This window comes from Izhakiella capsodis (assembly GCF_900115045.1).
GTDB lineage: Bacteria > Pseudomonadota > Gammaproteobacteria > Enterobacterales > Enterobacteriaceae > Izhakiella > Izhakiella capsodis.
In genome coordinates, this window is sequence record NZ_FOVC01000004.1 from 1 (window position 1) to 115,343 (window position 115,343).

Genomic DNA, 115,343 nt, shown 5'->3' on the forward strand with positions numbered 1-115,343 from the left:
ACCGAAACCGCGCTCGCCGCGGTATGGTGTGAACTGCTGGGCCTGACGCAGGTGGGACGCCACGACAACTTCTTCGAACTCGGTGGTCATTCACTGATGGCGGTTAAACTGTTAACGCAGATGGCAAAAGCGGGATTAGAAACGACCCTGGCAACGCTTTTTACCAACCCAATATTGTGTCAACTTGCCAGCGCGTTAACAAAGCCCGGCGATCTGACAACGTCTCTTTTAGAAGAGAACCCTGTTCCTCTTAAAATCAGTGGCAATGAATCTCCCCTGTTTCTTCTGCATGAACCCTCTGGCGATCCGCTGGTTTATTCTGCTTTAGCTGAAAAACTGACTATAAATCGCCCTGTCTATGCACTTCAGGCGCTGGGATTGCACACTATTGATTCGGCGCCTGAAACATTAGAAGAACTCGCCAGCGGCCATCTGAAAGCAATATGCAGCGTTCAGCCTGTCGGCCCTTATTATCTTGCCGGATGGTCTCTGGGCGGCATTATAGGTTATGAAATAGCCTGTCAACTCGTTATGAGGGGCGAAAAAGTAGCGTACCTGGGAATGATAGACTCCTTCAATCCGGCTCTGATAAAGAGTGATCACTCAGGGACATCGAGTGAATTATCCATCAGAGACGACATCATTTTTAGCTTTATCCACCGTTTTGTTCCAAACAATCAGAAACATATTTTAGAAGAGGTGTGCCGACCGATAGATATAGAAAAATTGTTCGATTTATGCCTTCGCTATAAATGGCTCCCATCAAATTTCTCTTTTGATGATTTACTATTACGATTAGATACAGCCCTCTATATAAGACGTTTAGGTTTGAACTATGTGCCCCGCCAATCAGAAGTGAACGTTGATCTCTACATCGCCAGTGATAAAAACGATGCCGACCTATGGCGAGGATGGAGACCGTTAATCAATAAGGGATCATCGATTCATCTTATCGGAGGAACGCATAATTCAATCATGCAGATGCCATTACTCAAAAAACTGGCAAAACAGATATCCTGTGAATTATCCCCACGTAAAAATTACCATCCTTTAGTAACACTACGCGACGGAATGACTGACGCAACGCCTATGTTTTGCATTCCGGGAGCCGGAGCCTCGGCAATTAGCTTTCTGGAATTTGCAAACACCGACTTGTATAAAGGCGCTATCTACGCTTTTCAAGCTCCTAGCTTAGATGATTCTGATATCAAACCCTATAAGACGATAGAAGAAACAGCGAGTGATTATATAGAAGCGATGATCAAACACTGCCCTTACGGCCCATACCGAATAGTGGGTCATTCTTTCGGGGGTTGGGTAGCGTTTGAAATGGCATTACAGTTGCAAGCTTTAGGGGAACCGGTTTCAGATCTAGTGATACTCGATAGCCGAGCGCCCGGGGTCAGAAATGAAGACAGTACATTATTCGATCGCACTGATACAATAATCAAGCTGATCAAGATTTATAATCTTATGCCAGGGTGTAACTTGCCAGTAGACGAAGGAATGCTTATTGCATCTGATAAGGGAGAGCAAGTTAACGTACTGTATAAGGCGTTAATTCATTGCGGTATTTTTACCGAAAAAACATCACTCTCTTCTTTGGAGAGGATTCTGGATGTGATGCAGGAAAATATGAATACCCGCTATCTTCCGTCCTCTTCTTATAACGGGAAAATGCTACTCATTAACGCGATAGATTCAGATGTCAGGCAACGAGAGGAAAACGAAAAAAACTGGAAGAAATATGCAAAAAAAATAGAGGTAATACATACCGATGGAAACCATATGTCCATGTTGAAAACACCTCAGGTTATAAAGCTGATTGAAATATTACATAATGCGTATAGCAAATCAGTAACTGGCTGATTGCCCGCTCTTCGTTTCGGCAATATACGCAAAGATATAGTGATATCTTTGCGTATTCTTTCCGCTGCCGATTGCTCGTGGTGACATATCTTTGACGGAAGTAACAAATACGCCGTCAGCCTGGGGGGAGTAGGTCATCGATAATGAACAGCCCGTTGAGTTACAAAACACACCACCTTACCCGTTTGCTAAGCCGGTCAGCGTTGCCGACAACAGAGCCTGGATAACAGGTCAGATACTGCACAGAAGCTTAAGGGAAGGTTCGAGGATGAAAGCCGGACGAATCCTCTTTTAGCGTAATCCGACGACATGACGAATGGCGCTATCACGCACGTCTGGCGAGCTTGTAGAGTGTGGTGCTGCGGCCTGTGATGCTGAAGCCGTATCCGATCGCTGAAAACTGCAGGTGAGAATTAATGCTGCACGCCCTCAGAATTTTTGATCGCGCCACGGCTGGGCTTAAATCCGAAAGAATGGACAGAGAATGATAACCGTCGAGAGATCCTAAACCCTGAACGGCGTATCCAGGGAATCAACACGTGAGAAAAAGAGAACGATGGCCCCCATTTTTCATGATGACGGATCGGTTGAGCAGTCTTTTCACCTCGCATTTTCAACTGACGCTTTCGGAAACGTCTCCTCATCAATCGGCTGGTGTAAATAGCAATCCTTCCCTGAAATCCCTTCCATTCGACCCCTCACCATTAAGGCGCCCCGTATTGTGCGTCCCGATACGCTGTTTTTAAACAAAAGTGTTAAGCGAGTCACGTATATTTCCAATAACACTTCAGATAAACATCAAGAATGGTAAGGTTCATTCAGTTTGTATTCAGGATTGTTACTGGTTAACAGGCAAAACCTGAACGTTTTATGGCTGAAGCCATGAGGCGTTCAGGTTTTTTTTTGCCCAAAAAAATAGACCAGGATGACGTGCAAAAAATTTATCGCTTATTTTTTCCAACAAGGACGCTCACCAGGACGCTTATGAAAAATATAAATATTCACTATAAACTGTATGTACTTGCTTTATTGACGTTCTCCCCGCTTTCAGTCGCGCAGGATTGGAATGGAACGGTACTCGGTTTTGAAGCCCCACCAAAGCCGGTTCTGGGCGATATGCTCGGCATTCGTCACATTCTTAATGATAACGGGTTTACGTACAATCTCGCCTACCTGAATGAAATCGGCTGGAACGGCGGCGGCGGTTACAATCACGATCGCCATGTGGCTTACATCGATCAGTTTTCGCTGACTTTCAACCAAGATCTGGAGCGCTGGACGGGCATTCCCGACGCACGCATCGAAGGGAATATCGTCAACCGTAACCACAATGACAACCTCACCACTAAACGCCTGCAGGATCCCCGCGTCAATTTCAACGATCTGTCACAGGAGAGCTGGGGCGGGCAATCCATCACCCGTCTGGGATGGTTGACCTTTGCGCGCAGCTTTGACGATCGGCGTCTCACCTGGCGTGTCGGCATGATGAACAAAGTACAGACCTTTGACCAGATCATCCCATGTGACTTCCAGCTGCTCTCTCAGTGCGGCGGCAAATCCGCCAATGCGCTCACCTGGAACAACTGGAACGTTCATACCTGGGGTACCACGCTGGAATATAAAGTGACGCCAACCGTCAGCCTGAAAGGCGGCGTGATGGAGCAGAATCCGAATGCCGCCAGCCGTAGCCATGCATGGAGCTGGTCGACGAAAGGCAGCAAAGGGATATTACTCCCGGTCGAAATCGAAGCGCGTCCGCTCATCAACGGTCTGCCCGGTGCCTATAATCTGGGCGTAGTGTTCACTAACGCATCACAAACAGACCTCTTTCGCGGAAAATCCGGCCAGGCGGGGGCAACCGACCCGGACGGTTACAAGAAGCACAACCACACCTGGTTTATGTACGCCGGGATGAACCAACAGCTGACGCAACATCAGGACGATCCAAACCGCGGACTGAGTACCTCTTTCAGCATGAGCCTTGCCAATCAAAGCACCAACTATATACACCAGGTTTACGCCGCCTCACTGCGTTACCGCGGACTGTTTGACGCGCGACCGGAGGACTGGATTGGCTTCGGACTGACCTGGACGGAGATGAGCAACCAGTATGCCCGTAATCAGCGCTATTTGAACAGGATTAACGGGGTGAGTGACTACAGCAATCCGGCGTATCATCCGGTCCCCGGTCATTCCGTGAGCGGTGAGTTTTACTATCGTTTACGCCCGGTGTCATGGCTTGAGCTACAGCCGGGCATTCAATACTGGCATCATCCCGGCGGCGTATCCCGCACCCAGGATGCCTGGGTAACGGAGTTGAAAACCATCGTGACCTTTTGATATCAGCATAGCAGCGACGATGGTCATGGCTTTTTTACCCGTGGTAAATTGGAATTACGAATAAAATCAATAGAATACCCGGATTAGATTTTTACCGTTTCAACAGGCAGAATCTGATTTTTCTGGCATCTTACGAAGGAATCCGAGCCGGTCCAGGAAGTACGACCAGTATCACCAGACGCCTTAACGTCGAAGGAGCAGGAACGGAGCACAGTTTATCGTAGTGCCGCTGCTTGCCTGGCATCTGAACAGCGAAATGTCAGGGTGGAGATATGTAACCGGAGGACACTGACGATCATTCTGCGGACGAACACCCCCCGCTGGCGTGCGACGAAGCGTTACTCAGTCATCAGCGCGAGCTGATGACTGACAAATTAAAAAAATGATACTCCTCGCCACTATTCCGAACGGATGAGGAGAAAGAGGCATTAAGCCTCAACGATGGATTGTTACTGCATAGTGCAGGCAAAACCTGAGTGCGGCCTTTGAAAGAGGGACGCCTCGGGTTTTTTTATGCTCAGTCACCAGGTGCCTGCGAGCATCGAAGTAAGGAAATCAACATGGAATACCAGGATTTAGCGAAGGATATTCTCGCCCACGTGGGCGGAAAAGAGAACATAGTTAGTCTTGTACACTGCGCCACCCGGCTTCGCTTCAAACTGAAAGAAAACCAAAAAGCGGATGCCACAGGACTGAAAAAAAATCCGGGCGTCATCATGGTGGTCGAAAGCGGCGGTCAGTTCCAGGTGGTGATTGGTAACCACGTACACGACGTCTGGCTGGCAGTGCGCCACGAAGCCGGGCTTACCGATGACACGCCCACCGGGGAAGATAAAGGCGAAAAGGATAATCTGCTGGGTCGCCTGATCGACATCGTCTCCGGGATATTTACCCCGTTTATCAGTATCCTGGCAGCCTCCGGTATTCTGAAAGGGCTGTTGGCGCTGGCGGTCGTCTGCGGCTGGCTCACGACCGACAGCGGCACCTATAAAATCTGGTTCGCCGCCAGCGATGCGCTGTTCTTCTTTTTCCCGCTGGTGCTGGGCTACACCGCAGGTAAGAAGTTCGGCGGCAATCCGTTTATCACCATGGTGATTGGCGGGGCGCTGACCCATCCAATGATGATCGCTGCATTTAACGCCAGCCAGCAGCCGGGGGCGGTTCCGGAGGCGTTTCTCGGCATTCCGGTGATCTGGTTTAACTACAGCTCGTCGGTGATCCCTATCATTCTCGCCGCGTGGGTCAGCTGCTGGCTGGAAAAACAGAGTATGAAGCGGCTGCCTTCCTCAATGAAAAACTTCTTTGCACCTCTGATCTGTATAAGCGTGACCGTACCGCTGACCTTTCTGGTGATTGGCCCGCTGGCGACCTGGATCAGCCAGCTGCTGGCAAACGGCTATCAGTGGATTTACATGCTGGCCCCGTGGCTGGCGGGAGCAGCCATCGGCGCACTTTGGCAGGTTTGTGTCATTTTCGGCCTGCACTGGGGTCTGGTACCACTGATGATGAATAACATTGCGGTACTGGGTCATGACTCCATGCTGCCAATGTTACTACCTTCGGTGTTCGGGCAGGTCGGTGCGGCGCTGGGGATCTTCCTGCGTAGCCGCGATACACGTCAGAAAATGCTGGCCGGCTCGTCCGCCGCAACAGGCGTTTTCGGTATCACTGAACCGGCGGTATACGGCGTCAACCTGCCGCTGCGTCGCCCGTTTATCTTTGGCTGCGTGGCGGGCGGCATCGGCGGGGCGATCGTAGGCTTCAGCAATGCCCATGTTTACTCGTTCGGCATTCCCAATATTTTTACCATCGCCCAGATGATTCCACCGGGCGGCGTAGACGCCTCGCTATGGGGTGGCATTATCGGAGCCATGATAGCGCTGGTGCTGAGCTGTGGCCTGACGCTGGTGGCCGGTCTGCCTGCACGCGATGCAAAAGAGAGCGCAGCGCCCGCGACCGTGGGTGATAACGACGTGCTCTCCCCAATGACCGGCACCGTTATGGCACTCGACCAGGTGCCAGATGCCACCTTCGCCAGCGGTCTGCTGGGCGACGGTGTCGCTATCATTCCATCCGATAACCGGGTAATTGCTCCCTTTGCTGGAGAAGTCGCTTCTCTGTTCAAGACCAGACACGCCATCGGCTTGCTTAGCAACTGCGGGATCGAAGTGTTAATCCACGTGGGAGTCGACACCGTGAAGCTCGACGGCAAACCGTTTACCGCCCACGTCAGGGTGGGTGACAAGGTGCAGCCGGGAGACCTGCTGCTGGAGTTTGATCGTCAGGCGATTATCGATGCCGGATACGACCTGACAACCCCGATTATTATCAGTAACAGCGACGAGTATCGCGAGGTAGCGACCGTGGCGGCAGGGACCGTCAACGCCGGCGAGCCGTTACTCAGCGTAAACCATTAATAACAGGAGAACATGATGAAAACTTTCCCGGATAATTTTTTATGGGGCGGCGCAGTTGCCGCCAACCAGGTTGAAGGCGCATACCAGGAGGAGGGTAAAGGACTTTCAACCTCTGACGTCCAGTCACAGGGGATATTCGGCCCGGTCACCGAGCGCGTAGCGGGTGACAGCGGCATCAAGGACATCGCCATTGATTTCTACCACCGCTACCCGGAAGACATCAAACTGTTTGCCGGAATGGGCTTTAGCTGTCTGCGCGTCTCAATTGCCTGGACGCGTATCTTCCCGAACGGCGACGAGCAGCAGCCAAACGAAGCAGGCCTGGCGTTTTACGACAGGCTGTTTGACGAGCTGGCCGCACATGACATCACCCCAATGGTAACGCTGTCGCACTACGAAATGCCGTGGGGGCTGGTTAATCAATACGGCGGCTGGGGAAGTCGCCAGACCATCGGTTTCTTTGAACGCTATGCCCGCGCCGTGTTGGCACGTTATAAAGAGAAGGTGAAGCTCTGGCTGACCTTCAACGAAATCAACATGTCGCTGCACGCACCAATGACCGGTGTCGGCCTGCCGGAAACCAGCAGCAAAAGTGAAGTATACCAGGCTATCCACCATCAGCTGGTAGCCAGCGCCCTGGTTGTGAGAGCCTGCCACGAGATTATTCCCGACGCCAGAATCGGTAATATGCTGCTGGGCGGGCTGATGTATCCGCTGACCTGCAAACCAGAGGATGTACTGGAAGCGCTGCAGCAAAACCGCGCCTGGCAGTTCTTCGGTGACGTGCAGTGCCGGGGTTCCTACCCAGGCTATATGCTGCGCTTCTTCCGCGATAACGGCATCCAGATTGATATTACCGACGCCGACCGCGAGGCGCTGAAGTCAACCGTCGATTATATTTCATTCAGCTACTACATGACCGGCTGCGCGACTGCGGATGACGCGCTGAACCAGCAATTGCGCGGCAACATCCTGAGCATGGTACCAAATCCCCACCTGGCAAGCTCCGAGTGGGGCTGGCAGATTGATCCGCTCGGCCTGCGTACCCTGCTGAACGTGCTGTGGGATCGCTATCAAAAGCCGCTGTTCATTGTCGAAAACGGTCTGGGCGCGAAGGATAAGCCGGATGCAGACGGCGTGGTACAGGATGATTACCGTATCAGCTATCTTAACGATCACCTGGTACAGGTGCGTGAAGCGATTGACGATGGTGTTGAGGTGATGGGATATACCAGCTGGGGACCGATTGACCTGGTCAGTGCATCCAAAGCTGAGATGTCCAAACGTTACGGTTTTATTTACGTTGATCGCGATGACAGCGGAAAAGGCACCTTAGCCCGCAGCCGTAAAAAGAGTTTCTGGTGGTATAAAGAGGTGATTGCCACCAATGGGGAATCGCTCAAAGAGTAATTGTTCTGTGTATCTGTAGGTGGGGCGCGCCGCTGCAGCGCCCGCATTTCATGGGGCCTGTCCCCCTATTTTTCACTTCCACAGGCAGTATTGCCCCGCGACACCGGGGCATGACTACCCCCACCAAACGTTACGGTACATTCTCCGTTGCTGTCAGCCAGGCTACCGGGCCGCACTGTCGATGTTTATCACTGAGGCTAACCGGTAAGTTTTACATAATAGCCGGCATTATGGTTAATGGCCGGGTAACGGCCATGGCGGACTTTTATATTGCAGGTTGCCCGTGCCGCTGCACGGCCATTGACCCCCGCGCGCACCGCACCCGATGAAGGCAGATCTCGGCAGGGACGCCGCGCTCTGCCGTGCACGGAACAACGCAACTGACAGAGACGCTCCGCTATCATCTGCTGTAACGGCCCGCTATTTTGCGGGAGGTATGCAGGACCCGCAGGATACGAACCACTGTCTCTTCTGCTACATAGGTGATGTTAAACGGGAAGTGAGGCACAACCAGCTTACGCCGTTTTACGGTTCTCCCGGCTTCAACGCCTGCCTGCGGATTTTCGCTGAGGATACCGATCATACTGACGAGCTTGTCATCTGTTGCGCTGGCGACCAGAAGGCCTGCTTCCTGATACAGATAGCGGAAGATGGTTTCTCTGTCCTCCTGCGCCTGTATTTCCCACTGAACATCTGATTTCAGAGCTTACCCCGCTCTGCCTGCGCTTTCAGCTCATTCATGCGGCTGTTCATTTCATCATTGCTGATGAACTGGCTTTCACCTGCATCATAACGACTGAACGCCTGACTTATCTGCTGTTCCAGCCAGACATCATGTTTGCCGTCCTGATATTGCCGTTCTTCTGCCGCCAGTTCTTCAGCACGCTGACGCATAAGTTCTGTCAGGCTTATCTTCTGACGCTCTGCTGCCTGCATCGCCAGCCGCTTGGTTTCATCGTCTATTCTGAAGTGGATTGTGCTCATTCCCTCGTGCCTTTTGTGGTGTTGATTGTGGTGTTGATTGTGGTGTTGATTGTGACCGATATTTCCAGGCCTGCCAGGTTTATCTTCCCGCTGCTCCGCCGGATGCGTGCCGGCATGGACCGCCTGAAGCGCGGTGATGCTCACATCGGAGTATTGTCAACAGCGTTATTCAGAACAAGGAGTATCATCATGGCAACACTCACACGACAGCAACGTAATGCCATGAACACCAGAGATGAACACTTCTTCAGAGAGATGGGAGCCAGGATCGCGTTGGCAAGGAAGGCGCTGCAACTGACCCAGCAGCAGCTGGCAGAACAGTTAGGGATCGCCCAGCAAACAATGGCGCACTATGAAGGCGGACGGCTCAAGGTTTCGGCTTCACTGCTGCCCCAACTGGCACAGATCCTTAACCTGTCACTGGATGAACTGTTGGGTCTGCCAGTCAGGCGTGCAACGAAGCGCGGCCCGGCCTCGCGGCTTGAACAACAGATAGACGTGATCCGCCAGATGCCGGTGACGAAGCAGAAGTTTGTCTCTGAGATGCTGGATAACGTGATTGGTAAAACGGAGTAGTTAACAGACGCGGAACCAGGGTGCTTCGAACACCCCGGCCCGCTGACCACAACAACTAAGCGAGGTAGTTATTATGGCTGAACATGATACTAAGCCAGAAGTGGCTGTAACTGAAGCGCCACAGGCGGTAAGTCACTGTGAGATTTACGATGTGGTGGAATTTGGCGAGGTGCGGCTGCGCGGTGGCTGGATGGCAGAAGCGGGATTTACCGACGGAATGCCGGTTAAAATCCGCGTGATGCCGGGCTGCGTTGTCGTCACCCTTCAGGATATGCGCGAACTGTGGGGCTGCATTGAAGGGCTGAGCGTGACGCGCTTTAACCGCAAAAAGGTCAGTGCCTGGCTGAAGGATTTTCCGGGGGCGCTGAACCAGGACTGGCAGATGCCGGAGATTACGCGGCGGTAGGCGGTCAGAGACAGAGAACGATCCCGGCCACAAAGGGCCGGGGTTTTAAGCTTATTCTGTTCTACAGATAAAAATCGGTTGCTGATATTCGTCAATAGATTTTATATCTATATACGGAGTTTCTTCATTTCTGAGTGTATGGAGTTTTATTACTGCATCTAATTCTCCATCGAAATCATCGAAGATGACAATAACTTCAAATTTCTTTGATTCCATTTTTTTTAATTTACCAATAATTCCCTCTGCAAAATTGACTGCAATAGATGCAATATCTTTCTTTATATAATCACTGATCCGCAATTCATTATAAAAGCACTCCTGCTCAGTTTTATCAAAGAAGTTCCCATCATTTTCATTTGTATCAATAGGTTGGGTTGATCTGAAAAATATACACTCGTTCGAGTGAATGACGAAACCTTCGTCTATTAAACACAGTAGCTTGTTTGGCAAAGAAAATGAACTGGTTAGGTTGTTCGCAATCTTTGTACTGAACTCTTTATTAAAAATAATCATTTCTCACCTAAGTATTGTTTCATGCCTTTATCAATGGCTTGTTTGAACTTAGAGTCTTCAAGTAATTTATTAACTGAAGATGGCGCGGGTATTTTATTCTTTGATGAGTCAAAGCTATAGAAGTTATTATTTTTAGGATCATAATAATATTTATTATTTTTGTTATCCTGATAGTGTACTTGACCCGGTCTTTGTCCAGGATTTGGATTTTCAACATCGATACGTTCTTTTCCTACACCTTTCCATATAGTTTTACTTGGAACTTTCACTCCATTAGCTCCGAGCATGTTTCCATCTGCCAGATAAGCCAAATCATCCCTATTCGGCCCATCCGGGATTGGGGTGACTGTCGTATTTCCGCCAGTATCCGGCGCACCGCTGCTGTTTCCGGTATGGCTGGCTCCGTTGCTGTCACGCTGGTCGGGCGTGATCAGCGTGGTGCTCTGGTTCTCTTCCGGAGCCGGATTTTCCAGCTTACCGCCGGTTGGGTCTTTATCTGCAACGGGTAGCGATGTATGCCCCGGTCCCCGCGTTCCGTCACGGGTTCCATCACGCACCGCGCACTGTTCACGCGTGCCTTCGCAGCCCCCGCCGCCTGCGTCCCAGTCTTCGCTGTCACTGTCGGCTCTGCCCTGTGCGTTATAACCCGCCGCACCTGCAGCAGCGGCTCCCGCTGCGCCTGCCTCACCCGGCAACACCGGGGGCGGCATGGGGATTGCCAGAAGATTATTCTCAACCGCATTCTTGTCAGTCTGCGCTGCCGTCACCGCTCCTGCAGTATCACCCGTCGCCAGCCCGCCTGCAAGCCCTGTCGCCAACTGACTCAGGGCGCTCACCTGCTGTTTCTGCTCTTCACTCAGCTGCTCTGCCGTTTTGCCCGGGAAAAGCTGGCCGGCAATATACCGCGCCGCCAGCTCACCCCCGCCGGCACCCAGTCCGCCCGCCAGCGCCGACTGGTTATTCAGCTGCGCGATTACTGCGCCCAGCACCGCATGCGCCATCGCATTGGCCACAACGTTCACTTCCTCGTTCTGCGAGTCGGTAGTCATTTCCTTGATTTTCGTTGCCAGGTACGGCGAGGCGCCGTTCGCCAGCGCGCCCGCGAGATTGTTGCCTGCCAGCGCCGTCAGTGCGCCCGTCACCGCCTGCGCCGCCTTCTGCAACGCGCTGCCGGTACCATATTCTTGCATCGCCTTCCGGTATTCCGGCGTTTCACGCAGCCTCTTTTCATCACCCTTCAGCGTCGGATTAGACTTCAACGCCGCCTCAAGCCCGTTAAGCTCTCCCTGTGTGCGGATAATATCCATCGCCTGACTACCGATTTCCCCAATCAGCTGCGCCTGTTTAAGCCTGTTCTGCTCCTTTTCCTTGTCAAAGATGGGGCTGATGCTGCCGGCATTAGCGTTATCCGTATCACGGTTAAGCTGGGTGATGTCTTGTTGCTGTTTGTCGGTGTCGCGAACTATCAACGTTCCCTCACTGACGCCGGCTTTTGTCGTGCCTTCGGCATGTCCGCTGTTGTTGGCCCCCGACAGCAGGCCGCCGGCCATGTTAGTCAGCAACTCCTTGCCCACCGGGCCGCCAGTACTGAAGCTGCCACCGCTGTGCGTCGCGCTGAAGTCCGCCTGGTTGTGGGTGTCCGTCCAGCCTAGCGTAGCGGTTTCCAGACGGTTCTTCTCTTTGTCAGCAGTGCTTGCAATCACCGCGCCATCCAATTGGGTATGTTCGCCGACCTTGATGTCAAAGCCGCCCTTGCCCGCAAACAACCCGGTCTGCTCTTTTACCGAGTCGAAGTTGCTGTGCAGCTTGTCCCGGCTGGCGCTGAGGTTGGCTGAGCCGGTCCCGGCGCCAATCGGCACGCTGACTCCGCCACTGACATTGCTCTGCTTCGCATCATAGCGGTCGCTGTCCTGCTGACTGCTGATCGTCAGGTTACCGCCGACGTCAGCGGTGATGTTATTCCCACTGACCTGGGCGCCGGCAAGCGTGGTATCTCGCCCGCTGTGCAGCTTCACTGTTCCGCCACTGTCCACCGTGGTCTCGTTCCATGTGGTGCCGTTGCCGCTCTCGCGCCCCTGGCCCTTATTGGCGTTGGCGAATATGCTCACTCCGCTGTTTTTACCCACCCCAACACTCACGCCCAGGCTGCCACCCCGGCTGCTGTTACTGCCGTCGGTTTTTTGCGTGTTGCCCGCGGCCGACAGAAACAGGTCGCGATTTGCGTCAAGCGTCGTATCCCCACCGGCCTTGAGCTGGCTACCGGTTATGCGAATGTCGCCGCTTTGCCCGGTGTGGTTTTTACCTGTTGCGGTAACCGACAGGTTTTGCCCGGCAGTGAGCGTACTGCCCTGCGACAGGCTGCTTTCGGTGTGCGTCTCGCTTTTGGACGACTGACTGCCCAACGAGGCACTGATGCCAAAGCCGGCGGCCTTTTCGTCACCCGTCAGATCACCCTTCGCCTGCGCCTGCGCGGCCTGTATGCCGGACAGCGCCGCCTTGGTGTTTTGCAGCGCGTTCAGGCGCCCGTCGCCTTCCTTTCTCGCCTGCTGCGCGGTGCTGACGGCGGTGTTAAGCGCGCTGCCCACCGTACCCGACAGCGCCACCGTAAAGCCGCTCTGTTTGGACTCAAATGTTTCCGTGCGGTTGTTGAGGTCGAAACCAGAATCAACAGAAACACTGTCGCCGCTCAGGTTAAGATCTTTACCCGCAATCAGATCCACGCCGCCGATGCGCAGTTTATTACCGGCGGTGATGCTGACATCGCCCTGGCTGCTGCCGATGGTGCTGAAGCTCTGACTCTGGACGACCTCATCCTCATTGACTTCATGCCGCGTTGACTGACTGCCAACCGTGAAACCAATGCCACCGCTGCCCATCAGGCCGCTCTTTTTCTTCTCTTCGAGCAGATAGTGATAACCGGTTTCAGTCGCAGCCGAGAGCTCAACGTTGTTACCCGCCTGCAAATCCACATTCTGGTCGGCGGCGATGGCTGAACCACGCACGCTAAGATCGTTTCCGGCATCGATACTGACGCTGTTGCCGCTTAACAGCGTTCCTTTTTCACGCGTCACACGATCGTCCTGCACCGTATGGCTGCTTTTCTTACTCAGGAAACCTTTCTTTTGAGAGCGCTCATCCAGATAGCGGGATTCACCTTCCGTCGCACTGTTGAGCGTGACATCATGCTTCGCCTGAAGGGCAATAGCGCCCAGCTCGCTGTGCAGGGTACTGCCGCTGACGCTGATATCCCCTGTGCGGGCAAGCGTTGTAATGCCGTCCTGCGCACTGAGCGTACTGCCGGTGGCGTCTTCTTTAGCCGTATTTTCAATGCGTGTGTGGTTCCCGTCACCCGAGCGCTCATTGTCGTAAGCAGTAGTCAAGCTCCGGGCTTCTTTTATGGTGACATTTTCCGCGCCAATACCAATGCCACCCGCTTTGCTGTCAATCTGCGCACCTTCAGCAAGCACATCGTTGCCCGCGATGATCGTCACGCCCTTGTCTCCCTCCAGCGTGCTGAGGTGCAATTGATCTTCTTTGCGGCTGTTGCTGACGGAAGTGACTTTACCGCTGGCTTCAAGATGGGTGCTGTTAGTCGTCTTATCGGCTAATAAGCGGACATCGCCGCCTGCCCGGACCGCCGTATTCCCTGCTGCCTGCGCCTGGCTGCCCTGCAGGGTTATATCTTTACCGGCGCTCATCATCAGGTTGCCGCCAGCGCTCAGCTCGCTTCCCCGGGACTGCTGCCATTCACCACTGACCCGTGCCATACGCTGGCCGGCTTCTTCAAATCCCTGGCGGGTGTCACGGTTACCCATCGCGCCTGAAATCACCTCAATATCCGCTTTGTGGCTACTTTTTGCGGCGCCTATCTCAAGGTTGTTACCCGCGCTGAGCGCCAGGTTATTCGTCGCACGAAGCGTCGCGCCCTGCAGGCGAATATCACTACCGCTCAGGCTGATATCACCCGCATTCATGCTGGCCTGCCGCAACGCATCCTGCAGATTAGTGCTCAGACTCAGGCTGTCCGCATGTACGTTGATGCTTTCTGCCTTAATATCACCGCTTTGATGAGTAAACTGTGAAGCATCAATCCCCAGCGCCCTGTCTGCCAGCAGGTTGCCGGCGTTAGTGACGCTGTTCGTTGAAAGCTGCAAATCGCCACCCGCGATCAGCGCACCATCCCCGGTGAGGCGCAGCGTGGACTGGGCCAGATAAACCTTAGGCACCAGGACGGCCTGCGTGCCACTCTCTGTATTGACCGTTTCGCTGACCAGCCAGACAATATCCTGCTGCAGAGCGGCAATCTGTTCGGGCGTTAATGCCACACCAGGAACCAGGCTGAAGTCCTGTGCCACTTTTACGCCATTATTCATCAGCGCCTGATATTGCGCCATCGCGTCTTCACCGTGTACCGATTGCCGTCCGGTCAGGCTCAGCACCTGGTCACGTACCAGCTTTTGTTCGTAGAAACCATCGCCCAGACGCTTATGTACGGCGGCCGGATCATAACCGACGCGCGCCAGCAGATAATCACTGCTGATAAACTGCGTCCGGCTGGTAAAGCGTGGGTCGGTGACGATCAGATAGGGACTGCCACTGGCCGGGACCTGACGGAACAGTGCGTTATTAGGGATCGCGGTCGCCACGTTAGCCAGATGCTGCCTGGCGGTAAAAGCTAACTCTGCCGGCAGTAGCGGACGCCCTAACGGAGAAGGCCGTTCTGAGGTGGCCTGACTGCCGGGTGAAAGTTGGGTATTCGCGGTCTGACTCTCTGCACCACTGACGCTGAAGGCCAGTGGGTTGCGCTCCCATTCCGCCCGCTCCGCGTCTACCGCCTTCAGCGCTGCCTCAGCGCTGCTGATTTGGGCCTGACTGACAGTGGTATTCGAAATGCGTGTTCCCGTGATGCTCACCTGACCGTTGCCGGAAAGGATGCTATCAATAGTTTGGATCGCCGTGGTGCCATCGTAATTAAACGTGGGATACCAGTGATTCGTATCTCTGTCATAGTGGTCCACGATGAATTCACTGCGGTGCTCATTGACCGAATAACCCCGGTTATCCACGCTGCCACCACCGTCAATCCCCAGATTGCCATTCGACGTGATAACGCTCGCATCGTTAAGTAACTGGCCGTTAACGTGCAGTGCCATATTGCCACCAGAAAGAATACGTGCGCCAGTTCCTTCCGAAATAAGCCGATCACGCGTCAGTGAACCTGTCACTGAGCGCTCACGGAAGTTACTGTAATCGGAAATAAACATCAGGTCATAACTACTGACGTGCTTTTGAGGGTCCCACTGTTCGATGCGCGGCTCGTCAGTGAATTCGCGCCATACGGTATTGTGATAAGGCGTAGGAACGCCACGGATTTGATTGAAACCAGCTGTCTGATAGAAAGTAACGTTATAAGTGCCATCAGAATTAGGCTTCAGAGATTCGTAACTCACCCAAAGTGAGATCAGACTATTTTTAGTTACATCCTTGACCAGAACTTGTGCGCGTTTATTTCCTGCATCGATCGCCGTTATTGTGCCGTACTTATTGTTATTGGCTTCATTATTATCATTAAAGGTAAGGCGCTGAGTAGTGGGCGCGAATGGCGTGGAATCGGTCATACTATCCGAACCATAGGAGCGCCAGTAATAATGATAGCGGTGCCATTTGTACGATTCAGACTCTGCATCACGGGCAATATTTAATCCAACGCGCTGATTGATTAAACGTTGCGCATTGATCGTCAGATCGCCGCCAGCTTCGATCGCACTCGCCTGATTTTCTATCAGATCGTTACTGCCCAGCTGCATATCACCGCTGCTGAAAAGTAGCGCGCCGTCACGATTAGTGAGACGCGCATCTCCTCTCAGGTTAAGCGACTGCGTCGCGGCAATCACGCCGCCCGCACCATAGTTATCAATGATACGCGCGTTAACGGTGATATCGTCGCCCATCACCGCGCCAGGATTGCTCAGTGTGTCAACGTTAAGCGTCATGTTGTCAGCTTCGACCCGACCATCGTTGGTAAACTGTCCGGACGTTACCTGCATGACTTTGCTTATCAGCGCCGCCTGATTGGTTAAATTTGCACTGCTGAGGTTCAGACCGCCAGACAGCAGCCAGTCGTTCAGGTTAGTAAACAGGCCAGCGACAGAAACAGTAAGCGTACCGTTACTGTTTAGGATGTCAGAGGCCCGCTGGATATAGTCTTGCTGCACGCTCAGGGTAAAATCCTGCTGGCTTTGCAGCCTTCCGCCCTGATTGTCGAGCGTACCGGCATTGACGTTCATCGTTGCGCCACTCTGCACTACGCCGTTCTGGTTCAGCAGGGCTAAGGCCGGAGCGCTAAAAGCAAGGCGGGCGAAACGGACGTTACCGACCGGGTTAATGGCGAGCGGGCCATCTGCTACGATACGGCCCTGGCGATTATCCAGCCGTGACAGACCCGCCAGCGTCAGCGCCCCCGCGCTTTGCAGGCTGCCCGCGCTATTGTTAACCTCGCTGGCCGTGATGCCGGTGCGCGTGGTGCCTAAAATCAGACCGCCATCGTGGTTGTCCAGTGTGCTGCCCAGCACATCCAGGGCTCCCTGACTGCTGATCGTTCCCCGGCTTGCATTATTAACCTGCGCCGCATTGATCATCAGATCCTGAGTTGAGACCAGCTGACCTGCCTGATTATTAATTGTCGTGCCGTTCAGCGTCAGACCACGCCCGCTGTGAATTTTGCCTTGCTGATTATTCAGTGTATCAATACCGTAAATGCCGTCTCCCTGGCTGATCAGCATTCCGCCCGCGTTGTCGAGTTGTGCGGCGTCGGCGTTAAGGTCGCCAAGACTGTTGATAGTACCCTGCTGATTATTAATAAGGCTGGCATTGAGTTGCTGAGTGCCGTTACTCCTTAAGGCGCCGCCCTGATTGCTAATGTCATCCGCGACAGTCAGCGTCAATTGCTGCTGACTGGTGACAGAGCCGGCGTCGTTTTGCAGCGACCGGGCATCCAGCGTCAGGTTTTCCCCGCTCTGAATATTACCCTGCTGGTTATCCAATTTTTCGCTGAGCAGAAGGTGCAGCTGTTTCTGGCTGTAGAGCAGGCCGTGTTGAGTATTGTCCAGCCGTTGTGACGCCAGGTTTAAAACGTCACCGGCCAGCCATTGCCCGCCAGCGTTGTTGATGGCCCCCGTTCTGGTACCGTTGTCATCACCGCGCGCGTCCAGCTGCGTCTGAGCGCTGATTTTTCCGGCGCGGTTGTCAATGCCCTGTGTCACTCTCATTGTCAGTGCTGACGCCGATTGTAATAATCCCTGCTGGTTATCGAGAGTGTTTGTGGTGAGCCATAATGACTGTTCGCTTTGCACACTGCCCAGCGCATTCGCAAACTGCCCGGTCGTCGCCCGCCATGTTCCCTGGCTCCCCATCCAGCCCTGCCCGTTCGCTATATCACCCGCCGTCAGCGTCTGTGATAGCCGGCTGAAAATATGCCCGTTTCGGTTGTCCAGCTGACCGATGAGGTGCATATCCAGGGTGCCAAGCGCATCAATCCTGCCCTGCTGATTGTTGAGGCTGTCTGCACGCAGGGTTGTCTGACCCGCGCCCTGCAACTGACCGTCCTGATTATTCAGGGCGTAAGTCAGATCGATGGCGAGGGCTTTCTGGCTCAGGACCAGCCCCTGCTCACGGTTGGTCAACTGTCCGCCCGATAAAGTGAGGTTACCGCCACTCTGTAGCGAGCCGTAATCATTACTGAAGAGACTTTGCGGGGTGCCACGCCAGATCAGATCATTCTGCGCAGTCAGCTTGCCTGCGCGGTTAATCACATCCCCGTTGCTGCCAAGCTGCAGCGCACCTCCGGACTGTAGCCTGCCGCCGGTGTTGTCAACATCGTTGGCAGCGACGAAAACGGCATGATCACCTTGTGCCGTTCCCTGCGTGTTGTTCCAGTCGCCCTGCGTACTGACATCAAGCGTATTGCCTGCCTCCAGCAAACCCAGATGATTATTCAGAGAGTGCTGAGCGCGCACAGTCAGCTGATTTTCGGCGATCACTTTCCCTTGGGTATTATCAAGCTGATCCGCATCGAGCCCGACGGTTATGGCGCTAATTTCACCGTCGCTGTTGTTCAGCAGGCCCCCGGTGGAAAGCTCCAGTTTATGACCTCCGGCAATCAGGCCCTGCGAGTTATCCAGCGCATCTTTCGCATCCAGGATGGCCGAGCGGGTACCCATGACCCGGCCATTGCCATTTTGCAGGGCCAGCGTACTCAGTTGCAGTTCACTGCCGCTGATCTCTCCGGCATGGTTGTTCACTTCGCCGGCCGTCTCCAGCATCAGCGCGTTATCTGACAATACTTTGCCCTGGTCGTTGTTAATCTCACCGGCAGAAAGATTTAAACGCGTACCGCTTTGTATCGTCCCCTCCTGATTGCTCAAGGTGCCATGCGTATGAATCTCCGCATCGTGATCGGCCGCGATAACACCCTGCTGATTGTCCAGGCCCTGCCGGGTATTGAGTACCAGATCCTGCTGGCTGGCGATCTGACCTTGTGTATTAGTGACTTGATGAGCCGTGATGTTTACTGCCTCACCGTTAATCATACCGGCTTGGTTAGTCAGTTTTTCTGCCTGCAGCGTGACCTTATTAACCGCCAGCAGCTTGCCATCGCGATTGTCGAGGGCATCAGTTGCGTCAACCTGCAGCGACAGCAGGCTTTTTACCGTTCCGGCCTGATTAGCGAGACTGCCGATGTTTAACGACAGATTGCCATTGCTGCCCAGCTCACCAGACTGGTTATCGAGCAGTCCGCTCACACGCCAGTGCTGATCGCTAACATCAAGCGCGACCAGCCTTCCATGCTGATTAGTCAGCGCCGCAGCATCAAAAAGGAGGCTCTGCGCTTCAATCGTTCCGCCGGTATTGTCGAGCTGACGCTTAAGCGCAAAGCGGCTCGCTCCGGAATCCGTCTGTGACCAGACCGCCTGCTGATTGAACAGATTGTCGGCATTAACTTCCCAGTTTCCCGCCCTGATCTCTGCCTGCCGGGCTTCAATATCACCCAGCGTGCTGATGTTCAGTTTTTGGCTGTCGATTTTTGCCTGTTTTAAGCCAACACCGCCTTTTTGCGCCGTCACCGTCGCCTGTTTTGCCGCCAGCTGTCCTGCGCCGAGATCCACCCGGTTACCCGACAGGGACAGATTTTTTTTCGTCAGCAGGCTACCGTTTGATTTCACGGTACCCTGGCTGCTCAAAGTCAGGTCCGCTTCCCGGATCAGCCTGCTGTTCACATCACTGCCAGCCAGCAGATGGCCGCTGTTTTCTATGCCGCCCGCCGCCGTCAGTTGAACCTCACCTGCGGCAGCCATCGTACCCGTCTGTCTGATATCGCCGCTGCGGCTCTGCACGATCAGTGTGCCGTCGCTGTGCAGTTTTCCGGCGTGATCGAGAGTGTCTCTGGCGACAAGCGTTATTGACTCGCCAGCCTGCGTGACCGCCTCTTGCGTGCCAGGTTGCCATTCCAGCCGCCCTTCGCTACTGACCGTCAGGGTTTTACCGGCCTGCAGTTGCCCCCCCTGGTTGCGCACACCCACCCCGGCCTCGGTACCAATCATACGGATCTGACCGCTATACATCCCGCCCATAGCGCCCATATCTATCGCCAGCTCAGGTTTTGTGCTGACCGGCGCATTGGAGGGCGTCACGGTATCACCGTCTGCGCCCACCGTATTTCTCCCGGCAACAACATTGATTCTCTTTTTTGCCCAGACACCCGCATTCACCTCGACGGCACGCGCCAGCACATCAACATATTCCGTGTCATGACGCGGATCCCCATTAAGCCCACCGCCTTCGATGCGTACCACGCCACGCTCCACCTGATAGCCCGCAATACTGCCATCTGCATTGAGCTGTGGTTTACCCGTGGTGAGGGTCATCCGGCCTGCGTTTATCGTTCCGCAGCCATTGCAGACAATACCGGAGGGGTTCGCGACGATGACCTGAGCGCGCCCCCCCGCCACTTCCATATAGCCACGAAGCTGGCTGGGGTTGGTGCTGTTGACTTCGTTCAGGATAACCCGGGCAGGCGCACTGCCGGGATTAAGGTTAGGGTTACCCTGTATCATACCGGCCATCTGGGTGGCGGTCATGACCGATGAGTTATTCAGGATCGCGCCTTTTTGATCGACGTCGAACTGGCGGTATTGATTATGGGAAATTCCCGCCTGGTTAGGTGCAGTGATATTGACCTGCGGCAGGCCATTTTGCGTGTTAATGACCTCAGGGCGCATACCTGCTGCGGCATTACTGTCGGCAACAATACCGGCCGCGAACGCCTGGTGATTAACGAATACCAGGCTCATCATCCATGCCAGGCGACGCAGGGTGACCCACACGCGAGCAGCGCCTGATCCGCGCGTCTGCCCTGGTTCACTACTGCAGCTGCGGGCAAGTTCAGAGACAACACGCAGTTCGCCGTGAGTACGGCTGAAAATGATACGGTAACGGTGTTTGTTCATATAATTCAGCCTCTCAAATCCATGAGGATGTCATCGGGATCACAACGTGCAGCGGCATCATATTTCGACGTTGATACTGAATCCTGCGGTCACGCCTGATGTGTGAAAATTGTCGGGTTTTATCAAGGGAACACCGGTAAACAGGTCATAACTCACGCGCCGAATAAGCGCGCCTCTGATACCGACAGCAGCCCCCACCAGCTGATGTCCGACCAGATCACGTGTACCGGGTCCATCCACGCGTCCGTAGTCGGCGGCAATATAAAATTCATGGCCACTGGCGAAAACGTTCCAGCCCAGCTCATTGCGCCAAATCAGCCCTTTTTCACCCGACAGCATCTGTTCACCGTCGAAACCCCGCACCGTGTAACGCCCCGCAATGGCCAGTCGCTCCTGGGGGGTCAGCGCGCTGTTACTCCACTGACCCCGCATCGTGGTGTAATAACGTAAGGGCTGCCCGGACAGGGAAAAGGGATGATTGAGGGCGATATCGCTGAATAAGGTGCCGGCGCGCGCACTACCGCGATCAATAGCCTCCTCTGGCGCGGGCGTTGCCCCCCAGGCTCCCGTGCCCCGCCGCCAGTTAACACTGACATCCAAGGTGGTGCTGCCCAGATAACTGCGCTGGCTTACGCCAAATTCCCAGCCCGCCGTGCGTCGCCGCTGTTGATCAATTTCAATATCATTGACCGAGTTGGAGGAGCGACGACGATAGGTGCGTACGTTAAGCGTGGTTTTATTCGACTGGTCGCGATAGATCAGTCTGGAAACCGTCAGAACGGCGCTTTCACTTCGTCCGTCGTATGTCAGGATCTCATTCGCGTTAGGGATATTCTGATGATAGGTATAGTCGTTGTAGTTTGCGGAGAACGCCCAGTAACCAACCGGGAAAAAGTAGTTCAGCGCATGGGAACGGTTACCAAACTCCCCCTGCTCAAACAGATTTTTTCCAATGCTGGCATAAAATAAATCGTTTTGTGCCAAGGGCGCATCCACCGCGAGCGTTGCCGTCCCGAGATAGCGTCCGGTACTTTGGGAGCCGCTGTCATCAAGCCCGATATTCAGCCGGACAGGGCGTTTCTCTTGCCAGTTGACCACTAAATCACTGGTGGCATCCTGCTCGCCCGGGACAATTCTGATATCCGCCGTCGCACTGGGCAGGCGCTTAAAATTCTCAAGGCCCTGTTCGACATCACGCAAATTAAGAATATCGCCAGGTGAGGTAGGTACAGCATTCCACAGCCGCCCCCGCCAGGAAACAGCATCGCTGAAACGAATATGCGCCACTCTGCCGGGCTGCAGCGTGAGCGTCAGTACGCCTTTTGTCAGGTCCTGCTCCTGAGCCATTACGCGCGTCGTGACATAGCCCTTTGCCAGGATTGCATTCTGCACCTTTTTGATGATCAGCATGATGCCCTGCCCCCCCAGGCAACGGCCTCTGGCATCGGCGACTGATTTTAGCGACCACTCAAACTGTTCGGCAGCGTCGCCCTCTAACCTGATGGTATTGATGACAAAGCAGGGTTTTTCATTGGAGGGATAATCGGGTAAAGCGACATCAGGACGTTCAAGGCGAACATCTGCACGCGGCGTATTTTGCTCCAGCTGGGTGCGTTCACGCGCCTGCTGACGCATCTGCTCACTTGCATCAATGCCAGCGGCGGTGCTCAGGACGCCTTTTTCTGTTGCATCAACAGACGCAGAAAAAGCGAGCACTGATGAAAACAGCAGCATCCTGAATTTATGAATAAATTCAAAGGAAATAAGAAAATTCCGTTTAATCTTCAATTCCATATTTCATTTAGTAACAAAATGCAACGTCCACCGATTATTAAGCTACGATGGCTAAAAAGCAAGTCTGATCAACCCTTAGTGTGAATTCGGGCTTGCTAAAACCGATGATGCGGCACCTGATACTTGGCGCGCAGCGATCTCGCTTTGCTGAATTGGTGGCATGAACTCAACATCGCGACCGAACTGAACCTGTACTTTTCTGCAAACATCAGGCCAGTCGTCGAAAACTTGTAACAATTTGATTGGACTTACAAGATGAAGTTCATTTAGCTAAAAATGTGTCACCTGTCGCATTAGCACGCAGAAGCCATAAAGTTGCGCTGCCTTATTCAGGCAGCCAACCGATAAAGCTGAGCGTCTTTTCGTGTGTTCAGAAAGCTAACGCCGACGGTTCAGGCTAAACAACCGGCGTCAGAAGAGGCAGAAACGCCACTAAGAAGAAAAGTGCAGATTAGTTCAGCGTGATACGCGCTACGCTGTCCGGACCGTTCGTAGAGCGATCTTTATTGAGGGGCTGTTTGATACTGACATACAGGATCTGACCGTCCGGCGACAACAGCAAGCTGTTGGGTAAGTTTTCAAACACCCAGCTGTTTTTAACCGCGTAGGTGGTGGCGTCCAGCTGCAACACCTTTTTGGATACACGCTGGCTGATATAAATTTCATTGCGTTTGGCGTTGAATATAATCCCCAGCGCATCACCTTCAATGCGTTTGATGACCTTGCCGCTGCGCTCATCAAATACCAGGGTGGATTTCGCTTTGGAATTATCCGTCACAAACAATCGCCCGGTTGCCGGATCTTCCGCCATATTCAGGAAGAGATACTCTTTGCCATCGCCCGCTGACCAGCGTTTCTCCACTTTATTGGTGCGTGGATTGATCACCAGGATGGTGCCGCTGCCGTTAGCGGCATAAATGCGATCGTTAAGCGAAGAGTAGATGATGCCAGTCACCCATTTTCCGGCGTTGTTAATCTGTTTTTTCAGCTTCATGGTTTTGGCGTCAACCACCCAGATGATGCCCGGATCAGCCACGCCACCGATATAAAGGTTACCGTTGTGCCACAGTATTTCACGCGGGCCAACAGGTTTTCCTTTAGCGTTTTTCTGATCAAACATCAGGCGCTGCAATACCTTACCGCTCTGCGCATCCACCTTAGTAATACCACCATCCAGGCCGTTGGTGGTGTAAAATACGCTGCCGTCAGGATCTATTGCCATACCAAAGTTTTTCAGATCGGTATAGGTTTCACCTTGTGTGACCAACGTGGTCGGGTCAAGCCGATAAATTACCCCACCGTTGACCTGTTTTTTAAAGCCACCTGAACCAGCAATGTATAACGCCTGCGCTTTCGGTGAGTAGACCATCTCATACAGGCCATCTCCTGGCGTGCGCTGAATAACTGGTGCTGCCGCTGGCGCGGAAGCGGCCGGTGACGCGGCGGGAACTCTTGCTGTTTTTGCCGTTGACTGGCAGGCGCTCAGGTTAAGCGCCGCCATCACTGCCAGGGTCATTACGGCTTTACGCGTACTGAGTATAGATTTCATTCTGAACTCCATCGGGGGTTGAATCTTCCCAACGCAATCGGGGATGACGAAAAGAATGAGAATCATACTCATTATCAATAATTATGTAAATGCACGCGCCGATTTGTTAACGAAGTTTTCACCTCACAAGCTGAAGATGCAGGAATAGGGCGAAAATCTTGCCGGATAAGCTGTCATTTCACGTCAGATACCCTGCTAAGTCGCTTTCAGCTGCGGATCGATCAGACTGTAAATCTGGCCATTTAATGCTGACTGCTGCGCCAGCTGGTGAATATGCACAGCAACATCAGCGCGTTTGACCAGGCCATGTATCTCCTGTTGCTGATAACGCTGCGCGCTGCCAGTCGGTGGGCCGTTGAGCAGGCCACCGGGACGTAAAATAGCAAAGTCGAGCGAGCTGGTTTGCAGCCAGCTTTCCGCTAGCGATTTCTCCCTTACCGCGGCACCAAATGCGGCTTTCGCCCGCGCTGACAAAAATCGCCAGCCGTCACCACAGCCCAACGAGGTGACCAGTAGCATACGTGACACTCCAGCCTGTTCCAGGCTATCGATTACCCGACGATGGGCCTGAAAATTGTTCTCTCCGCCCATTGTCGAAATGGTCAGCGCCTGACGTCCGGCCGCCTGACAGGCCAGCGCAACCGCCGCAGGATCGCAAGCATCTCCCTTGATCACCTGTATGCCTTGTTGCTGCAAGCGCCTGGCGGCATCAGGATTACGCACTAAAGCGATCACCCGTCGTCCCTCCCTCAGCCCCAGCGCGGCGGTTAGCGCTCCAACACCCGTTCCACCCGCGCCAAATATAAGCCAGCTATTCATACTTCCTCCCAGGAAAGCCAGTGTGCCAGCTGGCAATACCCAGCGTGGCCGAAAAATAGGTGACGCATGACTGCGTATGTCAGCATCACCAGAAATATCCGCAATGAAGCGGGATAACTATCCAGACCAGCATACAGATGGTAATCCGTAATGAGATTACATTCGACTATTCAGCCGAAAAGTGCAGCCATTCACACCCATAACAAGCCAGGCTCTGTTTATAACAGCGCATGACGCGCCAATGTTCAGGCCGGTAATGGGCAACGCCGGGGCTCGCTAATACACGACATGTGACGTGAAAACTCTCTCAGGATGCGCGCGGCCACTCTCTCCAGCGCAGAAGCCCCTGAATATTTTCAGACAGGCTTATCTCCTCCCTATCTTTTCGTCAGCCGGATTTGCGCTAAATCAATCTCTCACTAACTTGTATTAAAAATCTATTTTAGTTGCCAGGGTCGGGGCGTAATCTAAAACATGCATATTAAATACAACTTTTAAGGTACGAGCATGTTTTGTGTGCAATGTGAGCAAACGATAAGAACCCCATCCGGCAACGGCTGTGCATGGGCGCAGGGGATGTGCGGCAAAACCGCTGAAACCTCTGACTTACAGGATCTTCTGATCGCTATCTTGCAGGGTTTGTCCGCCTGGGCGGTTAAAGCGCGTGAATATGGCTTAATTCATCATGACGTTGACAGCTTTGCACCGCGCGCCTTTTTCTCAACGCTGACAAACGTAAACTTCGACTCAATGCGTATTATCGCCTATACCCACCAAGCCGTAGCCCTGCGCGAGGCGCTGAAGGCGCAGTGTCTGCTTAAAGATCCTGCGGCGTCAGTGACCAGCCCGATGGCAGATCTGCGTATTCAGAGCAATGATCCCGGCGATCTACAGCGTCAGGCTGCTGCATTCAGGCTTGATAGAGATAAAGCAGCTATCGGCGAGAATATTCTCGGCCTGCGTCTGCTCTGTCTGTACGGTCTGAAAGGAGCCGCTGCCTATATGGAGCATGCGCACGTCCTGGGGCAGCACGATGATGATATTTACGCCCGCTATCACAAAATAATGGCGTGGCTCGGTAGTTGGCCGTCAGACATGAATGCATTACTGGAATGCGCGATGGAGATCGGCCAGATGAATTTTCAGGTTATGGCTATCCTGGATGCCGGGGAAACCAACGCATACGGGCATCCTACGCCAACGCAGGTTAACGTTAAGCCTGTGGCCGGTAAATGCATTCTGATCTCCGGCCACGACTTAACGGATCTGTATAATTTGCTGAAACAGACCAAGGGTAAAGGCATCAACGTCTTTACTCATGGCGAAATGCTACCTGCGCATGGCTATCCTGAACTGCGCAAATTCGAACATCTCGTCGGCAACTATGGCAGCGGCTGGCAGAATCAGCAGGTTGAGTTCGCTCGTTTTCCCGGCCCTATCGTCATGACTTCTAACTGCATCATCGACCCTGCCCCCGGCGAATATAGCCAGCGTATCTGGACACGCAGCATCGTCGGCTGGCCCGGAGTCAGCCATCTTGAAGGGGATGATTTCACCCCGGTGATCGCTCAGGCGCAGCAGCTGGCTGGCTTTCCGCACAGCGAAATCGAACATCTGATTACTGTCGGATTTGGACGACAAACGCTGCTGGGTGCCGCGGATACTTTGGTTGACCTGGTCTGTCACAAGAAGCTGCGTCACATTTTTCTCGTTGGTGGCTGTGACGGCGCGCGCGACGCGCGTAGCTACTTTACCGATTTCGCCACCAGTGTACCGGGTGACTGCCTGATCCTGACGCTGGCCTGCGGTAAATACCGTTTCAACAAACTCGATTTTGGCAATATTGACGGGCTGCCACGTCTGTTGGATGTCGGTCAATGTAACGATGCATATTCCGCGATTATTCTTGCGGTGACGCTGGCTGAAAAGCTGGGCTGTAGCGTTAACGACCTCCCCCTGTCGCTGGTACTCTCGTGGTTCGAGCAAAAAGCGATCGTTATTCTGCTGACGTTGCTATCGCTGGGGGTGACCAACATTGTTACCGGGCCAACCGCACCGGGCTTTTTAACCCAGGACCTGCTGTCCATTCTTGACGAGAAGTTTGGCCTGCGCCAGATAACCGACGTCAAGCAGGATATGCAGCAGCTGCTGTGTGTCTGAGGAGGAAGCCATGACGAAACCCACTTCACAATGTCCATGGCGCATGCAGGTTCATCATATCGTTCAGGAAACGCCTGACGTCCGGACGCTGGCTTTGTTGTGTCATGAATATTACCCATATCGCCCTGGACAGTATGCGTTGGTTAGCATCGGTGATACGAGTGAAACGCTGCGCGCCTATAGTCTCTCTTCCACACCGGGGGTCAGTGAGTATATTACGATCACCGTGCGCCAGATTGACGGCGGTGTCGGTTCGCAGTGGCTGACCAACGAAGTCAAACGCGGTGATGATATCTGGCTATCCGACGCCTGCGGGAATTTCACCTGCGATGATCAGAACAACGACCGCTTTTTGCTGCTGGCCGCGGGCTGCGGCATAACGCCGATTATGTCGATGCGGCGCTGGCTGGCGAAGTACCGCCCGCAGGCTGATGTGCAGGTTATTTTTAGCGTTCGTACCCCGCAGGACGTTATTTTTTCCGCGGAGTGGCGCGACTATCCCGTAACATTGCTCGCAGAGAATAACGCCTCACTCGGTTTTATCAGTGGACGGCTGACACGCCAACGGCTGGCTGCGGTCGCTGATATTGCCACGCGAACCGTCATGACTTGTGGCCCAGCACCTTATATGGCTCAGGTTGAAAGCATGGTGAAATCGCTCGGTGTCAAACATCTGCTGAAAGAGGTCTTCTTCGCACCAACGGTGACAGCGGCGGCAACCCACGTGATGAAAATCACCCGCCTGCATCCCCCCCGAGAATTTTTTACCGCCACCGGCAGCACGCTGCTGGAGGCAATGGAAAGTAATCTGCTGCCGGTAAATACCGCCTGCAGGGCCGGGGTTTGTGGCTGTTGTAAAACCAAAATCTCCTCCGGCGATTACCGGGTAACCAGCACGATGACGCTAAGCGAGCAGGAGATTGCACAGGGTTACGTGCTGGCCTGCTCCTGTTACCCGCAGAGCGATTTGGTTCTGGCTTAGCACCGCTGACGGGTAGCGCAGCCATATTGCCGCTACCCGCATCTCTTTCGCCTGCCGATCACCTCTCTGGCCTGATATCGCCTGTCACACTGCACACCGACGTTTTTGCTCACCCCATTGCCAACGCTATCTGCCAGATACATGGTATCGTTCATAACGTTCTGAACGAACAGCCCGTGGTTTCCGCTGGCGTTTTAATGCACCTTCTTTCGCCGAGCCACGCTTCAGGCGAATGATGAAATACTCGCTGCCAAGCGTAATCTGACGCGAATAAATATGATCAGCCTCCGGGAGGAATAAAATGTTATTTTTTATAACCTGCTGCCCGCAGCCGTAGCGTTAAACTTAGTAAGGTAATTTTAACAAAAAAATCATATCGTTAGAAAAATACTCACTCTATTTACCACCAATAATTGGTAAACATTCAACAATAGTTTTGTTTACTTGTTGTTCAGGCTGTCTGATGAATGTCTTGCAGCAGAAAATTTAGTGAATAATATAAAAATAAAATCAACTTAATGAAATTTCATAACGTAGAAAACAAGTCTGACGATGTCTGTAATTAATAGAAACAATGCAATTGAGATGATTTACATAAAAAAGCGTTATATGCCCCTTTATTTGCAGCGGAGTGCCCATGTTTAAATCTTTTTTTCCGAGGCCAACGCTGTTCTTCAGCAGTGTGCTTGTCTTTTTTGTGCTGGCAATATTGTTATGGTTTTTTGGTGCCAGCGAGTTAATTAATCTGGTTCCCGGCATGGCCGGCAGCGCGGGAAAACCGCTACCGGTCAGCGCCATGCGCTTCCTCGCACCGCAGATGATATGGTTTTACGTCTGGTTCTGGGGATGGGTATTGTTGTTTTACGCCTGTTGGGCAATTATCTCGCCGCATCCGTGGCAGCGCTGGTCAATTCTCGGCTCGGCACTGATTATTTTTCTCGTCTGGTACTCCGTAGAGGTAAGCGTTGCTATCAACGCCTGGTACAATCCATTTTACGATTTAATCCAGAAAGCACTGTCAAAACCCAATAGCATTGAGATTTCCCAGTTGTACGAAGGTGCGTTGACCTTCCTTTCTATCGCGTCAATGGCTATTGTCATCGGCGTCGGCAACGCTTTTTTTGTTAGCCACTACGTATTCCGCTGGCGTACTGCAATGAACAATTATTATGTCCATTATTGGTCACGCCTGCGCGATATCGAAGGGGCCGCACAGCGCGTTCAGGAAGACACCATGCGCTTTGCCAGTACCCTTGAAGGGCTTGGCGTCAGCCTTATCAGCGCCGTCATGACACTGATTGCCTTCCTGCCGCTGCTGGTCCAGCTATCAAGCCACATAAAAACGATTCCGGTGCTGGGTGACGTGCCTTATGGCCTGGTATGGGCGGCCATTTTCTGGGCGCTGTTTGGCACGGTTCTGCTGGGTGTCGTGGGCATTAAGCTGCCGGGTTTGTCGTTTATTAATCAGCGCGTTGAAGCGGCTTATCGTAAAGAGCTGGTCTATGGCGAAGACGATCATAATCGCGCCCAGCCCCCTACCCTGCGCACGCTGTTTCAAAACGTACGCAAAAACTATTTTCGCCTCTATTTCCACTATCTCTACTTCAACGTAGCCCGCTATCTCTATCTCCAGGCTGATAATCTGTTCGGACTGGTAGTGCTGTTTCCGACCATCGCGGCCGGTGCTATCACCCTCGGCCTGATGTCGCAGATTACCAACGTGTTCGATCAGGTACGCAGCTCCTTTCAGTACCTGGTTAACTCCTGGCCGACGCTGGTAGAATTGATGTCTATCTATAAACGTCTGCGCCGTTTTGAGCATGTGCTTAACGACAGCGAAACGCATCTGAATGCTGGCGTGCTGAAGTCATAAATGGGGGCGTTCAGCGTCCCCCGACATCTATCAAGCCCTTATGATGACGATGCCAACGCCGCAAAGACACTTTCAACGGCGCAAGCACCGGGATCTTTAACGCCGTTCAGGCTCTGCGCATTCAGATAGGATGAGCGGCCAGCTTTGGCGATCTGCATGGTCGCGGTGCTTTCCGCACCTTCGCGGGCCGCCTGTGCAATCTCACTTAGCGAGGCCCCTTGTTGCAACGCGTTGAAGGCCGGATAAAGTGCATCGATCATGGTGCGATGACCCGGACGTGCGCCGCCATAATGTTGCATACGCTCCAACCCATAACACAACGCATCAGCAAAAGTAGCGCCCTCAGCCAGCTTATGTCCGGCTGAGGTAAACAGAATCGACATCAGCACACCACTAGACCCCCCCATCCCCAACGCCAGCTGCTCGCCAATATTGATCAGCAATTTATCAGACTCGTTTAGCGGAAGCTTATCGTTATCCAGCGCGCTTAGCAGCCTGCTAGCGCCAGCGGCAAAGGTCGTGCCGGTATCGCCATCCCCCACTTTGGCATCCAGCCGATTAAGCTGGCTCTCCTGCGCAACCAGGGTCTCGCAGATAGTGCGCAGCATCGCGGCATGCGGCTGGTTTTTCGAAGGGATAAAAGCCGACTGCACGCTGACTTTTCTACCTTTTTGCTGCTGCGTAGCCTGATACCGGTACATTGGCTGCCAGCCACTGGTTTCAACAGGGGCGCAGAGCGCTTCCTCCAGTACAGGGGAAAGCACAAGCGTCGTCAGAGAAAAACCTTTCATATCCAGCGCACTGACCAGGGTCGCCGGTCCAATCAAATGTGAGATCCGTTTACCCAACGCAGAGGCCAGGGTTTCTTTCACCAGCAGCGCCATTTCCAGCATTGAGAAACCGCCGAGATTATTAAGCAGCAGTACAACCCATTGGTCCTCAGGGATCTTTTCTGACAGCTTTTCTGTCATGACCGCCACAATCTCACGGCTGTTCTGAGTGGCCAGCGTGGTTACGCCGGGTTCACCGTGTATCCCCATCCCCAGCTCGCTCTCGCCCGCGAGGAGACGTTCATCGCGATCCTCTCCGGGCAGATGACAAGTGGCGAACGCCAGGCCGATGCTGGCGGTTGCATCAATGGTTTTCTGCGCCAGCTTCGTCACCTGATCCAGCGTTTGCCGCTGCTCTGCCGCATAGCCCGCCACCTTATGTACCAACACCGTCCCCGCAATCCCACGCGGCTGGGGATTATCAGGCAGAGCAATATCATCACGCACGATGACCATATTGACCTTAAAACCCATTGCTCGCGCTTTTTCCGCTGCCAGGCCGAAGTTAAGACGATCACCGGTGTAATTTTTTACAATCAGCAGGCAGCCTGCTTCGCCGGTGACATTCACGATAGCGCTGAGCACGGCATCGACGCTCGGCGAGGCAAAAATATCGCCGCACACCGCCGCCGTAAGCATCCCTTTCCCGACGAACCCTGCATGAGCCGGTTCATGACCGGAGCCACCGCCAGAAATCAACGCTACATTGCTTTTATCCCAATCACGACGGACCACCACGCGAATATCGTCCCCCACATCAAGTTGGCAGAGGTTGTGATACGGGGCGCTCAGGATAAGACCTTCAATCGCCTCACTGACCAGATGATTTTTATCGTTCATGAAAAAATGGCTCATTACAGCTCTCCTGGTATGGGTTGTGCCGCAAGGGATGCTTAACGGTTTGCAAGGCTAAAGGATAGCTGATTTCGCGATCGCCAAAGGGCGACCCACGAGCATTTTCACTCAGGTCGATAACGAAAATCGGGCGTCGGGATGTGGGGTCGCATTTGCCTGAAAAGGTACGTAAAGGAAACAGGGCGCGCCGGATGGCACGCCCTATCGGTCAGGGTGCTGGGGCGATACGTTTCAACTTAGCCTCATAAACCTTTGCCTGCTGTTCATCGAACTGGTTTTCCCACTTCGCAATAACCAGCACCGCCAGCGCATTGCCAATCACATTCAACGCGGTACGTGCCATATCCATAATACGATCAACTCCGGCAATGAACGCCAATCCTTCCAACGGAATACCTACGCTGCCAAGGGTGGCTAGCAGCACCACGAAGGAAACCCCTGGCACCCCGGCGATCCCTTTGGAGGTTACCATCAGAGTCAGGACCAGAATAATCTCCTGCCCCAGAGAGAGATCAATACCGTACATCTGGGCGATAAAAATGGCGGCGATGCTCTGGTAAAGCGTTGAGCCATCAAGATTAAAGGAATAACCGGTTGGCACGACAAAGCCGGTAATGGCTTTCGGCGCACCATATGCCTCCATCTTTTCAATAATGCGCGGTAACACCGTTTCCGAACTGGATGTGGAATAGGCCAGGATCAATTCATCTTTCAGGATACGCATCAGGACAGTCACCCGCAGATTACATATCCGGGCGACACAGCCAAGCACGATAAAAGCAAAAAACAGGATGGCGGCATACACCAGGATAACCAGCTTTGCCAGTGGCCACAGTGAGGCAAAGCCAAAGCTCGCCACGGTCACCGCGATCAGCGCGAACACACCAACCGGCGCATAGCGCATGATCAGGTGAGTCACTTTAAACATTGTTTCGGAAATAGAGCGAAACACCTGCACCAGAGGCTCGCGATGTTCAGAGGGTAGCGACGACAGGCCAAGGCCGAACAGCACCGAGAAGAAAATTATTGGCAGCATGTCGCCTTTAACAAAGGCGGCGAATATGTTTTGCGGGATCAACGACAAAATAGTCGTCACCAGGCTGTGCGGCGCGTTTTCGACCTGCTCAGTGGTGGCTTTATACTGCGAGATATCAACCGTTGCCAGGGTTGACATATCAATGCCAAGCCCCGGCTTAAACAGGTTTGCCAGGGTGATGCCCACCACGATAGCGATGGTGGTAATCACCTCAAAATAAATGATGGTTTTAATGCCGATGCGGCCCAGTTTTTTAGCATCGCCCATGCCGGCAATGCCGACGATCAGTGTCGATACCACGATAGGCACGACGATCATTTTGATCAGATGGATGAAGATATCACCGGCAGGCTTGAGTATGTTAGTGACTAACCAGTCACGGTTTTCCGGCTGATTATGCAAAACGGCGCCCACGATGACGCCAAGCACCAGCGCAATAAGAATTTGCCAGGCCAGACTAATTTTTACAGCTCTCATATGTATGACTTCCTTAACAAAACCCAACCTCCGCGCTGCGCTTGCGGAGGAAATTACACCTCTGATAGATGAACTGAAACCAAACTGGCTCGCGGGTAAAATGGACAGATGATCCTGAAGATCAGAACTCAGATAATTACCATTAGCCTCAACAGAAAAGCAACCCCGGTAAAAAGAGCGTTTTGAGTCAAAAATAGCCTCATAAAGCACCAAATAAAATATTACATTTTTAACTCTTTGTAATAAAAGACAATAAAAAAAAGCTTTTTTGGTATGACTATGCACATTTCAGCCTGAGTTTTAATCACAAAACCATTCGTTTGCTGCTTTTATGTACAGTGCAATCATTTGTTCAGGCAGATTCAATGCCCACAGGTTAGCCGCAGCCGGTAAGGAAATGCTCCAGCCTGTACAAGCCGTGATCCAATACTCAAAAATTAACAAAGCTTTATCTCATCACTTCCCTTAGCACTCCATTGACATATTATTAACATTTAGACGGAGAGCCAGTCATGAGCCAGATTGAAAAATATCCGGTGCCGCCCGCTATCGCGGCTGACACCCTAATCAATGCAGAGCAGTACCAGTCAATGTATCGACAGTCGGTGCAAAATCCGGAGGCATTCTGGGGCGAGCAGGGAAAAATACTTGACTGGATAACGCCCTATACCCGCGTGAAAGATACCTCTTTTGCGCCGGGAAACATCACTATTCGCTGGTACGAAGATGGCACGCTAAATCTGACGACTAACTGCCTGGATCGTCATCTGGCGTCTCGTGGCGACCATCCGGCACTGATCTGGGAAGGCGATGATGCCAGCCAAAGTAAAACACTTACCTACCGCGAGCTGCATCGCGACGTTTGCCGTTTTGCCAATGTCTTAAGTGGACAAGGGGTTAAAAAAGGCGATGTTGTCGCTATTTATATGCCAATGGTGCCAGAGGCGGCGGTAGCGATGCTGGCCTGCGCCCGCATCGGCGCTATTCACTCGGTGATTTTCGGCGGCTTTTCACCGGAAGCGATCGCCGGGCGTATCATCGACTCCAGCGCGCGCCTGGTCATTACTGCTGATGAGGGCATCCGCGCAGGCCGGAAAATTCCACTGAAGAAAAACGTCGATAGCGCGCTGGCTAACCATAATGTAACGTCGGTGAGTAACACGATCGTTTTACGTCGTACCGGCGGCAAAGTCGGCTGGCAGCAGGGACGGGATCTGTGGTGGCACGAGCTGATTGAGCAGGCAAGTGACAGTCACCCGGCGGTGGAGATGAACGCCGAAGACCCCTTATTCATTTTGTACACCTCCGGCTCCACAGGAAAGCCTAAAGGGGTATTACATACCACCGGCGGCTATTTGGTGTACGCCGCAACAACCTTCAAATATGTTTTTGATTATCATCCTAATGATATTTACTGGTGTACTGCCGACGTCGGCTGGATAACCGGTCATAGCTATCTGCTGTACGGCCCACTGGCCTGTGGGGCAACCTCCATCATGTTTGAAGGCGTACCTAACTGGCCTACGCCGAGCCGCATGGCCGAAGTTATCGACAAGCACAAGGTTACCATCCTGTACACCGCGCCAACCGCTATCCGCGCCTTGATGGCTGAGGGCGACAAGGCGATTGAAGGAACTTCACGCAGTAGCCTGCGCATCCTGGGGTCGGTCGGTGAGCCGATCAATCCCGAGGCCTGGCAGTGGTTTTACAATAAAATCGGTAACGGGCGCTGCCCGATTTCTGATACCTGGTGGCAGACTGAAACCGGCGGTTTTATGATTACCCCCCTGCCGGGAGCAACCGCGCTAAAAGCGGGATCAGCAACCTTTCCTTTCTTCGGCGTACAGCCTGCATTGCTGGATAATGAGGGCAATGCACAGCAGGGAGCCTGTGAAGGCAACCTGGTGATCAATGACTCCTGGCCGGGCCAGGCCCGCACGCTTTTCGGCGACCACAAACGTTTTGAACAAACCTATTTTTCGACTTTCCCTAACCGCTATTTCAGCGGAGACGGCGCCCGCCGCGACGAAGATGGCTACTACTGGATCACCGGACGGGTCGATGACGTACTGAACGTCTCCGGTCACCGTCTGGGAACTGCCGAGATTGAATCGGCGCTGGTGGCCCATCCCAAAATTGCTGAAGCGGCGGTGGTTGGCATCCCTCATGCGATTAAGGGGCAGGCAATTTATGCTTACGTCACCCTGAATCACGGTGAAGAGCCATCGCCGGAGCTATACACCGAAGTTCGGGACTGGGTACGTAAAGCCATCGGCCCGATAGCCACGCCTGACATACTGCACTGGACCGATTCGCTGCCAAAAACCCGATCGGGTAAAATTATGCGGCGCATTCTGCGCAAGATCGCCTCTGGCGACTCCAGCAATCTCGGCGATACATCAACCCTTGCCGATCCCGGCGTCGTAGAAAAACTTCTGGAAGAAAAACAAACGATAAAAATGCCCTGATCCTCTCCTGCGGAAGAGGCTTTCTACTATTTAATGAGTTGCTTTTGCTGCCATCCTGGCGGTAGTTGCCAGATTGATGCTCGCGGGCGCGTCTGCCGCTTTATTTGCCTGCGTTGTATTAAAAGAGGAGCGGCCGGGCTTGAAGCGCTGCGGATTTCCGCAATTACCGTTGTGCTGGCTGGCTGTGTGACAATGCCGTCAGGCACGCCCGGCAAGCAGAACGTTGCGTTAATTGAGAGGGGCTTTTGTCGCGAGCGGGCTGTTTTCCATTACCGATCGTACAGAGAATAACGTCGCTGAGCGCACCCGTTGACATACCGACATGGGTATTCAGTGGGAGAAAAACCAGTCAGCCATAAGGCTGACTGGTTAAACGTATCAGAAGCTCAGGGATGCGCCGATATAGGGGCCGTCGGCCAGCACACTGTTCTTGTTATTATCCTTACCGTGCAATACCAAGTATTGATAGCCGGCGTTAAGCGTTAACATCGGAATCGGACTGAAGGCCACGCCGCCCTTAATGTCCTGGTAAGAACGAATGTTGTGAGAAAATGATCCCGGTGCCCAGTAGTAGCTGCCATATAGGCCCAACAGACTATTGAAGGAATAGCTGGCGCCAAGACCCAGCGCATTGGCATAGCCATCTCTACTCTCTCGCGGGTTGACATACATAGTTTTTACGCCGGGTGAGATCATTAGCCCATTGTAATAAAAGTTATAGCCCAATCCTAAACCCAACAGGCTGCCATCATCATTACTGCGCATCCAGTTTCCGTTTAAAAACAGCCCCGGTGAACTATTGCCAAGACCCACATTTAAATTGGTGTATTTCTTGCCTATCGTTACATTGCCATCAATCGCCTGGGCAGACGTTGCCACTGCCAACAGTGCCAGACCGCAGGTTAATGCCATCGCTTTTTTCATTTTCTCTCCACTGAATCGTGATCCTCTGCGTGGCAAGGATAAACGTCACTGCCCTGCAGCTCAATCAGACGGTTACTAACAAATGCAACAAATTGCGGTCAGTACTGACGATTTTTTACACCGTGACCCACAGTAAGTGACTGATAAAGGGAGCAAGAATCACGGTAACGATACCCGAGAGCATCATCACTAAACTGGAAACCACGCCTTCCTGCTGCCCCAGTTCGTATGCGCGTGCAGTGCCAGCACCGTGTGATGCGGCCCCCAAACTCGCGCCTTTCGCCATCTTCTGTTTAATCGCCAGTCGCAGGAACAGTAGGTCACCGATCGCCATGCCAAACACGCCGGTTATCACGACAAACAGCGCCACTAAATCGGGCTGACCGCCGATCTGTTTTGCCGCCGCTAGAGCAAAGGGCGTGGTAATTGAGCGCACCGCCAGGCTGCGCTGAATGTCTTCCGGCAGCGTCATCAGACGCGCCAGCCAGACCGAACTCAGAACGGCCACCAGCGTCGCAGTGATGACCCCAGCGGTCAATGACATCCAGTGCCGACGAATAAGCGGCAAATTTTCGTATACCGGAACAGCAAAGGCCAGCGTCGCCGGGCCGAGCAGCCAGAGCAGCCAGTGGCTGTCGCCAATATAGCTTTGCCAGCTGATATGGGTAAGCAGCAGCAACGCCACCAAAATAAGTGGCGTCATCACCAGCGGCATTAGCAGCAGGATATGCCAGCGACGATAAAGTTTTTTATTAAGGTAATAGATAGCCAGCGTCGCCAGAAGGCAGCTCAGGCTGATGAAGAAGTCACTCATGTCGCTTCGTCCGTTTGCGCGTCGCCAGCCAGCGTTCAAAGCGGCTCACACGCTCAACAACCAATGCCGTTGATGCCAGTACCAGTAACGTACTGAGGATAATAACCAGTAAAATACGCCAGCCCTCTAGCTTTAACAGGTCGGCATAATTCATTACCGCTACCACCGCCGGAACGAAAAATAGCAGCATCTCCGCCAGCAACCAGGTCGCCCCGGCTTTGACCCAGCGTAACGGCAAAATACGTAGAGAAATCAGCGCCAGTAACAGCAACATACCGACAACGTTAGCGGGTAAAGGCAGCCCCAGCCAGCTCACAAGCTGGCTGGCAGCGGCAAACAGGGCGATATATAACGCAACCTGAACCGGAACCTGAAATCGTTGCTTCCATCCTGGGCGTGACAAATGTAAGGCGAGTGACATGTTTTCTTCCTCATTTGCGATGCACATATTATAACGATGGAACAAAGCGTGAAAAAAATGACTTAATATTATTCAAACTATGCCGTTCGGGAATAATTATGGATGTGCGCGCGTTACGCTACTTTGTTGAAGTCGTCCGTCAGAAAAGCTTCACCCGTGCTGCGGAACAGCTGTATGTTACCCAGCCCACGATCAGCAAAATGTTAAAGCATCTGGAAGATGAGCTGGGTTGTACCCTGTTAATCCGCGAAGGGCGCAAGCTGCATCTGACCGATACCGGCCAGGCGGTTTATCAGCGTGGCCTGACTATTTTGCAGGAGTTTAAACAGCTGGAGGCTGAATTAAGCGATCTGACCGAGCTGAAAACCGGTCAGCTGCGCCTGGGAATTCCACCTATGGTTGGTATGCAGATAGCCGGAACTATTTCCGCATTTCGCCAGCGCTATCCCGGCGTGGAGCTAAAGATTGCTGAATTTGGCGGTCTGACGGTACAGCAGGCGGTGATGAATGGCAGCCTCGATATCGCGATGACTGCCCTACCGCTGTCAGAAGAGTTTGCCCTGAATACGCTGCCGCTAATGACCCATCCGCTGTGCGTTCTGGTACCACGCACTGATGAATGGCTGCGACGTAGCCTGATACCACTGGTCGAGCTGGCCAGCCATCCGATACTGATATACAACGAAGAGTTTTCACTTAACCGTCAGCTGATGCGGGCCTTTCAGTCTGCCGGATTTACGCCGCAAATCGCAGTACGTAGTGGGCAATGGGACTTTCTGGCAGCAATGGTCCAGGCAGGAATGGGGGTGGCAATTATGCCGGAGCCTATCTGTCAGCGTCTGGATAAAAATCAGTTGCTGTGGCTGCCACTGGAGTCGGATCTGGTCTGGCGTCTCGGCCTGATATGGCGTGAAGGCTGCTATCTGTCACGCAGCGCCCAGGCCTGGATCGCCTGTTGCCGTGAATTCTGGCCGGGCGAAGCGTCGCACCTCGCGTTATAAGCGGCGCGGCCCCACAGGGTTTTCACCATCTGATAGCACCTTTGCTCTGTGGAGAAGGCGAGTCTTCCAGACTGCTTCACCCTTCTCCCACAGGCCCAGCACGAATTGTTAGTTAGCGCCCTCTTTTTCCACCAGCAGTGTTTCCAGCAGGTCAAGGTCACGCAGCAACGCAATCATGGTTTCGCTGCTGATCTGCTGCGTCGCACGCAAATGGTAAAGTTCACCTCGTTCTGCACGCAGTGCAGTAAGGCGAAAACGGCGCTCCAGATTCTCCACCAGCAGCGCGGCCTCCAGATCATTTTTGCCATCCAGCCGCCGCCGCATCAGTCCGATAACACGCGAGCTGACCTCTTTTACCAGCTCAGGATCAAGATTTTCCGTGGTGTCCTGCGTCAGACGCGTCTCCATTTTGTACAGACTATCGATGGCGGTTCCGGCCATCAATGCCCGGGCTTCCTGAATTTCCCGCCGCTGTTTGGACGGATCAATCGTTTCAACGCTGCGCAACAGCAGCGGCATTACCACCACGCCAACCAACAGTGAAAACAAAATAACACCGGTGGCGATAAACACCAGCTCGTAGCGCGCGGGGAAGGGATCACCGTCAACCAGATACAACGGAACGGAGAGGACACCGGCAAGGGTGATCGCGCCGCGAACACCAGCAAAAGAGGCAATCAGCAGTTCACGGAAGGTATAATTACCGAACTCCATCGGCTTGTGTTTTAACAGCCGTTGGCTGATCCGCTGCATAATCCACAGCCAGCCGAAACGCACTGCCATTAGTGCAGCGTAAACCATCATGATACTGACGACCAGCATCCACATATCAACGTTTGGATCAGCGTTTGCCTGCTGCAGGGAGATTTCCAGAATGCCGGGCAGTTGCAGTCCCAGCATCAAAAACACCATGCCGTTAAAAACAAACTCCAGCATCTGCCAGACGCTGTTAGCACGCAGGCGCATTGCCAGCGGTGCCTGACGCATGATACCGGAACGCGTCACGGTCATCCCGGCCGCCACTGCGGCAAGGATGCCGGAAACGCCGAGATGCTCCGCGATCAGATAAGAGGCAAAAGGCAGCAGCAGCAGCAGCACCGTCTGCGTTGCCGGGTCATCGCCACTCCAGCGGCTGAACAGCCGCAGCGAACGTCCGTAGAGCAGGCTGACGGCGATACCTGCCAACAGGCCACCCAGCGCCACCTTTAAAAATTCAATGGTGGCCCCGGAAACGGTAAACACCATCGTTCCCATCGCGACCGCAATGGCAAACTTCAGTGATACCAGACCGGAAGCGTCATTCATCAACGCTTCCCCTTGCAGTATCGACATGATTTTTTTCGGAATGCGCCCTTCACCGACAATACCGGAAAGCGCTACGGCATCAGTCGGTGACAGCACGGCGGCCAGAGCGAAGGCCGGAATCAGCGGAATACCGGGAACCATCCAATAAATAAGATAACCAATGCCCACCACGGTAATCAGTACCAGCACCAGCGCCAGCCCTATAATTTCGCGCCCGTGATGAAAAAATTCACTGGTTGGCGTTTTCCACCCATCAGCGAACAGCAGGGGCGGAATAAACAGAACCAGAAACAATGCGGGGTCGAAGTCGACGTGCAGACCGAAGGTTGGCCAGGCCAGCACGGCACCCAGTGCAATCTGAACCAGTGGCAACGGTATTTGAAACGGGGTCATGCGTGCCGCTACGCCAGAGAGTGAAACGGCGAGCGTCATAATCAGTATAGTAAAAAAGATTTCCATGCGTTACGTTTAGCCTCTTCCAACAGGCGTGAATACAGCGTCCTTCGCTGCCCTGCTTGAATAGTAAAACAAAAGCATCGGAATAAAAAAAGGTAACGGTGCTAAAAGTACTGGCTACCAGCCTGGGGAGAGCACCAGCCCCCCCTCAGCTAAAAGGAATAGGGTCAGATGGCCCAACCGCCAGCGTAAAAGACAAGCAGAGCAACGGCAATGATCACTGTACCGACATTGAGCTTACGCCATTCGCCGGAGACGATACGGCCGATAACCAGCACGCCGAAACCCAGCATGATGCCAGTAACGATATTGCTGGTAAGAACGATAAATACCGCGGTGACCAGGCCGGCCATCGCATCGACAAAGTCTGTAAAATCAAGCTTAGTGACGTTACTTAACATCAACAGGCCAACGTACATCAACGCCGGTGCCGTCGCATAGCCGGGTACCAGATAAGCCAGTGGCGATAAGAACAGGATGAGTAAAAACAACACGCCAACGGTAATTGCCGTCAGACCCGTTTTACCACCAGCGGCGGTACCTGCTGCGGATTCAATATACACCGCTGCCGGTGATGCGCCGACCAGCGCCGACAACATGCTGCTCAGTGAGTCAGACGTCAGCGCCTTGCCGCCGTTCATGATCTGGCCGTCTTTATCCAGCAGATTAGCATGACCCGCCACCGCGCGAATGGTACCAGTGGCATCAAACACCGCTGTCATAACCAGCGCCAGCACGCTCGGCAGCACCGCGGCACTCAGTGCGCCTTTGATATCGAGGCTGAATAACAACGAGTTGCCCTGCGCATCTTTTAAACTTGGCATCGCAAACAATCCCTGATAATGCACGGTCGGGTCAAAAATCAAACCCAGTACCGAGATAGCAATAATTGTCAGCAGAATACCGCCCGGCACGCGCAGTTTTTCCATGCCAATAATCGCCGCCAGCCCCAACAGCGACATAATGACCGGAAAACTGGTGAACTGGCCAAGCAGTACCGGCAGGCCGGGACCGGGGTTCTTCACCACCAGATTGACGCCATCAGCGGCGATCAGCAATAAAAAAAGGCCGATACCGATGCCCGTACCGTGAGCAACGCCCTGCGGCAGGTTACGTAATATCCAGCTGCGGATGCCGGTGGCTGAAATGAGTGTGAACAGCACGCCCATCAGGAACACCGCTCCCAGCGCAACCGGAACGCTAATATGCTGACCGAGAACCAGGCTGTAAGCGGTGAAAGCCGTCAGCGAAATTGCACAGCCGATCGCCAGTGGCAGATTAGCCCAAAGCCCCATCACCAGCGAGCCAACGCCTGCGACCAGACAGGTGGCGACAAAAACAGCCGAGGGTGGAAAGCCCGCTTTGCCCAGCATACCGGGTACCACAATCACGGAATACACCATTGCCAGAAAGGTGGTCACACCGGCAATAAGCTCCTGACGCACGCTGCTGCCGCGCGTGGAAATTTGGAACCAGGCGTCCAGCTTGCTTCCTGAGCGAGAAGAAGTCGATGACATAGTTAGATTTCCCCTGAATGAATTGTGTGCAGCAAGACAATGGCAATAAATCGCCTTCTCTCGCATTTCAGCCCTAAACCGCTAAGACGCAATCGATAACAGCAAACGTTTACGTCTCGAGGTACCCTACGGCTGACGTTAAGAATTATTGTTAGCGCGGCGATTATCGGGTGTGCCTGAACGCTTTTCAACACCCTGCGAACATTTATTCACTCAGGTCGAGCTCACTGCTTTGTCGAATGACAGGTTGCCCGTCAGAACAATCGGCCAGTTTATTCAGCCAGACCTGAATATTTGTCGATTGGTCACCGCACGCTGTGGGTGCCTGACGCGGAAATCGCAAGGGTAGATCGGCAATGCTGACGCTATCACCGGCAATCCCGGTCTAATGAGCTGGATAATGCGCGATAAGCTGCTGATAGAAGGCCGACTGGCGGTCAGAATAGCTTCGCCTGAGATGAAATGTGACGGCAATCGTGACGTTCGATCAGATACGCCACCACAGCATCGGACTCTGACAAGCAACCGCGCCAGCATCCAGGGAGTACGCGATGAACGGGAGTGATGTAAATAATACGCAGTCATCATAATCAGCCTGCGCAAAGGGGCTAACCTTTCAGTATGGCTCTCCAGGTTAATCGTCAGCGCCCATGAGTAAGACCGCACCGGTACCCTCCGCGCTGAGACGATCGTTCGGATTACGCAGCGGGCACTGGGCCATTGACAGGCAGCCGCAGCCAATGCAGCCATCCAGTTCATCACGGAGGCGGATTAAGGTTCCAATACGTCGATCAAGCTCGGCTCGCCACTGGGTGGTTAGCTGTCGCCATTCTTTTGCCGACATGCGCTGTCCTGTCGAAATTTGCATCAGGCTCTCCCTAATCGTCGACAGGGGAATGCCGATGCGCTGGGCAACTTTTATTACCGCCACCCGGCGTAAGACATCCCGATGGTAGCGCCGCTGATTACCATCATTACGCGTACTGCTAATCAGCCCTTTTTCTTCGTAAAAGTGAAGTGCAGAAACCGCTACGCCACTGCGCTTAGCGACCTCACCAGGGGTCAGCTCCCTTTTACTTGTAATATTCACATTTTTTTTCATTTAGCGCTTTACCTCAAGTTAACTTGAGGAATTATACTGCCCCATCATCAGATGAACGAAATGAAATTTACTCATTGCTTCGACAGGACAATGGCTGTCAGACAATGACTGCCGCGAGCCGTACCACCGGTTTGACTACCAGGGAGAACAACATTATGCACGATGAAATCATTCAGACTCTGACGGCATGGATTGAAAGAAACCTTGATAAAACGCTGTCAATTGATGAGGTCGCCGCGAAATCAGGCTATTCCAAGTGGCATCTTCAACGGATGTTCCGCAACGTAACCGGTCAAACGCTGGGCAATTATATTCGCGAGCGCCGCCTCATACTGGCTGCGCAGGCGCTTTGCCAGACTCAACGTCCTGTCTTTGATATTGCTATGCAGCATGGTTATGAATCGCAGCAGACTTTTTCTCGCGTATTCCGCCGCCAGTTCTCCCAGACACCGACCGCTTATCGCCACGCGATGCGCTGCCAGCCGCAACAAGCCCAGCGTGAAGCTATTTATGATTATGGCGATTATCACGCACCTTATTGCAGGGTGGATAACATTTCGGGCTCACAGCGGGCCTGTTGAGGTCGCAACGTCCGGGTCAATAACAACCCGGACTGACACTGCCCGCCTGCTAAAATTGCTGTCAACCGCTATCCGGTGTAACCAGGCATTACCTAACCAATCCCATTAATGCCTTAATCCTAAGAGTAATGTACACAATCTGCGCCATTCCTCAGTCCGCGGAATCAACGTACTGAACGGTTCAGTTACACCTGACCTGTCACCTTAACGACGCAGAGCAACCTGAGGCACCTCTTCTATCGGATGAGAATAGATTTGCAGGTCGGCACGGTACCAGCGCGTCAAAGTTGACTCTGTCAAGACCCCGCCGGGCGAACCGCAGGCAACCAGCTTGCCGCCATGCATTAAGACTATTTTGTCAGCCCAAAGTGCGGCCAGATTAAGATCGTGCAGCACGCAGCAAACGCTTAATTCACCCCGCCGCGTCAGGCGATGTAACAGGCGCAGCGCCTGCTGCTGATGATACAGATCGAGCGCGGACGTCGGCTCATCGAGAAACAACCAGCCGCGTGGCCCCTCACCATGCCAGAGCTGGGCAAGCGCCCGCGCCAGTTGAACACGCTGCTGCTCGCCGCCAGACAGCTGTCGGAAATCGCGATCGGCAAGGCTGGCACTATCCGTCAGCGACAGCACCTCCTTCACCACCTCCTGGGGGTTACGCTCAGACCAGGGCGCCCGCCCCATCTTCACCATCTCGCGTACACTGAGCGGGAAGGTAATCTGATGTTGTTGACGCATTACCGCCCTTTGACGGGCCAAAGCCTGACGCGGCCACTCATTTAGCGGGCGGCTCTGCAAAAGACACCGTCCGGAATCCAGGGTCAGGTAGCCGCTCAGTAAACGCATCAGGGTAGATTTACCGGCGCCGTTAGGACCAATCAGCGCGACCATTTCACCGGGAACCAGCGTCAGAGAAACCTTATCGACCAGAAGTCGTGAGCCTACGCGGTAGCTGACAGCCTGCGCCGTCAGCGTATTAGCGCTGCAGGGATCAGCCATGAAGTCCTCCCGATCGCCGTAGGATCAGCCAGAGAAACCAGGGGCCGCCTATCAGACTGGTAATCAATCCGACGGGCATTTCAGCGGGTGCTACCAAAGTACGCGCAAGGGTATCGGCCACTAATAGTAGCATCGCACCTGCCATAACCGATCCTGGCAGCATCCAGCGATGATCGCCACCGAAGCACATGCGCATAAGATGTGGCACCACCAGACCAACAAAACCAATGATGCCGCTCACCGCCACCGAAGCCGCAACCAGCAGCGCGCTTAGTATCAGCAGCTGTCGCTGGGTGCGATGTACATCAATACCGAGATAGTGCGCCTCTTCCTCACCCAATTGCAGCAGGTTCAGTCGGCCAGTGAGGCGCTGGACCAGCAGCATAACCGGTAGCATCAGGCTGGCACAGGCCACCACCAGCGGCCACTGAGCCTGCCCCAGACTTCCCATTCCCCACAAAGAAAGCTGACGCAACTGCTGATCGCTGCTGATCCAGGAAAGTATGCCGACTGCGGAACCGCATAGCGCATTAATCGCAATGCCTACCAGCAGCAGGCTTGCCAGCGAACCGCGGCTACTACGACTAAGCGTGAAAATAATCAGGGTTACCGCCAGACTGCCAACAAATGCTGCCAGCATCGGCACCCAAAGCGCCAGCGTGCCTGGCGTAAGGGAGGTGAACGTCAGTACCACAGACAGTGCCACCGCCAGCGCCGCACCACTGCTGATACCCAGCAGGCCAGGATCGGCCAGCGGATTACGAAACAGGCCCTGCATAATGCCGCCAGACAGCGATAAGGCGCCGCCCACCAACACCGCCAGTAGTACACGCGGCAGGCGGATATTCCACCAAACCTGCCATACCATACTCCCGGTCGGCTGTTGCCAGAGCTGATGTAGCGTGAGGCGCATGGCACCCAGATTGGCAGCAAACACCATCAACAACAACATTAGCACCAGCATGACCAGCAGCCAACGCAGAGCATGGGCTTGCCTCATGGTTTAATCCGTTCTGCGGCCTGGCGCAAACGAACGATAGCGTCGGGGGTATCCAGACCAAAACTCAGCAAAGCCATATCATCCACCACCAGCAAGCGCTGTGCTTTGCCCGCAGGCGTCAGCGCAAGGCCGGGAAGCTTCCATACATTATCCTTGCCGCCAAAAGACTGCGCGGTGGATTTTCCGATCACCACCAGCTGCGGGGCGCTGGCTACCACGCCCTCCTGAGCAAGGGGCTGATAGTGCTGAACATTTCCCATCGCATTGATTAAACCGGCGCTGCGTATTACCGCATCGGCGGCCGTGCCAGTCCCCGCCCCCATGCTATTCATACCGCTGTTGTTCATGATAAATAGCACTTTGATCGGCAACGGCTGGTGTGGTACCTGGGCCAGCGCCTTGTTCATACGCTGGATTAACGCCGCACCCTGCGACTCTTTTTGCAGCGCCCGGGCAATGACAGCTATTTTTCGATCTATTGTCACAAGGTCAGGATCACCCGGAACCATAACTACTTTTACGCCAGCGCGCGCAACCTGTTCCAGTGCCAACGAAGGTTTTGCCAGCGCACTACTTAAAACCATCGTGGGTTGCATCGCCAGGATACCCTCAGCATTGAGCTGGCGCACATAGCCGACGTCAGGCAACTTGGTTGCCGAAGGCGGATGCAGGCTTGTGCTATCGCGCGCAACCAGCTCCTGCTGCGCTCCCAGCGCATAGACAATTTGCGTCACATCGCCGCCAATAGAGACGACTCGTTCAACGCTCATTGCTGAAAAGGGCAGCAGCAAAAGTAGCAGCCAGCGCTTCATGCTGCCTCTCCCGTTTCGCTCAGGGTTGCCAGCTGCTCGCGCCAACGATTTTGCTCGGCCTGACCTTCAGTGCGCTGACCGAAAAGCTGGGCTATCTGCGTGCCATCGGCAGCAAAAAGCTCCAGACTGGTCACTAACCCATTATCCGTTGGCTTGCGCGTTACCCAGCTTTCCGCAATCTGGTCTTCACGCAGATGAAGCGTAAAACCGGGATTAAAAACGTTCAGCCAGCTTTGCATTGGCTGTAGTTTCTCGATGATGCCAGTAAAGATCTGCGTACAACCCCGGTTGCCAACGAATATCATAATCTCATTGCCATCCTGTTTTGCCATGCGGAGGATCTGCGCTAGCGCCTGATTATTCACCCGGTACGCCAGATCGCTGGCGACAGCCCGAAACGCCTGCTGACGGGAAATATTGTGCCGTTTAAGCAGGCCGAAAAATTGATGAACATCGGTCATCGCCCGCCATTCATGCTCTATGGCCAGCGTATCAGGCTGCTTTTCCCACTGTATGACTTCAGGCGGTTCAACAGCAAGCTGGGACAGCGTTTCATCTTCAAAGCGATCGACAAGGGCCAGCCAGGCATTCAAATCAGTGCAGTCCGTGGCGTATACTTTCAAGATGGCGTCGCCCTGCTTATCAAAAAACTGAATACTCTGGCGTTCGCCGTGGGCCGTTGCTTCCCGTAGAGCAAAAGCGCTGTGCCACTGGCCAGGGAACAGGCGTAAATCGAGGGCGCGCGGGTTAAGCACCAGCCCGGCATGATCGCCGAGATGTAAATTTTCATAGCGACCAATAATCTCATGCACCGCGTATTCATTACGGGTGATTGATTTTGTTTCACCTACCGCCGACAGCGCCGTCAGCAGCGGACGCACCTCGGCCTTTAATGCCCGTGCATCATGACCGCAACGCGCCATGACCAATTCAGCCTCGCTGATCCCCATCTGCGCGGCAAGGTCACGGGCGTATTGTTTCGGATCGGCAGCTTTCAGCGCCAGATACTGCTCATATCGTTGAGTCATCATCACTCTCTCCATAAAATGCGCTGGCTGAGCAGCGCAGTAACGCATCAGAAATCGACATTCACACCAAGCTGGAAGCTACGACCGGGCATAACAGCCAGCGCTTTGTCATAACCGTCCTGATTGGTGATGCTGGTCAGTTGTCGATCGCTCAGATAATCCCAGTATTTACGGTCAGTCAGGTTATAGATACCGCCGCTGAGCTTGACGTGATCGGCAACCCGCCACCAGGCGCTGAGATCGACCAGTCCATAACCCGGCACGCGATCGTACTCTTTACTACTATCGGCCAGTACCGCACCACTGTTACTGTAGGCTTCACGGTTGGAGTCAATCGCTCGTTTTCCTTTAACAAAGGTTGCCGTGATGGCCGCACCGTAACGTTTGGCTGGGTCATCCCAGGCCAGCCCTACTACAGCTTTCATCGGTGGTACACTGTCCAGATCGATATACTTATCGCCCAGATAACTGGACTTCGCTTTACCCTGGCTGTAGCCATAGGCCAGCGTGGCGCTCAGGCCATCAATTGCGTCGAACCAGGTGCCAAAGTTAATGCGTGTGGCCAGTTCACCGCCATAGATATAGGCTTTATCCCGATTCTCAGCCTGATAGGTGGTGTAAATGTTTCCGGGCACATTAATAAATTTTTCCGGATTGTTCGCACGAGTGTAACGGCTGTAAGCGATAAAATTGGCATAATCGTTGTAGAACAGCGCAGTGCTGAAAGTGACGCCTTCGGTAACCGTCCCCTTCATGCCCCATTCGAAATCGTTACTGTTTTCGGTTTTCAGATCGGTATTACCAATCAGGGCATACTGCTGGCGACCCGCGTAGGAAGCGCCCAAATTCCAGGAGCCATATAGCTGACTGGCGTCCGGGAACTGCACCCCGCGCTTGTATTGCAGGTAGGTCATCAGGGTGGGTGTCAGATCATACGTGAGCGTCAGCGATGGCAATACGCGGGTATCGCTGAAAGATTTGCCATACAGGGTGCTTACGCCGTTTTCCGTCAGCACGCTGCTGTTGGTCGTCATCTCACCCAAATCACGCGCTTTGGTTTCCTGGCGAGCAACGCGCACGCCGGGTATCAGCGACAGGTTGTGATCGTTAATATCAAAATGAATATCATCCTGCACAAAAGCGCCAAGCACCGTGGTACGGCTGTCCGCCTGCGGCTTCATGATGACACTAAAAGCACTGGGTGCCGGCTCCTGACGGAAGGGGCGTTTGGCGCTGTCAAAACGGGCATTGGCACCCGCACTGAAGTCGTGACGCCCCCAAGCCTTAGTTAGGCGAGTTTCCAGACCCAATGTATCTACATTGTAATCAGAATAGACACGTTCGGTGGTGCGGCTTTCCGTTGGCATCAGCGTATTATCGTGTGCCTGCGTTTGTTGCCAGAATAACCGGGTATCAACGGTATCAACCCAGCTGTTAAACGGCGACCATTGGTCACGCAGCGATAAGCCTAAGCGGCGGGTATTGCTCTGCTGGTGCGAGGTGCCAATAATGCTACTACCGGAGGAGTTCCAGCTATCGTAATGGGTATGATCCGTTTTGTTATAATAATCGACAGTACCGGTTAGCTTATGCTCATCGTTAGGCTGCCAGATACCGGAAGCCAAAAGCGCCGTGGAGTGCCAGTTGGCCGGGTATGCATCGTGAGTATCGCTGTTATTTTCCGTCTGCTGTCCATCACGACGGCTTAGCACAAAGACGCCACGCAACGTACTGTCTCCAGCTGCTGCCGTCAGACCGTTGTGCCAGCTTCGATTCGAGGAGTCGTAATCACTCTGATAACCAAAGTAGCTCTCTTTGCCTGGATGAAGAAAGTCATCGGCAGATTTCGGCACAAAGGAGACCATGCCGCCTATCGCGGTATTTGCCTGGCTGGTTGAGGTGGCACCCGCTGCAATATCCACCTGGCCGTAGATATAGGGATCGATATAGTCCCGGCCGATGCCAAAGGTGTTTAACCCGGCGCGACTGGCATAGCTACGCCCGGTCGCATTAGGCAGCGGAATGCCGTCAACATCAATCCCTACGCGGTTACTTTCCAGACCGCGGATGTTGTAGCCAGTATAACCACCGCGGTCAAACCCGCTTTTCCCGGCACCGGAGCCACCACTGACGCCAGTTGCCGATATCAGCGGCTGATAACGCATGATTGATCCGAAATCATCGGCACCCATTTGCTGCATCTGTTCAGCAGTGATGCGGGTGTACGAACCGGCTTTTTTTTCGGGTAGCGGTGCTGTCACTGTCATCGAGGGTTCATCAGAAGACCCGCTGGTGGCAAGTTTGCTTTTAGTCGACGCAGCGCTGGCCTTGATCTTTGCCGGATTGCCAGCAGTTTGTTCTGCGGCACTGGCCTGAACGCTCATCGTCGCGATAAGCGTGCCGATTAAGGTATGCAGATAAAGCGATCCTTGCTTAAAAGAAGTATTGAGCATAGCTGAACCTTTTAATAGCCCCTGTCATGGTTTTTAGGCGCTCAACAATTGCAGGTATAATGCAAAAAATTAAAAAAGCGCCATAAAACGCAGCGCGAAAAATAGAACTACAAATGACCTTCACGGTGCTTCTACAAGTGAGCACCTATGGCGGACAAAAAAGATAATACAAATGATAATTAGTATCAATTTTATTTACAACCTGACGCACATTACAACAACAAGTAAGCCAGCTGTACCAAGCATTTATGTAAAGAAGCGCGGATTCCGCGATTTATTGTTCTTCAGCCATTGCTACTAACAGACAAACATAAAATAATTAGCTATTTTTATTTCGCAAGAATGAATCAAAGATGACGACAAGACCGGCAATTACCATCAGATACTGTGTTCAATGTAACTGGTTACTGAGGGCCGCCTGGATGGCGCAGGAGTTACTTAACAGTTTTGCCGATGAACTGGCCTCGGTCACCCTTGAGCCGGCTACAGGCGGCGTTTATCAAATTAGCGTCGCTGAACAAGTGATTTGGGAACGTAAGCGAGACGGCGGATTTCCGGACGCAGCAGCGTTAAAACAGCGAATTTGCGCCCTTTATTTTCCAGACAAAGCGCCCGCTCATGGCGGCCAGAAAAAGACGCCTTAGCCTGTCTTTCAAAAACATTATCAGTCACGCCAGATCACACACAGTACGGAAAAACTGCAGCGTATAAGCCGCAAAAAACTCCCCCCAACTGTAGCCAGCAGAATGGGTGAATCAGGCGAATCAGACAGGATGTGAAAAGATTCCTTAACGTATTTATTCCCGGCTGGATAACGGCGACGTGCAGGGCTGCGAACGACGGCTTAATCTGACCGGATGGAAATTATCATGCTGAAACTTTTGTTTGTAACGCTGTGCAGCAGCCTGCTCACCCAACACGCTGTTGCTGCGACCCTGGACGGTTTTTCGCGCCACTATAACAGCCGCTGTGGCAGCCCGGCGGCAAAAATTGACAGCCAACGCGCGCTGCCAGCCAAATTTCGCTCGCGTAACTTTCCCCTCGTTCTGGAGCACACCACGCTCAGCGACATTCAGCGACAGTTTAAAGGTGAGATTCAGAAAAACAACCGTGATGAATGGCTGTGCTACCACTCTCAGGCGGAAAATCTCACCTGGTGGTTTATTTCACGTACTAACATTGAGCATGGAAATTTATCAACTATCATGCTTAGCGCCATCGACTATAAAGCGCATTGCGATATACCCGCCAGACCTGTTTATCTCTCCGGCGTCACCGTCCCCTCTCTCGGCGCCACGCGAAACGAAGTCGCACACTATTTTAAATCCCCTATTTCTGCTCGTGACAACTGCCAGCAATTTGAAACCCGTATCGATTCAAAAGACGCGAACACCATAAATTCTCTGCGATATTTTTTTGAGGATAATCAGGTAGTCGGCATGTCTTTTGAACAGCTGACGACCAACGATTAAACGGCATGCCACAGACCAGATATCCATCGATAAAACAGCTTTTCGCACCTTGTCACAATTCGATAATATCCAGCTTTGCAAGTGGAGAACAGCGGGCTACATTTAACTGATCAGACCACTTACCGGGTAATTTTATGGCTGCCGTTTCCCTGTTTTCACCGCTGGATCTCGGCTTCACCCAGCTAAAAAATCGCGTGCTGATGGGCTCAATGCACACCGGGCTGGAAGAGCATCCGGATGGCGCACAGCGACTGGCGGCTTTTTATTCCGAGCGAGCGCGTGCAGAAGTCGGCCTGATTGTTACCGGCGGTATTGCGCCCACATCGGAAGGCGTCGTCAGCGCCGGAGCTTCTGTGCTCGCTGACGAAACGGCACTGGAACATCATCATATTATCACCGCTGCGGTGCACCAGGCCGGGGGGAAAATCGCCCTGCAAATCCTGCACGCAGGACGTTACAGTTATCAGCCGGAGCTGGTCGCGCCTTCAGCCATTCAGGCAGCCATTAATCCTTATAAACCCCGTGAGCTGAGGAGTATGGAGATCAAAGCGCTGATTGAAAAGTTCGCTCGTTGCGCCGCGCTGGCACAGCGGGCAGGTTACGACGGCGTGGAGATCATGGGGTCCGAGGGCTACCTGATTAATCAGTTCCTGGTCGAGCGCACTAATCAGCGCAACGATGCCTGGGGCGGCGATGAATCGCGCCGTCGCCGCTTCGCGGTTGAAATCGTCAGAGCAGTACGCGCGGCAGTTGGCGACGCCTTCATCATTATTTATCGTCTGTCAATGCTTGATCTGGTTGAGCAAGGCGCCACCCTGCCACAGACGCTGGCCTTGGCTAAAGAAATCGAGGCGGCGGGCGCAACACTCATTAACACCGGCATTGGCTGGCATGAGGCTCGCATCCCGACTATCGCCGCCTCCGTACCACGCGCAGCCTTTGCCTGGGTTACGCAGGCACTCAAGCCCCATTTACGCGTGCCGCTGATTACCACTAACCGCATCAACGATCCTAAGGTTGCGCAGCAGCTATTGAGCGACGGCTGTGCCGATATGGTTTCAATGGCACGACCGCTGTTGGCCGACGCCGAACTGGTGTTAAAAGCGCGTGAGCAGCGAAACGACGAAATTAATACCTGCATCGGCTGTAATCAGGCCTGCCTCGATCAGATTTTTCAGGGCCAGCTGACGTCCTGCCTGGTCAATCCACGAGCCTGCCACGAAACCAAAATGCCATTGCATCCAGCGCGGTCGGTGAAAAGCCTGGCTGTAGTTGGCGCAGGGCCGGCTGGTTTGGCCTGTGCCATAAACGCAGCACAGCGCGGTCACCAGGTAACGCTGTTCGAGGCCGCCGCCCAGGTTGGCGGGCAATTTAACCTCGCCCGACGCATTCCGGGCAAAGAAGAGTTTAATGAAACCTTGCGCTATTACCGCCGTCAGCTGGAGCTGCATGGCGTGACGCAACGCCTCAATACCCTGGCCGATGCCGCGGTACTGATGGCGTTTGATGAGGTGATCCTTGCAACCGGCGTTGAGCCACGTATGCCGGACATACCCGGCATCGATCATCCTTCGGTGCTCAGCTACCTCAAGGTGCTGCGCGACGGGGCGTCGGTAGGGGATCGCGTTGCACTTATCGGTGCCGGCGGGATTGGATTTGATCTCGCGGCGTTTCTCAGCCAGCATGGTCCGGCTACCTCGCTGGACATCCCGGCATTCTGTCAGGAGTGGGGCATCGACCGCTCCCTGCAACAACCGGGTGGTCTGGTACGCCCGCAGGCGAAAAAAAGCCTCCGCGAAATCTGGTTGCTACAGCGTAAACCCGGCAAACCGGGCACCGGTCTCGGTAAAACGACCGGTTGGATCCATCGCGCCAGCCTGCAGATGCGCGGCGTGCATCAGTGGGGAGGGATCAGCTATCAGCATATTGACGATCGTGGCCTGCACATACTGCGCGATGGCGAGGAAATTTGCCTGTCGGTTGATAACATCGTTATCTGCGCCGGGCAGCTCAGCCTTAACCCATTAGCAGAGCCGCTGCGTACAGCTGGCAAAACGGTTCATGTCATCGGCGGTGCCGAAGTCGCCCGCGAACTTGACGCCCGCCGCGCTATCGCACGAGGAACCCAGCTGGGCCTGACGCTGTAGTGCATCCCGGCCTGGCTGTTAACCTTGTTTGTTAAACGTAGCTATTAAAAATAGCGCATTTCGCCATTAAACTGGCAGAATCACCATTCAGCCTTTCAACCACAGGGTGAATGATGTCTGCCTCTATTAACACTCGCGTTTATCGCTCCCGACTGCTGGATGCCCTGTCATGGGTGGAGTATCAGTTTATGCCAGCCGGAGCGCATCCTCCTGAAAATGCGGCCTACGGTCATCAGCGCCACAGCGCGGTGGTGCTGTCGGGTCATCAGGCATTCCCGGCTAAACGCTGTGAAGGCGATGCGGTGATCGCTTCCGATAGCCGCCCGGTAGCGGTTTATACCGCCGACTGCCTTCCGATGCTGATTGTCGATAAACAGCAGCGTCGGGTTGCTGCTGCCCACGGCGGCCTGCGCGGCGTTACGGCAGGAATTCATCTCAATGTGATGGATAAACTGTGTGAACTGGGGGCGGTGCCGGAAAGTCTGCTGCTGATTATTGGCCCGGCAATTGGTCCCTGCTGCTACGAGCTAGGCCAGCAGGTCATTGCAGATATGCAGCAGCAGCCGGTTCTGTCATCGCTGCGTGTTGCCCTGCCCTGGTCGCATCAGCAGCCAGTTAACCGGCTGGCACAACGTCCACAAGCGCAGGCGCAGCAAAACGGCGTCTGGTTTAATTTGCCAGCGCTGGCAGAAAACATGGCCAGTCTTTGGGGGTTACCATCAGAAAACGTTGAGCAGCTTGGCGTCTGCACCTATTGTTCGGCTGAAGAGCACGCCAGCTACCGTCGGAACACTCACTTTGGTGGCGGCTATCAGCAGCGTTTTTCGTGGATACGCCGCATTGATTAAGGCAGTTTAACGCAGCGTAACACCACAAATTTTTTATTGCTGGCCACCAGCTGGCAGTTACCAAATAGCTTCTTTAGCTTATGGTGATAATCCAGATGGCGGTTACCCACAACTCTTAGCTCTCCGCCGCACAGCAGACAGCGGCGCGCATCGCGGAACATCTGCCAGGCGATGTGATCAGTCAGGGCGTTTTGCTGGTGAAACGGTGGATTACACAGCACCGCCTTAGCACTGTTAGCGGCAAAACCGCTCAGCGCATGGTTGACGCTGAACTGCGAGCGCGCCAGCGATTCAGGCTGATTTAATTCAATATTCATCCGGCTGGATGCCACGGCCATCCAGGACTCATCGACGAAATGCACCCGTGCCAGGGGGTTATTACGTAACGCCACCAGGCCAATAACGCCGTTGCCACAGCCAAGATCGATAATCTCTCCCGACAGGTTCTGCGGCAGATGCTGCATAAAAAAACGGGCGCCGATATCCAGCCCACTACGGGCAAACACACTGGCGTGGTTGGCAATTGTCTCACCACTATCAAGCTGCCAACGCTGGATCATCTCATCCTCCGGCAGCAAGGGAGCCTGCCACTGGCAGAAAATCAGACGCGCCTTTTTCCAGGCCAGCGAGGTGGTTGTCCTACCCAGCGTGCGTTCAAACAGTTGTAGCGTCGAACGGTGGATCTCTTTGGCTTTCGCGGCGGCGATAATGTGCGTTTGCGGCGTCACAACCTTACGCAGCGCCCGGAGCTGCTGCTCTAGCAGTGCCAGCGTTTTTGGTATTTTAATCAACACCCTGGATGGAGCTTCGGGCAGAGCACTGAGGGAATCGAGCAGGGTCACCGCCTCCGGCGACAAGTGATTGTGTTGCAGATTCTGCCGCGTTGCGAGCAGGCTGAGTAGCGAGTCACTGATACTAAAAGGGTCATCGCTGTGGCACGCGCAGGCCAACGCACCAAAACTGTCATTGAAAATCAGGGTCGGGCCGACGGCGGGTCCTTCCAGCTGTTGCAGTAATAGCTCATCTGCGGCCTCCCAGGCCTGCAGTGGGCTCTCTTCGCGCTGGAGAGGAAAACGTTGCAGCGTCAGATTTTCCAGCGAATAGACAGAATGGCTCATTGGCGCTCCGGTTTAGACAAATTCAGGCGCTTTATCCCTTAAAACTGCCCGCCAGTAAACAGATTTATTGACTGTCCTGGTCCAAATCATCGTTTCTTTTGCTGACAGAGCCGGCCACTCTTCAGCCAGTTTTAACCAAGCTGAGCAAGCACTGGCTCAGCCTTATCTGGCAGAATCAGGGCCATCGTAGCAAGCGCCACCCTTATATAAATGTTTTGGTCTTCTGAATCAGGCTGGTCTTACTAATCGCCCCCAGGTATTTACGCTCGGTGGCATTATTCAGCACAGGCAGGCGTTCAAGGGAAAGACTGGAAAAGATATCCCATCCCTGACGGACGGTCTGATATTCAAACACCACGGGAAAATCCCGGTCCATTACGCCACCGACCGGTGAGTTGAGGGTAATCACCTTATCCAGCACCTGATGCGAAATTTCGTGAACGGAAACCGCACCCAGAAATGTCCCCTGTTTATCGATAACGTAAACAAAACGTTCACGTTTAATCGAGCTGACCGCCAGCGCCTTACCGACTGAATCCTGAGGATGAAGCGCCTCCCCGGCGACAATATATTGCGCAATGATGCTGCTATCGAAATCGAACCAGGCATCGGCACGGTTGATGTGCTCAGTGACCATCGGATAGGTACTGGCTAACTGTAAGCGATAAACCGTCATTGATGCCAGAGAGCAGGCTATCATTGTCGGAAACAGCAGGCTGCTGTTAAACGTCATTTCCAGCACCATCAGCATCGCCATCAGCGGTGCCTGGCTGACGGCGGCAAGCACTGCGCCCATGCCTATAGCGGCAAATTCCAGACTGTTATTGACCGGTAATCCCGCAAATTTGGCAAGTAAAGCGGTAATATCGCCAGTCATGGCCCCCAGCAGCAGCGACGGCGTGAACATACCGCCCACTGCGCCGGAGCCAACAGAAAGGGCTGTCGCAATCAGCTTAAGGAAAAATAAAATCAGCAGCGCTTTCAGAACGAAATCACCGGCCATGATACGCACGATAACCTCATAACCATTGCCAAGAATATTCGTAGAACCGATGGCCAGCAGGCCAACTGCCAGCCCTCCCAGACCAAGCCGTAGTGGCAGGCTGGTCATTGTCCTGAACTGGCGTTTGCTCAACGCGATGAACCTGATAATCACCCAGCCAGTCAAACCTGATACCAGGCCCACCGCCACGGTGAGCAACATGCTGCTAAAACTGATATCGAAATGCACGGCAGAGAGGGGATACAGCGCAGAACTATAGCCCAGCATCCACATGGCGAGCACCGCCGAACCGGCTGAAACGACCAACGGGAGCAGGCGCTGCAACGCGGAGATACCGAAAGCGATTTCGGCGACGAAAATAGCTGAAGCCAGCGGCGCGTGATAGACCGATGCCAGTCCGGCGGCAGCTGCCATCGCCACGACATCGCTGTTATTCAGCTTCAGCGGGCGCTGAATAAGGCGGGCAATGAGGCTGCCCGTCAACGCCGCCAGCTGCACCATCGGCCCCTCTTTACCCAGAGAAGCGCCGCAGCTGACACTAAACAGCGAAGAGAGCGCGCGGAACAACGAGGCGCGGGTCGGCACCGCATCAAGACGCGCATTGATCACCTCAAGATAATCGGTTCCAGCCGTTTGCTGCTTTTCAATCCGCTTTGCATAGCGCAGGAAAAAGCCTGCCACCAGTCCACCCGCACCAACAATCAGCGGCCAGCAATACCATGGGCGGGAAAGCGCCGCCCGGGTAATATCGTCACCAGAGTCAAAGATCAGACGGGTCAAAATTTCAATCAGCAAGCGGAACAGCAGCGTTGCCATCGCGCCCATAATTCCAACAGGAATGGCGATGAGAATGGAGGTCCAGTTAAGAATATGTCTACTGCTTATGCTCATACTGCCTGCAGATCCCGTCAGAAAAAAAACGCTTTGTAATGAAGACCGATGCAACAGAGTAATACAAAAAAAAGACCGGACATCATGATCATCATCATGCCGCCCCGTTGCCGTGCCATTGCACTGATGACTCGCATGCTAATCTGAGACGCCAAAAACCGGAAACGAAACAGGTTATGATCCGCTTTGCCATTGTAGGAACCAACTGGCTTACCCATCAGTTCGTTGATGCCGCCCGAGAAAGTGGCGAAATGAAGCTAACGGCCATTTACTCGTGTAACCTTGAACAGGCCCGCACCATCAGTAACGATTATCCGGTCGAACATCTTTTTACCTCGCTCAGCGCGCTGGCGCAATCTCCTGACGTCGATGCGGTATACATCGCCAGCCCTAATTCAATGCACTGCGAGCAAGCGCGACTTTTTATGCAACATAGTAAGCATGTTATCTGCGAAAAACCGCTGGCGTCTAATCTACGTGAAGTCGAGGCAATGATTGCCTGCGCCCGCAGCAACCGGGTAGTGCTATTCGAAGCATTCAAAACCGCCTGCCTGCCCAACTTTCATAGGCTAAAGCAGCAGCTGCCGCAGGCAGGCAAGCTGCGCAAGGTGCTGTTCAATTATTGCCAGTATTCATCCCACCATCCGCGTTATATCGACGGTGAACATCCGAACACGTTTAACCCTGCCTATTCCAATGGTTCGATTATGGACATCGGCTATTACTGTCTTGCTAGCGCCGTGAGCCTGTGGGGTGAGCCTCACCATCTGCAAGCGCAGGCGTCGCTGTTGGCGAGTGGCGTCGATGGTCATGGCAGTGTGGTCATGAGCTATGGCGACTTTGACGTTACCCTTTTGCATTCGAAGGTCAGTCAAAGTGTCCTGCCCAGTGAGATTCAGGGCGAAGCTGGCAGTTTGGTGATTGATATGCTACCCGAGTGTCAGCGGCTGCAATTTATCCCCCGCAACGGCAAGCCACCAGAGGATCTGAGCCAGCCGCAGCATAGTAATACCATGTTGTATGAAGCGCAGATCTTTGCCACGTTGATAAAAAATAATAACGTTAACCATTCGTGGCTGGACATATCACGCACAACTGCAGCGCTGCTTGACAACATCCGCCGTCAGACAGGCGTAAAATTCCCGGCGGATGACATTCAGGCAGAGATCGTTGTGTAAAGCTATCTGATAGTGATTGATCTTTTTGCAAACAGACACTAATGTCTGCAATAGCAAAGGGGAGTAACTCCCAACTGGTTCATCGTCATTACGAACGCTGAGGCTTCCGGTGACCAGGCAATCTACCGATTGTGAGTGAGACCTTGCCAGAAGGCAAGGTCATGCGTGAAAAGTGCGGCTGGGTCTTCTGATACCGGCCGTTTTACTTTTTACAGGATACGCACATGAACACCATTGGCACACCGCTTCTGTGGGGCTGCTTTAGCGTCATCGTCATACTGATGCTGGCAATAGACCTTTTTTTACAACGCCGCAGTGACCAACCCGGTATGTCGGTAAAGCAGGCCGCTATCTGGTCACTACTGTGGATTTCCCTCACACTTCTCTTCGCCGTCGCTTTCTGGTGGTACCTCGACAGCAACCAGGGCCGCGCAGTGGCCAATATGCAAACCACCGCTTTTCTCACCGGCTGGCTGCTGGAAAAGGCACTGGCGGTAGATAACGTCTTTGTCTGGCTGATGCTGTTTAGCTATTTCAGCGTTCCGCCCGCCCAGCAACGACGGGTGCTGGTTTATGGTGTCTTGGGTGCTATCGTGTTGCGTACAGTGATGATATTTGCCGGCAGCTGGCTGGTGATGCAATTCCACTGGATACTTTATCTGTTTGGTGCATTTTTACTGTTTACCGGCGTAAAAATGGCGCTGGCAAAACATGGCGACGCTCAGACCGCTGGCGATACCGCCCTGATGCGCTGGGTGCGTAAACATTTACGTATGACTGATGAACTGCATGGCGAAAAGTTTTTTATTCGCCGTAATGGGATCCTGTTCGCGACTCCGCTGCTACTGGCTCTCATTATGATCGAATTTAGCGATGTCATCTTCGCTGTTGACAGCATTCCGGCAATTTTTGCTGTTACCACCGATCCCTTTATCGTATTAACGTCAAACCTGTTCGCCATCCTGGGCCTGCGTGCCATGTATTTCCTACTGGCTGGTATGGCGGACCGCTTCCCACTGCTAAAATATGGTCTGGCGCTGATACTGATTTTTATCGGTTTCAAGATGCTGCTAATAGATATTTATCCGCTGCCGGTGAGCGTTTCGCTGAGCGTAGTCGCCATGATTTTGCTATTGACCATGTTGCTGAATGTGCTGGTAAATCGCCGCCGCGATCGTCTCAACTCGCACGTTTAATCTCCCCAGGAAGAGATCCCGACGAATCGGGATCTCTGCACAATCCAAACCTTTTACCGGCTTATTGCGTAAATAATTGCCGCCTACCCTTCCCTCACCGCCTCAATTCCTTATACTTCCTGAGCAAACACGCTACGCAGGGTCTGCCCTCCGCACGGGCCTGCCGCACTATTTCAATAACAATTTGGTTCAGAGATGCAAGTAGATAACAAAGGACAAAACTGGCGGCAACGCCTGTTTCAGGGAAGCCTCATTCAACAAATTCTGATTGGACTACTCGCCGGCATCGCGCTCGCCGCTGTGTCGAAACCGGCCGCCCATGCGGTAGGCATATTAGGAACGCTGTTCGTCAGCGCGCTGAAGGGCGTCGCTCCCCTTCTGGTACTGATGCTGGTAATAGCCTCCATCGCCAGCCATCAGCCTGGACAAAAAACCAGCGTTCGTCACGTGATAATTCTCTATTTACTCAGCACCTTCTTTGCAGCGGTGGTCGCGGTAGTCATGAGCCACCTGATGCCACAATATCTGGTGCTGAAAAGCGTCAGTCAGCAAATTACGCCGCCGTCAGGCATCCTCGCCGTTATTCAGGGCCTGTTAATGAATATGGTGGTTAATCCGGTAAGTGCTCTGATTGAAGCAAACTATATTGGTATTCTGGTATGGGCAATCGGTCTTGGGCTGGCATTCCGACATGCCAGCGACACCACCCGCACGGTGCTTAAAGACGCCTCTTTAGCGGTAACATGGCTGGTACGTGTCGTCATTCGCTGTGCCCCTCTGGGAATTTTCGGCCTGGTTGCGTCAATTCTTGCTGACACTGGCTTCGCGACGTTATGGGGCTATGCACACCTGCTTGCATTATTACTGGGTTGCATGCTGCTGATGGCACTGGTGTTTAATCCGCTACTGGTTTACTGGAAAATCCGTCGCAATCCCTATCCGCTGGTGTTTACCTGCCTGCGCGAAAGCGGCGTTACTGCCTTTTTCACCCGAAGTTCAGCCGCGAATATCCCGGTAAACCTGGCGCTTGCGAAAAAGCTTAATCTCGATGAAGACACCTACTCGGTCGCCATTCCGCTGGGTGCCAATATCAGCATGGCAGGCGCGGCGATCACGATTACGACCCTGACGCTGGCTGCGGTCAATACGTTAGGCATTCACGTTGATTTGCCGACAGCAATACTGCTGAGCGTCGTCGCTTCCCTGTGTGCCTTTGGCTGCTCCGGGGTAGCGGGAGGATCGCTGCTACTGGTGCCGGTAGCCTGTAACATGTTTGGCATTCCTAATGATATTGCCATGCAAGTCGTTGCTTTAGGCTTCATTATCAGCGTATTACAGGACTCTTCTGAGACAGCGCTAAACTCTTCCGCCGATATTCTGTTCACTGCCGCCGCCTGCATCGGCGACGAGCGCAAACAGCAGACTCAGTTTCATCAGTAAGCGAACAGGCTGCCCTTGCCGGGTGGCCTGTTTAATCCTCCACCTTGCCTTATAAGTAAATATTCCTTATACCAAAACACATTAATCTCGTGCGTTTTGGGCGAAATTTCGCCAGTAATTTACCCTGCAGAGCCACCATATCCGACAATTAAGCGCGATTAGTCGGTGAAGCACAGTAAAGGCTACTGCCAGTACGTTAAAGATGCGATATCAGTTAAAAACCACGGGCCAAAACGCACTCTTCCAACCGATCTTACGGTCGATGCACACCTATAAAAATGTTGTCAATACGCCTTGTTAGTGAAAGAAATATCTCGCAACGACGAATTCCAGCAGGATAAATATTGTCAAATTACCAGTCTGTTCATATTTACCCTGACAGGTCGTTAAAAATAATACTTTCCCAGGTAATTTAGGGTCATTTTCACCGCGGAAAGACTGAAAAATGTCAGTCAGTGTAAAACTCCTTTTTCTTATGGCTACCAAACGGTAAAAACAGAAAGACAGACTACGCTTTAGCTATCGTCTCAGCCTGTGATTTGTTACAGTCAGACAGCTTTTCTTACTAATGGTGTTTAGTGACAACATTAGTAACGTCTCACTTGATAATTTGCATAATGTTCGATCCGTGCTTGCTGAAACCAGCAGCTCATTCATTTCCGCTTTGTTTGGATCGATCGAGGATATACGCTGTCAGGAATGCCCGTTGATGGAAACTCTTCAATCTCTGTTTTATGCCCTGTGGCATCAGGATTTCGTAACGCTTACAGACCCATCGCTGATGTGGGCAATTTATATTGTTCTGTTCGTCATCCTTTTTTTAGAAAACGGCTTGCTTCCTGCCGCATTTCTCCCCGGTGATAGCCTGCTAATCCTGGTCGGCGTACTGATCGCCAAAGGCACGTTAAATTTTCCTCTGACTTTATTTATTCTCACCACCGGCGCCAGCCTGGGCTGTTGGGTGAGTTATATTCAGGGGCGCTGGTTAGGTAATACCAAAATCGTGCAAAATTGGCTGGCGCATTTACCCACTCAGTATCATCAGCGCGCGCGCAATCTCTTTCACCGTCACGGTCTTTCAGCACTGCTTATTGGCCGTTTTATCGCTTTTGTCCGCACGTTGTTGCCAACCCTTGCGGGCATATCTGGCCTGAGTAATGCGCGGTTTCAATTTTTCAACTGGATGAGCGGTCTACTGTGGGTGCTAATCCTGACACTGCTTGGATTCGCGCTAGGCAAAACGCCGCTGTTTCGTCGCTACGAAGACCAGTTAATGTTCGGGCTGATGATGCTGCCGTTAATACTGCTGGTGATTGGTTTATGCGGTTCACTTCTGATGATTTGGCGTAAAAAGCGAGCTGTTTCGCAACCAAATGAGAAAGGAGACTCCTAATGAATGTGTTAAAAAAGCCCGGAATTATGCGCCTACGGCTGCTGATCGGGCTTTTTACAGGATCGGTATTACTCTTTGCGCTGAACGTACTTCCTTCGATAATACACCACGATACTGGAATACGAATCCGTACCAGTCTTCAGGGGGTGGCGCTGCCAGACGGATTTTACGTTTATCAATGTCTGAGCGGCCACGGCATCCGCATTAAAAGCATCACTCCTGCCCCCCATTCACTGGTGATACTATTTGACTCTCCTGAACAGAGCCAGGCTGCTGAGCGCTTGCTGCGGCGAGTTCTTCCCTATGGCCTCGATATTTGTCAACTAAAAGAGACCGTTTCGGTAAGAGATCACACTGTCGCTGTCACTCAGCATACCTGAACAGCCTTACCGCAAATGCGCGTTTCTCATTTTTGTGGTTTATCGAATTAATGACTATGCTTTAACAAATTGAAAAAACGACCTGTCTGAGAATTTTTGCCGACTGTGGCCGTCATTATTACAAGGAAATCAGTTATGAAATACTGCCAAATTACTGTGGCTTCGCTGTTTATACTGGCGGGTGTGGCACAGGCTTCAGATTCGCTATGTCAGCAAAAAGCCGACGCCATCAGGCACGAAATCGACGTGGCTAAAAAACATAACAATCAGCGCCGTATTAATGGTCTCGAACGCGCACTCACGGAAGCACAATCAAATTGCAGTGATAAAATGCTGCGCAGTGCTCACCAGGAAAAAATTGCCGCTCAGCGTGCTAAAGTAAAAGAGCGTGAACATGAGCTGGCTGAAGAGCAAGCGAAAAGCGACGATCGCGCTAAAATTGAAAAACGCGAACGCAAACTCACCGAGGCTCGCGCTGAACTTAAAAAGCTTGAGTCTTCCCGCTGGTAACAGCGTCGTCTGAATTTGGATATTATTGATTATCAAGGAGTGTTTTATGGCTAAAGATACCACCTCAGAAAATCTGCGCACTGAGTTGAAAAACCTGGCGGATACCCTTGAAGAAGTGCTGAACAATTCGGCTGAGAAATCAAAAGGTGAACTCGATAAACTGCGCACCAAAGCGCACAGTGCGCTGAAAGAGACGCGCGCGCGACTGGGTGATTCAGGCGAGCGCCTGGCGCAAACCTCACGAGAAGTCGCCGATCGCGCTGATGATTACGTCAAAGAAAATCCCTGGACCAGCGCAGGCATTGGCGCAGCAGTCGGCGTCATTATCGGCATTTTGATAGCGCGCCGTTAACTATGGCTGATTTACAGCAAAATCATGGCCCCGCTAAAGGGGTCATTTCCACAGGCCAGCGCATCATCACTATCCTTGTAGGGATCGTCGAAACACGTTTGCGCCTGGCAGTGGTTGAGCTGGAAGAGGAAAAAGCGAATCTGATTCAGATGCTGATGATGATTGGCCTCACCATGCTGTTTACTGCTTTTGGCTTAATGAGCCTGATGGTGCTGATCATCTGGGCCGTAGACGCCCAGTATCGACTGATGGCGATTGCTATCACCACGGCGGTGCTGTTCGCTTTAGCGCTAATTTTTGGTGTGTGGACGCTGGCAAAATCACGTCAATCCAGCCTGTTACGCGCTACGCGTAAAGAACTGGACAATGATCGCCAGCTGCTGGAGAAAGAGTAGTGGGTTACCGCGAACGCGAGCAGCGGAAATCAGATTTGCTGCGGTTAATTCAACAGCAGCGTTTGGATCTCAGTGCCGGGTGCCGCGACTGGGAGTACGCCACTTTTCGCTACGACCGCAGCTGGCTCAGGCTAATGTCCCTGCGGCGCTATATCGCTATCGGCAGCAGTCTGGCGGCCATCTGGTCCGTACGTCATCCCCGACGTTTGGGACGCTGGTTCAAGCGAGGACTCGGCATCTGGAGCACCTGGCGATTGATACGCAGCAAGCTACCAAAGCAATGATCCACTCACGGGGCGTCCTGACGCGCCCCTTATCAGTCAGAAAAATTCCAGTCGTTATACCTCTCACTTTTCTCCACACCTATATCGACCCTAATCAGAAATCAGGGCTAACAGAATAATTGAAAAATACGCAGTCGTTATCATCGTGCGCACCTGATGATCATTCTGTCCGGTTTTCTTATCAATACCTGGACGCAAGAACCGCGTATTAAATAAAAAGTGCTAACCTTCCCAGCTAAACTTTGAAAGTAACCTTCTGGTGTCTGAGACCGGAAGCTATTTTCATGATGGCGAAAGGGAGGACGGTGTGGGTCAGTTGATTAATGGTGTCTGGCACGATGGGGGATATGATACGAAAACAAACGGCGGACATTTTAAACGGATAGAATCGGTTCTCCGCCACTGGATTACTTCGAACGGGGCCGAAGGTCCCAGCGCTATAGGAGGGTTTAAAACAGAGAAAGATCGCTCTCATCTGTACGTAGCACTCGCCTGCCCCTGGGCGCATCGCACGCTGCTGATGCACCGATTGAAAGGCCTGGAGAAGTTAATTGATATCTCAGTAGTGCGTCCCTAACGGCTGAACATTCGAACATGACTTTCCCGAAGCCACCGGGGACAAACTTTATCAACACGAATTCTTATATCAGCATTATCTGCATGCCGATCCCCAATATAGCGGACGCGTAGCGGTTCCCGTAATGTGGGATAAGCAGCGCCACACCATTGTCAGTAATGAATCCGCCGATATTTTGCGTATGTGTAACAACGCATTTGATGCGCTCGGCGCCCGTGCCGGTGATTATTATCCTGATACACTGCGAAAAGAGATCGATGAGATTAACGACTGGGTTTAGCACTCAGTAAATAATGGCGTTTACAAAAGTGGGTTTGCCACCAGCCAGCAGCTTTATGATAAAGCGGGTAGTGCGCTTTGAAGCGGTCTATGTCACTCACTTCAAGTGTAATAAATCTCGTCTCGACGACTTTCTTAACCTTACTGGTTTTCTGCGGGAAATCTATTAGCTGCCCAACGTTGCCGATGCCGTCGACCTTGCTCATATTCGCCATCATTACTAACGCAGCCATCCCGTCCTTGATCCTCACGGCATTATTTCGGTGGGGCGGTTTTAACTGGCTGGAACCACATGGCCGGGATACACGTTTTCCCGGCTCAAAATTGCCCGGAGACGCCGCAGGCGGCTGACTGTCAGCTCGCCTGACGCTTCGAGAACAGTTTTGGGATCTCACGCAGGCACCATGCCTTCGCCTCTCCCATGCTATCACGGCGCCAGGCCATAATAATATCGACTTCACGCGTATATTCCGGGCTTACCACCCGCAGCCGTCCTTCTGCAATATCCTGTTCGACCATCGGCCACGGCATAGTCGCTACACCCAACCCCTGCAATAACGCCTGCCGCTTAACTTCCATGCTGCTGACGGTCAGACGCTGCTGTTTATCCAGCAGTTGAACGGTGAGTACCGGACGCTCGCGTGCCGTATCAGCCACCGCAATGCCTCTATACTTTACACGGGTAATCTCGGAAAGCGGCTCCGGCTCCTGATGGATAGGATGGTTAGCGCTGGCAACGTAAACACTCATCATGGTAAACAGTTTCCGGGTATTGACCTCTGACGAGGCACGAAAATGCATATCCGGTGCGATAACAATATCTGCACGCCCCTGCTCAAGGCGCTCCCAGGAGCCTGCTAATACCTCGGTTATCAGCGATATCTGCGTAGTGGATTTGGTCGCCAGCTTATCAACCAGTGGAAACAGAAGCTCGGTCGACACCAGAGCCTCGACAACAATCGTCAGATGCGTTTCCCAGCCGCGCGCCAGTGCTTCAGCATCGACGGTCAGTTTATCCGCCGCCTCAAGCAACACTCTCCCGCGCTCCAGCAGCATTCGACCTACATTGGTAAAGCGTGTACGGTGCCCTGAACGGTCAAACAACACGACATCCAGCTCCTCCTCCAGCTTCTGCATGGTGTAGCTTAGCGCAGAAGGTACCCGCCCCAGCTCATCGGCGGCGGCGGCGAAGCTGCCGCGCCGGTCAATGGCATCCATTACGCGCAGCGCTTCCAGGGTCAGCGCCCGATCTTTTGCCATAATAGCCGCCTCTGTCAGTAAATTTGAATATACCGAGCAGATTACCTGGCTAACATTCCACCGTCCAGAAACTTACCATAGAACAATGAATCTTCGTGTAAAGGCAAGGTCCAGCAGGAGAAAGTTATGATTATCGGCCGTGCCGCACATGAATGTGGGAAAGCCGACTATGGCTGGCTGCAAGCGCGCTACACCTTTTCCTTTGGACACTACTTTGATCCGAAACTGCTGGGCTATGCATCGCTGCGCGTGCTTAATCAGGAGGTTCTGGCACCGGGTGCATCCTTCCAACCCCGGGTCTACCCCAACGTCGACGTGCTGAATATTATTTTGCAGGGTGGAGCGGAATACCGTGACAGCGAAGGCAAACACACCGTAGCGCAAACCGGCGAAGCGGTGCTGCTGGCAACCCAGTCTGGGATCATTTACAGCGAACACAACCTGAGTAAAACGACCCCGCTGACCCGTATGCAGCTATGGCTGGATGCTTCTCCGGAGCGGGAAAACAGCCCTGTACAACGCATTAGCACGCGACGGGCACCTTACGCTTTACTGGCTTCGCCAACAGGCAACAGGGGTAGCCTGAAATTACGCCAGCAGGTGTGGATACATCATCTAATGCTGGAAAAAGGGGAGCAACAACGTGTCCGTTTACATGGACCACGAGCCTATCTGCAATCGATACACGGCTCATTACAGGTGCAAACACCAGCATCTGAGACCCGGCGTCTGGTCTGCGGCGATGGTGCGTTTATTGCCGAAGAAAACCAGCTTGAGCTGATCGCCACCACGCCAACGCAAGCGCTGGTCATCGATCTGCCGGTTTAATGTTTTAACGCGCTTTCATCTTCTTCGGGACGATTACCGGCATAAAAACCAGTCAACTCAGAAAATAACTATTTATCATTAGATAAATTGATTAATATCAGGCTGAATGGTTAAAAAAATCTGGCACAACGAATTATTTCCTAAACGAATAACAAACTGTAGTTAACTTTTAATAAAACGATTAACATGCATGCCTGTAAATAACCAATCGCAGCAGAACATGAAAATAATAAAAACATCATTAATAATACTCATGCTAACTATTAGCGCCTTAGTTATCATCTTTTGCCAGGATGAAGTTAAGTGTTGTCTGAAAGAAAGTAAACATATTATTCGCCCACTGTGTGAGGAACATTATCAGAATGTTAATTTATTCTGATGCACCCTGATCCATACTTGTTTTGATTCTGGTGAATTAAAAACCAGCGTCAAAATATCATTTAAATATGATTAAAAATGAATGAACTTGGGTAAACAAGTATTATGGACTGATGATAACAACTGGCGAAATGGCCATTGTTACCTGAGCGTCAAAGAAAAACGCAAAAATAATCATTTCAGCGTCTTCTGCCGGTGCCATTCCGATCGATAAATATCACCATAACTGCCAAAACATCTTTATCTTGTACTGACAAAAATCAATTTTATGTCCGGTAGGTTACTGCTATCGAAAGGTTATTGAGGAAAAAGTCAGGATGAGAATTGCAGATATATTAATGGGCGGAACCTTCCTGGGCATCTCTTTTTTTTCCGCGGCTCAGTCAGTTCCATTTCAGTTGCAACCCATTCATATAAGTGGAGAAGCTCATATGTTGACATTGAACAATGCCGATACGGCTGAAACTCCCGATGAGTTTGTTCCGATCACGATCAATATTACTCAGGTAAGAGGAAAATCGAACATTGTCGCCAGCAGATAAGTGCCTGAGCGGCCAGATGGCCGCTTTTATTACCATTATTTAACAATGGTTTTCTGAATCTGAAAAGAATCTGGCGCCGGATACCACCCCCAATCCATTACATAGGGATAGGGGTAGGGATAGGCTGACCAGCCATCGTTCCAGTACGGACCAAAGCCGTAGTTCCAGCTTTCAACAGGTATCAGATTTTCTCTGATATGCCAGATTTGATAGCCCAGCATGTTAAGAACGATGAATTTATATTGTGCTTTCCCGACCCTACCCTGCACGCTATTATCTACCGTACCCAGTACGGTTATCAGATGATTCCTGAGCGTCAGAGGATCGATAAAGCCCGCTTTTTTAACCATCACACGCCCCTGATAGGGCTGGTCTATATCGGGCCGGGCAGTTTTATCAAGAGGCTGAACCGCTATTTCAAACAGCGTTTCATTCTCATGATTGATGACGTTCACTACCCGACCACCAATACGAACCTCCTGCCCCTTATACTGGACTGGATTTTCATAGAGTTGCTGATAACTCGCCGTAGAAACCAGCTCGCTGTTACCACCAAGATTTTTCGGTATCGATGAGCAGCCGGTAACGATAAACCCTGAGATTAAGACGGGTAATAATAATTTTTTCAATTCCATTTACCTTAAATTCGTAGCCGTTAATGTTCCCCATTAACCGGGTCAACTGCGTTTATATCGAGAGACAGAAATTATCCTATCGTGATTGATTTTAACATAGTAGCAAAATCATCCCGATCAACGATCGGAGCAAAAGTATGAGTACAGATATTATTTTTTATTAACATAAAGTTAATCAACAGTTTTTTAAAATTCATGTATTTTAGTTTCTGCTCATACCCACTGCGCCGCGGTTCTCTGTGACTCAGGAGGTCATTCAGGTGCGGTCTTCCAATCTGCATCTATCTCCCCGGGATAGAGTAACCGGCGTAAAAAAGGCGCAATGTTAGTGCGCCTGTGTACAGAAGGTCTGAAGACATCAGTGATAAAAAATCTCACCCGCCTTGGCCTGCAAAATTTTACCTTCGCCATTGCTGATCAGCACGTAATTGCCGCCCATATAGGTCCAGTGACTATCGGGCTGCGGAGCCGGTAAATGGCGGACTTTATAATCCGTAATGTAATAGGGTTTTGTACGGTATAGCGGAGGAACGATGTCACCGATAATGTATTTTTTGTAATCCGCGAAGAAGCTTTTAACCTCGTAATCATTTTGCGGGCCAGGCACTATCTCACTGCTCTCTCCCGGTGTGGTGCCGTTTTGCGCCTGCACATTGTGCGGAAAAGAGTGCGGCTGTTCACTCTTCTGTTGAGAGGAAGCCTGAGCCGCATCGTTCGACTGGGCGACATCGGCCTGTGCCTGCTCAACCGATGCAGCCTGCTGTATATCGCTCTGTTGATTAACCGTCTTAGCGCAGGACGTTAACGCTAATACCGTCGAAAACATGAAGGCGGTACACAGCACCTTTTTAGTTTTATGCATAATCTCTCCCATCACTTACGGCTATCATGTCGCACAAAGGTTTCATTGTGGCAGACAGTTATAGCCACAACCACCCCAGGATGACCAGATTTATTAACGCAAAAAGTAAAAAGGGTGTGAACATAGCCCCCTCCGGGCGTCTTTTTACTGTCAATTGACGGTCAGGGGTGAGCCCAAAACCCGATGACAACGGCATCGGCACAACGTCCGGTGTAAGCCGTTTGACAGAACGAATTCACCCGTCGAGATTTGCGATCCGCACCAGGTGAACCGTAAGCCACAGCAGCTCGCTCTCTCCGAGGATACTATCGAGCTGGGCCTTTACATAATCACGGATCAGCAGCGCACAGCGGTAAGCGTCCGGATAAGCCTTAATCACCTGCTCCAGCAAAAAACTGTCTCGCGCGCCGTCCTGTTCCCCCTCCTGTAAACGCTGAAGGAAAAACTGCATATGGATCAGAAAGCGCGAGTAGTTAATCGATTCGGTGTCTATCTGCTGCTTAAAGTGATACTGCACAAGATTAAAAATATCCTTCAGCATTTTCACCGATTGCATGGCCTGCGCCACATCGTCGCCCTCGGTTTGGCCGTTAACCAGGTGAAAAGCGATATTTCCAACCTCCTCCTCCGGCAGTTCAATACCATATAACTCGCGGATAATTCTCACCGCTTCACTGGCAACGTGAAACTGCTGTGAATAAAAGCGCCTGACATCCGGTAACAGGCGGTTTTGAAGGATGATCCCTTTACGACTGCGCTCGATAGCAAAGTTCAGGTGGTCGGCAAGCGTAAAGAAAATCTGCTCGCGGACTTTGCTGGTCAGTTGCTGATTGGCTAGGGAAATAATCATCGAGGCCATTTCAATAACCTCGTCAGAAATGGTGGAGAGTGCTTCGGGATAGCCGCCGCGTACATAGAGCGTCTGGGTGACAAACAGTTTTTCAATCGCCTCGGGGACGATCTCATCGCCGGCTTTGCTGTTAAAGCCAATGCCTTTTCCCATGACGATAACCTCCCTGTTATCGTCATCGATGGAGAGCACCAGGCTATTATTGAGCACCTTCTGGACAATCATCTCAGCGACTCGTCGGTGTTACCGTTTTGCGCGATGAGATCCTTATACCACCAGAAGCTGCGTTTACGGACCCTGTGCAGACTCTTCAGGTCATCCTCACCGCGATCGACATAAATAAAACCGTATCGCTTGGCGTATCCCTGGTGCGTACTGACCACGTCAATTGCCGCCCAAGGGCAATAGCCCATCAGCTCGACGCCATCGGCAATCGCCAGTCGCATTTGTGCAATATGCGCGTCAAGGAAGGCGATACGATAATCATCATTAACCGTCCCGTCATGCTCCAGCTTATCCGGCGCGCCCATACCATTTTCGCTAATCAGAATCGGCAGACCATAGCGCTCACACACTTTACGCAGCGTCAGGCGTAACCCCACCGGGTCCACTACCCAGCCATAGGGCGTTTTGCCAACCCACGGGTTTTCCGCCGGCCGATAAACCCCCTCCTCACCCAGCATGATCTGCTGGTCGCCCGCACGGGGCGCTACATCGCCACCGTCGCCCCGGCTGGCCGCAATAGTGGCGGTCGAATAGTAGTTAATGGCGATAAAGTCCGGATTTCCCTGCTGCAAAATCAGCGCGTCCTCAGGCTGCATCTCCGGCGCGAGACCGCGGTCCCGCATATAGGCCCACGCCAGAGCGTTGTAGCGGCCATGCACCGCAACATCCATAAAACTCCAGCAGCGTAGCGTCTCCCAGTTGTGTGCGGCAATAGCATCTTCCGGTCGGCAGCTTTCGGCATACATTGAGGTGGTATTTATCGCCGGGCCGATGCGCAGTCCGGGAAATTCACGGTGACACAGGGCAAAAATCTGTGCCTGAGCCAGCATCATATGATGATTCTGCTGGTACAACGACCGCTTGTCCGGCAGGGCGCGATCGGCAGGTACGCCAATCGCACCGGGATGCAGGATCATGGTGTTCTGTTCGTTAATCGTTAACCATAGCGGGGCTTTATCGGCATACTCGCTGAACAGCAGCCGGGCATAGCGCACGAACGCCTCACCGGTTTTGCGGTTCAGCCAGCCGCCTTTTAGCTCCAGCGCCCACGGCAGGTCGAAGTGGTACAGCGTGACAATTGGCGTGATCCCGTGGCGTGTCAGGGCGTCGATCAGACGGTGATAGAAGGCCAAACCGTCCGGATTCACCACGCCGTCACCATCGGGGATCACCCTGGACCAGGCTATCGAAAAGCGGTAAGCCTTCAGGCCCATTTGCGCCATCAGAGCGACATCCTCCTCTACGCGATGATAGTGGTCGCTGGCGACGCGGAAATCTGCGGTTCCGGGTGGATGGCTGAGCATATCGACTACCGACGGTCCTTTACCGTCTTTATCCCACGCGCCCTCGACCTGATAAGCCGAGGTAGACGCACCCCACAGAAAACCATCCGGGAATCGGGCCTGTTGTTGATAGATCATACCGGTATCTCCTTCGCGGATTGCACCATCAGCCGCTCGCCGTAATCAACCTGCACAGCGGCGGTGAGATGCAGCATGTGCTGCTTATCGTCATCAATCACAATCACCGGGGTAATCAGGTCATAGCCGGCCTGTTCAATAGCAGCCATATCAAAACGGATAAGCGGCTGTCCAGCATCCACTTTATCCCCCACCTTCAGCGCTGAACTAAAGTACTGACCATTAAGGTTTACGGTGTCGATACCAATGTGGATCAGCAGCTCAAGCCCTCTGTCGCTCCGCAGGCCAACAGCGTGACAGGAGGGCAAAAACATCACCACCGTACCGCTAAAAGGCGCTCGCAAAATACCTTCCTGCGGACGGATCGCGACCCCTTCGCCCAGCAGACCGCCGGAAAACACGTCATCGTTGACTTCGCTTAGCGCCACCACCTGGCCGCGCAGCGGGCTTAACACCTCAATTTCCCCCTGACTTACTGGTCCGGTAGCAGGCTGGGGCGCCTCGCTGACGCCTTTTTTATCCTCGACGCTCTCTTTAAATGCAATAAACCATGTCAGGGTAAAAGATACCACGATAGCAATGGCGCAGGTGATCAGCGCATGGACGATGTTCATCGGATTGGCACCAATAAACGCCGGCAGCGCCGCCAGCCCCGGAGAAACAAACGCGTAGCGTACCAGTCCGCTAACCCCAGCGTATACCCCAGCGCAGCCACCGCCGATCATAGCGGCAATCAGCACAGGGCGGGACTTGAGCAGCACCCCATACAACGCCGGCTCGGTGATCCCCAGCAGCGCGGTAAAGCCCGAAGAAGAGGCGAGCTGACGCAGGTTACTATTTTTGGTTTTTAGCGCTACACACAGCGTCGCGGCCCCCATCGCGACGTTTGACGCCAGCATCCCCGGCCCGTTAATCATCTCATAACCGTTTTTACTTAGCTGACCGGTTGCGATCGGCGTCATCGCCCAGGCGGTGCCGGTAATGATCAGAAATGGCTGCAGCGTCCCCATCAGCATCGGGATTAACCAGCTGGCGTGGTGGTCTATTGCCCCCGCCCCTGCAGCGACCAGATCGTTGAGTAAAATCCCCGCCGGGCCGACAACCACCAGGGCCAGCGGGGCGGTAATCAACAGAATCAGCATCGGCTTGACGAAAAATTTGATAATCGATGGTGAGACTTTTTCGGCAAAGCGCTCCACCCACGACATCAGCCACACGGTCAGAATGATCGGCAGCACCGATCCGGCATAATCTGCAAGCAGCACGTGGATACCGAGAAAATCAACCGTTTTACCGGTCGCCATCATCTGTCCAATGCCCGGATGCAGCAGCACGCCCGCGAGGGTCATCGCCAGAATCGGGTTACATTCAAACTTAAGCGATGCCCCGTAGGCCAGCAGTACCGGCAGGAAAAAAAAGGCCGCGTCGGCAATAATATTGAGCAGTTGATAGGTCGGGCTGGTTTCGCTAATCGCACCGGTTAGCTTGAGAATAGCCAACAACGCTTTGATCATGCCCGCGCCAGTGATCGCCGGGATTACCGGGGTAAACGTTGTCGAAATGACGCTGATAATACGCGCAACGATACCGTCAGGTTTCGCGTTTTTATCGCTGCCGGTCGGCGTATTTCTCTGCGGCAAACCCTTATGGATAAGGCGATAAACCTGCTGAACCTCATTGCCGATAACAATCTGAAACTGGCCACCTTTCTCCACAACGCTGATCACACCGGGAATAGAGCCAATCTGGAGATCATTGACCTTCCCGCGATCATTGAACTCCATACGCAGTCGTGTTGCGCAATGAGTAAGCATACGGATATTCTCCGCTCCGCCCACCGCATGGAGGATTTTATTTGCTGTTTCACTATAGTTCATTGTATCCCCTGACATTAGAGCAAAAAAAAAACCAAAACAGCGACGCTCCCCTGGCGGGAGAGCACTCCTATTTTGGTCTTGCCTGCTTTCGCAGTAGCACGCCATCATAAAAATGGATTATTTCGGCGGATTATCTTAGCGGCCCTGGACTAATTCAATGGTAATTAAATAAAAATGTGAGCTGGATTAAGTAATGCTCAGCCTGAAGTCAGATGCGAAAAGGATATCGGTGCGTATGCGTCGAAAGCGTATTAAGAGTGCACAGGGATCCGCCCGCTCGCAATTAATAGTCATCCTGAATAATATTATATTTACAATTAATAAACATAAACGACACTAAAAGATAAATTAAAACATAGCGTTAATCGATAGGAAGAACTCAGCATTTTTAATTGATAACGTCGGCGCAACTTTTGCCGATAACTAGTAGACTCGTTGAATAAACTGCGCGTAAGCTGGCAATTGCCCCCTCGTGCGAAAAGATAAGCCAGCATCTGTGCGCCACGGTGAACCCCTTTGATGCCAGGAGGCGTTTGTATGAAAGAAGGTCCATTAACTGACAAAGAGCTGCAATGGCTCGAAGAACTGCTGGAAAAATATGGCAATGACAGTTCAATTCTTGATGTCGCCGAACTTGACGGTATGCTAACAGCCATCCTGTCAGGCCCGACGGTAGTCCCTCCCAGCGAATGGCTAATCGCACTGTGGGGCGGAGAGAAAAACATACCGTCATGGAGTAACGAACGAGAAATGTCGCGCTTTATCGATCTCAGCTTCCAGCATATGAACGATATTGCCGATCGCCTGAATCACTATCCCGATCAGTTTGATCCTCTGTTTGGCGTGCGCGAAATCGACGACAAGGAGTTCACTATCGCCGAGGAGTGGTGCTTCGGTTACATGCGCGGCGTGGCGCTACGCGACTGGTCATCACTGCCTGCAATGCTGCAGCCTGCATTAAACGCCATTGCCCTGCATGGGACGCAGGAAAATTTTGAGCGGCTTGATACTCTCTCACCGGAGGAGATGGAGCAGAGTATCGCCGCTATTCGCCCGGCGGCCATCGCGTTGCATAGCTACTGGCTAGCGCAGCCACAGCAGCCTTCCGAACAACCGGTCGTTGTCGGTAGTCGGCCTGGCCGAAACGATCCCTGCCCGTGCGGCAGTGGTAAAAAATATAAGCAGTGCTGCCTGCATTAAAACGCGGTTTCAGTGAGAAAAAAACTCTCGCCCCGGCGCTCGGTTAGCGGAGTGCCAGCGCGATCAATCCACCCGCTTGCAGCACCGGAGTTTCATAATGAGAAAACGTTGCACCACTTAGCCTTGCAACCAGTAGATTTACAGTGGGCAAAGCGTCCGGAAGTGACGTCACCTTCACCCCAATACCGCGGTACTTAACCGACAGCTGCAAGTGCGTTGCCCGCGTTCGTCAAACAGGGCCACCTCCCAGCTTTGATGCTGACGGCCCAGATGCAGCGGCTGGCAGACGCCGCGCACTTTGCCGCTGCTTACCGCGCGATGATGAGTCGCGTTCAGCTCCATACCGACCACCGTTTGCCCTTCATTGGTCATCATGTAACCTGCCATCGAACCGAGCGTCTCCGCCAGCACCGCCGAGGCACCACCGTGAAGCAGGCCAAACGGCTGAATGGTACGGCTATCGACCGGCATTTCCGCTTCCAGCATCCCCTCCGCGACGCGGATATAAACGATCCCCAGGTGCGCAACCAACGTGTTGGCGCTGGAGGCATTCAGTTCATCCAGCGTGTAAGGGCGTTTCCAGAACATTTATGCTCCCAGTGTTGAACCGCCATCCACCACAATGTCCTGCAACGTGATATGGCTGGCATGGCTGGATGCGAGAAATAAAATCGTATTGGCGATTTCGCTCGGACGGGCGATCTTGCCTAACGGAATACCGAGCTTAAACTGCGCGCCGACACCGCGAATTCGCAGCAGCTCCGCATCATCGCTGCTCCAGAGGGTGCGCTGCATATCGGTATCGGTGGAGCCGGGCGAGACGATATTACACCGCACGCCGAACGCGGCCAGCTCAAGCCCTACCGTCTGCGTCAGACTTTTCAGGGCAGCTTTGGATGCACCGTAGGCGCTCATGCCAATACGCGGCGTATGGGCGGCATCAGAGGCCACCGTCACGATCGCACCACCACGCTGATGGCGAAAATGTGCCATCGTTTGCTGATACAGATTAAACGCACCGCCAACATTAACGGCAAACGTTTGCTGCCAGTCTTCGGCTGACAGCGAATCAGTCGCACCCATTCGCAAAATGCCTGCCGCGTTGACCAGCACATCAAGTCGCTCGCCCTGTTTCAACAAACGATGGCAAACCTGCGCAACCTGTCGGCTATCGGCAACGTCCATTATCTCGGTGGTAAAAGGATAAGGCCCGCCGGAAAACGTCAGATCGAAGCCGGTCACCTCGGCTCCGGCTTCAGCAAACGCCAGTGCGGTGGCGTACCCGATCCCTTTACCCGCGCCGGTTACCCATATCCGCTGGCCGAGAAAATCCAGAGCCGTCACGACTTCACCCCGCGCGACAACAGCGCCCACCAGGCATCAATAGTGGGGTTTTTCGCCAGCATGACAAAATCAATATCATGATGCGCTTTGCGCCAGCGAGCGGCCAGCGCCATCATGCGCACAGAGTCCAGACCGTAATCAATCAAGTTTTCATCATCCAGCGGCTCGTCCGACTCATCCAATAACGGCATGACCAGCGTACGCAGTGCGGCTTTAGAAGCGGGTAGCGGCAGCAACTCTTCCGTCATCACTACGCGACCTGAGCGCCCGGCGACAAATCTTAGCGCCATCAGGTGCTCCTCGCGACTGAAATCGGCCAGCGCATCGGCAACCATAAAAGGTTTGATATCGCGCATAAATGCATCGGTCGCGGTAATCATACAGCCGATGTGCGCATAAACACCGGTGATAATCAGCTGGTCTCGCCCGGTTTCTTTGAGCATTTTCTCCAATGGTGAGCGATAAAAAGCGCTATAGCGCCATTTGACCAGCATGGTGTCCGACTCATCGGGTGCCAGCGCAGCCACAACGCGCTGCTGGTCTGGCGAGCGGGTCAGACCCGGCCCCCACATATCGTTTAACAGCGCGCGATCTTCATCGCTCTGTGTTGAAGGCTGGGCGGTGTAGTAAACGGGAATATTGTTCTGTTTACAGAACTGACGTAGCGCCGCGATATTCTCCACGACTTTTTCAATCAACGGGCTGTTATCGCCCCAAAAGCCGAGGAAATACTGTTGCATATCGTGGATCAGGAGCGCGGCACGCTGAGGGTCAAATGCCCAGCTAACCTTATTTAACGGTATCTCTTGCGCCGCAGGAAGTGCATAAGAATGCAGTTTTTGAATAGCCATGATAGTTCTCTCTTGTTCAGATCAGTGGATGGCGATCAAGCCGCTGGCGTAAACGCTTTTTATCGACCTTGCCTACCGGCGTGAGCGGCAATTCATCCATTAGCTCAACGCGATCCGGTAGTTTAAACTCTGCGACACCCAGATCGCGCAGGAAGCGGCGCACCTCTACCGCGCGTACCGGCGCGTTCACCACCAGATAAGCACAGCTTTTTTCCCCCAGCAGGCTATCGTCCATACTAACCAGCGCAGCCTGGACCACGGCCTGATGGCGCAGCAGAAGGTTTTCGATCTCTTCTGCGGCGATCTTCTCTCCGCCGCGATTAATCTGATCTTTTTCTCGCCCCTGCACGGTGATATAACCCTGCTCGTCGATCGAAATCAGATCGCCTGAGCAATAGAAACCGTCACTATCAAAGGCCTGAGCGTTATATTCCGGACTGTTGTAATAACCACGGAAGGTATAAGGCCCGCGTGTCATAAGCCGCCCAACTTCACCACGCGGCAACGGGTTGCCATTTTCATCGGCGACCCAGACTTCATCATCCGGACTCATCGGCCGCCCCTGCGTATCGATAATGCGCTCAGGCGGGTCGTCCAGACGGGTATAGTTCACCAGTCCCTCGGCCATACCGAAAACTTGCTGTAACTGACAACCGATCTCATCCTGAATACGCGCCGCCAGAGTCGTCGACAGCCGCGCCCCCCCCACTTGCAGCAGCGTCAGTGACGCCAGTTGCTGATTCCCACCCCACTCCCTGATAGCCTGCAACCACAGGCCGACGGCAGGTGGCACCAGAGCCGTCACGTTAATCTGATGGCGTTCTATCAGCGCAAAGCATAAGGTCGCGCTGGGATCATCCGCCAATACCACACAACCCTGAGCCAGAAAAACCCCCAGCGCACCCGGCGAACTTAGCGGATAGTTATGCGCGGCCGGCAACGCACAGAGATAGCGCGTATTCTGATCAAATCGACAAATTTCGTTACTGCGGCGAACGCTGTAATAATAATCGTTATGCGTGCGGGGTATTAGCTTCGGCGTGCCAGTACTGCCGCCGGACAGCTGGAAAAAGGCCACCTCATCGCTGGCCGACGGCGAGGCGACAAAATCAGTCGCTGGCTGTTCAATCGCCGCATCCAGATTATATTCACCGCTGTCGTTACGCAGCAGCACCACCCGCAGCGAGCGTTGCTGATCGCGTAACAGGTTCAGAAAGGCGTTATCTGAAAACAGCGCATGTTGACGATCGGCAATCAGCAGGGCGGGTGCAATCTGCGCGGCATAAGCCGTCAGCTCGCTGCGCTGATGGCTGAACAGCGCGTTGACCGGTGCCACGCCGATTTTTAGCAGGGCAAAAAACGTAATATAAAATTCGGCAACGTTACCCAGTTGCACCAACGCCGTTTCACCTGCGGTTAATCCCGCTCGCCGCAGCGATGCCGCCAGATTATCCGCCGCGCGGTTTAGCTGACTGTAGGTAAAATACCGTTCGCCGTCTATCACCGCCAGTGCGTCACACTGACCATGGCGAGAAAGAATATCGGCCAGTGGCAGATCCTGCCAGTAGCCCTGTTCACGATAGCGGTTTGCCAGATCTTCTGGCCAGCGGCTGTAAGGAATACGCATGTGTTGCCTTTTATTAATGCAAACCTAAAACGTTAAGCATGGTAGTCAGTTTGACGCCGGTCTCCCGCCACTCGGACTCCGGAGAAGAGGCCGGCACGATGCCGGCACCGGCAAATAAACGCACCTGATTTTTACGCAGACGGGCGCAGCGAATAGTCACCACCCACTCACCGTTACCCCGATCGTCACACCAACCGACGATACCGCCAAACAGCTGCCTGTCGAAAGGCTCAAGTTCATCAATCAGCCGCTTCGCTGTCTGATGTGGAAAGCCGCTTAGCGCGGGGGTGGGATGCAAGCGGCAGGCCAGCGCCAGCGCGTTCTGCCCGCTACGGGCGCGTCCATCAATCTGGGTTGCCAGATGCCAGAGTGTCGGCGTAGTCATCAGGTGCGGAGAATCGGGAACATTGAGCTGTTCACTACAGGGCGTGAGCACCTGCCGCATGGCCTCGATGACCAGTTGATGTTCATGGCGATCTTTTTCCGATGCCATCAGCTGCTCACCGGCCAGGCTGTCCAGCCGGTGATTGGTCTGACGCCGTGCAGAGCCAGCCAGCGGCAGCGAACTGAAGTGGTCACCTTCTTTACGCAGTAATAGCTCCGGGCTGGCGCCCAGTAACACGCCACCATCCGGCAACGGAACGTGAAAATTAAAGCTCGTCGGATTTTGTGCGATCAGCTGTGTCAGTAGCTGGCGACTATCGGGAGTTTTATCGGTCGTGATATCAATTAACCTTGATAGCACGATCTTATCTACCTCTGGCGTGGCAGTCAGACCGGCTGCGCTGGCGACCATCGCCTCAAACTGCGGTTGCGCTGGGATGTCTTTACGCTCGATAGTATTCATCGCGTCAGGCGCGGGTGCCTGCGCTGCAGCCTGCTGTTCCTCGCTGCGTGAGAAAAGTTCACAACGTTGAGGAATGAACAGCGCCGAGGGCTGATGGGTATCGAAAGGAATGGCACCAACAATAACCGGACTGGCGATACCGGCGGCTCTGGCCTGGACAAATGCGTCAGCCATCTGCCGCTGAAATGTACCGTTCACATTGTCGCCATCGGCAGCCGGCGAAGAAAAGCGCCGGAAGCAGCCGGAAGCAGTAAAACAACGATGGGGCGACATAAAGAAAAAGCTATCGGGCATCAGCGTCGCGGCGATCCCCTTATTGGTGTCTGAACTGGACGTATCCATAATTTCCCCCTCCCCGCACAAACGATAACAGTATCAATAATAGTTATCATTTCTATTTTGGTTTGGTAACCTAAATTCAAACGCCCTGCATGTCAACCTTCTGACCCTATACAGCCTGAGCGAAGCTTGCGTCTCCAGCAGCGGCTAAGTGAAATGTGATAATTTTTTTACAACTAAGGATGCTAACCGGTGAACCTATCTTCTCTGTGGCGCAACGTCTGTCTGACAGCCACGCTGCTGGTGTTTTTAACGAATATCGCTTTGGCTGCTGACTGGCCACGGCAAATCACCGACAGTCGCGGCACCCATACGCTGGAACACCCACCGCTGCGCATCGTCTCGACCAGCGTGACCCTGACCGGATCGCTGCTGGCTATTGATGCACCGGTGATAGCCAGCGGCGCCACTACGCCTGATAATCGCGTTGCCGACGACCAGGGATTTCTGCGCCAGTGGGGCAGCATCGCAAAAGCACGTAAGCTGATCCGCTTGTATATCGGTGAGCCCAGCGCGGAAGCGATCGCCGCACAGATGCCTGACCTGATCCTGGTCAGCGCCACCGGCGGCGACTCAGCCCTCCCGCTTTATGATCAGCTGTCGCAGATTGCGCCAACCCTCATAGTCGACTACGGTGACGAAAGCTGGCAGACGCTGCTAACCCGGCTTGGCGCAATCACCGGCCATGAAAAACAGGCCGCCGCCCGCATTGCCCGCTTCAGCCAACGATTAGCTCAGGTAAAACAGCATATTAAGCTACCGCCTCAGCCTGTCAGCGCTCTGGTATATACCGCGGCGGCGCACAGCGCCAACCTATGGACGCCGGAGTCAGCCCAGGGAAAACTGTTGCAGCAGCTGGGGATGACCCTTGCCACACTGCCGGCGGGTTTGCATGGCGGTCAGAGTCAGGGAAAACGTAACGATATTATCCAGCTTGGCGGTGAGAATCTGGCGGCGGGACTGAACGGCCAGTCGCTGTTCCTGTTTGCCGGCGACAACAAAGATGTCGACGCGATATACGCTAATCCGCTGCTGGCTCATTTACCCGCTTTGGCGCATCACCATGTCTATGCCCTGGGCAGTGAAACCTTCCGCCTCGATTACTACAGCGCCATGCTGATACTTGACCGCCTCAGCGTACTGTTCGCGGCCAACAGCTAAATTAACGTCTGAGGGCTAAGCGTACCGGACACCTGGGCGCCAATCAGGAGGCCGCCCCCATTGGCTGTCGAAGGCGCCGCAGCTCACGCAGTAAAAGCAGTAAAATGACGCCGCACAGCACCAGCACCCAGCCACTGACGCTCGCTGAACCGGCTGGCGTCATGACGGCACCCAGCCCGCCGATTAACGCGGCACCGAGGGCATCCCCGGTGACGTTTTGCGCCGTCCACAGGCCGTTAATCCGTCCCAGCATCGCCTCCGGCGTCTGGGTCTGGATCAGCGTATATTGCAGCAGTGCGCTGATAGCGCTCAGCCAGCCAAAGGCCGCCAGAAACAACGCCCCCAATTCCCAGAACGGCATCAGGCTGAACAGTGCAATCGCCATAAATGCACCGAGGGTGGTTAACAGCATTAGCTGACCGGGGCGTGGCGTCTGTGCCAGCTGCCCACTGGTCAGCGCCCCCAGCGCCGCACCCAACGGAATGGCCGCGTACAGAAGGCCAATTGATGCCGCGGACATCTTCCAGTGGCCAGCCAGTGCCGGGTAAAGAACGCGCACCGCACTGGCCATGGTTAGTAGTGCCCCCACCAGGGCAATACCACCGATGAGCGGGCTGTTAAACAAAAAGCTCACCCCCTCACGCAGCGAAGTCAGTGGATGGGTACGCGGCTGAGGCGGTGGCGGGAGCGCGGGTAAACGCAGCAAGGTCACTGTGGTAATAAAAGTCCCTGCGGCCGCCAGCGCATAGTTCCAGTCTGGCCCGCACGCTGCCAGCAGCAGGCCACCCATCATCGGCGAAATCACCGACCCTAAACGCACGGTCAGCATGGTGATCGCCCCGGCCTGCATCAGATTATCCCGTCCCACCAACGCTGGCGTAGCCGCCAGCAGCGCCGTGACACCGATAGAAGCGAAAAAACCATCCCAGATCCCGAGTAAATAAATGGCGATCAGGGAGGGCTGAGGTAGCTGGGCGTTGATCCACAGGCCGATAAAGCCAAGACCACAGGTCGTCCGTGCCAGAAGAATCAGCTTTTTACGCTCATAGCGGTCGGCCAGCACACCACCGGTCATCATGCCAATAAACATCGAGCACCCCGTCAGGGTAACCGCCAGACCGACCAGCCAGGTAGAGTGCGTCATCATCTGTAGCTGAACCGGTACCGCCACCCCCAACAATCCCAGCGATAAAATGGAGATGAAACGCGCCAGAAACACCGCGCGAAAAGCAGGATTGTCTTTCAGAAGGCTCATATTCAGCAGTCTGGATTGTCGATTCATGCAGCACGCCCTGATACTTTTTTCATATTGTTTCACCAGCGCGCATGCTAACATAACCGAATAAGATAGATAACGATAACTATTCTCGTTATCAAGAACACGGAAGCTGATATGCTGTTTTCCCCGACCGTGATGCGCATGATTAACGTATCCGCGTTGCTGATATTATTGCTGCTTGCCGCCTTATCGAGCCTGGCGATCGGCGCAAAGCCTTTACCCTTATCCGTCGTGACTCACGCTCTGCTCTACACCTGCCAGAGCCAGGATTGCATTATCGTGCTGGATGCCAGATTGCCACGCACCCTGGCTGGCCTGCTGGCGGGCGGAGCGCTGGGACTTTCCGGCGCATTGATGCAAACCCTGACCCGTAATCCACTGGCCGATCCCGGTATTCTGGGCGTCAACGCCGGCGCCAGCTTTGCCATTGTGCTAAGCGCCGCACTACTGGGCCTGTCTTCACCTCAGGCGCTGCTGCTGGTGGCATTTGGCGGCGCGCTGGCCGCTTCCCTGCTGGTGGCCTTTACCGGTAGTCAGGGCGGGGGGCAACTCAGCCCGGTACGCCTGACCCTGGCGGGTGTCGCTTTTGGCGCGGTGCTTGAAGGGCTCTCCAGTGGGATCGCCCTGCTCAACCCTGACGTTTACGATCAGCTGCGCTTCTGGCAGGCCGGCTCATTAGATATCCGCACCCTGCAGACGCTGAAAATTGTTTTTATTCCTGTGCTGATTGCCGCCGCGCTGGCCCTGGCCCTGAGTCGCTCACTGAACAGCCTTAGCCTCGGTAATGACGCCGCCACCGCGCTTGGCAGTCGCGTGGTGCGTACACAGCTGGTCGGCCTGCTGGTGATTAGCGTGCTTTGCGGCAGCGCCACCGCGCTGGTCGGCCCCATCGCATTCATTGGCCTCATCATGCCCCATATCGCCCGCTGGCTGGTGGGGGCCGATCACCGCTGGTCGCTGCCGGTCACTCTGCTTGCCACGCCGGTTCTGCTCCTGTTTGCCGATATCATTGGTCGCCTGATAGTCCCCGGCGAACTGCGTGTTTCGATCGTCAGCGCCTTTATCGGCGCACCGGTGCTCATCTGGCTGGTACGACGCCAGACCGGGAGGAGGAGAAGATGATCGTTTCGTCGCATCGCTTAATGATCAGCGGGCTCCTGTTATTGAGCGCCAATCTACTACTCAGCTTATGGTGCTTGCGTAGCGGCAGCCTGACGCTGGAACTTCATCAAGTGTGTGATGCACTGCTGGGTAAAGGCCCGCGCGCGCTCAGACTGGTGGTCACTGAGTGGCGTCTGCCGCGCGTGCTGATGGCGATGCTCATCGGCGCGGCGCTGGGCGTCAGTGGCGCTATTTTTCAGTCACTGATGCGCAACCCGCTCGGCAGCCCTGACGTTATGGGTTTTAACACCGGTGCCTGGAGCGGCGTACTGGTGGCAATGGTGATGTTTGGTCAGAACCTGACAACCATCACCCTGGCGGCGATGGCGGGTGGCATACTCACCTCGCTACTGGTCTGGTTGCTGGCATGGCGCAACGGCATTGAAACCTTCCGTCTGATTATTATCGGCATCGGCGTGCGCGCCATGCTGATTGCTTTCAATACCTGGCTGCTGCTGCGCGCCACGCTGGAAACCGCACTTTCAGCCGGACTGTGGAATGCCGGTTCCCTCAACGGCCTGACCTGGTCGAAAATCTGGCCCTCAGCGCCGATAATGGCGCTGATGTTACTGTTCGCGGCGTTGCTGGCACGCCGTATGCGGATGCTGGCAATGGGCGATGACAGCGCCTGCGCACTTGGCGTACCCGTCGAGCGTTCACGGCTGTTACTGCTACTGGTCGCGGTGACGCTGACGGCCGCCGCCACCGCGCTGGCCGGTCCGATATCATTTATTGCGCTGGTCGCACCGCATATCGCCAGACGCATCAGCGGTAGCACACGCTGGTTGCTCTTGCAGTCGGCGCTGTGCGGTGCCCTGCTGCTGCTGTTGGCCGATTTTTGTGCCCAGCGGTTATTCCTCCCCTACCAGTTACCCGTCGGCGTCATGACAGTCAGCCTCGGCGGCATGTATCTCATTACGCTGTTAATTCAGGAGTCGCGTAAACGATGAGCGAAACCGAGGCGCGCCTGCGCGGTGAGCAGCTAACGCTGGCCTTTGGCAAAAAACGCATTGCGGAAAATCTGACGGTGACCATCCCCGACGGGCAGTTTACCGCAATTATCGGTCCCAACGGCTGTGGCAAATCAACGCTGCTACGCACGCTGAGCCGTCTGATGACGCCACAGCAGGGGCAAATTTATCTTGATGGCGAATTGATCCAGCGCTACGCCAGCAAAGAGGTGGCTCGGCGTATTGGCCTGCTGACACAAAATGCGGCCACGCCGGAAGATATCAGCGTACGTGAGCTGGTTGCGCGTGGGCGATACCCGCACCAGCCGCTGTTTACCCGCTGGCGTGAAGAGGATGAGCAGGCGGTCGTGCAGGCGATGCAGGCCACCGCAATCACCGGACTGGCAGAACAGAGCGTGGATACGCTGTCAGGCGGCCAGCGTCAGCGCGCATGGATCGCAATGGTGCTGGCGCAGCAAACTACCATTATGCTGCTTGACGAACCGACGACCTGGCTTGATATCAGCCATCAGATCGAGCTGCTGGAACTGCTCAGCGACCTGAACCGCGAGCGCGGTTATACTCTGGCGGCGGTACTGCACGACCTTAATCATGCCTGCCGCTATGCCACCCATCTTATCGCGCTGCGTGACGGACAGATCCTGGCACAGGGCGCCCCCACAGATATTGTCACCGCCGGACTGATCGAGGCCGTTTATGGCCTGCGCTGTACGATTATCGACGATCCTATCAGTCATACTCCGCTGGTGGTTCCGCTGGGACGCCGTCAGCGTCAAGACGGATAACGAGTAAGCCGCCGGATCTACAAGCGGCTTACAGCCACGACGGCTTTCACCGCCTTATCGCCGCTATACCTGGGCCAGCAGCTGGTTTAGCATCGGTCCAATGTTCTCAAACGCCTGCGGCGAGATGATATTGACATGGGTGCAATCCTGACGGTAAACCTCTAATTGTGCGACCCACGGTGCCCAAATCCTGGCAGGATCAGTCCCCTCCGGCAAGGTGCGATCAGCCACAAAGAGCGTTGCTTTACCGGCAAAGTTTACGCTGTGTGCGCTCGTGAGTAGCCGCACCGCATCACTGTAATTACCTTCAATGGCGTGAAAAAGCGCCGCCGACGTCTGTCCCTGCTGCTGTGCGTCCAGAAAGAGTTTGCGCTCGCGATCAATTTCCGCCAGCACCGCGGGGTCCGGCCCTTTGGCCTGTTTATCCGTCCAGTTCTGCGACTCCGGTGGCCAGGTATCCAGCAACCCGAGAAACGCCACCGCTTCACCGCGCGCGGTAAGCCGTGCCGCAATGCCCTGTGCCAGCGTCCCTCCCAGCGAATAGCCTAGCAGATAATAAGGGCCGTGCGGCTGCTGCTCCAGCAGGGTTCGCAGATGATAATCGCACAGCTCATCAAGGGTAGCCGAGCGCTGCATCGGGCCATCAGGGCGTGGCGACTGAATGCCGGTAATCGACCATCGGGCATCGAGATAGCGCGCCAGCACGCTGAACTGCCAGGCAAAGCCCGAGGCAGGATGAAAGCAAAACAGCGTCGGCCCGGTACCTTCGCGTAGCGGCAGCAGCGCTTCATACCCCAGCAACCGGGCCTGTTCATCACTGAGGGCTGAGTCCAGCAGCGCACTCAGTCTGGCGACCGTTGAAGCGACCATCACCTGACCCGGCGTTACCTGACGCCCCCCTATGCGGCTTAGCTGCGCCGCCAGCCGCATTGCCAGCAGCGAGTGGCCGCCCAGGGCAAAGAAATCAGCCTCGATGTCATTGACTTCGCAGCCGAGCAGCTCGCTGAACGCCTGAGCCACCCGCCGCTCATTATCCGACTGTGGCGCAACACCCCGTCGGTGAGTGGTCAGCGTTGGCAGCGGCAACGCCTTACGATCCAGCTTGCCATTCGCGCTAAGCGGTAGCGCGTCAAGCTGAAGCAGCACTGCAGGCACCATATGTGGCGGCAGCCGATCGCCCAGCCGCTGACGCAGTTCGTCCAGTGCCAGCGGTCGCCCTGAATCGGAAACCAGGTAGCCAACCAGCTGGCGTCCATCGCCATCGCCTGCCGCGGCCTGATTAATCACGCAGGCATGTGATACCGCCTGTGCGACATCCGGCAGGCCGCTCATCACCTGGTCAATTTCTCCAGGCTCAATACGCTGACCGCGTATTTTTAGCTGATCGTCACTGCGTCCAAGATATTCCACCGCACCGTTCTCCAGCCAGCGCGCCACGTCCCCGGTGCGATACATCCGTTCGCCAGGAGAGAAGGGATCGGCGATAAACCGGCTGGCGCTGAGATCCGGTCGGCCCAGATAGCCTTGCGCCAGTTGAACGCCGGTAAGATAGAGATCCCCGGCGACGCCAAACGGCGTCGGGCACATCATGGCATCCAGAATACGCAGGCCGGTATTCCATATCGGGTAGCCAATTGGCACGCTGCTGCCGCTGACCGCCGCCAGTCCGTCGCCATAGGCCGGATACCCGCTAACGTCCACCGCCGCCTCTGTTGGCCCGTACAGATTATGTAGCGCCACGCCGGTGAGCTGCTGCCACTGTTGGCACAGCACGGCAGGCAGCGCCTCCCCGCTGCAAAAAACACGCGTCAGTGTTTGGCAGCAGCGGCTATTCTCCGGTGTCAGCGTAGCCACAAACGCGGCCAGCATCGAGGGAACGAAATGGGTGGTAGTGACACCATAGTGCTGAAAGAAGCGCTGCATTGCCAGCGGATCGCGATGGGCATCAGGCTCGGCCATCACCAACTGAGCACCCGCAATAAATGGCCACCAGAATTCCCAGACGGATACGTCAAAGCTGCTGGGCGTTTTTTGCGCCACGACATCCCGCGCTGTCAGCGGATAGCTATCCTGCATCCACAGCAGGCGATTAATAATCGCCGTTTGCCCCACCATCACGCCTTTTGGTCGCCCGGTAGAACCGGAGGTAAAAATGATATAGGCGGTGTGCTGCGGTCGTGACAGCCCCAGCGGCAGGCTGTTGCTCACCGGCAGCGGTTCGCTATAGCAAAGGGTTTCCGGCCCGGCGATATGACGGAAACGGAAGCGCTGATCGGGCGCGGTGATCAACAGCGATGGCTGCGCCTCTTCCAGCATCATTTGCAGACGATCGTCAGGATAGCCGGTATCCAGCGGCAGCCAGGCGGCACCCGCTTCGACCACGCCGTGCAATGCCAGGGTTAAAAATACCGAGCGCGGCAGGGCCACCGCCACGACATCACCGGGCTTCACACCGCGCTGACGCAGCAGGGTAGCCAGGGCAACGACCTGTTGGCGCATTTCACGGTAGCTGAATTGCCAGTGATGGTCAGTCAGCGCCAGAGCATCGGGGGTTTTTTCCGCCTGTTCCGCGACCAGGGCGCTGAGCGTGGTTTCCGGCAATAGCCGTGCAGTGTCGTTGATTATTGCCAGCCGCTGATGCTCTTCGGCAGAAAGCAGCCCGACCTCACCACAGCGCAGCTGCGGCTGGTTATCAAACTGAGCGATCATCGCTTCCAGACGCGCAATGTGCGACCTCAGCGTCGGTTGATCATAGCGCTGACGGTTAGCCAGCACCTCAATCGTCAGCTCGCCGGACGCCTGCGGAAGCAGCGCCAGCTCAAGATCGTTAACCGGGCCTGAGGCGAGGGTATGGGTCACGGCGCTGATCCCCTCAAGCCCCAGTTGATTTTCAAACATTTTAATATTGAATACCGGCCCGAACAGCGCCTGTTCCCCCCCCACTTTACCGCTATCACGCATGATTTGTTCGGCGTCGTAGCGTTGATGACGGCGCATTTTTTTTAGCTGGGCAGCCAGCCGTAATGCCAGCTCAGGCAGGGTTTCGATCGCGTTAAGGCAGACACCAAGCGGCAGAACGTTCAGCACCGGCCCGCTGGCGGTTAACGCCACTGACCCCATTCGCCGCATGAAAATAAAACCGGCGGCATAGTCAGTACGCCCGCAGAGACGACCTAGCCAAAGCGCCGTTAACGCCAGCGCCAGATCGGGCAGCGTACAGGCTGGCGATTGTTCAGCCAGCCGTTGAAGCCCCCGACCAACGGTGATTTTCATCCGCCAGACAGCGCTGGTTGACGGCCGCCCCGATAGCGGCGCTGAGGATAACGACGCTGGTGCAGGCAGCGCCAGCCGCTGCTGCGCCCAGAAAAGCTTATCGCGCTGCCAGGCGTCACTCTGGTCGTAGCGCTGATATTCATCAACCACCCCGGCAAACGGAACGAAAGGTGAATCCGGTGTCGCCTCATTGCGCTGCCATGCACGATAAATAGCGGCGATGTACCGACTGATAGCCGCAAAGCTAAAACCATCGACCAGAATATGGTGATAGCGCTGATACCAGAACCAGCGGTTATCATCCAGCCTCAGCAGCTGATGCTTCACTAACGGCCTGCCGCTTTCAAGGCGCAACTCCGCCGCTAAATCCGCCTCCATCAATGCTGTCGCGGCGGCCTCAGGATCGGCATCGGTACGCAAATCAACCCAATCGGGCAGGGCAAAATCTGACGCCTCATCCACCCACTGCCAGACCTCGCCCTCTTCTTCGGTAAACCGCATACGCAGGGTATCGGCCTGCTCAAGCCCGACGGCAATCGCCCGGCGCAACAAGTTAGCGTCCAAATCGCCGGTTAACTCGACGTAGTGGGCCACGCACCAGGCATTTGGCAACGTGGAAAGCTTTTCTGCCATCCAGATACCGGGCTGTGCTGCCACCAGGGGTAAACGCTTGTTCATCACCGCTCCTTATCAGGCAAAACTCGTGGGTGATAAGGTCGTCCAGTGCCGGCTGAGCCAGGCATGGCAATCCTCAACCGATTGCGGCGGATGAACAACGTCCCAGCCCGCCGGTAAAATGCACTGATGCGGCCAGAGGCTGAACTGCTGATGGGCATTGCGCAAAATATAGAATTGCCCCTGCGGCTCATCGAAAGGGTTACTGAATTGCATAATGATCTCCTGTCGTCATTTCTGTTGGTTACGCCGAAGGGAGCAAGGGTTGCCAAAGCTGCATCAGCCCGGCGGTCAGGCCGCCGCGCCAGCAGAGCGCGTCATGACCACCGTCAACTTCTCGCCAGAACACCGGCTGTTGCAGACGCTGCAACTGCGCTAGCAGCAGCTGATTGGCCTGAAAAATGATCGGCTCACGCACGCCAGCCTCCAGCCAGATACGCAACCCCTGGGGCCTCAGTCTGCCGCTCTCAAGCTGCTGAATAAGCTGGCCGGACTGCTGCGCTGCGCGATGTGGCCACCAGTAAGATCCTGACTGACTGAGCACGCAACCAAAGCGCTGCGGCCAGTTCAGCCCGGCGTACATTGCCGCAAGGCCACCGAAGCTTTGACCCGCCACCAGCGTCCGTTCCGGGCGATCGCTGAACGGCGCTATTGTCGCCACCTGCGGCAGTAACTCCTGCTGCAATGCCAGCCAAAAAACGTCATTGCAGGGCAGCTCAACACCCCGCTGAATCGTATCGATCGCGTCAACAAGCAGATAAACGGCGGAGGGCAGCTGCCGCTCAACGGTCAGCGCCGCCAGTGCAGGCCATACTGGCATACTTTGCGCCCAGAACTGACCATCAAGCAGGATCGCCAGCGGCCTGTCCGGCGCAGACTTTTCGCCGGTGGTGTAGATCCAGACCCGCCGTGAGTTGTGGAGCCTCGCACTTCGCCATTCAATCTCTACGGGTGGCGTGAAAGACTCGCTCTGGTGCTCCCAACCCGGCTGGGGAGGGGCCTGCGGCAGGGTCAGGGCTGATACGGCGTGGCCGCGTCCCCCCTGCCAGCTATGGGCATTGAGCGGATCGGCGACGGCACGCGGTAGCAGATGCTGCCAGCCTGCACGCAGCGCCGCCCTATCCGGCTCGGCGTTAAAAGCCTGCGGCGGGAAATCATCCTCTCGCTCTGAGGGAATAAAGCAGTAGCTGCCACGCCAGCCCGGTGCCATACGGATCTGCCAGCGCCAGGCATCAGTACCGGCGATGCGCTCCAGGCTTTGCGGAATCGCATTCAGATGGTGATCGGTCACCCCGGTGATATAGATCCACACGCGCCGGATGAGTGAATGCCCTTCGCTTCCCGCCGGATCACGCCACCAAAAAGTGACCAGGCAGTCGCCATTCTCCACCTGCCACTGCGGCGCTTTTAGCCTGCTCCACCAGAGATCACTTCCGATCGTTAACAGGTCATGCACTATAACCTCATGTTTAAAAAGTATTTTCCATCGAACCATCAAAAATCAATTGATAATATTATTGATAAGTATTTTTATTTGCAATAGCGTATTACCGCGCTTTAGCATGCGCGTCAGAAACATCATCACCTCAGGGATTGCGTTTGCTCTGGTAACACATTTACGCAAATTTCTGGCGACATTGAGCCTCCTCCCTCCCCTTTCGGGACGGAATTCAGGACAGGTGCGACAAAAAGCAGGAATGACAATGAAAAAAATCAGCTCCCTGACCTTACTGGTCAATCTGGGAATTTACGGTGTAGCATTTGCCGGGGAAAGCGACAGCCACAGCAAAAACCATTCTGAAGCGATCATGGTGGTCACTGCCGAGCAGCAAAACCTTCAGGCGCCGGGCGTTTCCACCATTACTTCCGATGAAATCCGCAAACGGCCACCGGCACGCGATATTGCAGAAATTATCCGAACCATGCCCGGCGTTAATCTGACCGGGAACTCCAATAGCGGCCAGCGCGGCAACAATCGTCAGATTGATATTCGCGGCATGGGGCCGGAAAACACCCTGATCCTGATTGATGGCAAACCCGTTACCAGCCGTAATGCCGTGCGTCTTGGCTGGCGCGGCGAGCGCGACACCCGTGGGGATACCGGCTGGGTACCGCCAGAGCTGATTGATCGTATTGAAGTCATACGTGGTCCGGCTGCCGCACGCTACGGTAACGGCGCAGCGGGTGGCGTAGTGAATATCATCACTAAAAAGGGCGGTGACGGATGGCATGGCTCCTGGAATACCTATTTTAATGCCCCGCAGCATAAGGATGAAGGCGCGACTAAGCGCACCAACTTCAGCCTCAGCGGCCCACTGGGCGACGATTTTAGCTTCCGCATGTACGGTAATCTTGCCAAAACGCAAGCTGATGCCTGGGACATAAACCAGGGCCACCAGTCCAGGCGTACCGGTATCTACGCCGACACGCTGCCCGCTGGTCGCGAAGGTGTAGTGGATAAAAATATTGACGGTGTGCTTCGCTGGGAATTTGCGCCCATGCAGTCGCTGGAATTTGAAGCCGGTTACAGCCGTCAGGGCAATCTGTATGCCGGGGATACGCAAAACACCAACAGTAATCAGCGGGTGAAAGATAACTACGGCAAAGAAACCAACCGCCTTTTTCGTCAGAACTACGCCCTGACCTGGAACGGCACCTGGGATAACGGCGTCACGACTGATAGCTGGGTACAATATCAACACACCCGCAACTCCCGCACACCTGAAGGCTTAGCGGGCGGCACCGAGGGAATTTTTGATCCGAACGCCACCGCAAAATATACCGATATTGATCTCAACGACGTCATGCTGCACAGCGAGGTCAGTATTCCGTTTAGTCTGTTCGTTAATCAGAATCTCACGCTCGGCACCGAATGGAGCCAGCAGCGAATGAAGGATAACTCCTCCAATACCCAGACGTTTATGGGCGGTAATATCCCCGGCTTCAGCAGCACCGGCCGTAGTCCCTACTCCAGCGCAGAAATCTTCTCGCTGTTCGCTGAAGACAATATGGAGCTGACCGACACCACCACCCTGACACCTACGCTGCGCTTTGACCATCATAGTATCGTTGGCAACAACTGGAGTCCGGCGCTCAACGTGTCGCAAATGCTGGGCGACGACTTCACGCTGAAGATGGGTATCGCCCGCGCCTACAAAGCGCCGAGCCTGTTTGAGACCAACCCTAACTATATTCTCTATAGCAAAGGACAGGGCTGCTACGCCAGCGGCAACGGCGTTGGCTGCTACATGATGGGCAACGCTGACCTGGAAGCTGAAACCAGCGTGAACAAAGAGATCGGCCTTGAATATAAGCATGAAGGCTGGTTGGCAGGCGTCACCTGGTTCCGCAATGATTACCGTAATAAGATTGAAGCCGGTTATGCACCGGTTGGTCAGACGTCAATAGCCAGTCGTGGCAGCACGACCTATACCGATATCTATCAGTGGGAAAACGTACCCAAAGCGTTGGTGGAAGGGTTGGAGGGAACGTTAAACATTCCGGTCAGCGATAGCGTCACCTGGAGCAATAACATGACCTGGATGTTGCAGAGTAAGAATAAGAAAACCGGTGAACGCCTGTCGATTATTCCAAAGTATACCCTCAACTCAACGCTGAGCTGGCAAGTGCGGCAGGACCTCTCATTGCAATCCACCCTGACCTGGTATGGCAAGCAACAGCCAAAGAAATTTAACTATAAGGGTCAGCCTGCCAGCGGTTCTGAAACCGATGAGCTTAGCCCTTACAGCATCGTTGGGCTAAGTGCCACCTGGGATGCCAGCAAAAACGTCAGTCTGACTGCGGGTGTGGATAACCTGTTCGATAAACGTCACTGGCGTGCAGGCAACGCGCAAACCACCGGCGGCGACAAGGGTTATATGGATGGTGCCGGCGCGGCGACCTATAATGAATCCGGTCGGACCTGGTATATGAGTCTGAATACTCGCTTCTGACCGGGAGCGGCCTGCCGATCGGGTCAGGCCGCGGTGACGTCATCTCCGACAAGCAAAGGTCAATATGGATGTGCAACACACCGTCTTATCGCTGGCTGGCTATCCTATCCATCGTATCGATTTTGATCCGTTGACCTTCAGCGAGGCAGACCTGCTCTGGCTGCCGCATCATCATCAGTTGCAAAACGCCGTCAGAAAGCGCAAGGCGGAGCATCTCGCCGGACGCCTCGCCGCCGCCCATGCGCTGCGCGACCGGGGCAGCAGCCAGATACCCGCGATCGGCAGTCAGCGTCAGCCGCTCTGGCCCTCCGGGCTTTTTGGCAGTATCAGCCACTGCAACACCACCGCGCTGGCGCTGATTGCGCCGCATCCCGTCGGCGTGGATATTGAAAGCATCATGACGCCGGGCTTATGCGACGAGATTGTCGATACCCTCCTCAACAAAGATGAACAGCGTATCCTGCTCGCGTCATCGCTTCCTTTGCCAATGGCGTTAACCCTCGCCTTCAGCGCCAAAGAGAGCCTGTATAAAGCGTGCGGATCGCAGGCACCGCCGCACTCCGATTTTACCGCTGCTCGCGTCATTTCCCTTAGCGCAAACAGCATAGCACTGGCGCTTTATCCGACGGAGAATCCGCACTATGCGGGGCGTCGCTATCAAATTCACTGGCAACGTTACAGTGGCCATATCGTCACATTATGCACCACGCCCTGCTCCCCGACGCCTGAGATATCTTCTAACGCCTGACGAATCGTTTTTGTAACCAAAGTGGGAAAATCGATCGTTTAACGCTCCCCAGATTGCAGCTCTCCCCAGCGCAGATACATATCGCATGACATCATGAAATCGTTATGCCATTTCCACCAGGCATGAAGCATATAGCAGGCCAGGCAGGGCAGATAACAGAGCAGGAAATAGACCTCAAACCACAGCGACCATCCGGAGATCGTCACGATCAGGGCGATCAGCGCCGACCAGATAAACTCAATGCTGACAAGCAGAACCAGCCTCAGCCAGCGTGGTTTTTCATACAGCTCCTGGCACGGGATCGTGGTTGAAAAAGTCAGGTCGATTTCGTTCATGAACAGGTGACCCAAGAAAATGTAGCGCCTGGTAAAGCGTAAGAAGATCAAATTGATCGCCAGAACAATCGCGCAAAGCACCAGCATGGTGATAATAGATTCAAGGGTAAAGTAACGCCCGTAGAGATCAAACTGCGGGCTGTGGCGCAGAGGGGCGATGGTTATCAGATTCATCAACACACTCATGGTCGCGGTAATGACTAAATAGTGCGAAAGTCGCTTATATTTTAAGGTGTTTCTTTCTGATGCGGTCACCTGCCTGATATAAACGGGTCGCAACAGCGCGAATATCGCCCAGATAAACAACGGGGAAATCACCGCCAGCAACACCAGCGTCAGACCTGCCGGGATAAATAGAAGGAGCGCCCAAGTGAAAGCACAAAAGATCAGATAGCCAAAAACAAGCACTCCAAATGGCGCCAAAAACAGGCTTTTATTGCCAGCCGATTTTTTTTTCAGGAAATGCGTTAAATCGACGTTTTTGACTACACATTTATAGGCCCAATAGGCTTTAAGATCGGCAATGAAGGCGTACAGCACCAGCGCTAAAATAGCACTCACCAACCAGGCATCATCCCTCGAGAATGAAAAAAACGTATTTTTCCAGTAAAAGCCCAGCAGAATAAGCGTCACGATGTAGATATAAAGAAGATTCCTTTTATTCTGGAAGCGAATAAAGGTTAAATAATCCGGGATCATAGTGTCTCCATTACATCGCTAATAGTTTTCTGCAGTGCAGAACCGGCGCGGATGACCCAGGAAAGTCAGCCAGCATTTGTCCAAGATAGGATTTATTGCTCATCTCAATGAATTGCGGGGCACTGGCATGATGCAAGAAATACGACAGGGTATCGGTCCATTTCACCGTTTGCGTTAAATGCAGTGCCAGGTTTTCGACTAGCTGCGTTGGGGCAGACTCAGCGCGCGCCGTGACATTCATTAACACCTCGTGCTCTGGTGCAGCAATCGGCTGTCCGGCAAGAAAATCTCTCATGGGCTGAATCCCTTCCCCCATTAATCGCGTGTGCCAGGCACCGCTGACGCCTAATTTAGTCAGGTTATAGCCAGCCTCTGACATCCTGCCGCTGAAATCATTAAGTAGCGAGGTCGGGCCACCAACAACCTGCTGGTTGGGCGTGTTATCGCAACTGATATCCAGCGGCATACCTGAACGAAGCAGCATGTCGCTGAGCGTCGCATGAGCCGCGCCCTTTACGGCCAGCATCGCGCCTTTGTTGTTTATGCTTAGCGCATTCATGGTGTTGGCGCGAAAATGCACGGTGGAAAATAACGTTTCCAGAGAGAAAACGCCGGCGGCGAACAGCGCGCTGTACTCTCCGACGCTGTGACCACAGGAGCCGATAATCGCGGTGTCCCTGAAACGCTCGCGCCAAAGGCTGAACAGCGTGACGTTTATTGCCGTCACGGCCATTTGCTGTATCGGGGTCTGAATTAGCTTGTTCATCGGTCCCCTCAGACAAAGCCAGCGCAGATCCTTACCGGAAATATCGCTGGCACAATCCCAGATCTGTTTCGTTGTGGCATTCACATCCCAGAGATCGCTTCCCATTCCGATAACCGGATTGCCCTGGCCTGAGAAAAGCAGTACCACCGGCGTTGAGGCATTTGTAAGCGTCATGGTTATTTCCTTATAAATAGTACTTCAAGCCAACATATACACCGACGGTTTCACCGAAGATGGCAAACTCTGAGCGCGCACTTCCTAACGCGCCGTATATCCCGCTGAAGAGTTCCAGCCGGTCATCAATAGCCGTCAGCGGCGTGCTAAAATGGATACCCACCATCGAACTGTTGTCCACAAGATTTAACACCACATACGGCTGCAGTTTCGACTGATGAGGTAATTGCAGGCTGGACCAGACGTTAAGATAGTGTTTGCCCTGCAACATGCCTTTGTTGCCGGTATTGTTGATTTCAGAGGAGATAAGATATTTATACGCGTCAAAAGCGCTATCCAACGGAGCATAACCCGTTCTGGCGTTCAGAAAACGCAACATTTCGCGCTGTTTTTGCCACTGATCGCGTGAATAGCCTTCGCTTTGAAAATAGTATTCCAATCCGAAAATAGTAAAGTTATCAGACGTATATTGTCCTCCCAGGGCCAGTTCGATGCCCGCTTTATCTTCCGCGCTGTACAGTGATGAGGGGAAAAGATAATCCTCAAGCTCCTGACGTTTCTGTCCGGACAGATGACGCCAGCGCTGGCTGGCGTTATACGCAACTTCGGCATTGATCGTCATCTGAGGCGCGAGGTTATAGCTATCGGAGAGCGCCAGCGCCCGTGAATCACCCAGCAAAATGCTTACGCCTGGCGTATGGTCGCGGAACTGATAAGACTGGTACTTCAATAGCCAGGCTTCACTGCTGTTTCCACGCTGGTTGTCTGACCATGTGCCAGAAGAGAGATAGCGTTTATCTATCGTCGCCAGCTTTGGCACGACGGTCAGAGATAACGCTTGCTTATCGTTATCAGCCGACAAGGTCGCCGCCCAGGAAGAGGATTGATAGGCCGTTCTCAGCTGCGGATCATACAGTCGCGTCGGCTTGAAGCCGGTGTAGTACTGGCTAATGAGGTCGGCGGGCGAACGCAGAAAAAATAGCCCGGGCTTGGTTTTCAGCTTACCCACCTCAAGCTGCACGCCTTCTGAGAGGGTGTATATAAGCCTGAGCCGTTCGATAATCGCACGCGAACGACGATCGTCTCTTTCAAATGGCCCCAGCGGCTGAACACCATACCAAGTCAACCCGTAGAGCGAAAAATCGAGGCTCAGGACGTTATCAATCAGCGAGCAATTGCTGGCGATGTTGACCCCAGCATCATTAAACAGATTACTTCGGGTATAGGGATTACGGCCATCAATCTGCCAGGTCGAGGGGTATTTCTCCACGAATGATAGCTGTTCAAACAGCGTCACCCTGGCGTTCTGCACTACCTCATCCCCTGAGAGACAATGCGCCAGCGAACTCAACGGCACGCAGAACAGCGCCAGCATGCCCCCCACCAGCAAGTGCCTCATCTGGTGCCTCGCTGAATGGCTTCACGGGTAAAAGATGATACTGGCAATGATTCCAGACGGATATCGCTGTACTCCATGACCGAATAACGTTTGCCGTGACGGGTATCCTGGACCAGGATTTTCGTCGGACGCATCTTACCCAGCACCTGATGAAAATCCTCGTAAGAAACCTCTTTAAACAGCTGATCGTCCAGAGAGTAATAGTCTGCTTTGTATGGCCGATTTTCGCCCTCTTTCTCTACGTAATAGAGGACTTTAGGCCAGGTCGCCTCTGGCGATCGGCGTGTTAATTCCAGTTTGTAGCAGATCGTATCGCCGCACGGCACTTCACCTTGTAGCGTTGCGTGATAGGCATATTCAAAATTGGTAACAATGACATCGCCGTTAGAAATCTGTCCCACCAGCCGCTGCTGCGGTGAAACCGGAATGGGATGGCGCAATTCGGGCGTATAGAACCACAGCGCATAACCATCGGAAAGCAGCACTTTCCCTCTGTCTCGCGGCGGATAGATAAAACGGGCCAGCGAACGAGCATCGGCTTTGGAATCGCCTTCAGGTTTGATAAAACGCATCGAAATATCTAAAACCTGTTTATTCTCAGATTGGTCTGACCCCGCTTTATATTCATTGATAGTCACTGTGTAGCGGAAAGGCTTATTCGGAGAGCGAACCTCATCAGCACGCCGGATTATTTCCAGCGCCTTTTCATCTGCCGGGGACGAATAAGCCCGCATCGGACAGGACAGAAAAAATGAAAAGAGTGTCGCAATAAGCAGGTATTTCATAGCGCGTCCTTACGAGAATTTGAATGCATCCGTAATATTAAGCCGCGAAGCGCGCAACGCTGGCAGTATCGCGGCGACCGTTGCCGTTAATATCGGCAGCACCAGCGTTATCCAGTTAAGCTCGAAGCTATTCGTTTTAATGAAGGCCGTATAGCCCACCGATTGCCCCGGCGACGGCGGCATGGCAATACCGTACAGATTGATAACCGATGCAATGGCATAACCGACTACCAGACTTCCGGTCGCGCCAATCATGCCGACAAAAATGCCCTCTAATAAAAAAAGGCGCGTCACATGCATCGGTTTTAAGCCGATAGCCCTGAGCGTGGTAATTTCCCGGGTGCGCTCAATCACATTCATGGTCATTGAGTTACCAATCATGAATATTACAATCAGGCTGACAATTAGCTTGATGAAGAAATAAACTCCGGACAGCAGACCTTCGACTTGCTGGTAAAACAGCGAAACTTCTCGCCAGTCTTTGACGATCAGGGGAAGGTGGTGATTTGCAATAAACTGGCGCAACCTGTCGCTGAAAATAGCCGTATTATCCTCTTTGAGCAGAATCAGAACCTTGCTCACGCCGTCGGTTCCCATCATACGCTGCGCAGTTTCCAGGGGGATTTTCATTGCAACATCATCATAATCCTTGATGCCGGATTTAAACACGCCGCGAAGCTTCAGGGATAATGCGCCCTGCCCCCCGTGAGTATTCACTACCAGTACGTCAAGCCAGTCGCCGTAATGGGCATCCAGCGCTTTTGCCAGTCCGCTCCCCAGCGTGATTTCATTGGTTTTAACCCGGGACAGGTCGCTGCCGGAAATGATCTTATCAAAAGATCCTAATTTCAGTGCCGGTAAGGGTTCAACGCCGAGAGCTGAGAAATAACTCGAGGTATCACTTTCGTATTTCGAAATCACCCCGGTAAATTCCAGCTGCCCGGAAATGGTTGAGATAGATCCGGCCAGCGCCGGATCGCTGAGGATCGCCTTTTTCAATCCGCTGTAGTCGTCAATCTGGCTTTTACTTTTATTCGTGGTTTCAAAATAGTTCTGGTTGAAAATCTGAACGTGTCCAATATTAGTGCGAATCGTTTGCTCTTTTAAAATCCAGAATGAGTAATCAATAAACCCGCCGTACAGAAATATTGATACGCCTCCCAGCACGATCGCAGCAATGGTCGAAAACGATCGCCGTCGGTGGCGGAAAAGGTTTAAAAACGCAAACTTCACATCCTGTGAGCGATAGCGCGCGCACCAAACAACGAACAGCAGAATGACCACCACCAAAACAGTGGCTAAAACCCTTTGCCCGGACATTTATTTCCCTTTCAACAGCGGTAACATTACCTGTGTCACTTCATTCATATCCCATTCCGGCGCACGGTCGGATACCCATGCAGCCGTCGCGCCGGGATCCTGCGATTTGATCTGCGCCAGCAGCGCGTCTGCCTGCTGTGGATAGTGACAGTTCAGCAGCGCGCGATAACGCATCCCTTCGATTCTTTTCACCAATGGGGCGTTAAAGGCCTGAGCATGGTTTAACAGCTCAGCGGTATCCTTGAGGGTGATGACGCAGCGCCCGAGATCGGCTGCCAGCCACGCATCAAGGCGTGCGCGTAAATAGCGCACCTGCAGATTATCCTCATGCCGCTCGACGGCCTCATCGAGATAGAAAAAACCCGTTTTGGCATATTCAGATGCCCGGATAACGTCATTGACCGTCATAAAATGGTCAGCCTGACGCAACACGCCATAGGCGTAAAACACCAGAGAGAGGGCATTGTGGTTCTGATGATATTCCGTAAACAGCGCTTCGGTGGTGTTCGCCAGCGCCCGGGGCTGAGTCGGGAACCCGTGCTGTATGACGCGCTGCGCGACGGGGGCGGCAGAAGTGCTCGCATTCACGGCCCAGGGCAGCGTAAGCAGGCATGCCAGAATCAGCAAAATTTGGCTATTACGCATCATGAACTAGCACCCCGTCTTTAATTTCAACCACACGCTGCGCGCGCGCCTTAAGCTGGCTGGAGTGGGTTGAGATGATAAACGTCGTTCCGATCTCCTGATTGATTTTCAGCAGCAGATCCAAAATAGCCTCCCCGGTCCCCAGATCGAGATTGCCGGTCGGTTCATCGGCGATCACTAGCTGGGGGTTATGCGCGAGTGCTCTGGCGATCGCCACTCGCTGCTGCTGTCCCCCCGAAAGCTCCGTCGGTTTGCGCCGGGTGAACGCAGCCAGCCCCACGCTGTCGATAAAATGCAGCGCCCGCGCTTTCGCCTCGTTCTTATCGATATAGCCATTCAGTACCAGCGGAAAATAGACGTTATCAAATACGTTTAGCACAGGAATTAAATTGAAAAACTGGAAGATAAAACCTAAATGCTTGCCACGGATCGCTGAAAGCTGTTCTTCACTGAGATTATTCAGCAATTTATTCGAAAACAGCACGCTGCCACTCGTCGGTTTATCGATCCCTGACAGAATATTTAACAGCGTACTTTTTCCGCTGCCGGATGGCCCACAGAGCGCCAGAAACTCGCCTTTGTCGATCTCCAGGCTGATATTATTCAACGCATCGACTTTGCTATCCCCGGCACCGTAGCACTTGCAGATATTATTTAATGATATCACCGGCAGCTCATTTATTATTACGCTCATAAGCTTGTCGTTATTCCTTGCACTGTTGAATATCGAAATAGCTATAGCCCTGCACCTTATCAGGCACGACGGTTCTTACTTTCCCGGCAATGTGGGCGTGTTGATTCATCCAGGCAATGCTCAGCGCGGGCGTCAGGCAACCGCTGGCACCGTAAGTGTCGACCAGATCAAGGGTGTGCTGCTGCGGAATGGCCGATAACTGCAGCAGATTTTTTTGTACGCCAGCGAACGCAATGCATTCCGCCTCCGCTGCGTTTTGGATGCTGTTCGCTATAACATATTGCCCACCCGTTACTTTCAGCGCGCTTTCCTGCCGGCTAAAAATAAAACAGCCCGTGCGTTCGACGGTTAAATTGACCTTATCACTCCGGCCCCGGTGCTTTTCACTTCGCGTCCGGGGGCGATCTTCGTCAGAAAAAACCAATACCGGAATGGCACGAAATGCCGCGCATATCACGACATAATCGAAAACCTCCCAGCTGAGATAATCCTTTGCCAGCGCGATTGCCTGCAAGAAAGCCTGCTTCTCGCCACGCATTTTGCAGGTTGGAGCACTTACCCCGAATCGTTTCACCAGGTTCTTTGGCAGGGTATCGATCATCGAAATATGCAGCGCGCTGGAAATATTCTCAAACGGTGTTGTTTCACCCCAGGAGTCGAGGTAAATGAATGCCGTTTGACGTTTTAATAGTTTCATTCGCTCTTTGGTAGGGAGCGCCTGCACCGCTTCATCTGCCGCCTGCTCAATGGCCTCAAGATAATCCTGATAAAAAGGATTACGTATCATCTCAGGGGCATAGCGCGCTGGCTGCGTTCCAAACCGCTTAAATCCCCAGCCGTTTGCATGGGTAGACTTCAATACTTTGTTATATAAATGCGCCTCCCAGACATTCAGCCAGCCTGGCTGGTAGAAATAAAATTTGTCTTCCGGCTCAATAATTGAAAATGAGGATAAATACATATGACCTGACATTATTCTTCACCGGTCCCGATCTATATCTGACATCACGACACCAATAATAGAGCCGTCGACACCGACGCCTGTTTTAAGAAGATGGCGTTTATTGTGATTAGTCACGCTGCGGTTTATCCATACATAATTTGCAACCGCGTCAATAATGTTATCTTTTGCCACGGGAGAAATAATTTCACGATTGCATAATGTGTGATGGCCAATAATTAAATCAACGATCCCCGATCCAGTCGCGGTATAACCTATTTGCCCTTTATAGGCCAGAACCGGAATGGTATGACCCTCTTCAAATATCGCTATCGCTTTGGCTTCCGCTCTGTCACTGATGAACGATCCGTTGCCGTGAGGAATGATGGCACACAATTCATCGGTATTGCGCTGCGCTTTTTTCATTGCCGATTGCATCACTTTTACTGTATTCGCGCTGAGCCATGCGCTGTCGTTACTTCGACCGGCGCTGATTTGACTGTAGGTGGTTTGCAGACGTATTCCTCCGTGAATCTGACGGGCGCATCGATGGCGTGCACTTTCTATCAGCAACACGCTGAACCCTTCGGCAAACACCACGCCATTACTGTTCTCGCCAAACGGCTGAACGCTATCGGTCTCCAGCATTGACTGGTTATTGAGAAACCAGAGATCCTGGGTTTTGATCTCAGAACAGTTGATCACCATAACCAGATCGACGCCATGATGTTCAATGGCCTGGCAGCCTATATGCACCGCGGTCAGCGAGGAATTACTGGTACAGTTCATATTTGGCGGCAAATACTGCAGACCATATCGACGGGCAAGATCACCGGCCAGGCGATCCTGTGACATATTCTCCACGTGCAGCCGCGTTAATGATGTTGACAATTGAATGTCTTCAAGATCATTTTTGTTATAAAAGCTTTTGTACGCCATGCCATCGATCCGGGGACCGATACCCGTCAGATAAACCCGGACGTCAGACCCGGTCAGGCATCCCCTGTCCAGCCTGGCCTGATGCAGCGCATTATCGATCAGGCGATAAAGCCGCTCAGCCACGCCTTCATCTGTATAGTCGAGCGTGGCAATGCGCTTATTCTGCTTAAATCCGCATGTTATTGCCTCGTCGTCAGACTTAAACCAGGGCTTTCTTTCGACGCATTTTCCCTGTCTCAGGTTTTGAATCAACTGAACAGGGTTTTCGGCAAACGGCAAACAAACGCTGAAGCCTGAGATGATAGCGGCATTATCCACATTACAATCCTTTGATTACAAAGGCGTAATAGTTTCCACCTTCCGTAGCACCCACCAGCAATACATGCCTGAGTTTAAGGTTCAGAGGCTCCCTGACGAAGCGAATACGCTCATCAAAGAACGCCTCGGTATAGGGTATGGGCGGAACAGCCTGCTGCTTAAGGCATTCGATAATGACAGTAAGGTTAAGCAAACCCGCGGCGGAGGCGACAAAACCAAAGCAGCCGTTATAGTTGACGACCGGGACATCCGGTTTGTCGCGGGCGAAGGTCTGATAAATCGCATCGACTTCAACGCGGGAGCTGGTGGGGCTGCCGTTGCTGGTGCCACACACCAGATCCACCTCCTCTGCGCTAATCCCCGCATCGGCAAGGGCTCGGGTCATAGCCAGCGCCATCGATGCCGATTTTTCGCCCTGAATTGATTCATCAAAATAGCTGTTGCTACAGGCTTTACCGTAACCCACGATCTCAGCCAGCACCTCAACACCGCGCGCCTCTGCCCGCTGCGGATCCTCCAGCAGCAGCATGCAGGCGCCCTCTCCTGGAACATAGCCTTTCGGATCCTGGCCGTAGACCTGATAATCACGCGCGTCAGAGGTCATGTGGAGCTTATCCGTCATCGCATTCATATACAGTGACATTGACGGGAAGTATTCATCAGCGCCCCCGACAAGCACCTGCGGCTGGAGATCCTGCCGGACAATTTCGTAACCGTAGGTCAACGCCCCAAGCGCCGCATTTTCGCCGGTAGCCAGCGTCGTGGTATACCCCTTGATCCCTTCGGAGATCCCGCAGAAGGTGGTTATCGCGTTCATCAGTGAACCTGGAAACTCAGAGGTTCTGACCTTGCGCGGATCGGGCTTGAGACTTTGCAGATATTTGTAGGTGGTCTCCTGCGGGCCGCTTGACATGCCCATGACGATGCCCAGTTCATCACCATCACGCTTAATCTTACGCTTCGCCTGCTCCAGCGCCTCCGACAGCGCGATCAGCGCGAAGGTGCCGCCGCGAGTCGCTTTGCGCGGATCAAAACGCCGTAAATGCTTGCGTGGCTCCAGCTGCGTCACCTGAAAAGTTTTAAACGGCTGATGCCCTTCCGGGCGTCGATTGTCAGAGAGGCTGAACGCGTCGCCAAACAGCGCTTCAAACTGCCGGGTATTGTTCAGAACGTCCAGCAGCGCCTTCGCCTCCTCCTGCGTATCTTCAGGGAAAGTGACGTCGCACAGGTCAACGTTGTGATGACCTTTCCATATGCTGTCGAGGATCTGGTGGATGCTGTGTCCAATAGCCGAAACGGCCCCTGTACCGGTAATCGCGACCCGCCGCGGTTCAAAGCGGCTAACGGGGATCGATCCGGGAGCCATGCTCACGATCATGCTGCAGTTGTTGCCCCCGAATGCATAATTGTTCTTCATGAAGATATTGACCTTTTTGTCACGGAAGGCGTTAGGCACATAGTCCAGATCGCAGTTCGGACGCTGGGTCGTGAAGTTTAGCGTGGGCAAAATACGGTTATCAGGTAACGTGACGAGGCAAGCGATCAGCTCAACAATACCCGCGGCGCCAATATTATGGCCAAAGTAGGATTTAGTTGAACTCACCGGCGGTATCTCATGGCCTGCAAAGACCTTTTTCATCGCCAACGTTTCAATGCGGTCATTCGCTTCCGTTCCGGTCCCGTGTGCATTGACATAATCAATCTGATCGGGTGTGATGCCGGCATTTTCCATCGCCTTGATCATCACCTGTGCGGCACCGCTGGCGCGCGGATCTGGCCCGGTTTCGTGGAACGCATCGCAGGATGTTGCATAGGAAAGAATTTCACCATAAAGCGTGGCGCCGCGCGCAACGGCATGATCATACTCTTCAAGTACCAGCGCGCCGGCCCCCTCGCCAATCGACATGCCGGAGTTGCCAGAAAACGGTGAACAGGCTTCCGGATGCATAACGTTAAGCGCATAAAAACCGGCGAAGGTCGGCAGATAAATGGGTTCCGTTCCGACGGCCAGCATCGTTTTACTCTTGCCATTCTGGATATAGTCGAATGCCATTCCCACTGCATTGGGGCTGGCGGTGCAGGCCGTCGCAACCAGTTCCACCCCGCCCTGCAGGCCGAGCAATGTTGATACGCTGGAGCAGCAGGACGCAAAGCCGCCCGAGAAGAGCGCCTTACGCAGAGAGAAGTCTTCTATGCGCTGCTCAAAAAGCGGTAAAAATGCCTCGGTACCTGCGGAAGATACGCCAACAATCAGGCCCGTTTCTTTAAGTTGCACCTGATTATCTACCAGGCCGGCATGGCTCAGCGCGTCTTTGCCTACTTTATAGGCCCAGAGTGCAGCGTTATCGAGCGAATCAATAATCTCCTTTGAAAGCGCAGAATAATCGATATCGTGCAGCACTTCAGCCGCTCTGGCATTTTCAAACCATTTCGCGAAACGCTCGCTGTTCGCGACGCCATTTTTTTTATTTAATAACGCGTCTTTAAAGTCCTGCACGTTATCAGCCAGAGAAGACAAAATACCTATCCCGGTAATAACAACGCGTTTCCTGTTTGTTTCCATCATTCATCGCATCCCTGTGTACAGACAACAAACAGCCGGGTGTCGCGACCGTATTGAATTATCGCCTGCTGTTTATGATGTTTAAATCAATTACAATGCGCTTTTGGCTTTCGACGCATCAACAAAGCTGTGCTCCGCCGGGTTAACCAGCATGCTCAGGTTATAGACGAACGGCATACTTTTGGTTCTGGCCGCCAGGGTTTCAGTCTGCGTTTGAATGTCAAAACCATCGATATCTGACCAGCCGTAGTCGCTTTCCAGCAAAGTAAGCGCAATAAAACATTGCAGGGCTGGTGAGAAAACGGCGTTGACCACCTGACCTACCGGCTGGCCTTTGATCATCACCTTGTCACCGGATTCGATACCCGAACAGGGCTCTTTGGCGATCATGCCAATCATTTTGCGGGCGTTTTCACCCTGCGACAGGGCCTGAACGGCGTCCTGGCCGATGAATCCCTCTTTGTCATACTGAACCGCCCACTGCATCTGAAGCTCAACAGGATTAAGCGCATAGCCAGACCACAGGTTTTCGTCCCAGCATGGGTTTTCAATACGCACAATTTTCTGATAGTCCAGACCGCCAGTTCGCAGGCAATATTTACTGCCCCGCTCATTTAATTGTTGCCACAATGCAAGCAGCTGCTCTTCATTGCCGGTCGCCATGTAGGCGAACTCGCCGTGCTTACCACAGCGGAATACCAGCAGTTCCTGATCGGTGGTCATAAACTCGTGATACGGCAGTCCGATAACGTCATAGCCATAAATCTCGGCCATCAGCTCCCAGGCATACGGGCCTTCAAGCAGAATTGCGCCCCAACTTTCGTCGCGCATATCTTTAAATTCGGGCGTTTCCTGAATATCCAGTTCATCGGCTTTTTCCAGCAGCTTATTCAGGCTTGCCAGCAGTTGGTCAGCTGAGAGGTTCTCCGACATAATGTAATAACCATCGGAAGAGCAGAGGACGTAAGCATCACCGAGGATTGTGCCATCTTCGTTAAGCAACAGCGTATAGATACCCTGTTCGTCACGAATGATGGAAATATCGGCGGAGGCCAGATAATTCACCAGTATCCAGGCATCATCGCCCAACACGCTGACGATCGACATATGCGAATAATCGACCAGCAGTACGTTTTCACGAACAGCTTTATATTCAACCTCAGGGGCATGGTAGGCTGAGGGTACCGTGATGTTATTATAAACACCCATCACCGCATGGTGTTGCGTATGGAAATCATTGAGAGAATTCATAAAGCGATCCCTTCAGTTATAAATTCAATTAATTTTTTTGCTTCTGAATAATAAACGTAGCAAGGCTATTGATACTTCTCATATAAGAGGGATCATCGCCTTCGCTAACCTTAATACCGAATACTTTATCCAGCATGACGACAATCTCCGTGGCATCGACGGAGTCCAACTTTAATCCATTACCGAACAGGGCGGTATCATCATCAATTTGCGAAACATCACGTTGAATATTAAGTCGATGGATAAGTTCTTTTTTAATCGTCTGCAAAACTTCCTTGCGTTTTTGAATAGCCTCTTTCATATCCGACATTTTCTCTCTCCCTTGTTTACTTAACTTCGCGAAAATTAATGATGGTGCCATTACTGATCAAACGTTTTCCCGCACAGGCAGACACGGAGTAATGTTTAAATCCGTGAACATCAGAAAACGCTAGCTTGCTGGTGACCTCAATTGAATCACCCGGATAGGCGACACCTTTAAATTTAAGATTCTGCGCCGCCAGCACGCCGCGAACCTCGGCGCGGCGGGTACGTATAATATGCCGCATTTCATCGGTGTTAATCCGGGCATGAATATCACGCAGCGTTTTCATCTCTTCGTTGAATTTTTCCTGGTATATTTCACAGATATCCGTCAGTAATGAAAGATATTCGCTGGCCTGCCCGAAAATTTCAGCAATCATGACGCCGGGCATAATCGGATCATCCGGAAAATGCCCTAACAAATAAGGGTCGTTATAGGTGATGTGTTTTGTCACTTTTACATAACCGTTGTCACCCTTTTTGAAGTCGTCGATTCTGTCGACCATCATCAGAGGCTGACGCCAGCCACCCATTTCCAGGAATATCTTTGAGGGGATTACGTATCTGGACATAGATCACCGCATAACCAGTCCACCATCGATAACGATGGTTTGCCCGACAATATAGCTGGAGGCGGAAGAGCTCAGATAGACGATGGTATCGGCCACTTCACCGCACTTTCCCAACCGTCGCAGGGGAATTGAGTCGGTGATACCACGCACCACGGTACGGGAGACTTTTTTTACCATTCTGGACTCAATCATTCCTGGCGCGACGGCATTGACGCGTATACCGTAAGCCGCCAGTTCACTCGCCAGCGTACGGGTGAAGCCCAGAACTGCCCCCTTAGACGCACTATAGTTTGACTGCCCTACGCTCGGCGTGATGCCAGTGATAGAGGCCACATTGATAATGGCCGGGCTTTCAGCAGAACGCAGCAACATCAGTAACGCTTTCGTCAGGCGGAACATACCGAACAGGTTAGTTTCAACCACCGTGCTGAATTCCTCAAAGCGCATTGAAGCAAACAGACTGTCTTTGACTATACCGGCGTTATTCACCAACACATCCAGCTTGTTTTCCACTTCACTCAGATGATCACAGAGCGCTGCAACGCTATTCTGATCGGCAAGATCGCACTGAATAACCGACAGTGTATGACCTGCAGGATGACTCCCTTTGAGCGCCGTTAAAGGTGCTGCATTGGTGTTATATAGCGCATAAACATGGCAGCCCTGATCCAAAAATTTAGCGCAAATCGCCAGGCCAATATCACCACTGGCACCGGTAATCAGAACAGACTTGTCTTTCATATCGTTGTATTGGTACATATCACTCACAATTAATTTTATTTATATAAGACGACAACCGCGATCGCATGGGTCTGACAATGTGAAAGAGTCAGTGAATGGTTCGTCAATCCTTTTTCAGCCATAAGTTTTTTTAGTCGCCCGCTAAAATTAAAACTTGGGCAACCGTAAGTGTCATGTGTGATTTCGATATCATGAAACTTTATTCCTTCACGGAAACCATATCCAACTGCTTTTACCGCCGCTTCTTTTGCTGCCCAGAAACCTGCTGCACGTTCATAATTGGGATCATCTGTATTAATTTTTATCTTCTCTTCCCAGGTATAAACACGATCGAGAAAATCGGTTTTACCATTCTCAATCGCCCGAGCAATACGTGAAAGCTCGACGATATCCGTACCGATACGCATAGAAAGCCATCATCCTTTTTTATAACTGATAAGACACATTAAAATTGAAATTCAATATATCGACATCCATTCCACGAGGATATTTAGCGGGTACAGAGACTGAAGCATCCCAGGTGAGGCTTTTTACACTACCCTGAATACCCACGGCACTGCCGATCAGGATCTCATCACCATAAAAGTTATCTTTTTTTATCTGCCCAGCGTCAATCCCTAAATAATATTGCGCATTCAAAAAACCGGCTGGATGATAAAGCGTATTTTGCAGATAAAAGCCGTTATTACCGTTCAGACCCACACTGTTTTCAAAACCACGGATGGTCCAGCGATTACCCAGGGTCATCTGATCTTGTAAAGTCAATTCATGCGGTGCGTACTGAGCAAAAAAAGATGCAGTGTAGATATTACTGCCAAACTGCTTCATATAATTGCTTTCAATATTAAAAATATGACTCACCGGGCTGACATTGCCATACACCATATCGGGCGTTTTTGTCGCCCCAAACCATGTGACAAAACGCTGCCAGGAAACGGTAGAATCCCAATAAGCATTATTTAACTGTTGCTTATAGTTGATACCGAACTTCACGTTCTCCATATCACGCTTTTGCAGTAATAATTCCTGACCGTTAATTTCAAACCTGGACTTTCGATGAATCAATTCGGCATTAGCCGTAAATTTTCGACTTTTATCACGATAAAACGTGCGCGAAGCTTTTGCGCTCCAGTAATCACTTTTACCCCTATACTCTACCGAGGTGTAACTCAGCGGAACGACCTGGCGAGACTGGCTGGAGCTGTAAAATAGCGTATAGTTCCAATAGCCGACCGGAAGTGAGTAATAACCGCTAATATTCTTATACTTCCCGGTTGTGCTTTGGGTGCCAGCCAGATAAAACAGGTCACTGAATCGGGCCGGATTATACAAAAATCCCACTACCGATGATAAATATCTTCCTGTTGCTTTATTGCCCCAGTTGTTATAGCTCGCTCTCACGTTCCAGTTTTTTGTACGATGAGTCGCAATACGAATATCACTATAATTTTTCTGCGTACCCGGTTCGATGTTAATCTTCACGTTAACGTTAGGCACCTGCTGCAGGTTTTCCAGGCCCTGTTCAATATCACGAATATTAAGGATTTCATCTTTCTTAAAGGGTAGCATCCACGGTATGACATCATCGTTTTCAACAATGACTTTCTCTATTTTTCCCGGCTCAACAATAAGCGTCAGCGTACCTGAGGAAATATTCTGCGAAGGCAGCTCAACACGAGTGGTAATATAGCCAGCATTAATGTAATAATCCTGCAACGCGGTAGCAATTTTTGTAACGCCGATATTACCGACGCAACGTCCTATCACCTCTCGTTGGATCACTGCGTTGGTTTTTCGCTGCAAAAAACCATTTTTCACAAGGAGCGACTTTATCGTAAAACAGTTCTTTTCTTCAGGAAAATTATCCAGCCTGAAGACTTTACTTTCAGCGCTGGAAAAAACTGATTTGTGATGTAATGCCTGCTCCTTAAATGCACTGACATCAGCATTTTGTTGCTGTTTTATAAGATTATTAATATCATCATCAGCGTCAACATGAAAGCATAGCGATAATAAAAACAACGAAAGAATTTTGAATCGCAATTCCATTTACGTACTCAGAAAGAAAGGCAACAGGATCTCAATTCAATCAGGTGCTAACTAAGAGCAGCTGTTGCCTTTTATTACTAATTATAAATTAAATACCAAAAACAGTACCGGCGTTATTTAATTTACCTGCGGTTAGCTTCGTACCGCCTAACCCACCGAAAACAGCACCTTTATTATTAGTTACATTTTTAGCCGTGACGTCTACTTTGCTGTAACTAAAAAGATTGAGGTAGTTATAAATATTACCAGAAGTATTGACTGCCAAAAGTTGGTTACTCATCAAGTTCGCACGATTGATAATATCAGCACCAGCATTGATTGTAATATTCTCTGCGAGAATATTACCTAACTGGTTATTCGTCACATATTTCTTTGTATCAAGATTAATGTCGGTTCCCGCCACGATATCTTTAGAGTTTTCAATGCCGCTCAAAGCATTAATAACCAATTCCTTACCTGAATAGATATCATTTAGATTGTACAAAGCACCGTTAAGAATAGTGAAATTCAGCGCGCCATTACTTTTGATAGAGCCGTTATTGGTAACACTCTTGTCAACAATCAGGCCGATATCACTATCCGCCTCGATACGTCCCCCATCGTTACTCAGTGCGTTAGACGTTATACTGACAGAACCCGCTGACAGTATTTTACCATTATTATTATTCACATTACCTTTCGGCGATTTAATGATCACATTACCCGCCAGAGAACTAATGATATTCCCCTGGTTTTTGAGATCATCAAGCGCAGTAATAGTGACATTTTTTCCGACCATATTGCTATTGTTCGTCACATAATGCTGAGTATCTATTATCAAATCACCTTTGGCAGAGATATCTTTGCTGTTCTCCACGCCGTTCAGTGCAGTAACTCCAAGCACCTTCCCTGATGATAGCGTATTAGTGTTATTGATGACGCCATTGAGAACATTTACCGCTGCATCACCCAGGCTACTGATAATGCCATTGTTAGTGAAGTTGTTTACGATATTCAGGGTCAGATTTTTATCTGCACTAATAATGCCTGTTGCATTGTTATCAATCAGCGAGCCATCGCTGTCATTCTCCATGAATGGCGTATCAATTGTGATATTGCCCACTGCATAAGTTGTCGCGTAGTTATTATAGAACGCCCAACCCGTTTTCAAGGTGCTATCTGCACCGCTCATGAGTAATGCGCGGGTATTATCTATACTACTTTTCGATTGTATACTCAGAGGGCCATTTTCAGCGACAATGCGGCTGTTATTGTTGTAAATGATATTTCCGGTAAGCGAAACGCCACCTTTACCAATCATTCCGCCTATTTGTTGCGGCATTCCGAAATAAAAGCCAAACGGATCGCTGAAGTCATTACCATTACGATTATCGATGCTGTTAATGGCATCTACCTTTAACGTTTTATTGGCAACGATCAACGCTGTGTCGTTATTCAGGTCGGCATTGGTCTTAATGTCAATATTCTGCCCGGTAATCAATCCGCCATGATTATTCAACGTATTGGCTTCTAAGCCGATATCACCCTCTTCAGAAATGATGACGCCGATGTAATTGGTAATATCGCCCTTCAGCGCTGCATTAACACCGCCTTTGCTTATAATACTGCCTCCATCATCGTTACGCAGAGAGTCGCCCTTTAAAATAGCTTTGCCGGTGGTGTAGATCTTGCCATTGTCGTTATCAATAGCCCCACTGCTTTCCAGAGAGACATCGCCTTTCGACGCCATTTGTCCCCCCTTGTTGCTGATGCTGTTAGCCAGAATCTGAACATCCTTACCAGCAATAATACCTAAAGAGTCATTACTGGCGGTATCGGCTGTTTTGGTCGAACCATTTGTTACCACTCCCTGGGCGGAAATTTTGGTATATCCCGCAGCCGAGCGGAGGAGACCTTTGGTATTGTCGACGTCGCCAGTACTGGTAACTTCAACATTTCCCAGCGAATCCACTAAACCACTATTATTATTCATCGTGGTGGATTCCAGGCCAACATATCCCCCCTTGATCTGACCATTACTGTTATCCAGAGTACCGCTTTTTAACGCGACGATACCGGCTTCAACGCCTACCGCTTTTCCTTTGCCAGAGTTAGTAAAGGTGGCGCTATTGGTATCCACAGCCAGCATGCCGCTAGCGGCCATTTTGCCATCGGTGTTATCAATAGCACCGCTGTTAATAAAGAGATTGCCGGAGGTCGAAATATTGCCCGCACGGGTGTTAACCAGACCATTTTTATTGGTATCCAGTCCGATAGACCCAACAGAATTAATCACACCCGTCGTATTATTGAGCATACCATTGGTTTTAATATTCACCGCACCAGTAGATTCAATGCGCGCATTGTTGTTTACCAACTGCCCGTTTGCGTCGATATTCACGCCGTTAACGCCACCGGCTATCACACCCAGGTTACGAACACCGACCCCGTTCTCCGTACTCACCAGGTTGATTTTATTGGCATACATTCCACCCAGTTCAGCGACGTCGATGCTATTGGCAGAACCTGAGCCTGTTGCCGTAACCGTGCCTGTCACCTGACCTGCCGCGTTGACGTAGTTATTACCCGTCACCACATTTAGGTCACCGGTGGTGACCTTATCGGTAACCACAACATTACGTGCCAGAATTTCTGTCGGGCTGGTGGTATTCAGTTGACCCAGAGTAATCGCACCGCCGTTAACGGCATAGCCAGCTAACTGGCCATTCTGAATATCGGGCGTACCGGTGGTTAAGGTCAGTTTGCCTGCATTAATTGTGCCCCCACCGTTTACCGTAATGCCGTTAGGGTTGGCGATGATTAAATCAGCTTTAGCTCCTGCAATTTCCATCGTGCCGTTAATAGCCGTAAGGTTTTTTGATGTCACTTCGTTAAGAATGACTTTTGCTGTGCCGGAGGCCAGATTACTGTTCCCCGCAATTTTTCCAGCGAGGACGGAATTAGCTTCAGCAATACTGTTATTGAAGATTACGCCATTTTTATCAACATTTAATTTATCATAAACGTTGTGAGAAAGCCCCTGGGCATTAGCCTGATTGATATTAATAACCGGAACATTATTTACCGAAGCGACAGAACCATTATTCATGCTGATGTCTGCAGCCTGTGAAATAAATGGCAAAGCCAACAAAACAGATGCCGCAACTGGATGCCACTTCATATTAAAATCTAACGTCCTTTTCTTTTTACTCATCATAATAAGCCACTCTCTATAACGGAATAATTATATTCATTAAAAAACACCATACACTCTCTAAATCACAGCTTTTCCATTGACCACTTACCCATACTTTCCCTCGCAATTTAAACTTTAATTTAGAATGTTAGGTTAAGCATTGAGCATAATTTTCCATTGTTAGCCATATATTATCCTGAGCCTTCCTGCAATCTGATTACGTCTAACTTATTGCATTGCTTAAATGCCATCTACAGCATAACAGATGAATATTTACAGCCTATTTTCATCGCAAATCCACAAGGCAGGATAACGCTATTTTCTGACAATTTTAACTCAACTTAAATTAAATACTTGCAATACGCTGCTTCAGCCCGCCACAGACGGCAGTTTATACAATGACTACAGCAGCATGCCATACGCTGTCAATAATAGATCGCATTATTGACCGTGTGTTAAAAACACCATTTCTCATCGCCACTTTGCTATAAAAACTTGACGAAGTGCTGCTGTATATAATGAAGGAATCTGACTCTAAACGTGCATCAATAACACCTTTAACCGTGTAAACACTTATCTCTAACATATAAATGGTATTTTATCGCATTTCATTTAATTATCAATATCTCAAAAAAGAGATTTTCAGCAACAGGCAAGCGCGGAAAACTTAAAAAAAGGATATTTCTTATATAAACCCAGGTTTTATTAAATCAATTTGAAGTGTACGAATGTAAATGCGCAATCCTGATTTTTTACGCACAGGAAATTACTTAAAAATAAACAAGAAAATAGGATGCCACATTTGAGAATTAAATTATTTTTTATCAAATATCATTCCATTAAC

At 52.8% G+C, this 115,343-nt stretch carries 89 protein-coding genes and 1 pseudogene; 36 read left to right on the forward strand and 54 right to left on the reverse strand.

Annotated features, from left to right (window positions below):
- The 4 genes from BM191_RS07580 to BM191_RS07595 all read left to right on the forward strand — a co-directional run.
- On the forward strand, window positions 1-1,869 hold a 1,869-nt coding region (locus tag BM191_RS07580), incomplete at its 5' end, for a thioesterase domain-containing protein (RefSeq protein ID WP_143088804.1).
- Between the two features lie 984 nt (window positions 1,870-2,853).
- Window positions 2,854-4,209: a carbohydrate porin gene (locus BM191_RS07585; RefSeq protein ID WP_092877221.1), complete on the forward strand. Its 1,356-nt coding sequence runs from the start codon at window positions 2,854-2,856 to the stop codon at window positions 4,207-4,209.
- A gap of 560 nt (window positions 4,210-4,769) precedes the next feature.
- Window positions 4,770-6,626 (forward strand): PTS beta-glucoside transporter subunit IIABC, encoded by a 1,857-nt coding sequence (bglF, locus tag BM191_RS07590; protein ID WP_092876788.1) that lies wholly within the window; start codon window positions 4,770-4,772, stop codon window positions 6,624-6,626.
- A gap of 15 nt (window positions 6,627-6,641) precedes the next feature.
- Complete coding sequence (locus tag BM191_RS07595) at window positions 6,642-8,036, forward strand: glycoside hydrolase family 1 protein (protein ID WP_092876790.1); 1,395 nt, start codon at window positions 6,642-6,644, stop codon at window positions 8,034-8,036.
- 400 nt (window positions 8,037-8,436) lie between these two features.
- On the opposite strand, the gene BM191_RS07605 is transcribed toward BM191_RS07595, so the two are convergent.
- Both BM191_RS07605 and BM191_RS07610 read right to left on the reverse strand, forming a co-directional pair.
- Window positions 8,437-8,739 (reverse strand): type II toxin-antitoxin system RelE/ParE family toxin, encoded by a 303-nt coding sequence (locus tag BM191_RS07605; RefSeq protein ID WP_092876794.1) that lies wholly within the window; start codon window positions 8,737-8,739, stop codon window positions 8,437-8,439.
- Window positions 8,736-9,020, reverse strand: a complete 285-nt coding sequence (locus tag BM191_RS07610; RefSeq protein WP_092876798.1) for a damage-inducible protein J — start codon at window positions 9,018-9,020, stop codon at window positions 8,736-8,738. The genes BM191_RS07605 and BM191_RS07610 overlap by 4 nt, the downstream gene beginning before the upstream one ends.
- Window positions 9,021-9,209: 189 nt before the next feature.
- On the opposite strand from BM191_RS07610, the gene BM191_RS07615 reads away from it, so the two are divergent.
- Together BM191_RS07615 and BM191_RS07620 are read left to right on the forward strand one after the other, a co-directional pair.
- The gene (locus tag BM191_RS07615) at window positions 9,210-9,596 is read left to right on the forward strand and encodes a helix-turn-helix domain-containing protein (protein ID WP_092877224.1); all 387 of its coding nucleotides are present in this window, start codon (window positions 9,210-9,212) and stop codon (window positions 9,594-9,596) included.
- A gap of 73 nt (window positions 9,597-9,669) precedes the next feature.
- Window positions 9,670-10,002 (forward strand): SymE family type I addiction module toxin, encoded by a 333-nt coding sequence (locus tag BM191_RS07620; RefSeq protein ID WP_092876800.1) that lies wholly within the window; start codon window positions 9,670-9,672, stop codon window positions 10,000-10,002.
- Window positions 10,003-10,053: 51 nt separating this feature from the next.
- Here the strand turns inward: BM191_RS07620 and BM191_RS07625 are convergent, their stop codons facing one another.
- From BM191_RS07625 to BM191_RS07645, 5 genes are all read right to left on the reverse strand, one after another.
- Window positions 10,054-10,515: a hypothetical protein gene (locus tag BM191_RS07625; RefSeq protein WP_092876802.1), complete on the reverse strand. Its 462-nt coding sequence runs from the start codon at window positions 10,513-10,515 to the stop codon at window positions 10,054-10,056.
- Window positions 10,512-21,020, reverse strand: coding sequence for a hemagglutinin repeat-containing protein (locus BM191_RS07630; protein WP_092876804.1), 10,509 nt, complete (start codon window positions 21,018-21,020; stop codon window positions 10,512-10,514). Before BM191_RS07630 ends, BM191_RS07625 begins: the two co-directional genes overlap by 4 nt.
- Window positions 21,021-21,077: 57 nt before the next feature.
- On the reverse strand, window positions 21,078-22,754 hold the full coding sequence (locus BM191_RS07635) for a ShlB/FhaC/HecB family hemolysin secretion/activation protein (protein WP_230479547.1): 1,677 nt from the start codon (window positions 22,752-22,754) through the stop codon (window positions 21,078-21,080).
- A gap of 511 nt (window positions 22,755-23,265) precedes the next feature.
- Window positions 23,266-24,363, reverse strand: a complete 1,098-nt coding sequence (locus tag BM191_RS07640) for a YncE family protein (protein WP_092876808.1) — start codon at window positions 24,361-24,363, stop codon at window positions 23,266-23,268.
- 195 nt (window positions 24,364-24,558) lie between these two features.
- Window positions 24,559-25,182, reverse strand: a complete 624-nt coding sequence (locus BM191_RS07645; protein ID WP_092876810.1) for an NAD(P)H-binding protein — start codon at window positions 25,180-25,182, stop codon at window positions 24,559-24,561.
- Window positions 25,183-25,689: 507 nt separating this feature from the next.
- Between BM191_RS07645 and hcp the strand changes: the two genes are divergently transcribed.
- From hcp to sbmA, 3 genes are all read left to right on the forward strand, one after another.
- Window positions 25,690-27,342 carry a hydroxylamine reductase gene (hcp, locus tag BM191_RS07650; RefSeq protein WP_092876812.1) on the forward strand — a complete coding sequence of 551 codons (1,653 nt, stop codon included), beginning with the start codon at window positions 25,690-25,692 and terminating at the stop codon, window positions 27,340-27,342.
- A 10-nt stretch (window positions 27,343-27,352) separates the two neighbouring features.
- Entirely contained in the window at window positions 27,353-28,324 is a 972-nt protein-coding gene (gene hcr / locus BM191_RS07655) for an NADH oxidoreductase (RefSeq protein ID WP_092876814.1), read from the forward strand.
- Window positions 28,325-28,961: 637 nt separating this feature from the next.
- A complete protein-coding gene (sbmA, locus tag BM191_RS07660) occupies window positions 28,962-30,197 on the forward strand; it encodes a peptide antibiotic transporter SbmA (protein WP_092876816.1) in 1,236 nt (411 codons plus the stop codon).
- Between the two features lie 38 nt (window positions 30,198-30,235).
- On the opposite strand, the gene BM191_RS07665 is transcribed toward sbmA, so the two are convergent.
- Window positions 30,236-31,882, reverse strand: coding sequence for a dihydroxyacetone kinase subunit DhaK (locus BM191_RS07665; protein ID WP_092876818.1), 1,647 nt, complete (start codon window positions 31,880-31,882; stop codon window positions 30,236-30,238).
- Between the two features lie 208 nt (window positions 31,883-32,090).
- Complete coding sequence (gene gltP, locus BM191_RS07670) at window positions 32,091-33,395, reverse strand: glutamate/aspartate:proton symporter GltP (RefSeq protein WP_092877227.1); 1,305 nt, start codon at window positions 33,393-33,395, stop codon at window positions 32,091-32,093.
- Between the two features lie 512 nt (window positions 33,396-33,907).
- Here gltP and acs point away from each other — a divergent pair.
- Window positions 33,908-35,863 carry an acetate--CoA ligase gene (gene acs / locus BM191_RS07675; protein WP_092876820.1) on the forward strand — a complete coding sequence of 652 codons (1,956 nt, stop codon included), beginning with the start codon at window positions 33,908-33,910 and terminating at the stop codon, window positions 35,861-35,863.
- A gap of 378 nt (window positions 35,864-36,241) precedes the next feature.
- Here the strand turns inward: acs and BM191_RS07680 are convergent, their stop codons facing one another.
- The 3 genes from BM191_RS07680 to BM191_RS07690 all read right to left on the reverse strand — a co-directional run bounded on the left by BM191_RS07680 (window position 36,242) and on the right by BM191_RS07690 (window position 38,022).
- The gene (locus BM191_RS07680; RefSeq protein ID WP_092876822.1) at window positions 36,242-36,787 is read right to left on the reverse strand and encodes a YfaZ family outer membrane protein; all 546 of its coding nucleotides are present in this window, start codon (window positions 36,785-36,787) and stop codon (window positions 36,242-36,244) included.
- A gap of 115 nt (window positions 36,788-36,902) precedes the next feature.
- Window positions 36,903-37,601, reverse strand: a complete 699-nt coding sequence (locus BM191_RS07685) for an LrgB family protein (RefSeq protein ID WP_092876824.1) — start codon at window positions 37,599-37,601, stop codon at window positions 36,903-36,905.
- Window positions 37,594-38,022 carry a CidA/LrgA family protein gene (locus BM191_RS07690; protein ID WP_092876826.1) on the reverse strand — a complete coding sequence of 143 codons (429 nt, stop codon included), beginning with the start codon at window positions 38,020-38,022 and terminating at the stop codon, window positions 37,594-37,596. Before BM191_RS07690 ends, BM191_RS07685 begins: the two co-directional genes overlap by 8 nt.
- Before the next feature lie 98 nt (window positions 38,023-38,120).
- Between BM191_RS07690 and BM191_RS07695 the strand changes: the two genes are divergently transcribed.
- Entirely contained in the window at window positions 38,121-39,023 is a 903-nt protein-coding gene (locus tag BM191_RS07695) for a LysR family transcriptional regulator (RefSeq protein WP_092876828.1), read from the forward strand.
- Window positions 39,024-39,131: 108 nt separating this feature from the next.
- Here the strand turns inward: BM191_RS07695 and BM191_RS07700 are convergent, their stop codons facing one another.
- The gene (locus BM191_RS07700; protein WP_092876831.1) at window positions 39,132-40,787 is read right to left on the reverse strand and encodes a Na+/H+ antiporter; all 1,656 of its coding nucleotides are present in this window, start codon (window positions 40,785-40,787) and stop codon (window positions 39,132-39,134) included.
- 164 nt (window positions 40,788-40,951) lie between these two features.
- Complete coding sequence (locus BM191_RS07705; RefSeq protein WP_092876833.1) at window positions 40,952-42,301, reverse strand: NCS2 family permease; 1,350 nt, start codon at window positions 42,299-42,301, stop codon at window positions 40,952-40,954.
- A 400-nt stretch (window positions 42,302-42,701) separates the two neighbouring features.
- On the opposite strand from BM191_RS07705, the gene BM191_RS16780 reads away from it, so the two are divergent.
- Window positions 42,702-42,866, forward strand: coding sequence for a hypothetical protein (locus tag BM191_RS16780; RefSeq protein ID WP_177203311.1), 165 nt, complete (start codon window positions 42,702-42,704; stop codon window positions 42,864-42,866).
- Between the two features lie 69 nt (window positions 42,867-42,935).
- Here BM191_RS16780 and soxR read toward each other — a convergent pair whose 3' ends face one another.
- Window positions 42,936-43,403: a redox-sensitive transcriptional activator SoxR gene (soxR, locus tag BM191_RS07710; protein WP_092876835.1), complete on the reverse strand. Its 468-nt coding sequence runs from the start codon at window positions 43,401-43,403 to the stop codon at window positions 42,936-42,938.
- A gap of 155 nt (window positions 43,404-43,558) precedes the next feature.
- Between soxR and soxS the strand changes: the two genes are divergently transcribed.
- Window positions 43,559-43,984 carry a superoxide response transcriptional regulator SoxS gene (soxS, locus tag BM191_RS07715; RefSeq protein WP_177203318.1) on the forward strand — a complete coding sequence of 142 codons (426 nt, stop codon included), beginning with the start codon at window positions 43,559-43,561 and terminating at the stop codon, window positions 43,982-43,984.
- A gap of 204 nt (window positions 43,985-44,188) precedes the next feature.
- Here soxS and BM191_RS07720 read toward each other — a convergent pair whose 3' ends face one another.
- From BM191_RS07720 to BM191_RS07740, 5 genes are read right to left on the reverse strand one after another with little or no spacing between them, the layout of a single operon-like run.
- Window positions 44,189-44,983, reverse strand: coding sequence for a heme ABC transporter ATP-binding protein (locus tag BM191_RS07720; protein ID WP_092876837.1), 795 nt, complete (start codon window positions 44,981-44,983; stop codon window positions 44,189-44,191).
- Window positions 44,976-45,983, reverse strand: a complete 1,008-nt coding sequence (locus BM191_RS07725; RefSeq protein WP_092876839.1) for a FecCD family ABC transporter permease — start codon at window positions 45,981-45,983, stop codon at window positions 44,976-44,978. The genes BM191_RS07720 and BM191_RS07725 overlap by 8 nt, the downstream gene beginning before the upstream one ends.
- Window positions 45,980-46,795, reverse strand: coding sequence for a heme/hemin ABC transporter substrate-binding protein (locus BM191_RS07730; protein ID WP_092876841.1), 816 nt, complete (start codon window positions 46,793-46,795; stop codon window positions 45,980-45,982). Before BM191_RS07730 ends, BM191_RS07725 begins: the two co-directional genes overlap by 4 nt.
- Entirely contained in the window at window positions 46,792-47,823 is a 1,032-nt protein-coding gene (locus tag BM191_RS07735; RefSeq protein ID WP_092877231.1) for a hemin-degrading factor, read from the reverse strand. Before BM191_RS07735 ends, BM191_RS07730 begins: the two co-directional genes overlap by 4 nt.
- 47 nt (window positions 47,824-47,870) lie before the next feature.
- Complete coding sequence (locus tag BM191_RS07740) at window positions 47,871-50,207, reverse strand: TonB-dependent receptor domain-containing protein (RefSeq protein ID WP_230479557.1); 2,337 nt, start codon at window positions 50,205-50,207, stop codon at window positions 47,871-47,873.
- Window positions 50,208-50,629: 422 nt separating this feature from the next.
- Here BM191_RS07740 and BM191_RS07745 point away from each other — a divergent pair, with 422 nt between their 5' ends.
- The 4 genes from BM191_RS07745 to BM191_RS07760 all read left to right on the forward strand — a co-directional run bounded on the left by BM191_RS07745 (window position 50,630) and on the right by BM191_RS07760 (window position 54,743).
- Complete coding sequence (locus BM191_RS07745) at window positions 50,630-50,920, forward strand: SelT/SelW/SelH family protein (protein WP_092876845.1); 291 nt, start codon at window positions 50,630-50,632, stop codon at window positions 50,918-50,920.
- Between the two features lie 225 nt (window positions 50,921-51,145).
- On the forward strand, window positions 51,146-51,748 hold the full coding sequence (locus tag BM191_RS07750; RefSeq protein WP_092876847.1) for a hypothetical protein: 603 nt from the start codon (window positions 51,146-51,148) through the stop codon (window positions 51,746-51,748).
- Between the two features lie 134 nt (window positions 51,749-51,882).
- Window positions 51,883-53,895, forward strand: a complete 2,013-nt coding sequence (locus tag BM191_RS07755; protein ID WP_092876849.1) for an NADPH-dependent 2,4-dienoyl-CoA reductase — start codon at window positions 51,883-51,885, stop codon at window positions 53,893-53,895.
- A 113-nt stretch (window positions 53,896-54,008) separates the two neighbouring features.
- Window positions 54,009-54,743 (forward strand): polyphenol oxidase family protein, encoded by a 735-nt coding sequence (locus tag BM191_RS07760; RefSeq protein ID WP_092876851.1) that lies wholly within the window; start codon window positions 54,009-54,011, stop codon window positions 54,741-54,743.
- On the opposite strand, the gene rlmG is transcribed toward BM191_RS07760, so the two are convergent.
- Both rlmG and BM191_RS07770 read right to left on the reverse strand, forming a co-directional pair.
- Window positions 54,740-55,861: a 23S rRNA (guanine(1835)-N(2))-methyltransferase RlmG gene (gene rlmG / locus BM191_RS07765; protein WP_092876853.1), complete on the reverse strand. Its 1,122-nt coding sequence runs from the start codon at window positions 55,859-55,861 to the stop codon at window positions 54,740-54,742. The genes BM191_RS07760 and rlmG overlap by 4 nt on opposite strands.
- A 202-nt stretch (window positions 55,862-56,063) precedes the next feature.
- On the reverse strand, window positions 56,064-57,755 hold the full coding sequence (locus tag BM191_RS07770) for a chloride channel protein (protein WP_092876855.1): 1,692 nt from the start codon (window positions 57,753-57,755) through the stop codon (window positions 56,064-56,066).
- Between the two features lie 176 nt (window positions 57,756-57,931).
- Between BM191_RS07770 and BM191_RS07775 the strand changes: the two genes are divergently transcribed.
- The 10 genes and pseudogenes from BM191_RS07775 (at window position 57,932) to BM191_RS07820 (ending at window position 66,090) form a co-directional block, all read left to right on the forward strand.
- Entirely contained in the window at window positions 57,932-58,933 is a 1,002-nt protein-coding gene (locus BM191_RS07775; protein WP_092876857.1) for a Gfo/Idh/MocA family protein, read from the forward strand.
- Window positions 58,934-59,157: 224 nt separating this feature from the next.
- Complete coding sequence (locus BM191_RS07780; RefSeq protein ID WP_092876859.1) at window positions 59,158-60,129, forward strand: TerC family protein; 972 nt, start codon at window positions 59,158-59,160, stop codon at window positions 60,127-60,129.
- A 195-nt stretch (window positions 60,130-60,324) separates the two neighbouring features.
- Window positions 60,325-61,569, forward strand: coding sequence for a serine/threonine transporter SstT (gene sstT, locus BM191_RS07785; RefSeq protein WP_092876861.1), 1,245 nt, complete (start codon window positions 60,325-60,327; stop codon window positions 61,567-61,569).
- 709 nt (window positions 61,570-62,278) lie between these two features.
- Window positions 62,279-62,962, forward strand: a complete 684-nt coding sequence (locus tag BM191_RS07790; RefSeq protein WP_092877233.1) for a DedA family protein — start codon at window positions 62,279-62,281, stop codon at window positions 62,960-62,962.
- Window positions 62,962-63,342 carry an EnvZ/OmpR regulon moderator MzrA gene (mzrA, locus tag BM191_RS07795; RefSeq protein ID WP_092876863.1) on the forward strand — a complete coding sequence of 127 codons (381 nt, stop codon included), beginning with the start codon at window positions 62,962-62,964 and terminating at the stop codon, window positions 63,340-63,342. Before BM191_RS07790 ends, mzrA begins: the two co-directional genes overlap by 1 nt.
- A gap of 135 nt (window positions 63,343-63,477) precedes the next feature.
- The gene (locus BM191_RS07800; RefSeq protein WP_092876865.1) at window positions 63,478-63,852 is read left to right on the forward strand and encodes a DUF1090 domain-containing protein; all 375 of its coding nucleotides are present in this window, start codon (window positions 63,478-63,480) and stop codon (window positions 63,850-63,852) included.
- A 46-nt stretch (window positions 63,853-63,898) separates the two neighbouring features.
- On the forward strand, window positions 63,899-64,204 hold the full coding sequence (locus BM191_RS07805) for a DUF883 family protein (RefSeq protein ID WP_092876867.1): 306 nt from the start codon (window positions 63,899-63,901) through the stop codon (window positions 64,202-64,204).
- A gap of 2 nt (window positions 64,205-64,206) precedes the next feature.
- Window positions 64,207-64,599, forward strand: a complete 393-nt coding sequence (locus BM191_RS07810) for a phage holin family protein (RefSeq protein WP_092876869.1) — start codon at window positions 64,207-64,209, stop codon at window positions 64,597-64,599.
- The gene (locus tag BM191_RS07815; protein ID WP_092876871.1) at window positions 64,599-64,883 is read left to right on the forward strand and encodes a YqjK-like family protein; all 285 of its coding nucleotides are present in this window, start codon (window positions 64,599-64,601) and stop codon (window positions 64,881-64,883) included. The genes BM191_RS07810 and BM191_RS07815 overlap by 1 nt, the downstream gene beginning before the upstream one ends.
- A 307-nt stretch (window positions 64,884-65,190) precedes the next feature.
- Window positions 65,191-66,090, forward strand: a pseudogene (locus tag BM191_RS07820) (glutathione S-transferase family protein).
- Window positions 66,091-66,093: 3 nt separating this feature from the next.
- Here BM191_RS07820 and BM191_RS07825 read toward each other — a convergent pair.
- The gene (locus BM191_RS07825; RefSeq protein WP_092876873.1) at window positions 66,094-66,999 is read right to left on the reverse strand and encodes a LysR family transcriptional regulator; all 906 of its coding nucleotides are present in this window, start codon (window positions 66,997-66,999) and stop codon (window positions 66,094-66,096) included.
- A 126-nt stretch (window positions 67,000-67,125) separates the two neighbouring features.
- On the opposite strand from BM191_RS07825, the gene BM191_RS07830 reads away from it, so the two are divergent.
- Together BM191_RS07830 and BM191_RS07835 are read left to right on the forward strand one after the other, a co-directional pair.
- Entirely contained in the window at window positions 67,126-67,827 is a 702-nt protein-coding gene (locus BM191_RS07830) for a pirin family protein (protein WP_092876875.1), read from the forward strand.
- A 695-nt stretch (window positions 67,828-68,522) separates the two neighbouring features.
- The gene (locus BM191_RS07835) at window positions 68,523-68,747 is read left to right on the forward strand and encodes a hypothetical protein (protein ID WP_092876877.1); all 225 of its coding nucleotides are present in this window, start codon (window positions 68,523-68,525) and stop codon (window positions 68,745-68,747) included.
- A gap of 35 nt (window positions 68,748-68,782) precedes the next feature.
- Here the strand turns inward: BM191_RS07835 and BM191_RS07840 are convergent, their stop codons facing one another.
- From BM191_RS07840 to BM191_RS07865, 5 genes are all read right to left on the reverse strand, one after another.
- A complete protein-coding gene (locus tag BM191_RS07840) occupies window positions 68,783-69,376 on the reverse strand; it encodes a Slp family lipoprotein (protein WP_177203312.1) in 594 nt (197 codons plus the stop codon).
- A gap of 364 nt (window positions 69,377-69,740) precedes the next feature.
- Window positions 69,741-70,244 (reverse strand): RcnB family protein, encoded by a 504-nt coding sequence (locus BM191_RS07850; RefSeq protein ID WP_092876883.1) that lies wholly within the window; start codon window positions 70,242-70,244, stop codon window positions 69,741-69,743.
- Window positions 70,245-70,479: 235 nt separating this feature from the next.
- Window positions 70,480-71,319 (reverse strand): PRD domain-containing protein, encoded by an 840-nt coding sequence (locus BM191_RS07855; protein ID WP_092876885.1) that lies wholly within the window; start codon window positions 71,317-71,319, stop codon window positions 70,480-70,482.
- Window positions 71,316-72,740: a glycoside hydrolase family 1 protein gene (locus tag BM191_RS07860; RefSeq protein WP_092876887.1), complete on the reverse strand. Its 1,425-nt coding sequence runs from the start codon at window positions 72,738-72,740 to the stop codon at window positions 71,316-71,318. Before BM191_RS07860 ends, BM191_RS07855 begins: the two co-directional genes overlap by 4 nt.
- Window positions 72,737-74,617 (reverse strand): beta-glucoside-specific PTS transporter subunit IIABC, encoded by a 1,881-nt coding sequence (locus BM191_RS07865; protein ID WP_092876889.1) that lies wholly within the window; start codon window positions 74,615-74,617, stop codon window positions 72,737-72,739. The genes BM191_RS07860 and BM191_RS07865 overlap by 4 nt, the downstream gene beginning before the upstream one ends.
- 537 nt (window positions 74,618-75,154) lie before the next feature.
- Between BM191_RS07865 and BM191_RS07870 the strand changes: the two genes are divergently transcribed.
- Entirely contained in the window at window positions 75,155-75,817 is a 663-nt protein-coding gene (locus tag BM191_RS07870; protein ID WP_092876891.1) for a YecA/YgfB family protein, read from the forward strand.
- Window positions 75,818-75,991: 174 nt separating this feature from the next.
- Here BM191_RS07870 and entH read toward each other — a convergent pair whose 3' ends face one another.
- Genes entH through entC form a run of 5 tightly spaced genes read right to left on the reverse strand, consistent with a single transcriptional unit; the run spans window position 75,992 to window position 80,828 of the window.
- Window positions 75,992-76,405 (reverse strand): proofreading thioesterase EntH, encoded by a 414-nt coding sequence (gene entH, locus BM191_RS07875; protein WP_092876893.1) that lies wholly within the window; start codon window positions 76,403-76,405, stop codon window positions 75,992-75,994.
- Complete coding sequence (entA, locus tag BM191_RS07880) at window positions 76,406-77,152, reverse strand: 2,3-dihydro-2,3-dihydroxybenzoate dehydrogenase EntA (protein WP_092877235.1); 747 nt, start codon at window positions 77,150-77,152, stop codon at window positions 76,406-76,408. It lies immediately after the preceding gene.
- Window positions 77,153-77,157: 5 nt separating this feature from the next.
- The gene (locus tag BM191_RS07885) at window positions 77,158-78,012 is read right to left on the reverse strand and encodes an isochorismatase (protein ID WP_092876895.1); all 855 of its coding nucleotides are present in this window, start codon (window positions 78,010-78,012) and stop codon (window positions 77,158-77,160) included.
- A 16-nt stretch (window positions 78,013-78,028) separates the two neighbouring features.
- Window positions 78,029-79,639, reverse strand: a complete 1,611-nt coding sequence (locus BM191_RS07890; RefSeq protein ID WP_092876898.1) for a (2,3-dihydroxybenzoyl)adenylate synthase — start codon at window positions 79,637-79,639, stop codon at window positions 78,029-78,031.
- A 13-nt stretch (window positions 79,640-79,652) separates the two neighbouring features.
- Complete coding sequence (gene entC, locus BM191_RS07895; RefSeq protein ID WP_092876900.1) at window positions 79,653-80,828, reverse strand: isochorismate synthase EntC; 1,176 nt, start codon at window positions 80,826-80,828, stop codon at window positions 79,653-79,655.
- A gap of 189 nt (window positions 80,829-81,017) precedes the next feature.
- Between entC and fepB the strand changes: the two genes are divergently transcribed.
- The gene (fepB, locus tag BM191_RS07900) at window positions 81,018-81,986 is read left to right on the forward strand and encodes a Fe2+-enterobactin ABC transporter substrate-binding protein (RefSeq protein WP_092876902.1); all 969 of its coding nucleotides are present in this window, start codon (window positions 81,018-81,020) and stop codon (window positions 81,984-81,986) included.
- Window positions 81,987-82,029: 43 nt separating this feature from the next.
- On the opposite strand, the gene entS is transcribed toward fepB, so the two are convergent.
- On the reverse strand, window positions 82,030-83,268 hold the full coding sequence (entS, locus tag BM191_RS07905; RefSeq protein WP_092876904.1) for an enterobactin transporter EntS: 1,239 nt from the start codon (window positions 83,266-83,268) through the stop codon (window positions 82,030-82,032).
- Window positions 83,269-83,379: 111 nt separating this feature from the next.
- On the opposite strand from entS, the gene fepD reads away from it, so the two are divergent.
- The 3 genes from fepD to fepC are packed head-to-tail and all read left to right on the forward strand — an operon-like array spanning window position 83,380 to window position 86,182.
- Entirely contained in the window at window positions 83,380-84,387 is a 1,008-nt protein-coding gene (gene fepD / locus BM191_RS07910; RefSeq protein WP_092876907.1) for a Fe(3+)-siderophore ABC transporter permease, read from the forward strand.
- Window positions 84,384-85,376, forward strand: coding sequence for an iron-enterobactin ABC transporter permease (gene fepG, locus BM191_RS07915; RefSeq protein WP_092876909.1), 993 nt, complete (start codon window positions 84,384-84,386; stop codon window positions 85,374-85,376). The genes fepD and fepG overlap by 4 nt, the downstream gene beginning before the upstream one ends.
- Window positions 85,373-86,182, forward strand: a complete 810-nt coding sequence (fepC, locus tag BM191_RS07920) for an iron-enterobactin ABC transporter ATP-binding protein (protein WP_092876911.1) — start codon at window positions 85,373-85,375, stop codon at window positions 86,180-86,182. Before fepG ends, fepC begins: the two co-directional genes overlap by 4 nt.
- 63 nt (window positions 86,183-86,245) lie before the next feature.
- Here fepC and entF read toward each other — a convergent pair whose 3' ends face one another.
- Genes entF through fes form a run of 3 tightly spaced genes read right to left on the reverse strand, consistent with a single transcriptional unit; the run spans window position 86,246 to window position 91,577 of the window.
- Window positions 86,246-90,133, reverse strand: coding sequence for an enterobactin non-ribosomal peptide synthetase EntF (gene entF / locus BM191_RS07925; RefSeq protein ID WP_092876913.1), 3,888 nt, complete (start codon window positions 90,131-90,133; stop codon window positions 86,246-86,248).
- Window positions 90,134-90,145: 12 nt separating this feature from the next.
- Window positions 90,146-90,346 carry an MbtH family protein gene (locus BM191_RS07930; protein ID WP_092876915.1) on the reverse strand — a complete coding sequence of 67 codons (201 nt, stop codon included), beginning with the start codon at window positions 90,344-90,346 and terminating at the stop codon, window positions 90,146-90,148.
- A 28-nt stretch (window positions 90,347-90,374) separates the two neighbouring features.
- A complete protein-coding gene (gene fes / locus BM191_RS07935) occupies window positions 90,375-91,577 on the reverse strand; it encodes an enterochelin esterase (RefSeq protein ID WP_230479559.1) in 1,203 nt (400 codons plus the stop codon).
- A 256-nt stretch (window positions 91,578-91,833) separates the two neighbouring features.
- Here fes and BM191_RS07940 point away from each other — a divergent pair, with 256 nt between their 5' ends.
- Together BM191_RS07940 and entD are read left to right on the forward strand one after the other, a co-directional pair.
- Window positions 91,834-94,083 carry a TonB-dependent siderophore receptor gene (locus BM191_RS07940; RefSeq protein WP_092876919.1) on the forward strand — a complete coding sequence of 750 codons (2,250 nt, stop codon included), beginning with the start codon at window positions 91,834-91,836 and terminating at the stop codon, window positions 94,081-94,083.
- Between the two features lie 64 nt (window positions 94,084-94,147).
- Complete coding sequence (gene entD, locus BM191_RS07945) at window positions 94,148-94,831, forward strand: enterobactin synthase subunit EntD (RefSeq protein ID WP_092876921.1); 684 nt, start codon at window positions 94,148-94,150, stop codon at window positions 94,829-94,831.
- 38 nt (window positions 94,832-94,869) lie between these two features.
- Here the strand turns inward: entD and BM191_RS07950 are convergent, their stop codons facing one another.
- The 17 genes from BM191_RS07950 to BM191_RS08030 all read right to left on the reverse strand — a co-directional run bounded on the left by BM191_RS07950 (window position 94,870) and on the right by BM191_RS08030 (window position 114,484).
- A complete protein-coding gene (locus BM191_RS07950; RefSeq protein WP_092876923.1) occupies window positions 94,870-95,865 on the reverse strand; it encodes a hypothetical protein in 996 nt (331 codons plus the stop codon).
- A gap of 10 nt (window positions 95,866-95,875) precedes the next feature.
- A complete protein-coding gene (locus tag BM191_RS07955) occupies window positions 95,876-96,805 on the reverse strand; it encodes an ACP S-malonyltransferase (protein WP_092876926.1) in 930 nt (309 codons plus the stop codon).
- Between the two features lie 10 nt (window positions 96,806-96,815).
- The gene (locus tag BM191_RS07960) at window positions 96,816-98,204 is read right to left on the reverse strand and encodes a hypothetical protein (protein ID WP_092876928.1); all 1,389 of its coding nucleotides are present in this window, start codon (window positions 98,202-98,204) and stop codon (window positions 96,816-96,818) included.
- Complete coding sequence (locus tag BM191_RS07965) at window positions 98,201-98,938, reverse strand: outer membrane lipoprotein-sorting protein (RefSeq protein ID WP_230479560.1); 738 nt, start codon at window positions 98,936-98,938, stop codon at window positions 98,201-98,203. Before BM191_RS07965 ends, BM191_RS07960 begins: the two co-directional genes overlap by 4 nt.
- A 60-nt stretch (window positions 98,939-98,998) precedes the next feature.
- The gene (locus BM191_RS07970) at window positions 98,999-100,309 is read right to left on the reverse strand and encodes an ABC transporter permease (RefSeq protein WP_092876933.1); all 1,311 of its coding nucleotides are present in this window, start codon (window positions 100,307-100,309) and stop codon (window positions 98,999-99,001) included.
- Window positions 100,310-100,957 carry a hypothetical protein gene (locus BM191_RS07975; protein ID WP_092876935.1) on the reverse strand — a complete coding sequence of 216 codons (648 nt, stop codon included), beginning with the start codon at window positions 100,955-100,957 and terminating at the stop codon, window positions 100,310-100,312.
- Window positions 100,947-101,648: an ABC transporter ATP-binding protein gene (locus tag BM191_RS07980; RefSeq protein ID WP_092876938.1), complete on the reverse strand. Its 702-nt coding sequence runs from the start codon at window positions 101,646-101,648 to the stop codon at window positions 100,947-100,949. The genes BM191_RS07975 and BM191_RS07980 overlap by 11 nt, the downstream gene beginning before the upstream one ends.
- Before the next feature lie 10 nt (window positions 101,649-101,658).
- Window positions 101,659-102,621 carry an ATP-binding protein gene (locus BM191_RS07985; RefSeq protein WP_230479548.1) on the reverse strand — a complete coding sequence of 321 codons (963 nt, stop codon included), beginning with the start codon at window positions 102,619-102,621 and terminating at the stop codon, window positions 101,659-101,661.
- A 6-nt stretch (window positions 102,622-102,627) separates the two neighbouring features.
- Complete coding sequence (locus BM191_RS07990) at window positions 102,628-103,845, reverse strand: beta-ketoacyl synthase (protein ID WP_092876940.1); 1,218 nt, start codon at window positions 103,843-103,845, stop codon at window positions 102,628-102,630.
- Between the two features lies 1 nt (window position 103,846).
- Complete coding sequence (locus BM191_RS07995) at window positions 103,847-106,408, reverse strand: beta-ketoacyl-[acyl-carrier-protein] synthase family protein (RefSeq protein ID WP_092877239.1); 2,562 nt, start codon at window positions 106,406-106,408, stop codon at window positions 103,847-103,849.
- 90 nt (window positions 106,409-106,498) lie between these two features.
- Window positions 106,499-107,659 carry an aminomethyltransferase family protein gene (locus BM191_RS08000; protein WP_092876942.1) on the reverse strand — a complete coding sequence of 387 codons (1,161 nt, stop codon included), beginning with the start codon at window positions 107,657-107,659 and terminating at the stop codon, window positions 106,499-106,501.
- A gap of 28 nt (window positions 107,660-107,687) precedes the next feature.
- Window positions 107,688-107,969, reverse strand: a complete 282-nt coding sequence (locus tag BM191_RS08005) for an acyl carrier protein (protein ID WP_143088806.1) — start codon at window positions 107,967-107,969, stop codon at window positions 107,688-107,690.
- A 16-nt stretch (window positions 107,970-107,985) separates the two neighbouring features.
- Window positions 107,986-108,534: a hotdog family protein gene (locus BM191_RS08010; protein WP_092876944.1), complete on the reverse strand. Its 549-nt coding sequence runs from the start codon at window positions 108,532-108,534 to the stop codon at window positions 107,986-107,988.
- 3 nt (window positions 108,535-108,537) lie between these two features.
- Entirely contained in the window at window positions 108,538-109,293 is a 756-nt protein-coding gene (locus BM191_RS08015) for an SDR family oxidoreductase (RefSeq protein ID WP_092876946.1), read from the reverse strand.
- 17 nt (window positions 109,294-109,310) lie between these two features.
- Complete coding sequence (gene acpS, locus BM191_RS08020; RefSeq protein WP_092876948.1) at window positions 109,311-109,682, reverse strand: holo-ACP synthase; 372 nt, start codon at window positions 109,680-109,682, stop codon at window positions 109,311-109,313.
- A 19-nt stretch (window positions 109,683-109,701) separates the two neighbouring features.
- Entirely contained in the window at window positions 109,702-111,324 is a 1,623-nt protein-coding gene (locus BM191_RS08025) for a ShlB/FhaC/HecB family hemolysin secretion/activation protein (RefSeq protein ID WP_092876951.1), read from the reverse strand.
- An 88-nt stretch (window positions 111,325-111,412) separates the two neighbouring features.
- Window positions 111,413-114,484, reverse strand: coding sequence for a two-partner secretion domain-containing protein (locus BM191_RS08030; protein WP_230479549.1), 3,072 nt, complete (start codon window positions 114,482-114,484; stop codon window positions 111,413-111,415).
- Between the last annotated feature and the right edge of the window lie 859 nt (window positions 114,485-115,343).

Bases quoted from the DNA above. Each gene is read 5' to 3' on its own strand.
- bglF (WP_092876788.1), top strand. From the start codon at position 4,770: ATGGAATACCAGGATTTAGCGAAGGATATTCTCGCCCACGTGGGCGGA.
- BM191_RS07940 (WP_092876919.1), top strand. From the start codon at position 91,834: ATGAAAAAAATCAGCTCCCTGACCTTACTGGTCAATCTGGGAATTTAC.
- BM191_RS07700 (WP_092876831.1), bottom strand. From the start codon at position 40,787: ATGGAAATCTTTTTTACTATACTGATTATGACGCTCGCCGTTTCACTC.
- soxS (WP_177203318.1), top strand. From the start codon at position 43,559: ATGCACGATGAAATCATTCAGACTCTGACGGCATGGATTGAAAGAAAC.
- BM191_RS07615 (WP_092877224.1), top strand. From the start codon at position 9,210: ATGGCAACACTCACACGACAGCAACGTAATGCCATGAACACCAGAGAT.
- soxR (WP_092876835.1), bottom strand. From the start codon at position 43,403: ATGAAAAAAAATGTGAATATTACAAGTAAAAGGGAGCTGACCCCTGGT.
- BM191_RS07665 (WP_092876818.1), bottom strand. From the start codon at position 31,882: ATGAGCCATTTTTTCATGAACGATAAAAATCATCTGGTCAGTGAGGCG.
- BM191_RS07705 (WP_092876833.1), bottom strand. From the start codon at position 42,301: ATGTCATCGACTTCTTCTCGCTCAGGAAGCAAGCTGGACGCCTGGTTC.
- BM191_RS07630 (WP_092876804.1), bottom strand. From the start codon at position 21,020: ATGAACAAACACCGTTACCGTATCATTTTCAGCCGTACTCACGGCGAA.
- BM191_RS08025 (WP_092876951.1), bottom strand. From the start codon at position 111,324: ATGGAATTGCGATTCAAAATTCTTTCGTTGTTTTTATTATCGCTATGC.
- BM191_RS07595 (WP_092876790.1), top strand. From the start codon at position 6,642: ATGAAAACTTTCCCGGATAATTTTTTATGGGGCGGCGCAGTTGCCGCC.
- sstT (WP_092876861.1), top strand. From the start codon at position 60,325: ATGCAAGTAGATAACAAAGGACAAAACTGGCGGCAACGCCTGTTTCAG.
- BM191_RS07760 (WP_092876851.1), top strand. From the start codon at position 54,009: ATGTCTGCCTCTATTAACACTCGCGTTTATCGCTCCCGACTGCTGGAT.
- BM191_RS07825 (WP_092876873.1), bottom strand. From the start codon at position 66,999: ATGGCAAAAGATCGGGCGCTGACCCTGGAAGCGCTGCGCGTAATGGAT.
- BM191_RS07995 (WP_092877239.1), bottom strand. From the start codon at position 106,408: ATGGAAACAAACAGGAAACGCGTTGTTATTACCGGGATAGGTATTTTG.
- BM191_RS07980 (WP_092876938.1), bottom strand. From the start codon at position 101,648: ATGAGCGTAATAATAAATGAGCTGCCGGTGATATCATTAAATAATATC.
- BM191_RS07720 (WP_092876837.1), bottom strand. From the start codon at position 44,983: ATGGCTGATCCCTGCAGCGCTAATACGCTGACGGCGCAGGCTGTCAGC.
- BM191_RS07830 (WP_092876875.1), top strand. From the start codon at position 67,126: ATGATTATCGGCCGTGCCGCACATGAATGTGGGAAAGCCGACTATGGC.
- BM191_RS08005 (WP_143088806.1), bottom strand. From the start codon at position 107,969: ATGTCGGATATGAAAGAGGCTATTCAAAAACGCAAGGAAGTTTTGCAG.
- BM191_RS07930 (WP_092876915.1), bottom strand. From the start codon at position 90,346: ATGCAATTCAGTAACCCTTTCGATGAGCCGCAGGGGCAATTCTATATT.
- BM191_RS16780 (WP_177203311.1), top strand. From the start codon at position 42,702: ATGCGCGATAAGCTGCTGATAGAAGGCCGACTGGCGGTCAGAATAGCT.
- BM191_RS07645 (WP_092876810.1), bottom strand. From the start codon at position 25,182: ATGAATAGCTGGCTTATATTTGGCGCGGGTGGAACGGGTGTTGGAGCG.
- BM191_RS07620 (WP_092876800.1), top strand. From the start codon at position 9,670: ATGGCTGAACATGATACTAAGCCAGAAGTGGCTGTAACTGAAGCGCCA.
- BM191_RS07685 (WP_092876824.1), bottom strand. From the start codon at position 37,601: ATGAGTGACTTCTTCATCAGCCTGAGCTGCCTTCTGGCGACGCTGGCT.
- BM191_RS07800 (WP_092876865.1), top strand. From the start codon at position 63,478: ATGAAATACTGCCAAATTACTGTGGCTTCGCTGTTTATACTGGCGGGT.
- BM191_RS07960 (WP_092876928.1), bottom strand. From the start codon at position 98,204: ATGAGGCACTTGCTGGTGGGGGGCATGCTGGCGCTGTTCTGCGTGCCG.
- BM191_RS07740 (WP_230479557.1), bottom strand. From the start codon at position 50,207: ATGAGCGTTCAGGCCAGTGCCGCAGAACAAACTGCTGGCAATCCGGCA.
- BM191_RS07805 (WP_092876867.1), top strand. From the start codon at position 63,899: ATGGCTAAAGATACCACCTCAGAAAATCTGCGCACTGAGTTGAAAAAC.
- fepD (WP_092876907.1), top strand. From the start codon at position 83,380: ATGCTGTTTTCCCCGACCGTGATGCGCATGATTAACGTATCCGCGTTG.
- BM191_RS07585 (WP_092877221.1), top strand. From the start codon at position 2,854: ATGAAAAATATAAATATTCACTATAAACTGTATGTACTTGCTTTATTG.
- acs (WP_092876820.1), top strand. From the start codon at position 33,908: ATGAGCCAGATTGAAAAATATCCGGTGCCGCCCGCTATCGCGGCTGAC.
- hcp (WP_092876812.1), top strand. From the start codon at position 25,690: ATGTTTTGTGTGCAATGTGAGCAAACGATAAGAACCCCATCCGGCAAC.
- BM191_RS07970 (WP_092876933.1), bottom strand. From the start codon at position 100,309: ATGTCCGGGCAAAGGGTTTTAGCCACTGTTTTGGTGGTGGTCATTCTG.
- gltP (WP_092877227.1), bottom strand. From the start codon at position 33,395: ATGAGAGCTGTAAAAATTAGTCTGGCCTGGCAAATTCTTATTGCGCTG.
- BM191_RS07680 (WP_092876822.1), bottom strand. From the start codon at position 36,787: ATGAAAAAAGCGATGGCATTAACCTGCGGTCTGGCACTGTTGGCAGTG.
- BM191_RS07855 (WP_092876885.1), bottom strand. From the start codon at position 71,319: ATGATTGTCCAGAAGGTGCTCAATAATAGCCTGGTGCTCTCCATCGAT.
- entF (WP_092876913.1), bottom strand. From the start codon at position 90,133: ATGAACAAGCGTTTACCCCTGGTGGCAGCACAGCCCGGTATCTGGATG.
- BM191_RS08000 (WP_092876942.1), bottom strand. From the start codon at position 107,659: ATGAATTCTCTCAATGATTTCCATACGCAACACCATGCGGTGATGGGT.
- entH (WP_092876893.1), bottom strand. From the start codon at position 76,405: ATGTTCTGGAAACGCCCTTACACGCTGGATGAACTGAATGCCTCCAGC.
- BM191_RS08010 (WP_092876944.1), bottom strand. From the start codon at position 108,534: ATGTCCAGATACGTAATCCCCTCAAAGATATTCCTGGAAATGGGTGGC.
- entC (WP_092876900.1), bottom strand. From the start codon at position 80,828: ATGGATACGTCCAGTTCAGACACCAATAAGGGGATCGCCGCGACGCTG.
- hcr (WP_092876814.1), top strand. From the start codon at position 27,353: ATGACGAAACCCACTTCACAATGTCCATGGCGCATGCAGGTTCATCAT.
- BM191_RS07635 (WP_230479547.1), bottom strand. From the start codon at position 22,754: ATGCTGCTGTTTTCATCAGTGCTCGCTTTTTCTGCGTCTGTTGATGCA.
- BM191_RS07890 (WP_092876898.1), bottom strand. From the start codon at position 79,639: ATGCGTATTCCTTACAGCCGCTGGCCAGAAGATCTGGCAAACCGCTAT.
- BM191_RS07950 (WP_092876923.1), bottom strand. From the start codon at position 95,865: ATGATCCCGGATTATTTAACCTTTATTCGCTTCCAGAATAAAAGGAAT.
- BM191_RS07745 (WP_092876845.1), top strand. From the start codon at position 50,630: ATGACGACAAGACCGGCAATTACCATCAGATACTGTGTTCAATGTAAC.
- BM191_RS07735 (WP_092877231.1), bottom strand. From the start codon at position 47,823: ATGACTCAACGATATGAGCAGTATCTGGCGCTGAAAGCTGCCGATCCG.
- BM191_RS07775 (WP_092876857.1), top strand. From the start codon at position 57,932: ATGATCCGCTTTGCCATTGTAGGAACCAACTGGCTTACCCATCAGTTC.
- fepC (WP_092876911.1), top strand. From the start codon at position 85,373: ATGAGCGAAACCGAGGCGCGCCTGCGCGGTGAGCAGCTAACGCTGGCC.
- BM191_RS07860 (WP_092876887.1), bottom strand. From the start codon at position 72,740: ATGATCTATCAACAACAGGCCCGATTCCCGGATGGTTTTCTGTGGGGT.
- BM191_RS07695 (WP_092876828.1), top strand. From the start codon at position 38,121: ATGGATGTGCGCGCGTTACGCTACTTTGTTGAAGTCGTCCGTCAGAAA.
- BM191_RS07865 (WP_092876889.1), bottom strand. From the start codon at position 74,617: ATGAACTATAGTGAAACAGCAAATAAAATCCTCCATGCGGTGGGCGGA.
- BM191_RS07780 (WP_092876859.1), top strand. From the start codon at position 59,158: ATGAACACCATTGGCACACCGCTTCTGTGGGGCTGCTTTAGCGTCATC.
- rlmG (WP_092876853.1), bottom strand. From the start codon at position 55,861: ATGAGCCATTCTGTCTATTCGCTGGAAAATCTGACGCTGCAACGTTTT.
- BM191_RS07750 (WP_092876847.1), top strand. From the start codon at position 51,146: ATGCTGAAACTTTTGTTTGTAACGCTGTGCAGCAGCCTGCTCACCCAA.
- BM191_RS07610 (WP_092876798.1), bottom strand. From the start codon at position 9,020: ATGAGCACAATCCACTTCAGAATAGACGATGAAACCAAGCGGCTGGCG.
- BM191_RS07790 (WP_092877233.1), top strand. From the start codon at position 62,279: ATGGAAACTCTTCAATCTCTGTTTTATGCCCTGTGGCATCAGGATTTC.
- BM191_RS07725 (WP_092876839.1), bottom strand. From the start codon at position 45,983: ATGAGGCAAGCCCATGCTCTGCGTTGGCTGCTGGTCATGCTGGTGCTA.
- BM191_RS07730 (WP_092876841.1), bottom strand. From the start codon at position 46,795: ATGAAGCGCTGGCTGCTACTTTTGCTGCTGCCCTTTTCAGCAATGAGC.
- BM191_RS07755 (WP_092876849.1), top strand. From the start codon at position 51,883: ATGGCTGCCGTTTCCCTGTTTTCACCGCTGGATCTCGGCTTCACCCAG.
- BM191_RS07690 (WP_092876826.1), bottom strand. From the start codon at position 38,022: ATGTCACTCGCCTTACATTTGTCACGCCCAGGATGGAAGCAACGATTT.
- BM191_RS07810 (WP_092876869.1), top strand. From the start codon at position 64,207: ATGGCTGATTTACAGCAAAATCATGGCCCCGCTAAAGGGGTCATTTCC.
- sbmA (WP_092876816.1), top strand. From the start codon at position 28,962: ATGTTTAAATCTTTTTTTCCGAGGCCAACGCTGTTCTTCAGCAGTGTG.
- fepG (WP_092876909.1), top strand. From the start codon at position 84,384: ATGATCGTTTCGTCGCATCGCTTAATGATCAGCGGGCTCCTGTTATTG.
- BM191_RS07640 (WP_092876808.1), bottom strand. From the start codon at position 24,363: ATGAAATCTATACTCAGTACGCGTAAAGCCGTAATGACCCTGGCAGTG.
- BM191_RS07955 (WP_092876926.1), bottom strand. From the start codon at position 96,805: ATGACGCTTACAAATGCCTCAACGCCGGTGGTACTGCTTTTCTCAGGC.
- BM191_RS07625 (WP_092876802.1), bottom strand. From the start codon at position 10,515: ATGATTATTTTTAATAAAGAGTTCAGTACAAAGATTGCGAACAACCTA.
- BM191_RS08030 (WP_230479549.1), bottom strand. From the start codon at position 114,484: ATGAAGTGGCATCCAGTTGCGGCATCTGTTTTGTTGGCTTTGCCATTT.
- BM191_RS07965 (WP_230479560.1), bottom strand. From the start codon at position 98,938: ATGCGGGCTTATTCGTCCCCGGCAGATGAAAAGGCGCTGGAAATAATC.
- entD (WP_092876921.1), top strand. From the start codon at position 94,148: ATGGATGTGCAACACACCGTCTTATCGCTGGCTGGCTATCCTATCCAT.
- BM191_RS07885 (WP_092876895.1), bottom strand. From the start codon at position 78,012: ATGGCTATTCAAAAACTGCATTCTTATGCACTTCCTGCGGCGCAAGAG.
- BM191_RS07985 (WP_230479548.1), bottom strand. From the start codon at position 102,621: ATGTCAGGTCATATGTATTTATCCTCATTTTCAATTATTGAGCCGGAA.
- BM191_RS07835 (WP_092876877.1), top strand. From the start codon at position 68,523: ATGAGAATTGCAGATATATTAATGGGCGGAACCTTCCTGGGCATCTCT.
- BM191_RS07975 (WP_092876935.1), bottom strand. From the start codon at position 100,957: ATGATGCGTAATAGCCAAATTTTGCTGATTCTGGCATGCCTGCTTACG.
- BM191_RS07770 (WP_092876855.1), bottom strand. From the start codon at position 57,755: ATGAGCATAAGCAGTAGACATATTCTTAACTGGACCTCCATTCTCATC.
- acpS (WP_092876948.1), bottom strand. From the start codon at position 109,682: ATGCGTATCGGTACGGATATCGTCGAGCTTTCACGTATTGCTCGGGCG.
- entS (WP_092876904.1), bottom strand. From the start codon at position 83,268: ATGAATCGACAATCCAGACTGCTGAATATGAGCCTTCTGAAAGACAAT.
- BM191_RS07850 (WP_092876883.1), bottom strand. From the start codon at position 70,244: ATGCATAAAACTAAAAAGGTGCTGTGTACCGCCTTCATGTTTTCGACG.
- mzrA (WP_092876863.1), top strand. From the start codon at position 62,962: ATGAATGTGTTAAAAAAGCCCGGAATTATGCGCCTACGGCTGCTGATC.
- BM191_RS08015 (WP_092876946.1), bottom strand. From the start codon at position 109,293: ATGTACCAATACAACGATATGAAAGACAAGTCTGTTCTGATTACCGGT.
- BM191_RS07870 (WP_092876891.1), top strand. From the start codon at position 75,155: ATGAAAGAAGGTCCATTAACTGACAAAGAGCTGCAATGGCTCGAAGAA.